Origin of the sequence: Desulfovibrio sp. JC022, assembly GCF_010470665.1 — a bacterium.
Classification (GTDB): Bacteria; Desulfobacterota; Desulfovibrionia; order Desulfovibrionales; family Desulfovibrionaceae; genus Maridesulfovibrio.
Map to the genome: position 1 here is coordinate 1 of NZ_VOPZ01000002.1, position 115,343 is coordinate 115,343.

The 115,343-nt window shown below is 47.5% G+C and carries 110 protein-coding genes, 1 tRNA gene and 1 riboswitch (1 of these 112 running past the window's edge); of the genes, 48 read left to right on the top strand and 63 right to left on the bottom strand.

Features of this window, described 5'->3' with window-relative positions; all coding sequences use genetic code 11:
• Window positions 1–475: 475 nt before the first annotated feature.
• The 17 genes from FMS18_RS02950 to FMS18_RS03030 form a co-directional block, all read right to left on the bottom strand.
• Window positions 476–1,486, bottom strand: coding sequence for a PEGA domain-containing protein (locus FMS18_RS02950; RefSeq protein WP_163292264.1), 1,011 nt, complete (start codon window positions 1,484–1,486; stop codon window positions 476–478).
• Window positions 1,487–1,569: 83 nt separating this feature from the next.
• A complete protein-coding gene (panD, locus tag FMS18_RS02955) occupies window positions 1,570–1,923 on the bottom strand; it encodes an aspartate 1-decarboxylase (RefSeq protein WP_163292265.1) in 354 nt (117 codons plus the stop codon).
• A 127-nt stretch (window positions 1,924–2,050) separates the two neighbouring features.
• The gene (locus tag FMS18_RS02960) at window positions 2,051–2,278 is read right to left on the bottom strand and encodes a MoaD/ThiS family protein (protein ID WP_163292266.1); all 228 of its coding nucleotides are present in this window, start codon (window positions 2,276–2,278) and stop codon (window positions 2,051–2,053) included.
• Window positions 2,279–2,448: 170 nt separating this feature from the next.
• Complete coding sequence (locus tag FMS18_RS02965) at window positions 2,449–3,369, bottom strand: manganese-dependent inorganic pyrophosphatase (RefSeq protein WP_163292267.1); 921 nt, start codon at window positions 3,367–3,369, stop codon at window positions 2,449–2,451.
• Window positions 3,370–3,445: 76 nt separating this feature from the next.
• The gene (locus FMS18_RS02970) at window positions 3,446–4,123 is read right to left on the bottom strand and encodes a PTS sugar transporter subunit IIC (protein ID WP_163292690.1); all 678 of its coding nucleotides are present in this window, start codon (window positions 4,121–4,123) and stop codon (window positions 3,446–3,448) included.
• Window positions 4,124–4,157: 34 nt separating this feature from the next.
• Window positions 4,158–4,619, bottom strand: coding sequence for a PTS sugar transporter subunit IIB (locus FMS18_RS02975; protein WP_163292268.1), 462 nt, complete (start codon window positions 4,617–4,619; stop codon window positions 4,158–4,160).
• Window positions 4,620–4,622: 3 nt separating this feature from the next.
• The gene (locus tag FMS18_RS02980; RefSeq protein ID WP_163292269.1) at window positions 4,623–5,051 is read right to left on the bottom strand and encodes a PTS sugar transporter subunit IIA; all 429 of its coding nucleotides are present in this window, start codon (window positions 5,049–5,051) and stop codon (window positions 4,623–4,625) included.
• Window positions 5,052–5,081: 30 nt separating this feature from the next.
• A complete protein-coding gene (gene rapZ, locus FMS18_RS02985) occupies window positions 5,082–5,963 on the bottom strand; it encodes an RNase adapter RapZ (protein ID WP_163292270.1) in 882 nt (293 codons plus the stop codon).
• 97 nt (window positions 5,964–6,060) lie between these two features.
• Window positions 6,061–6,510 carry a PTS sugar transporter subunit IIA gene (locus FMS18_RS02990; RefSeq protein ID WP_163292271.1) on the bottom strand — a complete coding sequence of 150 codons (450 nt, stop codon included), beginning with the start codon at window positions 6,508–6,510 and terminating at the stop codon, window positions 6,061–6,063.
• A gap of 3 nt (window positions 6,511–6,513) precedes the next feature.
• Complete coding sequence (gene raiA / locus FMS18_RS02995) at window positions 6,514–7,050, bottom strand: ribosome-associated translation inhibitor RaiA (RefSeq protein WP_163292272.1); 537 nt, start codon at window positions 7,048–7,050, stop codon at window positions 6,514–6,516.
• A 51-nt stretch (window positions 7,051–7,101) separates the two neighbouring features.
• A complete protein-coding gene (gene rpoN / locus FMS18_RS03000; RefSeq protein ID WP_163292273.1) occupies window positions 7,102–8,517 on the bottom strand; it encodes an RNA polymerase factor sigma-54 in 1,416 nt (471 codons plus the stop codon).
• A 319-nt stretch (window positions 8,518–8,836) separates the two neighbouring features.
• Window positions 8,837–9,559 (bottom strand): LPS export ABC transporter ATP-binding protein, encoded by a 723-nt coding sequence (lptB, locus tag FMS18_RS03005; protein ID WP_163292274.1) that lies wholly within the window; start codon window positions 9,557–9,559, stop codon window positions 8,837–8,839.
• A 159-nt stretch (window positions 9,560–9,718) separates the two neighbouring features.
• Complete coding sequence (locus FMS18_RS03010) at window positions 9,719–11,344, bottom strand: LptA/OstA family protein (RefSeq protein ID WP_163292275.1); 1,626 nt, start codon at window positions 11,342–11,344, stop codon at window positions 9,719–9,721.
• 14 nt (window positions 11,345–11,358) lie between these two features.
• Window positions 11,359–11,949 carry an LPS export ABC transporter periplasmic protein LptC gene (gene lptC / locus FMS18_RS03015; RefSeq protein WP_163292276.1) on the bottom strand — a complete coding sequence of 197 codons (591 nt, stop codon included), beginning with the start codon at window positions 11,947–11,949 and terminating at the stop codon, window positions 11,359–11,361.
• Entirely contained in the window at window positions 11,950–12,471 is a 522-nt protein-coding gene (locus tag FMS18_RS03020) for an HAD family hydrolase (RefSeq protein ID WP_163292277.1), read from the bottom strand. It lies immediately after the preceding gene.
• The gene (gene kdsA / locus FMS18_RS03025; RefSeq protein ID WP_163292278.1) at window positions 12,461–13,273 is read right to left on the bottom strand and encodes a 3-deoxy-8-phosphooctulonate synthase; all 813 of its coding nucleotides are present in this window, start codon (window positions 13,271–13,273) and stop codon (window positions 12,461–12,463) included. Before kdsA ends, FMS18_RS03020 begins: the two co-directional genes overlap by 11 nt.
• Before the next feature lie 75 nt (window positions 13,274–13,348).
• Window positions 13,349–14,980: a CTP synthase gene (locus tag FMS18_RS03030; RefSeq protein ID WP_163292279.1), complete on the bottom strand. Its 1,632-nt coding sequence runs from the start codon at window positions 14,978–14,980 to the stop codon at window positions 13,349–13,351.
• Between the two features lie 288 nt (window positions 14,981–15,268).
• On the opposite strand from FMS18_RS03030, the gene FMS18_RS03035 reads away from it, so the two are divergent.
• Window positions 15,269–16,078 (top strand): phosphoribosylformylglycinamidine synthase subunit PurQ, encoded by an 810-nt coding sequence (locus tag FMS18_RS03035; protein ID WP_163292280.1) that lies wholly within the window; start codon window positions 15,269–15,271, stop codon window positions 16,076–16,078.
• Window positions 16,079–16,244: 166 nt separating this feature from the next.
• Here FMS18_RS03035 and FMS18_RS03040 read toward each other — a convergent pair whose 3' ends face one another.
• The gene (locus FMS18_RS03040) at window positions 16,245–17,600 is read right to left on the bottom strand and encodes an acetyl-CoA hydrolase/transferase family protein (protein WP_239060931.1); all 1,356 of its coding nucleotides are present in this window, start codon (window positions 17,598–17,600) and stop codon (window positions 16,245–16,247) included.
• 129 nt (window positions 17,601–17,729) lie between these two features.
• Between FMS18_RS03040 and FMS18_RS03045 the strand changes: the two genes are divergently transcribed.
• A complete protein-coding gene (locus FMS18_RS03045) occupies window positions 17,730–18,242 on the top strand; it encodes a nucleoside deaminase (RefSeq protein ID WP_163292281.1) in 513 nt (170 codons plus the stop codon).
• A gap of 41 nt (window positions 18,243–18,283) precedes the next feature.
• Here the strand turns inward: FMS18_RS03045 and FMS18_RS03050 are convergent, their stop codons facing one another.
• On the bottom strand, window positions 18,284–19,519 hold the full coding sequence (locus FMS18_RS03050; protein WP_163292282.1) for a phosphatidylserine decarboxylase: 1,236 nt from the start codon (window positions 19,517–19,519) through the stop codon (window positions 18,284–18,286).
• Between the two features lie 264 nt (window positions 19,520–19,783).
• Between FMS18_RS03050 and FMS18_RS03055 the strand changes: the two genes are divergently transcribed.
• The 5 genes from FMS18_RS03055 to FMS18_RS03075 all read left to right on the top strand — a co-directional run bounded on the left by FMS18_RS03055 (window position 19,784) and on the right by FMS18_RS03075 (window position 22,888).
• Window positions 19,784–19,876: transfer RNA gene (locus FMS18_RS03055), tRNA-Ser, on the top strand.
• Window positions 19,877–19,997: 121 nt separating this feature from the next.
• Entirely contained in the window at window positions 19,998–20,303 is a 306-nt protein-coding gene (locus FMS18_RS03060) for a type II toxin-antitoxin system RelE/ParE family toxin (RefSeq protein WP_163292283.1), read from the top strand.
• Window positions 20,296–20,907 carry an addiction module antidote protein gene (locus tag FMS18_RS03065; RefSeq protein ID WP_163292284.1) on the top strand — a complete coding sequence of 204 codons (612 nt, stop codon included), beginning with the start codon at window positions 20,296–20,298 and terminating at the stop codon, window positions 20,905–20,907. The genes FMS18_RS03060 and FMS18_RS03065 overlap by 8 nt, the downstream gene beginning before the upstream one ends.
• Before the next feature lie 12 nt (window positions 20,908–20,919).
• On the top strand, window positions 20,920–21,297 hold the full coding sequence (locus FMS18_RS03070; RefSeq protein ID WP_163292285.1) for a protein-export chaperone SecB: 378 nt from the start codon (window positions 20,920–20,922) through the stop codon (window positions 21,295–21,297).
• Between the two features lie 241 nt (window positions 21,298–21,538).
• Window positions 21,539–22,888, top strand: coding sequence for a DEAD/DEAH box helicase (locus tag FMS18_RS03075; RefSeq protein ID WP_163292286.1), 1,350 nt, complete (start codon window positions 21,539–21,541; stop codon window positions 22,886–22,888).
• Between the two features lie 22 nt (window positions 22,889–22,910).
• Here the strand turns inward: FMS18_RS03075 and FMS18_RS03080 are convergent, their stop codons facing one another.
• A complete protein-coding gene (locus FMS18_RS03080) occupies window positions 22,911–23,804 on the bottom strand; it encodes an AraC family transcriptional regulator (protein WP_163292287.1) in 894 nt (297 codons plus the stop codon).
• Window positions 23,805–23,983: 179 nt separating this feature from the next.
• On the opposite strand from FMS18_RS03080, the gene FMS18_RS03085 reads away from it, so the two are divergent.
• Window positions 23,984–25,156, top strand: a complete 1,173-nt coding sequence (locus FMS18_RS03085) for an iron-containing alcohol dehydrogenase (protein ID WP_163292288.1) — start codon at window positions 23,984–23,986, stop codon at window positions 25,154–25,156.
• Between the two features lie 159 nt (window positions 25,157–25,315).
• On the opposite strand, the gene FMS18_RS03090 is transcribed toward FMS18_RS03085, so the two are convergent.
• Window positions 25,316–27,010 (bottom strand): FAD-dependent oxidoreductase, encoded by a 1,695-nt coding sequence (locus FMS18_RS03090; protein WP_163292289.1) that lies wholly within the window; start codon window positions 27,008–27,010, stop codon window positions 25,316–25,318.
• A 385-nt stretch (window positions 27,011–27,395) separates the two neighbouring features.
• Between FMS18_RS03090 and FMS18_RS03095 the strand changes: the two genes are divergently transcribed.
• The 4 genes from FMS18_RS03095 to FMS18_RS03110 all read left to right on the top strand — a co-directional run bounded on the left by FMS18_RS03095 (window position 27,396) and on the right by FMS18_RS03110 (window position 32,434).
• Window positions 27,396–28,397: an extracellular solute-binding protein gene (locus FMS18_RS03095; RefSeq protein ID WP_163292290.1), complete on the top strand. Its 1,002-nt coding sequence runs from the start codon at window positions 27,396–27,398 to the stop codon at window positions 28,395–28,397.
• Between the two features lie 5 nt (window positions 28,398–28,402).
• On the top strand, window positions 28,403–30,064 hold the full coding sequence (locus FMS18_RS03100; RefSeq protein WP_163292291.1) for an iron ABC transporter permease: 1,662 nt from the start codon (window positions 28,403–28,405) through the stop codon (window positions 30,062–30,064).
• 8 nt (window positions 30,065–30,072) lie between these two features.
• A complete protein-coding gene (locus FMS18_RS03105; protein ID WP_163292292.1) occupies window positions 30,073–31,149 on the top strand; it encodes an ABC transporter ATP-binding protein in 1,077 nt (358 codons plus the stop codon).
• Window positions 31,150–31,396: 247 nt separating this feature from the next.
• Window positions 31,397–32,434 (top strand): PAS domain-containing protein, encoded by a 1,038-nt coding sequence (locus FMS18_RS03110; protein WP_163292293.1) that lies wholly within the window; start codon window positions 31,397–31,399, stop codon window positions 32,432–32,434.
• Between the two features lie 85 nt (window positions 32,435–32,519).
• Here FMS18_RS03110 and FMS18_RS03115 read toward each other — a convergent pair whose 3' ends face one another.
• The 4 genes from FMS18_RS03115 to FMS18_RS03130 all read right to left on the bottom strand — a co-directional run bounded on the left by FMS18_RS03115 (window position 32,520) and on the right by FMS18_RS03130 (window position 35,519).
• Window positions 32,520–32,903 (bottom strand): ferredoxin-thioredoxin reductase catalytic domain-containing protein, encoded by a 384-nt coding sequence (locus FMS18_RS03115; RefSeq protein WP_163292294.1) that lies wholly within the window; start codon window positions 32,901–32,903, stop codon window positions 32,520–32,522.
• Between the two features lie 154 nt (window positions 32,904–33,057).
• Complete coding sequence (locus FMS18_RS03120; RefSeq protein ID WP_163292295.1) at window positions 33,058–33,762, bottom strand: HAD family hydrolase; 705 nt, start codon at window positions 33,760–33,762, stop codon at window positions 33,058–33,060.
• Window positions 33,763–33,876: 114 nt separating this feature from the next.
• Entirely contained in the window at window positions 33,877–34,557 is a 681-nt protein-coding gene (locus FMS18_RS03125) for a 4Fe-4S binding protein (RefSeq protein WP_163292296.1), read from the bottom strand.
• A gap of 71 nt (window positions 34,558–34,628) precedes the next feature.
• A complete protein-coding gene (locus tag FMS18_RS03130; protein ID WP_163292297.1) occupies window positions 34,629–35,519 on the bottom strand; it encodes an AraC family transcriptional regulator in 891 nt (296 codons plus the stop codon).
• A 181-nt stretch (window positions 35,520–35,700) separates the two neighbouring features.
• On the opposite strand from FMS18_RS03130, the gene FMS18_RS03135 reads away from it, so the two are divergent.
• From FMS18_RS03135 to FMS18_RS03145, 3 genes are all read left to right on the top strand, one after another.
• Window positions 35,701–36,564: a TIGR02285 family protein gene (locus FMS18_RS03135; RefSeq protein ID WP_163292298.1), complete on the top strand. Its 864-nt coding sequence runs from the start codon at window positions 35,701–35,703 to the stop codon at window positions 36,562–36,564.
• Between the two features lie 101 nt (window positions 36,565–36,665).
• Window positions 36,666–37,043, top strand: coding sequence for a PH domain-containing protein (locus tag FMS18_RS03140; RefSeq protein ID WP_163292299.1), 378 nt, complete (start codon window positions 36,666–36,668; stop codon window positions 37,041–37,043).
• Between the two features lie 136 nt (window positions 37,044–37,179).
• Window positions 37,180–39,018, top strand: coding sequence for a UbiD family decarboxylase (locus FMS18_RS03145; RefSeq protein ID WP_163292300.1), 1,839 nt, complete (start codon window positions 37,180–37,182; stop codon window positions 39,016–39,018).
• Window positions 39,019–39,096: 78 nt separating this feature from the next.
• On the opposite strand, the gene FMS18_RS03150 is transcribed toward FMS18_RS03145, so the two are convergent.
• A complete protein-coding gene (locus FMS18_RS03150; protein ID WP_163292301.1) occupies window positions 39,097–39,861 on the bottom strand; it encodes an ABC transporter substrate-binding protein in 765 nt (254 codons plus the stop codon).
• A 182-nt stretch (window positions 39,862–40,043) separates the two neighbouring features.
• Between FMS18_RS03150 and FMS18_RS03155 the strand changes: the two genes are divergently transcribed.
• Window positions 40,044–41,318 (top strand): hypothetical protein, encoded by a 1,275-nt coding sequence (locus tag FMS18_RS03155; protein WP_163292302.1) that lies wholly within the window; start codon window positions 40,044–40,046, stop codon window positions 41,316–41,318.
• Window positions 41,319–41,366: 48 nt separating this feature from the next.
• Here the strand turns inward: FMS18_RS03155 and FMS18_RS03160 are convergent, their stop codons facing one another.
• From FMS18_RS03160 to glnH, 5 genes are all read right to left on the bottom strand, one after another.
• Window positions 41,367–41,864, bottom strand: coding sequence for a hypothetical protein (locus FMS18_RS03160; protein WP_163292303.1), 498 nt, complete (start codon window positions 41,862–41,864; stop codon window positions 41,367–41,369).
• 169 nt (window positions 41,865–42,033) lie between these two features.
• On the bottom strand, window positions 42,034–42,609 hold the full coding sequence (locus tag FMS18_RS03165) for a calcium-binding protein (protein WP_163292304.1): 576 nt from the start codon (window positions 42,607–42,609) through the stop codon (window positions 42,034–42,036).
• Between the two features lie 152 nt (window positions 42,610–42,761).
• Complete coding sequence (locus FMS18_RS03170; protein WP_163292305.1) at window positions 42,762–43,493, bottom strand: amino acid ABC transporter ATP-binding protein; 732 nt, start codon at window positions 43,491–43,493, stop codon at window positions 42,762–42,764.
• A 4-nt stretch (window positions 43,494–43,497) separates the two neighbouring features.
• Window positions 43,498–44,166, bottom strand: coding sequence for an amino acid ABC transporter permease (locus FMS18_RS03175; RefSeq protein ID WP_163292306.1), 669 nt, complete (start codon window positions 44,164–44,166; stop codon window positions 43,498–43,500).
• Window positions 44,167–44,244: 78 nt separating this feature from the next.
• On the bottom strand, window positions 44,245–44,988 hold the full coding sequence (gene glnH, locus FMS18_RS03180; protein ID WP_163292307.1) for a glutamine ABC transporter substrate-binding protein GlnH: 744 nt from the start codon (window positions 44,986–44,988) through the stop codon (window positions 44,245–44,247).
• Between the two features lie 836 nt (window positions 44,989–45,824).
• Here glnH and FMS18_RS03185 point away from each other — a divergent pair.
• Window positions 45,825–48,011, top strand: coding sequence for a glutamine synthetase III (locus FMS18_RS03185; protein WP_163292308.1), 2,187 nt, complete (start codon window positions 45,825–45,827; stop codon window positions 48,009–48,011).
• Window positions 48,012–48,161: 150 nt separating this feature from the next.
• Entirely contained in the window at window positions 48,162–48,704 is a 543-nt protein-coding gene (locus FMS18_RS03190) for a hypothetical protein (protein WP_163292309.1), read from the top strand.
• 85 nt (window positions 48,705–48,789) lie between these two features.
• On the opposite strand, the gene FMS18_RS03195 is transcribed toward FMS18_RS03190, so the two are convergent.
• The 3 genes from FMS18_RS03195 to FMS18_RS03205 form a co-directional block, all read right to left on the bottom strand.
• Entirely contained in the window at window positions 48,790–49,017 is a 228-nt protein-coding gene (locus FMS18_RS03195) for a YgdI/YgdR family lipoprotein (RefSeq protein WP_163292310.1), read from the bottom strand.
• 69 nt (window positions 49,018–49,086) lie between these two features.
• On the bottom strand, window positions 49,087–50,739 hold the full coding sequence (locus FMS18_RS03200) for a glycosyltransferase (RefSeq protein ID WP_163292311.1): 1,653 nt from the start codon (window positions 50,737–50,739) through the stop codon (window positions 49,087–49,089).
• A gap of 10 nt (window positions 50,740–50,749) precedes the next feature.
• Window positions 50,750–52,441 carry a glycosyltransferase gene (locus FMS18_RS03205; protein ID WP_163292312.1) on the bottom strand — a complete coding sequence of 564 codons (1,692 nt, stop codon included), beginning with the start codon at window positions 52,439–52,441 and terminating at the stop codon, window positions 50,750–50,752.
• A gap of 133 nt (window positions 52,442–52,574) precedes the next feature.
• Between FMS18_RS03205 and FMS18_RS03210 the strand changes: the two genes are divergently transcribed.
• Window positions 52,575–53,267, top strand: coding sequence for a CatA-like O-acetyltransferase (locus FMS18_RS03210; protein WP_163292313.1), 693 nt, complete (start codon window positions 52,575–52,577; stop codon window positions 53,265–53,267).
• Between the two features lie 125 nt (window positions 53,268–53,392).
• Here the strand turns inward: FMS18_RS03210 and FMS18_RS03215 are convergent, their stop codons facing one another.
• Window positions 53,393–53,650: a GIY-YIG nuclease family protein gene (locus tag FMS18_RS03215; protein WP_163292314.1), complete on the bottom strand. Its 258-nt coding sequence runs from the start codon at window positions 53,648–53,650 to the stop codon at window positions 53,393–53,395.
• A 270-nt stretch (window positions 53,651–53,920) separates the two neighbouring features.
• Between FMS18_RS03215 and FMS18_RS03220 the strand changes: the two genes are divergently transcribed.
• The 5 genes from FMS18_RS03220 to FMS18_RS03240 all read left to right on the top strand — a co-directional run bounded on the left by FMS18_RS03220 (window position 53,921) and on the right by FMS18_RS03240 (window position 59,767).
• The gene (locus tag FMS18_RS03220; RefSeq protein ID WP_163292315.1) at window positions 53,921–55,915 is read left to right on the top strand and encodes an ABC-F family ATP-binding cassette domain-containing protein; all 1,995 of its coding nucleotides are present in this window, start codon (window positions 53,921–53,923) and stop codon (window positions 55,913–55,915) included.
• Window positions 55,916–56,033: 118 nt separating this feature from the next.
• Window positions 56,034–56,447 carry a (deoxy)nucleoside triphosphate pyrophosphohydrolase gene (locus tag FMS18_RS03225; RefSeq protein WP_163292316.1) on the top strand — a complete coding sequence of 138 codons (414 nt, stop codon included), beginning with the start codon at window positions 56,034–56,036 and terminating at the stop codon, window positions 56,445–56,447.
• A gap of 119 nt (window positions 56,448–56,566) precedes the next feature.
• Window positions 56,567–57,439, top strand: coding sequence for a methylenetetrahydrofolate reductase (locus FMS18_RS03230; RefSeq protein WP_163292317.1), 873 nt, complete (start codon window positions 56,567–56,569; stop codon window positions 57,437–57,439).
• A 156-nt stretch (window positions 57,440–57,595) separates the two neighbouring features.
• Entirely contained in the window at window positions 57,596–58,624 is a 1,029-nt protein-coding gene (locus tag FMS18_RS03235; protein WP_163292318.1) for an aspartate-semialdehyde dehydrogenase, read from the top strand.
• A gap of 192 nt (window positions 58,625–58,816) precedes the next feature.
• Window positions 58,817–59,767, top strand: coding sequence for an aminotransferase class IV (locus FMS18_RS03240; protein WP_163292319.1), 951 nt, complete (start codon window positions 58,817–58,819; stop codon window positions 59,765–59,767).
• A gap of 61 nt (window positions 59,768–59,828) precedes the next feature.
• Here FMS18_RS03240 and cobI read toward each other — a convergent pair whose 3' ends face one another.
• The 7 genes from cobI to trmFO form a co-directional block, all read right to left on the bottom strand.
• Window positions 59,829–60,536: a precorrin-2 C(20)-methyltransferase gene (gene cobI, locus FMS18_RS03245; protein WP_163292320.1), complete on the bottom strand. Its 708-nt coding sequence runs from the start codon at window positions 60,534–60,536 to the stop codon at window positions 59,829–59,831.
• On the bottom strand, window positions 60,537–61,487 hold the full coding sequence (locus FMS18_RS03250) for an ABC transporter substrate-binding protein (RefSeq protein ID WP_239060932.1): 951 nt from the start codon (window positions 61,485–61,487) through the stop codon (window positions 60,537–60,539).
• Entirely contained in the window at window positions 61,405–62,181 is a 777-nt protein-coding gene (locus tag FMS18_RS03255) for an ABC transporter ATP-binding protein (protein ID WP_163292321.1), read from the bottom strand. The genes FMS18_RS03250 and FMS18_RS03255 overlap by 83 nt, the downstream gene beginning before the upstream one ends.
• Entirely contained in the window at window positions 62,178–63,242 is a 1,065-nt protein-coding gene (locus FMS18_RS03260; RefSeq protein ID WP_163292693.1) for an iron ABC transporter permease, read from the bottom strand. Before FMS18_RS03260 ends, FMS18_RS03255 begins: the two co-directional genes overlap by 4 nt.
• Window positions 63,243–63,260: 18 nt before the next feature.
• Window positions 63,261–64,163: a sirohydrochlorin cobaltochelatase gene (locus tag FMS18_RS03265; RefSeq protein WP_163292322.1), complete on the bottom strand. Its 903-nt coding sequence runs from the start codon at window positions 64,161–64,163 to the stop codon at window positions 63,261–63,263.
• A 102-nt stretch (window positions 64,164–64,265) separates the two neighbouring features.
• Window positions 64,266–64,469, bottom strand: a riboswitch (cobalamin riboswitch).
• A gap of 73 nt (window positions 64,470–64,542) precedes the next feature.
• Window positions 64,543–65,874 carry an MATE family efflux transporter gene (locus tag FMS18_RS03270; protein WP_163292323.1) on the bottom strand — a complete coding sequence of 444 codons (1,332 nt, stop codon included), beginning with the start codon at window positions 65,872–65,874 and terminating at the stop codon, window positions 64,543–64,545.
• 2 nt (window positions 65,875–65,876) lie between these two features.
• Window positions 65,877–67,196 carry a methylenetetrahydrofolate--tRNA-(uracil(54)-C(5))-methyltransferase (FADH(2)-oxidizing) TrmFO gene (gene trmFO, locus FMS18_RS03275; RefSeq protein WP_163292324.1) on the bottom strand — a complete coding sequence of 440 codons (1,320 nt, stop codon included), beginning with the start codon at window positions 67,194–67,196 and terminating at the stop codon, window positions 65,877–65,879.
• A 99-nt stretch (window positions 67,197–67,295) separates the two neighbouring features.
• Here trmFO and FMS18_RS03280 point away from each other — a divergent pair, with 99 nt between their 5' ends.
• Both FMS18_RS03280 and FMS18_RS03285 read left to right on the top strand, forming a co-directional pair.
• Complete coding sequence (locus FMS18_RS03280) at window positions 67,296–68,258, top strand: ABC transporter ATP-binding protein (RefSeq protein WP_163292325.1); 963 nt, start codon at window positions 67,296–67,298, stop codon at window positions 68,256–68,258.
• Between the two features lie 68 nt (window positions 68,259–68,326).
• A complete protein-coding gene (locus FMS18_RS03285; RefSeq protein WP_163292326.1) occupies window positions 68,327–69,283 on the top strand; it encodes an ABC transporter ATP-binding protein in 957 nt (318 codons plus the stop codon).
• Window positions 69,284–69,352: 69 nt separating this feature from the next.
• Here the strand turns inward: FMS18_RS03285 and FMS18_RS03290 are convergent, their stop codons facing one another.
• From FMS18_RS03290 to FMS18_RS03310, 5 genes are all read right to left on the bottom strand, one after another.
• Window positions 69,353–70,564, bottom strand: coding sequence for an L-serine ammonia-lyase (locus tag FMS18_RS03290; RefSeq protein WP_163292327.1), 1,212 nt, complete (start codon window positions 70,562–70,564; stop codon window positions 69,353–69,355).
• Window positions 70,565–70,850: 286 nt separating this feature from the next.
• Window positions 70,851–71,294, bottom strand: coding sequence for an arsenate reductase ArsC (locus FMS18_RS03295; RefSeq protein WP_163292328.1), 444 nt, complete (start codon window positions 71,292–71,294; stop codon window positions 70,851–70,853).
• Window positions 71,295–71,400: 106 nt separating this feature from the next.
• A complete protein-coding gene (locus tag FMS18_RS03300; RefSeq protein WP_163292329.1) occupies window positions 71,401–72,384 on the bottom strand; it encodes an ABC transporter substrate-binding protein in 984 nt (327 codons plus the stop codon).
• 34 nt (window positions 72,385–72,418) lie between these two features.
• Window positions 72,419–72,907, bottom strand: a complete 489-nt coding sequence (locus FMS18_RS03305) for a universal stress protein (protein ID WP_163292330.1) — start codon at window positions 72,905–72,907, stop codon at window positions 72,419–72,421.
• A gap of 40 nt (window positions 72,908–72,947) precedes the next feature.
• Window positions 72,948–73,913, bottom strand: a complete 966-nt coding sequence (locus tag FMS18_RS03310) for a serine/threonine protein kinase (protein ID WP_163292331.1) — start codon at window positions 73,911–73,913, stop codon at window positions 72,948–72,950.
• Between the two features lie 226 nt (window positions 73,914–74,139).
• Here FMS18_RS03310 and rsgA point away from each other — a divergent pair, with 226 nt between their 5' ends.
• The gene (rsgA, locus tag FMS18_RS03315) at window positions 74,140–75,180 is read left to right on the top strand and encodes a ribosome small subunit-dependent GTPase A (protein WP_163292332.1); all 1,041 of its coding nucleotides are present in this window, start codon (window positions 74,140–74,142) and stop codon (window positions 75,178–75,180) included.
• A 51-nt stretch (window positions 75,181–75,231) separates the two neighbouring features.
• Here the strand turns inward: rsgA and FMS18_RS03320 are convergent, their stop codons facing one another.
• From FMS18_RS03320 to FMS18_RS03330, 3 genes are all read right to left on the bottom strand, one after another.
• A complete protein-coding gene (locus tag FMS18_RS03320; RefSeq protein ID WP_163292333.1) occupies window positions 75,232–76,137 on the bottom strand; it encodes a TIGR01777 family oxidoreductase in 906 nt (301 codons plus the stop codon).
• Window positions 76,138–76,155: 18 nt separating this feature from the next.
• Window positions 76,156–78,246: a transporter substrate-binding domain-containing protein gene (locus tag FMS18_RS03325; protein WP_239060933.1), complete on the bottom strand. Its 2,091-nt coding sequence runs from the start codon at window positions 78,244–78,246 to the stop codon at window positions 76,156–76,158.
• A 177-nt stretch (window positions 78,247–78,423) separates the two neighbouring features.
• Window positions 78,424–78,996 (bottom strand): TetR/AcrR family transcriptional regulator, encoded by a 573-nt coding sequence (locus FMS18_RS03330; RefSeq protein WP_163292334.1) that lies wholly within the window; start codon window positions 78,994–78,996, stop codon window positions 78,424–78,426.
• A gap of 832 nt (window positions 78,997–79,828) precedes the next feature.
• On the opposite strand from FMS18_RS03330, the gene FMS18_RS03335 reads away from it, so the two are divergent.
• The 8 genes from FMS18_RS03335 (at window position 79,829) to FMS18_RS03370 (ending at window position 89,101) form a co-directional block, all read left to right on the top strand.
• Entirely contained in the window at window positions 79,829–80,251 is a 423-nt protein-coding gene (locus FMS18_RS03335) for a universal stress protein (protein ID WP_163292335.1), read from the top strand.
• 130 nt (window positions 80,252–80,381) lie between these two features.
• A complete protein-coding gene (locus tag FMS18_RS03340) occupies window positions 80,382–81,299 on the top strand; it encodes an exopolyphosphatase (RefSeq protein WP_163292336.1) in 918 nt (305 codons plus the stop codon).
• 97 nt (window positions 81,300–81,396) lie between these two features.
• Entirely contained in the window at window positions 81,397–81,831 is a 435-nt protein-coding gene (locus tag FMS18_RS03345; protein WP_163292337.1) for a LexA family transcriptional regulator, read from the top strand.
• Complete coding sequence (locus tag FMS18_RS03350) at window positions 81,831–83,102, top strand: Y-family DNA polymerase (protein ID WP_163292338.1); 1,272 nt, start codon at window positions 81,831–81,833, stop codon at window positions 83,100–83,102. The genes FMS18_RS03345 and FMS18_RS03350 overlap by 1 nt, the downstream gene beginning before the upstream one ends.
• A gap of 182 nt (window positions 83,103–83,284) precedes the next feature.
• Window positions 83,285–83,893: a lipopolysaccharide assembly protein LapB gene (locus tag FMS18_RS03355; RefSeq protein ID WP_163292339.1), complete on the top strand. Its 609-nt coding sequence runs from the start codon at window positions 83,285–83,287 to the stop codon at window positions 83,891–83,893.
• Between the two features lie 401 nt (window positions 83,894–84,294).
• Window positions 84,295–85,713, top strand: coding sequence for a biotin carboxylase N-terminal domain-containing protein (locus FMS18_RS03360; RefSeq protein ID WP_163292340.1), 1,419 nt, complete (start codon window positions 84,295–84,297; stop codon window positions 85,711–85,713).
• A gap of 9 nt (window positions 85,714–85,722) precedes the next feature.
• Window positions 85,723–87,981: a carboxyl transferase domain-containing protein gene (locus FMS18_RS03365; protein ID WP_163292341.1), complete on the top strand. Its 2,259-nt coding sequence runs from the start codon at window positions 85,723–85,725 to the stop codon at window positions 87,979–87,981.
• 244 nt (window positions 87,982–88,225) lie between these two features.
• Window positions 88,226–89,101 carry a hypothetical protein gene (locus FMS18_RS03370; protein ID WP_163292342.1) on the top strand — a complete coding sequence of 292 codons (876 nt, stop codon included), beginning with the start codon at window positions 88,226–88,228 and terminating at the stop codon, window positions 89,099–89,101.
• Between the two features lie 88 nt (window positions 89,102–89,189).
• On the opposite strand, the gene FMS18_RS03375 is transcribed toward FMS18_RS03370, so the two are convergent.
• The 3 genes from FMS18_RS03375 to FMS18_RS03385 all read right to left on the bottom strand — a co-directional run bounded on the left by FMS18_RS03375 (window position 89,190) and on the right by FMS18_RS03385 (window position 91,724).
• Window positions 89,190–90,935, bottom strand: a complete 1,746-nt coding sequence (locus FMS18_RS03375; protein ID WP_163292343.1) for a tetratricopeptide repeat protein — start codon at window positions 90,933–90,935, stop codon at window positions 89,190–89,192.
• A 199-nt stretch (window positions 90,936–91,134) separates the two neighbouring features.
• Window positions 91,135–91,287, bottom strand: coding sequence for a hypothetical protein (locus FMS18_RS03380; RefSeq protein WP_163292344.1), 153 nt, complete (start codon window positions 91,285–91,287; stop codon window positions 91,135–91,137).
• A 29-nt stretch (window positions 91,288–91,316) separates the two neighbouring features.
• The gene (locus tag FMS18_RS03385; RefSeq protein WP_163292345.1) at window positions 91,317–91,724 is read right to left on the bottom strand and encodes a winged helix-turn-helix domain-containing protein; all 408 of its coding nucleotides are present in this window, start codon (window positions 91,722–91,724) and stop codon (window positions 91,317–91,319) included.
• Window positions 91,725–92,012: 288 nt separating this feature from the next.
• On the opposite strand from FMS18_RS03385, the gene FMS18_RS03390 reads away from it, so the two are divergent.
• The 5 genes from FMS18_RS03390 to thiL all read left to right on the top strand — a co-directional run bounded on the left by FMS18_RS03390 (window position 92,013) and on the right by thiL (window position 99,228).
• Entirely contained in the window at window positions 92,013–93,404 is a 1,392-nt protein-coding gene (locus FMS18_RS03390) for an MATE family efflux transporter (protein ID WP_163292346.1), read from the top strand.
• Entirely contained in the window at window positions 93,397–94,281 is an 885-nt protein-coding gene (locus FMS18_RS03395; protein WP_163292347.1) for a DUF2156 domain-containing protein, read from the top strand. Before FMS18_RS03390 ends, FMS18_RS03395 begins: the two co-directional genes overlap by 8 nt.
• Before the next feature lie 207 nt (window positions 94,282–94,488).
• Window positions 94,489–95,787 carry an alkaline phosphatase family protein gene (locus tag FMS18_RS03400; protein ID WP_163292348.1) on the top strand — a complete coding sequence of 433 codons (1,299 nt, stop codon included), beginning with the start codon at window positions 94,489–94,491 and terminating at the stop codon, window positions 95,785–95,787.
• A 122-nt stretch (window positions 95,788–95,909) separates the two neighbouring features.
• Window positions 95,910–98,027, top strand: a complete 2,118-nt coding sequence (locus FMS18_RS03405) for an ATP-dependent helicase (RefSeq protein ID WP_163292349.1) — start codon at window positions 95,910–95,912, stop codon at window positions 98,025–98,027.
• Between the two features lie 229 nt (window positions 98,028–98,256).
• Window positions 98,257–99,228 (top strand): thiamine-phosphate kinase, encoded by a 972-nt coding sequence (gene thiL / locus FMS18_RS03410; protein ID WP_163292350.1) that lies wholly within the window; start codon window positions 98,257–98,259, stop codon window positions 99,226–99,228.
• Between the two features lie 170 nt (window positions 99,229–99,398).
• On the opposite strand, the gene FMS18_RS03415 is transcribed toward thiL, so the two are convergent.
• Both FMS18_RS03415 and thiC read right to left on the bottom strand, forming a co-directional pair.
• Window positions 99,399–100,058, bottom strand: a complete 660-nt coding sequence (locus FMS18_RS03415; protein ID WP_163292351.1) for a hemolysin III family protein — start codon at window positions 100,056–100,058, stop codon at window positions 99,399–99,401.
• Window positions 100,059–100,273: 215 nt separating this feature from the next.
• Entirely contained in the window at window positions 100,274–101,542 is a 1,269-nt protein-coding gene (thiC, locus tag FMS18_RS03420; protein ID WP_163292352.1) for a phosphomethylpyrimidine synthase ThiC, read from the bottom strand.
• A gap of 328 nt (window positions 101,543–101,870) precedes the next feature.
• Between thiC and FMS18_RS03425 the strand changes: the two genes are divergently transcribed.
• The 6 genes from FMS18_RS03425 to FMS18_RS03450 all read left to right on the top strand — a co-directional run bounded on the left by FMS18_RS03425 (window position 101,871) and on the right by FMS18_RS03450 (window position 107,763).
• On the top strand, window positions 101,871–103,574 hold the full coding sequence (locus FMS18_RS03425; protein ID WP_163292353.1) for a Na+/H+ antiporter NhaC family protein: 1,704 nt from the start codon (window positions 101,871–101,873) through the stop codon (window positions 103,572–103,574).
• A gap of 262 nt (window positions 103,575–103,836) precedes the next feature.
• Window positions 103,837–104,439: a TetR/AcrR family transcriptional regulator gene (locus tag FMS18_RS03430; RefSeq protein ID WP_163292354.1), complete on the top strand. Its 603-nt coding sequence runs from the start codon at window positions 103,837–103,839 to the stop codon at window positions 104,437–104,439.
• A gap of 2 nt (window positions 104,440–104,441) precedes the next feature.
• A complete protein-coding gene (locus tag FMS18_RS03435) occupies window positions 104,442–105,476 on the top strand; it encodes an HlyD family secretion protein (RefSeq protein ID WP_163292355.1) in 1,035 nt (344 codons plus the stop codon).
• On the top strand, window positions 105,469–106,383 hold the full coding sequence (locus FMS18_RS03440; protein ID WP_163292356.1) for an ABC transporter ATP-binding protein: 915 nt from the start codon (window positions 105,469–105,471) through the stop codon (window positions 106,381–106,383). The genes FMS18_RS03435 and FMS18_RS03440 overlap by 8 nt, the downstream gene beginning before the upstream one ends.
• Window positions 106,380–107,519 carry an ABC transporter permease gene (locus tag FMS18_RS03445; RefSeq protein ID WP_163292357.1) on the top strand — a complete coding sequence of 380 codons (1,140 nt, stop codon included), beginning with the start codon at window positions 106,380–106,382 and terminating at the stop codon, window positions 107,517–107,519. The genes FMS18_RS03440 and FMS18_RS03445 overlap by 4 nt, the downstream gene beginning before the upstream one ends.
• A gap of 79 nt (window positions 107,520–107,598) precedes the next feature.
• Window positions 107,599–107,763, top strand: coding sequence for a hypothetical protein (locus FMS18_RS03450; RefSeq protein WP_163292358.1), 165 nt, complete (start codon window positions 107,599–107,601; stop codon window positions 107,761–107,763).
• Window positions 107,764–107,820: 57 nt separating this feature from the next.
• On the opposite strand, the gene FMS18_RS03455 is transcribed toward FMS18_RS03450, so the two are convergent.
• The gene (locus FMS18_RS03455; protein WP_163292359.1) at window positions 107,821–108,903 is read right to left on the bottom strand and encodes a hypothetical protein; all 1,083 of its coding nucleotides are present in this window, start codon (window positions 108,901–108,903) and stop codon (window positions 107,821–107,823) included.
• Between the two features lie 249 nt (window positions 108,904–109,152).
• On the opposite strand from FMS18_RS03455, the gene FMS18_RS03460 reads away from it, so the two are divergent.
• Window positions 109,153–109,932, top strand: a complete 780-nt coding sequence (locus FMS18_RS03460) for a DUF4198 domain-containing protein (RefSeq protein WP_163292360.1) — start codon at window positions 109,153–109,155, stop codon at window positions 109,930–109,932.
• A 96-nt stretch (window positions 109,933–110,028) separates the two neighbouring features.
• Window positions 110,029–110,415, top strand: a complete 387-nt coding sequence (locus FMS18_RS03465) for a DUF4198 domain-containing protein (protein ID WP_239060934.1) — start codon at window positions 110,029–110,031, stop codon at window positions 110,413–110,415.
• A 9-nt stretch (window positions 110,416–110,424) separates the two neighbouring features.
• Here the strand turns inward: FMS18_RS03465 and FMS18_RS03470 are convergent, their stop codons facing one another.
• The 7 genes from FMS18_RS03470 to terL form a co-directional block, all read right to left on the bottom strand.
• Window positions 110,425–111,111 (bottom strand): hypothetical protein, encoded by a 687-nt coding sequence (locus tag FMS18_RS03470; protein ID WP_163292362.1) that lies wholly within the window; start codon window positions 111,109–111,111, stop codon window positions 110,425–110,427.
• Between the two features lie 245 nt (window positions 111,112–111,356).
• On the bottom strand, window positions 111,357–113,024 hold the full coding sequence (locus FMS18_RS03475; protein ID WP_163292363.1) for a portal protein: 1,668 nt from the start codon (window positions 113,022–113,024) through the stop codon (window positions 111,357–111,359).
• A 178-nt stretch (window positions 113,025–113,202) separates the two neighbouring features.
• Entirely contained in the window at window positions 113,203–113,316 is a 114-nt protein-coding gene (locus FMS18_RS03480) for a Com family DNA-binding transcriptional regulator (RefSeq protein WP_163292364.1), read from the bottom strand.
• Window positions 113,313–113,792: an aminobutyrate aminotransferase gene (locus FMS18_RS03485; RefSeq protein WP_163292365.1), complete on the bottom strand. Its 480-nt coding sequence runs from the start codon at window positions 113,790–113,792 to the stop codon at window positions 113,313–113,315. Before FMS18_RS03485 ends, FMS18_RS03480 begins: the two co-directional genes overlap by 4 nt.
• Before the next feature lie 9 nt (window positions 113,793–113,801).
• A complete protein-coding gene (locus FMS18_RS03490) occupies window positions 113,802–114,062 on the bottom strand; it encodes a hypothetical protein (RefSeq protein WP_163292366.1) in 261 nt (86 codons plus the stop codon).
• Between the two features lie 2 nt (window positions 114,063–114,064).
• Entirely contained in the window at window positions 114,065–114,655 is a 591-nt protein-coding gene (locus tag FMS18_RS03495; protein ID WP_163292367.1) for a GNAT family N-acetyltransferase, read from the bottom strand.
• Window positions 114,655–115,343: the 3' end of a phage terminase large subunit gene (gene terL, locus FMS18_RS03500; protein ID WP_163292368.1), read on the bottom strand. Its footprint extends 853 nt past the window's final position; only the last 689 of its 1,542 coding nucleotides appear in the window; its start codon lies off the right edge, out of view; the stop codon is at window positions 114,655–114,657. The genes FMS18_RS03495 and terL overlap by 1 nt, the downstream gene beginning before the upstream one ends.

Here is a 115,343-nt window from a genome sequence, read left to right on the forward strand (position 1 = left end):
CCGTTCTGGATTTCATCGTAACGCCCGGTCATAAACTCAAACTTTCTTTAATGATCTCTGCACCTTACTTTCGATCAGTGCGGAGACGGAAGCTAATCAACTCAGCCGCCGCTGTCAATCATTAATTTTCATGTTCTCGCAAAATATTYTTTCAATGATCTCAGTGCCTTGCTTTCGCTAAGCGCGGATTGGGAATCTATGCAAACCCGATCCGAATGTCAACCGCTAATGTCCGGTCAGTCAGAAAAAAAAATCCCCGACTAGCTCGTGGCTTTCAGCCGTTGCTGCGTCGAGAAAGAGGTTCTATGGAAAACAACGGACGGGGTCAAGGGGTTTTTGAATTATTTGTAGTATATTTGAGTGTTAATTTATAAGGATGGCTTAATGGTGCGGGTTTTGCTGGATTCGCATATTTTGCATATAAAAAGGGCAAAGGATGAACCCTTTGCCCTTACACTTGATTCAAGTTGAAAATCTATTTCTTATCATTAGTAAGCATATCTAAAACTTCGATAGCTTGTGCCGGATTAACACTCACTCCAGCCTTAACTTTCGTTTCGGAAGACTTCTTCGTATATGTGTTACCGTCCCACCCTTCGCTGGATGATCCGCCTTTTGCTGTGACACCGCCATGAATTGTTGGAGCAGCCATAGCACCCGCCTTAACAGCGTCCTTTACAAATGTATCGCTATTCATTGTTGCGGGCTGAGAGGTTTCCACTCCACTACCATCATCAGTCAACATGGAAGTGGAAACACCGTTACCAAGTATATTCCATTTCCCCTGCCCTACCCTGCTGGCCTTGGCATCATAATTTGAAGTCTGCCCATGTGCAGTCATCTGTAATATAAATGAACGGGTAGGAGAATCATAGCCGGGAAGAGCTGACCCTGCTTTTACATCGTACTTGATGCCGGTCTGAGAATTAGTCCAGTTAAAATCTGTTCCGGACTTCATAGTTTCCAAAATATAACTGATCTGAGCACGATCCGTAGTGGTCAGACTTTGCATATCAGGAGCAGTAGATCCGGTCATCTCATATTGAGCCTGAGCAGTAAGAGGAACAAGACGTACCGATACCGCAGACGGAGCCAGTACGTAGGCATCACCGGTCTGCTCTTGAGAATCAATGGAGTTAACCCCCTGCATCATACCCCAGGCAGTCTTATCGCCACCGCTACCCACTGCCATGGACGACGACTGCATCCCCTGCGAAACAGCCTTCATCATCACTTTTTCCTGCTGGTAGACGCGTTTGATAATCACATCCTGCTGGCGGTACTGATCCTTCTTAACCGTAATGATATGCTCAGCGTTACGAGGAAGATCCACTGTACAAGGAGAGGTGCATGCCACCTTACCGTCTGCATAGACCGTAGCCCCCATCGGGTTCGTAGAGACTGGTATGGATTGGGTCTTAATAACCGGAGCACATCCTGCCGTAACAGCAAGACCACAAAATATCGCGAGTAACCTTTTTTTCATCATATCCTCCCGTTTGGTGCCTACTGTATACATAATATATAGAAATAAAAAAAGGCGCGGTTTTCCGCGCCTCCTTGGTAGAGCTATTCAGCTTTCTTTATCTTATTCCCATCACCCAGCAGAATTACCTGCGGCTTATGAAGAGCTAGTTCGTCTTCATCCAGCCAGGCGTAGGTACAAATAATAATCTTCTGCCCGGCCTCGCCCTTATGGGCGGCAGCGCCGTTCAGACAAAACTCACCAGGACCGCCTTCAATGGCGTAAGTGGTGAGCCTTTCCCCGTTATCGACATTAAGTACATCGACCCGTTCATAGGGAAGAATTCCTGCTTTCTCCAGCAGGTCCACATCAATTGAAATTGAACCTTCGTAATCGACATTGGCGTCGGTGATGGTTGCTCTGTGGATCTTAGACTTCAAAAGACAACGACTGCCCATAATTTCCTCCTTCAGGAGTATTTAATTTACCTGAACGGATAAGCGGATACCATGGGACCAGCAGATTATCAATATAATAAATGAGCCCTTTATTTACCTAAGAATATGGCAACTCAGGTATAAAAAATCAACCGCCACCAACTGCGGGGAATAAACCAACTCTGTCCCCATCAGTAAGAACGGAATCAAATTTGGATGAAACACCATTTATGAAAATAATCTTAACCTCGTCAGCGGGGATTCCAACTCTATCCAACACATCAGCAACGGTCTCCCCTTCAGAAATTGGAAAGGCCTCGGAATCTTCAGGACTTTTAACAGCAAAGGTTGCATAGCAAAGCAAGGTAATTTTCATAAGACCTCATTTGAATATATTGAGAAACCCCGACCAGCCTTACGCTGGCGGATACTGAATCTCGAATGTAAAAAAATTCATATCGTAAATCAACTGGCCTAACCTAAAAAAATAAAAAAGGTCCGGCAGAGCAACCCCTGCCGGACCTAAAGAAGCGATGTAAACTTAACTTATGCGGAGAAAGCTTTCTCGAAGTTAGGTACTACCTGCTTTTTGCGGGACATTACGCCTTCGAGGTACACTTTGGTACCTTCAGGAGCTACGCCGAATGCTTTTTCAACAACAGAAGCGTCGTCAGAAACGATGAGCATTTCGGAACCTTCTTTCATGATGTCGGTCAGCAGCAGGAAGCAGCTGTGACGGCCGTCAGCTTTAACTTTTTCAAGTTCAGCGTAGAGATCATCTTTGATGTTGTCGAAAACGGACAGATCAACAACTTCGAGCTGGCCGATGCCAACTTTGTTGCCGGACATGTCGAAATCTTTGTAATCACGGAAGATGAGTTCGTTCATGGAAGCACCGGCAACTGCGGACTTAACGTTGAACATTTCCATTCCGAGAGCCATAACGTCTTCAACACCAGCAATCTTAGCCAGTTCTGCAACAGCTTCTTTGTCAGCTTCGGTGCAGGTTACGGACTTGAACATAACGGTGTCAGACAGGATTGCACAGAGAAGTACGCCAGCAATGTTCTTGGGAATTTCTACATTGTAGAACTTGTACATTGCGTTGATAACGGTACCGGTGCAGCCTACAGGCCATACCCACATTTCGAGGGGGTTGGGGGTAGTTACGTCACCAAGTTTGTGGTGATCAACTACTGCTACAACTTCACCCTTATCAAGGTTGTCCATGGACTGAGCAATGTCAGAGTGGTCAACGAGGATAACTTTCTGATCGGTAGCATCAGTCATGATTTCGGGAGCAGCGCAACCGAATTTTTCAAGAACAAAAGCAGTTTCGGGAGCGAGTTCGCCCTGAGAAACAGCTTTGGTTTCTTCTTTTGCTTTGGACCAGAGGTCAGCAATTGCGATTGCGGATGCAATGGTATCGGTATCGGGGTTCTTGTGTCCTACTGCGATAATAGCCATAATAAATTTCCTCCTAAGAAATGTGGTAGCTAATTGAGCTTGTGTCTTCTATCACAATCTTCTTTTTCTGCCAAGTCTAGATGATCCCGGCAAGGATAATAAAGCCGAACAAAACCACTCCGAAGACAAAAGTGGCATAAGCTTTACGCAATCTCAGGGCCAAAAGGCCTCCAAGACTGGCTGCAATCCATAAAAAAGACCATTTCATATCCACTCCGGCGACCAGCGGCCCCCATTTGTGAAAAAATATACAAAGGATATAATGAAGTATTATGGTGCTTGTCCAGAAAAAAAGCCAAGAAGTAACAAAAGTTCTTAAAATAGACTGGAAAACCAGCTTTTGCGGGAGCTGATCGCCCGCCTTCCCCTTACGGGCCCAGCCGATAAGCTTATTATGGCCACGATTATGCCACTGCCTGAGAGAAGAATCCATCCAGGACCCGATTCGAGCAAGAGGAAGACAAGCCAGTAAGACGACCATGACCTGCCGTGCTTCGGTAAAGGCAAAAGAGGTAGTCAGAGCCAGCGCGGCAAACGTGGGAGCCAAAATATGCGGAGGGATATAAGTTCCGGCAGGGATGTTATCCAGCCAGAAAAGTTCAAAAAACACGGCCACCTTAAGACTTGTTGCCACGTCTCCGGTAACAGCACCCCATAAGGCACCGACCACAAGTGGACGCTCAAGAAAACCGGGATTTATTGTAAAGCGGAAGAGCGAAAAAATCGCAAAAAAAAACCGATCACCGCAACCCAGACGGGAAACGACAACGACAAGCCTTGGAACAGACTCATGAGAACCTCACCTGAACAGGATCATTAGGAACGCAGCGAAAATCAAGTTCTATACCCTGCCCCTTAAAGTAATGAAGACAGGACTCATCATCTGAACTCAAAGCCACACTGGGGGAAATCTGTTTTTTACCGGGACCGTAATGAATATTGCCGATATTGACAGTACTGAATTGGAATCCTGAATCAAGGGCCCGGCGTACATCAGCGCAAGAAGAAAAAAGAATGATAGTACTTACATTTACATCAGCGATGGCAGGAATTCTATGGCTCAAATCATCAACAGAACAGAAAGAACACTTAACTGATTGTGGTATAGCCAGCGACATAATCTGCTGTTGCAAATCATCCCCGGCAACGGCATCGTTCACCACGATAATATGCTTTGCGTGAGTATACGGAAGCCATGTTTCAATGATCTGCCCATGGACAAGACGGTTATCAATTCTCACCCACATCATGGCCTACCCTTTTGAAGTTCGTTTTCGCAGCATCTCGCCTGCAATGACAATGCCTTTAGCTGCAGCCTTGCTGACTTCTTCGGCCATTTTCTGCAAAGATTCATTGCGCATCTGAAATGCCTTGAGAAGCATAGGCAGACTGACGCCGGTAACAACCTCTATATCATCCCCCTGCAACAGGGAGAGACTGAGGTTGGTAGGGGTTCCACCGAACATATCGGTAAGAATGAGAACACCATTCCCGTTATTCACTTCGGCAATGTTGTTTTTAAGAGAATCAACAGCCGCGTCAATGCCCTGCGAAACATCAACACTGAGGGAGATAATTCCCTCTTGAGGCCCGACTATTAATTCACCCGCTTCTATAAGCGCTTGTCCGAAGTTACCATGAGTAACAAGAACAATTCCGTTTTTGCTAGATTCTGTGCCCATCAAAATTCCCGATATATTCAACTATAAAAACTATTTTAAATGAATGTGCTTATGCTCAAGTGAAACAGAATAACCATTATCCTTGAGAGTTGCAAATATCCTTTCAGCGGTGGCAACGGAACGATGACGTCCGCCGGTACAGCCAACAGCAATAGTCAGCCTGTATCTTCCTTCCTCCTCGTAAAGAGGAAGCACATACTGAATGAAATCGAGATATTTCTCAATAAAAATTGAACCGGGTTCCGTACCTAAAACATAATCAGAAATAACCTTATCCTGACCGGAAAACGGGCGAAGCTCTTCTTCAAAGTATGGATTAGGCAGAAAACGAAGATCCATAACCATATCCGCAGCAGTTGGCACATCATGCTTAAAACCAAAAGACATAACATGAACACGCAATCCACGGGTCTTCTCGCTGAGCTCGGCCCATTTTTCCTGAATCCTGCGCCGCAGATCATGAATGGAATAAGTAGTGGTATCAATGACCAGATCAGCCTGATTGCGGACTTCTCCAAGAGCTTCCTTCTCTTTTTCAAGAGCCTGCTCAAGACCGATATCTCTCGATTCAAGGGGGTGTAAACGGCGGGTGGTGGCGTATCTACGCACCAATTCCGGCAGACGTGCTTCAAGATAAAGAATACTTGGACGATACCCTTTGGAAGTTAGTTCTTCACGGGTGGCTTCCCAGTCGACACTGAATTCAAGCTGTCGCAGATCCATACCCAGCACCAGCCCACGGTAGGCATTGTCACGAGTATTGAAAAGTTCAACCAGACGCGGAAGCATCCCTGCGGGCAGTCCGTCAACACAGAAAAAACGCAGATCCTCGAAGACTTTCAGAACAGTAGATTTACCGGCACCGGAAAGCCCGGTAACAACAATCACAGGAAAGGAATCCACATCAACCACCCCAGTATCCTCCTTGTACAATAGCCCACAAACAAAATTAGCAATGACCTGAGTTCATTGCTAATCTGATTTTCATTGATTCCGTAAGATTCCGGATCTAGCCGAGACCGAGAAGTTTAAGCAAATCCTGCTTATCCCCGGTATCAATAAACGCCTGCCGGAAAGCTTCATCTTTAAGCTGCCGGGAAATCTGCGCCAGCACCTTCAAATGAGCACCGGCCCCCTGCTCGGGGGCCAGTACCATAAAGAATATCTTACATGGCTGCATGTCCAGAGATTCAAAGTCGACTCCCTCGCTGGAGCGGCCGACAACTACGACAATCTCTTCAAGACATTCCAGTTTACCGTGGGGGATGGCTATGCCATCCCCGATTCCGGTTGTTCCAAGTTTTTCACGATCATTAAGGACCTTAAGGGCATTTTCCACATCCACTTCCAGACCTGCGTCCTTGAGGGTGGAAACCATTTCTTTCAGAACTTCACTCTTATCAGAGGCCTGTAGTTCATGAACAACAAGGTCCTTCGCCAAATTATCAGTTATATTCATCAGTTAGTATCCCGGGTCAATTAAACCGAAATCGCCATTATTGCGGCGGTAGATTACATTTATAGCTTCGTTATCCGCATTGCGGAATACGAGGAATTCATGGTCGAGAGTCTGAAGCTGCTCTGCGGCTTCATCAATACTCATAGGCTTGGGAACAAAAGAGTCGGACTCGACAATTACAGGTTCCCTGTACTCTTCCTCTCCATAGCTGAGAATATCCATACGGGCAGGAGCTGCGTCCTTACGCCTGTGACTTCTCATCTTTTCATTTGCGCGGCGAAGCTGGGCTTCTAGCTTGTCCAGAACCATATCCACGGTGGAATACATGTCCTCGGACACTTCGTAAGCTGAGACATGTAAATGGTCGGAGGTAAAAACTACTTCCGCAACATGCCTGAACTTATCAACTGACAGATTCACCTGCATATCAGTATTGTCAGGGTTGCTGACGTACTTTACCAACTTGGAGAAACGGCTGTTTGCATATTCCTTAAGATGTTCGGATGCGTCGAAATTCTTAAAAGTAAATGCTACGTTCATAAAGAGCCTCCTTAGTAAGGGGTGAATATGCGTTGATTTCTCCGGACTACATTAGAATACCTTTTTCCTCTTGGATGAGGAGAGTATCCCCATTGCAGTCCTGTACTTGGCTACGGTCCTTCTGGCTATATTGACTTCCAGCTTCTCTTTGAGAATCTCAGCAATCTTCTCGTCGCTGAGGGGCTTCTTTCCGTCCTCTTCGCCGATCAACTTTTTGATCGTCGCCTTGACGGACTCGGAACCGACCTGAGATCCGTCATCCAGACCGAGAGCACTATTAAAAAAGAACTTAAGTTCATAGATTCCATGCGGAGTAGAAACATACTTATTAGTAGTGATTCGACTCACAGTGGATTCATGCATCTCGATGTCTTCCGCAACCTCCTTAAGGATAAGCGGTTTTAACTTGGTGACACCGTGGGCGAAAAATTCGCGCTGAAACCTCACTATGGATTCAAGAACTTTATATAAGGTGCGCTGCCGCTGGTACAGGCTCTTCATCAGCCATTGTGCGGAACGCATCTTGTCCTGAAAATATTCCTTATCATCTCCCTTGGTTGATGCCAACGTCTCCACATAAAAAGCATTCATCTGCAATTTAGGAAGACCGTCTTCGTTCAGAACTATGACAAAATCACCATCATATTCATAAACATAAGCATCCGGGCTGACATAGAAAGAGTCTCCACCTGAAAAACTTGCTCCGGGCAATGGATCAAGTGTCTGCATCAGATCAAGGTAACTCTTTAAATCCTCCATGCTGAGCTTGAACTTCCGAGCCAGCGGCTTGTAGCGTTTCTTCTCAAGATCATCCAGATGGTCCCGGACCAACGAGACCAGAATCGGATCATCATCAAGCTTCAATGCTTCCAGCTGGATAAGCAGACATTCCTGCGGAGTCCTTGCCGCCACGCCTACCGGATCGAAACGCTGGATGCGGTGAAGCACCTTTTCCACGTCTTCGATTTCAGCATAGCATGTTTCACATACTTCTTCCAAGTCTATCCGTAAAAAACCTCCCGAACTTAAATTACCCATAAGGCATTCGCCGATGGTCTTTTCTTCGTCGGTAAAATCAGAGAGGCTCATCTGCCAATGCAGATGCCCTTCAAGAGAAGCCGTCTTGGTCAGACGCGTTTCAAATGAAGTTCCTTCTTCATAAGATTCAGACTCGCGGGAAGCAGACTGCTTTGATGTGCTGGAGAATTCACCGAGATAGTTTTCCCACTCGGCTTCCTTGGAAATTTGTGCCTCTTCGGCCGTAGCGGTGCCTGCATCAGCATCAGCAGCGTCAGTTCTCTCCTGCGCTTCAGCTTCTTCAAGAATAGGATTCTCCATAAGCTCCTGATGGACACTATCCACCAGTTCCAGACGGGAGAGCTGCAACAACTTGATCGCCTGCTGCAACTGAGGAGTCATAACCAGCTGTTGAGTAAGCTTTAATTGTTGTCTAAGTTCCAATCCCATATATTCAGGCCACCTTATATTAGTCTCAAACTCAATTTATTTCAGTTAGTTGCACACCAAAGCAATAAAAAAAAATTTTATTAAACCTCAGCCTTGATTTGACTATGCCACATCCCATTACAAGATGCAACAAAGACCTCTGAATTATCTGATATTTAAGGATTTTTTACATACAGAATTTGTATATGAAAAAAGTGTACCAATGTTCGGGCAGACTGTAAATCAACAATGCCAAAATTAATCAAACTTTAGCCCAAAAAAGAGCCGGACTTCAAAAAATGAAGCCCGGCCTGAAAAACAAAATTAGCGTAAAAAACGACTACAAACTAAAACTATCACCCAGATAAAGCCTGCGTGCCTTGGTGTTCTTCACAATATTTTCCGGTGAACCGTTAAGGATAACCCTACCCTCGTAAACAAGATAGGCCCGGTCACAGATGGAGAGTGTTTCACGCACGTTGTGGTCAGAGATCAGAATTCCCAGCCCCATATCTTTCAGTGAAGAAATGATGTCCTGAATATCAATTACTGCGATGGGATCAATCCCCGCAAAGGGTTCGTCAAGCAGAATGAACTTCGGATTGTTAATCATGGCCCGTGCAATCTCAAGACGGCGGCGCTCACCACCGGAAAGATACATGGCCTTCTGGTCTGCCAAACGCAGAATACCCAGTTGGTCAAGCAGTTCATCCGCCCTTTTCGGCACATCTTTACCGGAAAGACCGGTATGTTCGATTATGATTTCAAGATTCTTACGCACGGAAAGTTTCTTGAAAATGGAGCTTTCCTGCGGAAGATAACTGATCCCCTGACGTGCCCGCTCATGCAGGGGCAATCTGGTTATCTGCTTTTTATTAAGATAGACATCCCCGGAAGTAGGTTTGACCACCCCCACAAGCATATAGAATGTTGTGGTTTTCCCCGCTCCGTTAGGACCAAGCAGCCCCACAACCTCGCCCTCGCGCACGGTCAGCCCAATTCCGCGGACGACCTCCTTAGGTCCGTAGCACTTGACCAGTTTCTTGGCGATAATCGAAGACATAACTTCCTTTTTGATGCGCTACGCGCTTTTGATGAAATGATTTTGCCTCCGGCAGCCCTGCCGGGGGCCTCAAACCCTTTGAAAAGGGTTTAAGAATCCCAAACTTTTTTAATAGGGCTTCGCCGCTATAAACGCTTAATCATCATTAAATCATACAGACTAAGGCGAAACATTTTTCGGAGTATAAAAAATAGCCTCAATGGGTTTGTTACCGCCGACAACTTCAGCACGATTATCTTTCAGATAAAACTTAATCTCTTCACCCTGAATATTGTTGGGACCGTCCTGCAACTCGGCATTCCCATTCATATAAATAATGGAATCGCCCACAACATAAGTCAGTTTGTCGCAATGACCTTTGCGGTTGTTCATAACCACTTTAACATTACCACCGGCAACGATCTTCTTGATCTTATCCTGCGTGTCAGTAAGAGAATCACCTTCCGGTCTCAAGTGAGCGGTAAGAGTTTCCGAGGTAAGGGTCACGTCCAAGCGCACGACCTTAACATTACCGGAAAAAGTAATCCGGTTACGGTTTTCGCTAAAAGTCATCTTGGTGGATGTAATCTTGATAGGCACTTCATCCGGCCCGCCGGGCACGCGCTTCTTCTGCGGCTTTTCTTTTTTCACAACCGGAGCTTCAGCTTTGAGGTAAGTACCGAAAACATAACCGACACGCTTCAACTCTTTATCTTTTCCGGGCTTGAAAACAGGATACCATTTACCTTCTTCCTGCCCGACACTGACGGATTCACCAAGTTCAAGTTTGTCCACGATAAGAGACTTGGCATTTGGTTCAGAACGAACATTGAGAACCGCAGTGGCATACATTATTTTAGTCTGAACCGGAGCCAGTAACATTTCGTCCATGGCTTCTTCCATGGCAGCCAACTCACCGCCCCTTTCAATTTCCTGCTTTGCCTTTTTGGCCTTCTCTGCCTTGATTTCAGCCTTACGGGCATCAATTCCGGCCATCTGGGCTTTTTCCAGATTTTTGGGATAAGGAGCAAGGAAAGGCCCCCATGCATACCCCCAGACGGGAGTATCCTTTTTGACCATGGTATCAATGCGATAGAGGGCATACATGCCGCCCTTATCAATCCCAACCTGCGCACGATGACCGGGACTGAGCAGCCCCACAGCCTTTGAAGTGGCCACAGGTTTTTCAATCACATTAATTCTGCGCACGGCATAACGGATGCGAGCATCATCATTAACAATATCAATGTCGCTCTGCTTTACAAACCCAAGAGCATCAGCTTCAGAAACAACTTTTGCGTCAGCCTTAAAAATTGCATACCAGCCGCCTTTGAGGAAGCCGACCTTAACTTTATCACCGGACTTGATCATCCCTCCGGTTGAAGACTTCACTGTCCGCTCCAGATGGTATTTAAGATCCTTGCCCACGTAACGGATATCACCCCAATCCACCAAAGGACTGTCAGGAGCAGCAGGAACAACAACCTTACGGGAAACATAGCCCACAGGTTTCATGTCCTTTTCATCAGAAGCGGGATAAACCGGATACCAATTACCCTGTGCTTTGCCGACCAGAAAACTTTCCGCCGGGGAAAGAACCCATACTACGGCCCCTTTCAAATCGGGTTTTGCGCGTACATTGGCAATAGTCCGGGCAATCTTCAACTCAGACTTTTCATAGGCATGGGCAGATGTTCCAGCCAAAATAAAAACAAGGAAGAACACCGCACAAACAATGGCGGGAGAAAGCAATGCGGATGCGGACCAGCCGCTAAACAATGAACTTTTTTCAGCTATATTAATCAAATGAATGCTCGCTTCTATTGAGGCATTACCACCATGTCCGGTGAAATCAGGGCTTCCATTCCGTCTTCAATCATTATTTCACGGGTGACAAGGTCTACCTTGACCCGATTGGAAGTGATGTAAACGGCAGGACTCTGCACTTTTACATTACCTTCAAGAAAAAGCAGGTTGTCTTTGGGTTTAAAGTCAAGGCGATCAGCCACAAGGCCCATATCACCGTAATGACCTTTAACATTATCCCAGAGCTTGAGGCCTTCACCTTTTTGACTGACCTCACCATGCAAAGCACTGACAAAGACTTCCTTGCGGTCCCGGCCAAGATAATATGTGACCCGGGGTTTGTCAGCAATGACCAGCCCTTTTTCCTGATCGTAGTCAGCACTTCCAGCCCGCAGAATCCACTCAATATCACCGCCGGTTCCCTGAATCAGCTCAATTTCCTCAGCGGAAATATCAGACTGATTTTTATTGGAAAGAAGCGGATTTTCCACAACATCACGTGCCATATGTGGAAAGGTTCCGTATTTCTTACCCAGCAGAGTTCCAGCGCAGACCCCGAAAGACAGGGATAAAATCAAAGATAAAACCAAGCCGATACGGCCCATCTAGCCTGCCCACTCTTTCCAGATTTCATTCAACTTGCCCTGAGCGTCAAGGATGAACGAAATAGCTTCACGCACAGCACCCTGACCGCCCTCGCGGCTGGAGATCCATTTGGATATTCCGAAAATTTCAGGCTGGGCATTCTTCACCGCCATAGGCAATCCCACGCGGACCATAACCGGAACATCAATCCAGTCATCGCCGACGTAGGCCACTTCTTCGTCTTTGAGTCCCTTTTCCTTAAGCAGCTTTTCATAAAAAGGCAGTTTCTCGCGCTGACCGGGATAATATTCAGTAATTCCCAGCTCGGTAACACGCTTTTCAACCGCACCGTGATTCAGTCCGGTGATTACCGCCAGCTCGATGCCCGCCTTCTGGGCAAACTTAATACCGAGGCCGTCCTGCACATTAAAACGCTTCACGACATTGCCTTCATGGTCATAGTAAAGACCACCGTCAGTAAGCACGCCGTCCACATCAAGGATGAGTAATTTAATTTTTTCAGCACGCTGCCTAGCAGACATAATCTACACTCCATGCGGCCAAAAGATCCTTAACCAAGTCTTCTGCTCGATCAAGGGGCCAGCTGTTGGGACCATCGCAAAGTGCACAATCCGGGTCGGGATGGGTTTCCATGAACACACCGGAAGCCCCCGCTGCAACAGCAGCACGGGAAAGCACAGGTACAAATTCACGCTGACCGCCGGACTTACCGTCCAAACCACCGGGAAGCTGCACTGAATGGGTGGCATCAAAAACAACCGGGCATCCCAGCTCTTTCATAATTGCCATGGAACGCATGTCCACCACAAGATTATTGTAACCGAATGAAGACCCGCGCTCGGTAAGCCAGATACGTTCATTTCCGGCTTCGCGCAGCTTATTCACCACGTGACGCATTTCATGAGGAGCAAGAAACTGGCCCTTCTTAACGTTGATGACCCGTCCGGTATTAGCGGCAGCAACAAGAAGGTCGGTCTGGCGGCAGAGAAATGCGGGAATCTGAATCACATCAGCCACTTCGCCAACAGGCGCGGCCTGATCCGGGGTATGAATGTCGGTGACAACGGGAAGACCGGTTTCGTCTTTCACCCGCTGCAACCATTTAAGCCCTTCCTCCATGCCCGGTCCCCTGAAAGAAGTAATGGAGGTCCGATTGGCCTTGTCGAAAGAGCTTTTGAAAATTACCGTCACATCAAGACGGGAAGCGATGTCTGCCAGCACTTCTGCGGCGCGCAGGGCGACATCTATGGTTTCCAGTGCGCAAGGTCCCGCCAGAATAAACGGTCCCTGCAAACTTTTCTGATATAATTCATCGGGGGTCAAAAAGACTACCCTCCAGATATAAGGTTGCCCGGAAACACGGCATAACAGCGTTCCCGGGCAATCAAAAGTTAATTTTTATTTATTGTCGCGGGCGGCCTTGATGAAATCCCTGAACAGCGGATGTGCGTTCATGGGAGTGGATTTGAATTCCGGGTGGAACTGACAACCCAGGAACCACGGATGATCGGGAACTTCCACAATCTCAACCAGAGCTTCGTCCGGGGAAAGACCACTCAGAACCAGACCGGCTTCAACGAGTTGATCCGCAAATTTTTCTTTGTTGAATTCGTAACGATGACGGTGGCGTTCCTGAATTTCAGCTTCGCCGTAAGCTGCCATTGCTTTAGTGCCTTCAACAACTTTGCAGGGGTAAGCACCAAGACGCATTGTTCCGCCTTTGTCGCTTTCTTCGCAACGGCTTTCAGTCTTCTTGGTGCGGTAATCGTACCATTCTTTCATCAAGTAAATTACATTGTCAGTACCGTTAGGATTGAACTCTTCAGAATTAGCACCCTTCAGCCCCATAACGTTACGAGCATATTCAATCACAGCGCACTGCATGCCGAGGCAGATTCCAAAGAAAGGAACCTTATTTTCGCGAGCATACTGGATAGTAGTAATTTTACCTTCAACTCCACGGTGACCGAATCCTCCGGGAACCAGAACGCCGTCAATTCCGGCCATCTTTTCCTTAACATTTTCAGGAGTGATCTCTTCGGAATTCACATAACGCAGGTTGACTTTAACCTCGTTAGCAACACCGCCGTGGATGAGGGCTTCGTGCAATGACTTGTAAGCTTCCTTGAGGTCCACATATTTACCGACAATGCCGATTGTGGTTTCACCTTTGGGGTGCTCAAGAATATGATTAAGTTTTTTCCATGGCTCAAGATTGCAGTTCTTAGCCGGAAGCTTAAGCAGGATAGCGATTTTCTGATCCAAACCTTCATTATAAAAACTGAGCGGAAGCTGGTAGATAGACTTAACATCAACAGCAGTGAAAACCGCGTCACGGTCAACGTCACAGAAAAGTGCAATCTTGCGTTTGATATCTTCATCCAGATCAACTTCACTACGACAGAGAATAATATCAGGATGAATACCGATACCACGAAGTTCTTTAACGGAGTGCTGGGTAGGCTTGGTTTTTACTTCACCGGCAGCAGCAAGATAAGGAACGAGGGTCAGGTGAATATAAAGCACATTCTCGCTGCCCAGTTCGGAGCGCAGCTGACGGATGGCTTCAAGAAAAGGAAGACCTTCAATATCACCAACAGTACCGCCGATCTCGATGAGGGCCACGTCCTCGCCGTTGGGAACATTTTTCACGGCGTTCTTGATCTCATCAGTAATGTGCGGAATAACCTGTACGGTACCGCCGAGGTAATCGCCGCGACGTTCTTTGGTGATTACGTTGTGATAAACACGACCGGAAGTCATGTTGTTTTTCTGGCCAAGCGGAACCCCAAGGTAACGTTCATAGTGACCGAGGTCGAGATCGGTTTCCGCGCCGTCGTCAGTTACGTAAACTTCCCCGTGCTGAAAGGGGTTCATGGTACCGGGGTCAACATTGATATAAGGATCAAGCTTCTGAATGGTTGCGGTCATCCCTCTGGCTTTAAGAAGTGCGCCGATGGATGCTGCTGCAAGCCCTTTACCAAGTGAGGACAACACGCCCCCGGTGATGAATATAAATTTGGTTTTCATAACGCTCCTGTCCCGTGGCGGACAATTTATTTTAAAATATCGCTGTTACATAAAACAAAATGGACAGCGAATAAAGTCAGTAAATAGGAAAAAACACAAAAAGGGACCCAACCCGTTAACAATCCCATATTCAGGCGTATCCCACTTAAAAAAAATGTGTTAGCGGTACGTCCTGAGGAATATAGACTGTTGACGGAAAGCTGACCCGCAATTATGTTCCTCTCTTCAAAACACGCATTAGATAGTCTTGGAATATTTCTATTGTCAACATCTGGAGGACAAAAATATATGGCCCGCGTTAAAGTTTTGGTCATCACCGGTTACGGAACCAACTGTGAACACGAGTCTGCTCATGCCGCTAAAAAAGCGGGCGCAGACGAAGTAGACGTCACTTATTTTTCCGATCTAGCAGCAGGTAAAAAAAACCTTGAAGGTTATAATTACCTGATTTTTCCCGGCGGATTTCTTGATGGCGATGACCTCGGAGCAGCACAGGCTGCCGCGCTCCGCTGGAAACACGCCCACACCGCAGACGGAAGCCCCCTTGTGGACCAGATCAAAAAATTCTTTGAAGACGGAGGCGTAATCCTTGGAATCTGTAACGGATTCCAGCTGCTGGTCAAACTCGGCCTGCTGCCCGCAGTGGGTGGTGAGTACTTCACCCGTCAGGTTTCGCTCAGCTACAACGATTCCGCAAAATACGAGGACCGCTGGGTACACCTCAAGGCCAACCCCGATTCCCCTTGTGTTTTCACCAAGGATATCGACACCCTGAACGTACCTGTACGTCACGGTGAAGGTAAAATCATCCCCGCTGATGATGCCATGCTGGAAAAAATCGTGGAGAACAACCTTCACGCAGTCCAGTACATAGATCCCGAATCCGGCGATGTGACACAGGAATACCCTGCCAACCCCAACGGTTCCCCGCTGGGTATTGCAGGTCTGACTGATCCCACCGGCCGCATCCTCGGGCTCATGCCTCACCCAGAAGCATTCAACCACCCCACCAACCACCCCAAGTGGACTCGTGGCGACATCCCCACCCTCGGGCTGGCGTTGCTCGAAGGTGGCGTAAAATATATTAAGTCACTTTAATTGATGCGCTATCGCGCATTTTATTAAAAGACTTTGCCTCCGGCGGCTAAAACCCTTTGAAAAGGGTTTTAGAATCCCAAACTTTTTCAGTAGGGCTTCGCCGCTTTGTTTGGTTGATTGTAAACAGATTTAAGGGGAGAGTTTGAAAAAACTCTCCCCTTTTATTTTAAAATAATCTCATCTTCTCAGCTTCACGCCGTAACTCATCCCTGAAATCAGGGTGGGCAATGCTGATAATCGCTTCAGCCCTCTCCCCTACTGACCTGTTCTTGATATTTACGATGCCGTACTCGGTACAAAGATAATGCACGTCCGTACGCGGCGTAGTTACCGCAGCATCCCTGCCCAGCCGGGGAACTATGCGTGAAATGGTATCATTCTTGGCCGTGGCATAAGTGGTCATGACCGAGATTCCGTTTTTGGCTGCATATGCACCGCGCACAAAATCAAGCTGTCCCCCGGTGCCGCTGAACTCTTGCCCTGCCATATGTTCAGCATTGCACTGTCCGGTCAGGTCTACTTCAATGACCGAGTTCACCGCCACCATATTATCATTTTTCGCAACCACACACGGATTCATGACATAATCTGCGGGATAACTTTCCATGGCAGGGTTGTCGTTCATAAACTCAAATGTGTCGTCTGTTCCATAAGAAACAGCAAAAACATGTTTGTACCGATGCAGACTCTTAGTCCGCCCGGTAATATTCCCATTAAGAATAAGATTCTTCATCCCCGGACCGAACAATTCTGAATGTATGCCTAAATCATTATGTTCAGTAAGAAACGGGCAAATGGCATTAGGCAAAGTGCCTATACCGAGCTGAAGTACGGAATTATCCTTAATGATCCCGGCCACAGCCTTTCCGATGGCGGCATCAAATTCCTTTGGCGCGGGAGCGGGAAGCTGCAGAAGCCGGGTATGGTTTTCAACCACACAATCAACTTCCGAAATATGAACAAGCGAATCACCGAAGACCCGGGGCATATTCTCGTTAACCTCAAGAATAAGAAATTTAGCCTGACGCGCGGCAGTTGAAGTTAAATCATTAGCTGTGCCGAACGAAAAATACCCGGCCTTATCCATGGGCGAAACAGTTGTCACGCATACATTTACTTCCATATCTTCCCTGATAAACTTGGGAACCTGATGCAAATAGGACGGAATAAACTGTACCAGTCCGACGGCAGCCAGTTTACGGGCGGAAGGCCCCAAAAACCAGGATTTGGCATGGATGTTATGCTGAATGTCGCTGGCAAGATAGGTATCGGCGGCATGCTTCTGCGGGTTGAACGAATACATTTCAATTTGAGTTAAATCATCTGCCTTAGCCCGGTCTGCAATAGCTTTAAGCAGAGCTGGCGGTTCAGCAACAGTTACACCGTGAACAATGGTATCACCATTGCTGATGCGACCCACCGCCTTTTGGGCAGTAGTTAATTTCCTCTGGTATTCAGCCTGATAAATATTCATGAAATCCGCCTTGGTAAAACTTGCAGGACCACGCAACGCCTTATACAACACACCTCCAATAATAATCCCCAAAAGCAGCGCACAAGTCAAGCAAATGCGCGGTTTCATTCCATTGACCATGCAATGGAGGTACGCTAACGAATACTTACAAATTGAAAAAATTGAGTTTAATATTTTATGAACAATACGATTATCACCAGAGGCACCCCACCTACCCAGCCGCCGCAAGGCCAGACATGGCGTTCCATGATGGACGTTGCCATGTGCGAAGCCTTCAAAGCCCGCCAGCACGATGAAGTGCCCATTGGCGCAGCTCTTTTTACAGCAGAAGGCAATCTCATCGGAACCGGAAATAACACCCCGCTTACACATAACGACCCCACCGGACACGCGGAGGTTAACTGCATTCGCAACGCCTGCGAGAAACTGAATAATTATCGATTGCCACGAGGAACCATTCTGGTGGTCACGTTAGAGCCATGCATCATGTGCCTCGGCGCAATCATCCATGCGCGGGTGGGAGGCGTTGTCTTCGGTGCCCCGGACCCCAAAGCCGGAGCTGTAGTATCCAATCTTGAAGGAACAGAGCTCCCCTTCGCCAATCACAAATTCTGGACCATCGGCGGGGTTTGTGAAGCTGAATGCAAGGAAATTTTACAGAGTTTTTTTCTGCATAAGAGAAAGAAATAAGGACCGGAAATGCAAGATTTCCGGCCCCTGATTGATATTGCTTACTTATTGGAACTGGTATCAAAAATACCGATCTGATTCCCCAGCCGGACCTTGATTGCCCCGGACTTATATTTCCCCGGTTCGAAAATCAGAATCACCAGTGAACCACCATAGAGGAAATGCCCTAATTCATCGCCGCGCTCGATAGCAACCGGACTATCGGCTTTAAGAAACTTCTCCTCAAAAATCACCGATCCCACGGTACTCAGTCCCACCGGGACCACCCCGACAAGGCCGTATTTTCCGGTATCAATAATAAAATAGCCGCGCTGGTAACTTTCAAATGCACCGAAGCTGGCCCCATAGTAACCGACATTTCCGCTAGTCGGGACGAACTTCGGAAAACCTTCCATCCCCAGCAAAGCACCATCAATCAGCCGGGTCTCGATAACCTTTCCGCCCACCGGGGCATGGTAATGATGGTAGGTATTGGGCATCAAAATGCAGGACATGGCAGTACCGCCCACAAATTTTTCCCAATGTTTCGATCCGGCCAGCAACTGCTTGATATTCAAAACCTGCATGCCCTTGGTCGGAATAGTCGCTGTTTCCGCAACAAGCTTCGCCGGGATGGTATTCACAATGGCATCCGTGGGCGCTCCGATTACATAATCTCGCTGCGGCATTGTCTGAGGACGGACTTTATTTATATTCTTAAATTTACGTGAAAAAAACTCATTATATGACTTAAACCCACCATCAGCAGCTTTGGGATCAGGCAGAACGTACTCCTCTTTTTCAATGCGCGGGTCGGCCAGCCACTGTGCGACATATTTTGTAGACGGTTTGCTGTTCAGGAACTCCCCGCGTTCCTTGACGAAATTGTCAAAAATCATAATCCCGGGAGGAGTCTGAAATGCGGCCCTTCCAAACGGGTTATTGTAAGCAAAAAGATCCATCTGTTCGATATATAGAAGTCCGTTGTCTCCACTTCCCTTTGCTTCAGGCAGAAATGAGCACCACTCAACAAAGAAAGGAACCAAATCCGCAAAACCTTTACCCTGCCAAGGATTGCCCCCGGTGCGGTAACCTACCGGGGTCGGCTGTATGTTCTGGAAAACCTCGTCAATGAGTAGTTTAAAAACCTGATCCCCTTCATAAGATTCCACCAACTCCGAAATAGACTCCTTACAAGGGCAATCATCCGGGATGTTGTAGTCTGCACCGAAGCTAACATATGGGAAACAAAGAAGAACCAGACAACTTAAAATCAAAAACAAACTTTTTTTGCTCATTCCCGCCCCCTCATGCAAATTATAAATTAACCGGGCCATACAGAGAACACATAGAGTACAAACTCAAGTATACTACAAATTGAGCCGCCCGGAAATCATAAAACATATTTGAGATTACTCTCCGCATCTATCCAATATTTAATATATATTTTAAATTTCTTTAAAATTTCACACCCATTTAAGCTTGCTAATCAGCACAAGAAAGTATATTAAATTTGCCTTCCAAGACAGAATCGCCGGAATCGGTCTTGCTTTAAAAAACGCGGAAAGGTAGCGAAGTCCGGCCGTAACGCGCCCGACTCGAAATCGGGTTATGGGTCAAACCATACGTGGGTTCGAATCCCACCCTTTCCGCCAGTGAAAATAAAGGGTTCAGGAAAATTTTCCTGAACCCTTTTTTTGATAAAAGCCAACATCGCTTAATAGTTATACTTATCGCTATCAATTGACTTAATGTCGCCTAATGGATACATAAAAAATGAACCTACTCAAACAAACGCATAAATTCAAAAAATGGCTCAAAAAATTGCGAGACAACAGGGCTAAAGCGAGAATTATGATGCGTATTAAAAGAGCCCAAAATGGCAATTTTGGAGACTCAGCCCCAGTAGGCGAAGGCGTTTCAGAAATGCGCATAGACTACGGACCGGGATACCGCGTATACTACATGCAACATAAAGAAAAGGTATACTTACTCCTTTCCGGTGGAGACAAATCAACACAGCAAGAAGATATTAATAAAGCAATACAGATGGCAAAAGAAATAAGAGGTAATCATGAGTAACATTATGATAGAAGAATTTGATGCGGCTGACTTCTTAGATAATGAAGAGGTTATTGCAGAATACCTTAATGAAGCAATAGAAAGTGGCGACCCCGACCTCTTTATTTCAGTACTTGCAGATATTGCTAAAGCAAGAAGCATTTCTGAAATTGCTAAAAAAACTAATCTAAGCAGAACAAGTCTGTATAAGGCTCTGGCTCCTGGCAAACAACCTAGATTTAGCACAATTTTTAAAATCGTTAATGCTCTAGGAATATCTCTGCATGCCTTAGCACCTGTATCTAAAGATCTACACACTGACTTAGAAGAACAAACTAATATAGAACACAATCAATCAGAAATTATGCATTGGTCACGCATAGAGACAAAAAAAGAACATTTTGATTTTCAATGTCTGGATCTTTTTATTTCAGCAAAGAATTCAATCACAACACAACAATCAGAAACTATAGAAAATGAACCAATATACATATACGCTAAAGAAAAAATAGACCCAAAAAAACACACTCAAGGTATAAACTTAAACGTATATGCGAAAAAAGTTGACACATTGTACAACTTCGATTCTGAATACAATAAACATTGTTTAAACACACAACACTAAGATGAGAACACTATGAAAATATTAGATATACGTTGCTTACATTTTTGTTTTAGTGTTAAACCGATAAATAAAGACATAAAAACAGCCTTAAAAACAGATATAAGCTTTTCAACTCAATATAATGAAGAGCAAAAAACATGCACTGTTATAATGGACGTCACAAGCGACAACACTGAAGAAAGTCCAATTCTTTTGCAAATCAGCTATGGTGGAACATTTGATCTTGAAGACATAACTCCGGAACATCCTGAATATAAAAGAATAACATCAGTTGATCTCCCTGCAACCATATTTCCTTATATAAGAGAGCATATTCAGGACACAGCCAGAAGATCAAAAATTGAACGCATTGACATGCCGTTTGTTAATTTTGCAGATGCAAACAAATAAAGTTAATAAACAGTTAAACTACACCACCTCTCCGCCGGATAAAAAAAAGGGTTCAGGAAAATTTTCCTGAACCCTTTACTCTTTCTAATAAGTAGCTGACAATATCACAGGCAACAATAAAGTCAACAAATCACTGTAAATAAAGATAAAAAAACCATTCGCAATCCTCGCCGCCCTGTAAAGGTTTATTTAGTCGACTTACTCTCCACCTTGGGATAAACCGTCCACAACAGGAGAGCCAATGCTGATCGAAATTTCAAAAGACCTGACCATTACCGATGCCCCCGAAGAACTCATAGATGAAATCAAGGAAGCCCTGACCTTGATGAACCCGGACTATCTCAACGCCATTAAATACCGGGGCCGGGTCGGGAAACGCATCCCAAAATTTATCAAGATGTGGTCCGGGGACCGTAAAAAGCGGTTGCATTGCCCGCGCGGATTCGGCATCGAACTGCACCAGATAGCCAAGGCTGCCGATGTGGAACCTGAGTACAAAGATAAACGGCGGGAACTTGATCCCGTGGATTTTTCTTTCAATGGTGAGTTGCGTCCCTATCAGCAGGAGGCCCTGAATTCCTTTGCCAACCAAACGCAGGGACTGCTCGAAGCGGGCACCGGAGCAGGTAAAACAGTCATGGCTCTGGCCCTGATCGCCCAGCGCAAACAACCCTGCCTGATCATCGTGCATACCAAAGAACTGCTCTTGCAATGGATCGACCGCATAAACCAGTTTCTGGGAATTGAAGCCGGACAGGTTGGCGGCGGAAAATTCAAGCTGAAAGATATCACCGTAGCGACCATCCAGACTGCCCGAAACCGTTTGGATGACCTGAAAAAAACATTTGGTCACATCATAGTGGATGAATGCCATCGCACCCCGGCCAGCACATTTCAGAAAGTAGTCAAAAATTTCGACGCAAAATACCTGACCGGACTCTCTGCCACGCCTTACCGTGCGGACGGACTGGACAAAATGATCAACATGACCCTTGGCCCGGTAGTTCACCGGGTAAACCCCGATCTGCTGCGCAATACCGGGGCCATCCTCAAACCGGAAATTTTCACCGTGGAAACTGCGTTCAGATTTGCCGGTAATGCCTCCGAAGAATACCCGCTCATGATGACCGCCATTGCTGAGAATTATCCGCGAAACAAGATTATTGCTTCCTGTGTAAAAAAAGAACTTAAGCAAAATCCCGGAACCATGCTTATGGTAGCCGACCGCACAGCCCATCTTGATGCGCTCTCTGATCTTTTGTTCGATCAAGGCGTAGAAGTGGCAGTATTGACCGGAAAGACTCCCACAGGCGAACGCGAGGAAATCATCGCAGACCTGAACGCTGGAAAAATTAAAGTGCTGGCTAGTACTGCATCGCTTATCGGTGAAGGATTCGACTGTTCAGGACTTTCTACTCTTTTCCTCTGCTCCCCCATCAAATCCAAAGGACGATTGGTCCAGATCATCGGCAGAATCCTGCGCCCCGCAGACGGCAAGCGTCCCCGGTTATATGACTTCGTAGACTTAGAAGTCGGAGTTTTGAAGCATAGTGCGGGACTTAGGCAGAAGATTTATGAAGAGATAGCTTAATCCTCCCTACCCCACACATCCCCTAACTATTCCGCACAGCCTCCCGCGGCGTGAACCCGAAATGGCGTTTGAATTCGCGGCTGAACTGCGAAGGACTTTCGTAGCCCACCAGATGGGCGGCAGAACTGGCCTGCTCTCCTTGGACAACCATGAATTGGCGGGCTTTTTCCAAGCGGATGCGCTTTAAATACTGCACCGGAGTCAACGCGGTTACGGCCTTGAAATGATTATAAAATGAACGCACGGACATATTTGCATCCGCCGCAAGCTTATCAATATCAATTCCACTGTCGTAACTATCGTGAATAAAGCGCAGGGACTTGGCGATCAAGGCGTAATCTGATTCCCCGAAAGCGGCGGAAGCCAGCAGGTGTCCATTCTTACCCATGAGAATATGGTAGTAAATTTCGCGAAGTATCTGTCTGCCGAAAATATTAGCTTCCTTGCGGGATTTCAAGGCGTTAAGCAAACGGATTGTCGGTTCGATGATATCATCAGTCATGGGCTCAAAGTAAATACCGGAGGATGCGGAAACTTTGCCGAGAGCTTGCTTATCATATTGATTTATAGATTCCACAAGTTCCTGAATCATCTCAAAATCGAGTGATACAGTCACACTGAGTAACGGATTATCGCCTTCAGGCACCACTTCAATATCAAGGGGAACAATGGCCGGGACCACCAGAAATTCATCCTCCCCGTAAGTGAAGGTGGAATCCGTCAGATGACAATGCTTATGGCCCTGCACGGCAATGCAAAAGCACTGCTCATAAATCAGCGGGACCTTAGGTTTATGCTCTGAAACCCGGAAAAGAGTCACCTCTTCCAGAAAAGTTTCATTCACCCCTTCGCTTACCGCCCCGTCATCAAGGGCTTCTTTTAATCTGTCCAGCGGATTCCTATCCTGAAAACTCATCTTTATTCTCCTTAAGCAGTGACATTCTGTGCTATCCTGCTTATCACTGTTGCAAAATGATTCTACTAAAACATGCTGCCTTTGCAAAATAAGGCAAACTGTTTGCAAAAATAGGTATTCATTAAATTTCGCCGCCAAGGCATATAATAGCTCAAACATCACAAAAAACAGGAGTTAACATGCTTAATTTTTCCTTTTACAATCCGACCAATATTGTTTTCGGCGAAGGCCAGCTTCAGGAATTAGACAATCTTGTCCCTAAAAATGCAAAAGTCCTGATCACCTTCGGCGGAGGCAGTGCCAAGAAAACCGGTCTGCTCGACCGAGTTCATGCAGAGCTTGCCAAAAGCAACCGCAGTGTAATCGAATTCGGCGGAATTCCTGCCAACCCGCGTTTTGAAGTTCTCATGGATGCAATCAAAATCGTCCGCGATGAGCAGATTGATTTCATCCTCGCAGTGGGCGGCGGCTCTGTTATTGACGGCACCAAGTTCATCGCGCTGGCAGCTCCGGCAAAAGAGTACGAAGGCCGCGAAGGTGAGCTGATGCGCTTCGGCTTCACTCCGGTACCTGTTGATTCTGCTGTTCCCTTCGGAACCGTGCTGACCCTTCCGGCTACCGGATCTGAAATGAACAACGGCGCGGTGATCAGTGACGGCGAAGACAAACTTCCGGTCTTCTCCACCCACACATTCCCCAAATTTTCCATTCTCGATCCGAAAATTACTTTCACACTGCCTAAAACTCAGGTGGCGAACGGTGTTGTTGATACTTTCATCCATACCATCGAACAATACCTTACCTTCCCGGCAGAAGGACGTTTTCAGGACCGCACCGCAGAAGGTATTTTGCAGACCCTGATCGAAATCGGCGAAACAACCGTCAATGAGCCGGAAAACTACGATGCCCGCGCCAACCTTGTCTGGTGTTCCACCATGGCCCTCAACGGCCTCATCGGTGCAGGTGTGCCGCAGGACTGGACCACCCACATGATCGGCCACGAGCTGACCGCCCTTACCGGGCTGGATCACGGCAAAACCCTCGCAGTAATGCAGCTTGCCAACTGGAAAGTACGCCGTGAGCAGAAACGTGAAAAACTCATCCAGTACGCCGAACGGGTCTGGGATATCCGTGAAGGCGATGATGACGCACGCATTGATCAGGCCATTGCCAAGACTGAAGAATTCTTCAACAGCCTCGAAATGGCAACCCGCCTTTCTGACTACGAAATCGGCGCAGACATAGTTGACCGCGTAGTGGCCGGACTGGAAAAGCACGGCATGACCCAGCTCTCCGAACGCGGGGATGTTACTCTTGAAGTGTCACGCAAAATGCTGGAAACAGCACTTTAAGAGTTGCCTCCGGCGGCCCTTCGGGGACCAGAGAAACTTTTGCAAAAGTTTCTCTGGACTCTTCAAAACCTTTTATTACGGCTTCGCCGAAACGTACTTAAAAAGGGCATCCCGCTTTCACAGCAGGATGCCCTTTTCAATTCAGATCAACTTGTAAAATTACATCTCAACCTTAAAAGGCCAAGCCATAATACCGCCTTCCATGACTTTGACGTTGGTCCAGCCGTTTGCTTCAAGTACCCGCTGAGCCTCATAACCGCGCATGGAAATCTTGCAGAAGGTGATGATTTCGGCATCCTTGTCCTGCGGCAGCTTATCAAGTTCACTGCGCAGCTTGCCGAGCGGGATGAGATTTTCACCCACGTTAAGACACATTTCCTCGAACTCATTAGGTGCACGCACATCCAGAATGAACGGTTTTTCACCGGCATCCAGCTTCTGCTTCACTTCGGCATTGCTAATCCCGGTCATCTGTCCGGCCATCTTGTTATCAAGGATGTGTGATGTGGTGATAAAATGGTCAATTGCCAGAGAAAACGGCGGCGCATACGGCAGATCAGCCATGCCGATTTCATAAATTGTGTTGCCGTTCATGACAGCCATGGCTGCTTCGGCCAGCTGGCGGTTAACCTCACCGGGACCTACGCACTGAAAACCAAGTACACGTCCGGTATTCGCATCGGCAATCATCTTGGAAACCAGAAGCTTGGCGCCCATGAAACCGGGTTTATCCGGGCTGGCATTGGTGGCGGTGATAACCTCGTACCCTTCAGCTTTGGCACGCTGTTCTGAAAGTCCGGTAGCTCCGGCACTGAGATCGAAGACCTTGCAAATGCCGCTGTTAACCGTGCCGGGAAATTTATGTTTATCCCCGCGGGCAATGTTATCCGCAACCACGCGGGCCTCAAGGTTGGCAAGGTCTCCGTAGGGAGCAAAAGTTTTCTTTCCGGTGATGCGGTGGTTGATTTCAACGCAGTCACCCGCAGCATAGATATCCGGGTCGGAACTGCGCATGAACTCATCAACCGCAATACCGCCGAAATCACCCAGTTCAATTCCGGCATCAGCCGCCAGTTTGGCATTAGGCACCACGCCGATGGCTACCACGGCCAGCTCGCAGGGTACCACGGAACCATCGTTGAGTTTAACCCCGGTAAGCTTTCCGTTTTCACCGACAAATTCAGCCACACCGTTATCAGTGTGTACAGTTACACCTTTAGAAGCCACATGCTTTTCCACCAGCTTGGCAATCTCCCAGTCAAGAAACATGAGCAGCTGGGAAAGCATTTCCACAACATTCACATTCATACCGGACTCGGAAAGAGCCTCGCAAACCTCGATTCCAATCAGCCCACCGCCGACAATAACCGCGTCTTTAACTTCGCCGGAATCAACCAGCTCACGCAGCTTATCCGCATCGCGCATCTCTGAAAGGGAACGCACACCTTCAAGTTCAATACCCGGAATAGGCGGACGACGCGGGGTGGCTCCGGTGCAGATGACCAGTTTGTCGTAATCAACGGTGGACTGCTCACCGCTCAGAACATCAGTGCAGGAAACGCATTTATTCTGACGATCAATGGCTGTGACCTCAGTGTTGACCTTGGCGTTCACACCTTTGGCAGCGGCAAAAAAGCCTTCATCGCGCACCACCCCGGTGGGCGTGGCAAGCAGAGCGTTACGCTCATTAAAATTACCGCCGATGTAGTACGGATAACCGCAGGAAGCCATGGAAAGTTCCGGTGCTTTCTGAAGCAGGGTAACCTGTGCCCCGGCATCAAGACGTTTGGAACGGGCCGCGGCTTTCGGTCCGGCAGCTGAACCGCCGATTACGACTATTTTTCTGGCACTCATATGTTTCTCCTTTTCGCATTAATTGAATCATGGATTGGCTTGAACAGAACCTACCCTTCCTCAAACATAACGCATTGATCCAGATCAACAGAAACCGTTTATTTTAAAACAAAGTGGCACATGACCTAACCCTTTTTTAAAAATATATTCCGCAAAATTTCAGCAACTTGCTCAACTCAGAACACAAAAAACATACTTTTTTAGTATAATTTTGTAAAATCTGGATTAAACCAGCCCGCAAAACCATCCGTAACGACCTGAAGATAAACATATTTTGCAAAAAGCAACCACTTACTCGCCTCACTTGACATAATTCCATACCGTCATTATCTGTTATTGAAATTCAATTTCAAAGTCACAACAAAACCATTTAGGGAGAGAAATAATGAAAAAACTGATTACCTTTGCTATCACAGCAATTATGGTCACGGCATGGTCCGCAGCAGCATTTGCTTCTGAAGTAGTAGTCTACTCAGCACGCAAAGAGCATCTCATCAAACCTCTTTTTGAGGCTTACACAGCTGAAACCGGAGTTAAGGTCAAATACATTACCGGAAAAGCCGGTGCCCTGCTCGAACGCATCAAGGCAGAAGGCGCAAACACCCCGGCGGACCTCTTTATCACTGTTGATGCAGGCAATCTCTGGCATGCAGCCAGCGAAGGCGTGCTGGCCCCGGTAAAATCCGCAATCCTTGAAAAGAACATACCCGCCCACCTGCGTGATCCTGAAAACCGCTGGGCCGGACTTTCCGTGCGTGCACGTACAATCGTTTACAACAAAAACAAGGTAACTCCAGAAGAACTCAGCACCTACGAAGCCCTCAGTGATGCCAAGTGGAAAGGCCGCCTCTTGCTCAGAACTTCCAAAAAGGTATACAATCAGTCCCTCGTGGCGTCCTTCATTGCTGAAAAAGGTGAAGCTGAAACCGAAGGAATCGTTAAGTCATGGGTAAACAACATGCCTGTTGCGCCTTTCTCCAGCGACACCAAAACCCTTGAAGCTGTTGTGGCCGGCGTGGGCGATGTGGCAGTGGTCAACACCTATTACTTCGGTCGGTTGCTCAAAAAGAACCCCGACCTGCCCCTCACAATCTTCTGGCCCAACCAGAAAACCAGCGGCGTGCATATGAACGTTTCCGGTGCAGGCGTTACCGCCCATGCCAAGCATAAAGAAGAAGCCCTTAAACTTCTTGAATGGCTTTCCTCTGAAAAAGCACAGGGCAAGTTCGCTTCCCTGAATATGGAATATCCCGTTAACCCCGAAGTTAAGCCCGATCCGGTTGTTGCCGCGTGGGGAGAATTCAAAGGTAATCCCATGAACGTCTCCAAATACGGTGAATATCAGGCTGAAGCAATCAAACTCATGGATCGCGCCGGATACAAATAAAAAAAATGGCTCAAGAAATTACTCACAATCCCGCCGGGGGAATACCTCCAGCCCCCCGGCGGACGAATATTCGCATCAAGTCTCCGGCATGGTTTGCCCTTGCCGGAGCACTTGCGCTTGTGGCCGCAGCTCCGTTGCTGGTCATTCTCAGCTTTCTGCTTTCACCCGATCAGGAAATCTGGTCCCATCTGGCTGAAAACGTGCTGGGAACTTTAGCTGTAAACACAGCCCTGTTGTTGACATGCATCATTCCCCTGACCGCCATCAGCGGGGTAGGGCTTGGCTGGCTGACCGGAGCCTGTGAATTTCCCGGACGTAAGTTTTTCTCATGGGCACTTGTGCTTCCCTTTGCCATCCCGCCGTATGTTTTTGCCTTTGTTTATCTTGGGATTTTCGACTTCATGGGACCGGTGCAATCATTCATCAGATCTGTTTTTCCATCCATGGGATTCATTGACATCCGCAACTTCGGCGGGGTTTCGCTGATCCTGTCCCTTGCATTCTACCCATACGTCTACCTCATGAGCCGCAGCGCGTTCATGACTCAGGGACGCACTGCCATTGAAGCGGCCCGGACTCTGGGCCATTCTCCGGCAAAAGCATTTTTCAAAATAGCCCTGCCCATGGCCCGCCCGTTTATTGCCGCCGGGTTGGTCTTGGTCTGTATGGAGAGCCTCGCGGATTTCGGGGCGGTTTCCATCTTCAATTACGACACTTTCACCAACGCCATCTACAAAGCATGGTTTGGGATGTTTTCCCTTGAAAGCGCGGCCCAGCTTTCCTCAATACTTGCGATCATCGTCCTCACTGCGCTGGTAGCTGAACAAAAAATGCGCTCAAGAATGCGCTACACAGAAGCCGGACGCAGCAATAAGACTGAACGACTAAGATTATCCGGTCCATGGAAATGGCTGGCTTTTGCAAGCTGTTCAACCATGTTCTTTCTGGCCTTTGCCCTGCCCTGCATCAAACTCATGCAATGGGGATTTGAAGCCATTGAAACTGATCTGACGAGATATATTGAGTATGGAATGAACACCTTGCTGCTGGGGATTACCGGAGCAGCAGTCACAACAATGGCTGCGCTGGCCCTTGCCTTTGCCAAAAGAAATGATCCCGGCCCGCTTATGAACTGGTCGAGCCGCATTGCCACCCTCGGCTATGCCTTGCCCGGAACAGTGCTTGCGGTGGGCATCTTTATCCCTGCGGCATGGCTGGACAGCACCATAGCCACATTTTTCAAACCCGCAGGCATCGACACCAGCAACATGATTCAAGGATCTCTGGGCCTGATGATTGCGGCATACGGGGTACGGTTTCTAGCTGCCGGATTCGGTGCAGTAGACAGTGCCATCCAACGCATAACGCCCTCAATCGGGGAAGCGGCCCGTACCCTCGGGGCAACCGGGATAAGCATGCTGCGCCGGATTTACATCCCCATGCTCAGGAAAGGACTGCTCACCGGAGCGATCCTCGTGCTGGTCGATGTGATGAAAGAGATGCCCATCACCCTGATGATGCGCCCCTTCGGCTGGGACACTCTGGCGGTAAAAATTTTCGAATACACTTCCGAAGGGGAATGGGAGCTTGCGGCTGTTCCGGCTGTGCTTCTCATCCTTGTAGGATTATTTCCGGTAATACTGCTCACCAGACAGATGGATAAATAGGAGTCACCATGACTGCTCTGCTTGATGTAAGAAATATTGACAAATTTTATGACCAATTCCACGCGGTTAAGAACGTAACTTTCTCCCTTAAAGAGGGAGAGATCGGCTGTTTGCTCGGTCCCAGCGGATGTGGAAAAACCACATTGCTGAGATGCATAGCAGGCTTTGAAGATATTGCCGCAGGCTCTATCACTATCGCAGGACAACTTGTTGCCGGGAATAAGACTGCCCCCCCGGAAAAACGAAATATCGGCATGGTCTTTCAGGACTACGCTCTATTTCCTCATCTTACGGTCAGTGAAAATATCGGGTTCGGTATAGAAGATCTGCCCTCAAACGAAAAAACCGGACGAATTTCAGAACTACTGAAAACAGTGGAGCTGGACGGAACAGGAGCCAAGTATCCTCACGAGCTTTCAGGAGGACAGCAACAGAGGGTAGCCCTTGCACGGGCACTTGCACCGGAACCGAAACTGCTGCTTATGGACGAACCTTTCTCTAATCTTGATGTAGCCCTGCGTGAGACCCTGTCCACCGAAATCAGGGAAATTTTAAAAGCGCGTTCCATCACAGCTCTAATGGTTACCCATAACCAGAACGAAGCTTTTGCCATGGCTGATAAGGTTGGAGTTCTATCCTGCGGAACCATGGAACAATGGGATTCTCCACATTCCATATATCATCATCCGATTAACCCCATAGTGGCTGGTTTTGTAGGAGAAGGGGTATTCATCAACGCAACCATCGTCGAAAAGAGAAGCATACATTGTGCTTTAGGAACTCTGAAACCGGACACAACTCTAAATTTTGAACACGGAACTCAAGCAAAACTGCTTATTCGCCCGGAAGACGTAATCCACGATGACGCCAGCCCCTACCAAGCGGAAATAATGTCCAAAACATTTAGAGGGCCGAACATTATTTACACCCTAAAACTAGCTAATGGAGAGCAGGTTCTATCGCTGGTACCCAGCCACCATCAGCATGCCGTAGGGCAACGCATCGGAATATACCAAGAGGTGGAGGACCTTGTCCTTTTTCCCGCTGACAGCAGTATTGCTGTGGGACAGCAATGCCCGACATAAGACGATAAATACATAAAAAACGCTGCCTTCCATAACCGGAAAGCAGCATTTGACTGATTAAACACAAAAACAAATGGCAATCCCAATACTGAAAAAATCCTTGGTGAGGTGCTTACAGCTTCTAAAGCAGCTCAAAAAAATTTCATAATAAGTTCAATCACAACCTTATTTATTTATATTTTTAATAGACGAATCCCCACCAGTACCGTATAGTTTACCTTAATATTTCGATACCTAAAGGTGCTAAGTGAATTCAAAAAAGCCCACATACGAAGAACTGGAACAGCGCGTAGCTGAACTGGAGAACCGGGAGCAGTTAAAAGCCTGTCAGGATTCCGAGCGTGCTCTTTTGGATGCAACCACAGAAGCCATATTCCTCCTTGATCCACAAGGTATTTTCGTCACCGCCAACAAAATTACAGCCCAACGGCTGAACACGACAGTTAAAAACCTGATAGGAAAGTCCTTTACAGAATTCATATCCCCGGAGCTGGCTGAATCAAGAATGAAAGTTCTTAAGGAGACCATTAAAAACAAAAAGCCGATCCAGCTACAGGACAAAAGAGACGACCGGATTATAGACGGCAGTCTAGTACCTATTCTTGATAATCAGGGAGAAGTCTATCGAGTCGCCGTTTTTGCACGTGATGTCACCCGCAACAAAGCCTACGAAAACGAACTTCTGCAAAATAAACATTACATGGACGTGCTTTTTAATTCCACGCTAAGCGGGGTAATTGTTGTAGATGCCACGGATCACATGATAGTCGATGTAAACGGCCCTGCTCTTGAAATGATGGGCCGCAATAAAGACGATGTAGTAGGTAAGGAGTGTCATAACTTTGTCTGCCCGGCAGAAAAAGGAAAGTGCCCCATTGCTGATCTGGGACAGATAGTGGATAGATCAGAAAGAATCCTGCTTACTGTGAATTCAGGCAAACGCACTATACTGAAGACAGTTAAGACCTTAAATATTGCGAGTAAAGAATATTATATTGAAAGCTTCATTGACATAACCGACCTCAAAGAAGCCGAACAGGCAAGAGAAAAACTCATTGAAGAGCTCTCCGAAGCACTCGAAAAAGTTAAGACCCTCAGCGGACTTATGCCCATCTGTGCAAAATGCAAGAAGATACGTGATGACAAAGGCTATTGGAACAACCTCGAATCATACATAGAAAAATACTCCGAAGCATCATTCAGCCACGGGCTCTGCCCTGAATGCTCAGATGAAATGTACGGGAACCAGCAGTGGTATATAAAGGGTCGTAAAAAAAGAAAATAAGAAGACAAAACTTAAAATTTCGCAAAAAAACGGACACAAGCCATTAGGCCTGTGTCCGTTTATCTTTCAGATAAGTAAAAGGTGCCTAGTTAGGCAATTTGCGATGCATATTTGCCGGAGCCGGGTCAGCGATATCGCCGTAGGTTTCACGACCTTCATGGCCCGCAGGCAGATGTTCGGTCACAGGCATGCCTTCCTCATTAACAAAAAGCATGCAATGACAGTATTTATAGTCCTTCATATCCGAACAGGGGCAAAGCCATTCCCGATCAGCAACCGCCTGCTGCTTGTCCGGGTAGAACCGGCAGGGACAAAGAGGACGTTTAAGATCGTCAAGATGCATGGCCAGACCGGTAGTCACAGCTTCCGAAACATCCTTCATGGGATGCAGGTTAAGTCCGGTACGCTCGCAATATTTCTCCACGTAATTGGAGACCAATTTTACACTTTTTTCAGTAGGCTGAGACAATGCTATCACCTTATTTCTTAATATTTATTAAACAAATTACGCATGTGGAATGCAGCAACATCCCGTAATACGCAAACAGTGATTTATTAGCATTCATCGCAATAGAATGAAAGTGATTAATTGCTGCACAAAAATCTACAATATCTACTTCTAATTACAGACTCAACAGCAAAGGCAACAATTCACTCGCCCTGCTGAGCTCCACATACTCCCGACCGCAAAGATCATCCAGACTGACAACCTCATGCGCCCAGGTAGTATGAAACGGAATATGCACAGCACTGCCACCGATCCCTACAACCGGAAGAACATCAGATTTTACGGAATTACCGACCATAAGAAATTCCTCATGCCGAATGCTGTGTTTATGGAGAATCCGCTCATAAGCGGCCTCGTCTTTCTCAGCCAGAATTTCAATATGCTCAAAATATACGGACATTCCCGACAGGCTGATCTTACGCTGCTGTTCAGCAACATCGCCTTTAGTAATCATGAGCAACTTGTACTCTCCGCCCAGTGCATGCAAAACACTCTCCACGCCCTCAATATGCTCTACCGGGCTGTTTAACATATCTCTGCCCAGCTCGATAATACGCGCAATATCGGAAGCTTTAATCCTACCGTCAGCGACCTTATTAGCCGCCTCGATCATGGAAATAACGAAACTCTTCACCCCATATCCGAAAACATTGATATTGCGGGACTGGGTATGCTCCAGAAATTCAGTAAATCTTTCCGCCGGGACATAACAGGACATCATATCCGCTATTTCCGCTTTGGCCCGGTCAAAAAAAGGCTCATTAACCCACAGAGTGTCATCAGCATCAAAGGCCACGGCCTTCACTTTTCCATGAAACATTGTTCTCTCCTTAAGGAAAAATTTAATTACTGCCCTGCAACAAGTCAAATCCGGCAAAAAAAAGACACGGATCAGATTGAACCGTGCCTTACTGCTATGTGATGAAAAATCAGGCTAGATGGTCAGTGAAAGACCTATCGCTTCAGCCGGACAGACCTGCATACAGCTTCCGCACTCATCGCAACGGGAACCATCCACATAGTAAACTTCACCAGAAACGATAGCCTTAAAAGTGCAGGCTTCAAGACATTCACCGCAGGCTATACATTTATCAGGATCGATACGCGCCCCGGCTTCATTGTAGCCCTCGCCCCCGAAGGCAAAACGGGTACGCAGAACTTTGTGGTCGCGATGCTCCATTTCAAAATCAAAATCAAAAATCTCACCCTTGCCCTTATGGACACAGAAGAGCCTGATAGCGGGATACCGCTCATGATCTTCCAGCACATATTGATGAATGGGGTTCCCGGCTTCGGCTTTTTCCCGCAGTTCATCCATGGAAACTTCGCGGGCTTCCCCGGTGATTCTCAATGTGTATCCCGGAGAAAAATAGGGCTGGCCGTCCTTATTCTTCCCTTCTTTACGGCTGATGGGATAAATACCGCACATGGCAACCTGCGGGTTACCTTTAAGCTGACGGTAAAAAGGTTTCACGTCCATGGTCAGAAAATAAAGTCCTTCATCATCACCACCGCAAAGACTGATTATACGACTGTACATAGTTTCGCCATCAAGGGTAGTGAAGGTAAGGCAACCTATTTTCTCGGCTGCTTCAGCTATATCCTTCAAAGTCATAAGATTCCTCCTGTTTGCAAAATTCAATTGCAAACAGACTAGCCCGTCCCTTTGAAGTTACGAAGGCAAATTTATATCAATTGCTGGTACTTTCCTCTTACATGCTCACGGAATACCGACGGAGTAAATCCAGTCTCGCGTTTGAAAAATCTCCCAAAATACGATGGGTCCTCAAATTTTAACTTATAACAAATCTCAGAAACATTCATATCGGAATTTGCAAGCATGCGCTTAGCGGTAACAACAAGCTCGTTACGGACAATCTGCCCCGGTGTCATGCTGGTAATCTCCTTAATTACCGCACTAAGCCTGCTGACGCTGACGTTCATCATTTCAGCATAATCCTGAACCCGCAGTTGCGGACTATGATCACTGGCTACAAGCTTCTTGAATTCACGCACAATACGATTTTCCGACCTTGCTCCGGGCCGTTGCAAACGATCAGCAAACATGCGCTGCAAGCTGACCATCAAAATATGAAAATATGAACGAAGAACGGTCTCAAACCCCGGCTTGCGGGCACTGAACTCCCGGCAAAGGTTAGACATAATCCCGGACAATTCCCTCTTCTGCTCAGTTGAAAGCATGAACATGGGTGAATTGAGTACGCTGTTGAAAAATTCCAATTCAAAAACATTATGTACCGGAGCTTCCGGAGATTTAAGAAATTCATCAGTGAAAACCATAACAAAACCGTCAACTCCGCCTTCGGGATTCCACAAATGAAGCTGGCCCGGAGAAACAAAATACAATGAACCGGGAATAATATCATAGGTATCAAAATCTATGACACAGCTACCGCATCCCGAAGCGACATAATGCACTACATAAAAATCATGCAGATGCGGTTCACGAACATCACTGATGGGACATCCGGTCCCGTCAGTAAAGGGATAGATCTTGAAATTTGACTCAATGCCGAGCAATTCGTCAGCCTTATGGATTGTATGGTTCTCTTTCATGACTGCTGGATATCACCCCCGCCAACTCTTCATCAAGCGCAAAAAATGCACAAAAGTCAGCGCTTCGCAAATTTATAATTCAAGGCTGTCTTATTTTTAAGAATTAATTACTGACTTGAAACCGGAAAAGAGCTAAAATTCAATAAAAAGAAATTTTTCAATCTAAAACCCAAAAAATAGAATGAAGCAGCTTCGCTTTTTCATCATATTATTCATTACCTTGATTTCATTACCTGCCCATGCGGAAAATGTAATCAACTGGTATCATGCTGACTTTCCGCCATCAAGCATCATGAGCGGCAATCTGAAAGGTACGGGACATGAAAATTTACTGGAAAAAAAATTGCAGAAGGCCCTCCCGGAATACAAACATTTTGACCATACAGCCAACTATGGCCGCATACTCAAACAATTAAAAATAACAAACGGCTGCTGCGTAACTATGATGAAGACCCCCGACCGGGAAAAATACATAGAATTCAGTGAGCCGATTATGCTTTATCTATCCAACGGAGTTATCACCCTTAAATCTCAACTTAGCTATTTTAAACCATATATTGATGCCCACGGGTTTATTTCCATAAACAGGCTATTTCATAATTCCACCATGCGCATGGGCATTTCCAAAGGGCGCCGCTATGGCGGAAAAGTAGACAGCATAATAGACAGCAACACATATTCAAAAAAACTGGTGATTCATTATAAAGAAGACTTACTTGAATCCCTGTTGAAAAATATTCAGGCAAAGCGAAGTATTGACTACGCCATCGGCTACCCTCATGAACTGCAATGGCTTATTTCCCAAAATGCCGTAGAAGGTAAATTCATATTTATACCTATCCGTGAAATGCCAGAATATAATTTAAGCTACATGGGCTGCTCCAAAAACAAATGGGGCAAACGCATTATCTCCAAGGTAAACAAAATAATAAAAGGCCGTTACGAAGGTAAATATAAAAAAAGTTACCAGAAATATCTGCCAGCAGATCTTGTAGGCCTACATGAAAAGTGTGTTTCAAAAGCATTTTCTACGCATAGTAATTAATCATTCCACACATCTCGACATAAACTGGCCTATAAGCTACTATCAATCATCACTTTTTACTAATATTACCAGCAGCAAACGCTGCCAAAAATGGAGAACATATGGGAATTCTTGACGGATTAATGGGCAATGCTTCCGAAGTCAGCGTTGAAGATGTACAAGAAGAGCTCTCCCCCATTTTGGGAGACAGCGAACATGTAGAGCGGGCTTTCAAAGTCATCCGCGACATGTATGTTTTCACCTCCGGCAGGCTGATCCTCATTGACAAGCAGGGACTGACCGGAAAAAAGGTCGAATACATGTCCATACCCTACAAATCCATTTCCACCTTTTCAGTGGAAACAGCCGGACATTTCGACATGGACTCCGAGCTTAAAATGTGGGTTTCCGGCCGCCGCGATCCAATCACTAAGGAACTTAAAAAAGGCAGTGACGTTGTGGGGATTCAAAAGCTGCTCGCAAACAAAGTTCTGAAGTAGTTGCGCTTCAAATTCAATCTTTCAAAGCCTGCCGAATTCGGCAGGCTTTTTTGTGCCCGATAAAACTTGATTCCCGCCTTCTGAATCCATACACTCTGCCGCACGAACACAATTCCAACATAAGGATAGAAATATAATGGGATACAAAAAGACTAAAGAATGCCTCGACGCCCTTGAAGCCAAAGGGGACCTGCTGCGAATAGATCAGGAAATCGACCCTAATATTGAAGCCGGGGTTATTCAACGGCGTGTTTTTCAGACAGGAGGCCCGGCCCTGCTTTTCACCAATGTGAAAGGGTGTAAATTCCCCATGGCCGCTAATATTTTTGGCACAAAGGAACGCCTGAATTTTATTTTCCGCGATACCATCGAAACCGTTGAACGGCTCATGAAACTGAAAATGTATCCTATGGAAGCCATTAAACGGCCTTGGAAATATTTAGGCGCACCACGCACCGCTTACCACACCATGCCGCGCAAACTTTCCGAAGGTCCGGTTACCGCCAACGAAACCACCATAGCTGAGTTGCCACAGCTTAAATCATGGCCCATGGACGGCGGAGCTTTCGTCACCCTGCCGCAGGTTTATTCCGAAAGCCCGGAGAATCCCGGATTTGCAGGCTCAAACATCGGCATGTACAGGGTGCAGCTGTCCGGCAACGAATACAACAATACCGAGGTGGGGCTGCATTACCAGATTCATCGCGGTATCGGACACCATCATGCGCAGGCCCTTAAAAAAGGCGAAAAACTCAAAGTGAACATAGTTGTAGGTGGCGCGCCATCCATGACCATTGCCGCTGTAATGCCCCTGCCCGAAGGCTTGGCGGAAATTTTCTTTGCCGGATCACTGGGCGGGCACCGCATCCCCATGGTTATGCGCCCTAACGGATTGCCGGTTCCTGCCGAAGCTGATTTCTGCATCTGCGGGACCATCAGCAATGAACAGAAACCTGAAGGCCCGTTCGGCGACCATATCGGCTACTACAGCCTGACCCACGATTTCCCGGTACTCAAGGTGGATAAAGTATACCACCGCAATGACGCCATCTGGCCGTTCACAACAGTGGGACGCCCACCGCAGGAAGACACCATGTTCGGTGATTTTATCCACGAACTGACATCCGAGCTGGTGCCGTCTGTTTTCACCGGAGTCCATGAAGTACACGCCGTGGACGTAGCCGGAGTTCATCCGCTGCTGCTGGCAGTAGGCAGCGAACGCTACGTACCCTACGCAGAAGAACGCCAACCGCAGGAACTGCTGACCAACGGCATGGCACTGCTGGGCAACACTCAGACCGCTCTGGCAAAATACCTTTTCATCGGCGCGAAAGAAGACATGCAGCACGGCGAGAACTGCCACAACATCCCGGTTTTCTTCAAACACATGTTGGAACGCGCCAACCTGAAACGCGATCTGCATTTCATCACCAGAACCACCATTGATACTCTTGATTATTCCGGTATGGGCTTCAACGAAGGCTCCAAACTAATCTTTGCTGCCGCCGGATCAAAGAAAAGGGAGCTTTCCAAAGAGTTGCCCGAACTTCCCACCCTGCCTGATGGTTTCAGCGAGGCAAAAGTATTCGGTCCCGGAATAATGCTTATCAAGGGACGCAAAAGCGAAACCGCACGCGGGAACGGCGATCCGCAAATGGAAAGGCTCGGAGAAGCTCTCAAGCACGCCAAAGGCATTGAAGGGTTCCCCATGATCGTAGTTGTGGATGATCCTGATTTCACCGCCAAAAACTGGGAAAATTTTATTTGGGTAACTTTCACCCGCTCCGACCCGGCAACAGATATCTACGGAGCCGGAGCCTTCACCAAGGCCAAGCACTGGGGAGCAGAAAAAGCCATTATCATCGATGCCAGGATGAAATCATATCAGGCACCGCCGCTTGAACCCGACCCGGAAGTAGAAAAGCGGGTTGACGCACTGGCTGCATCCGGTGGACCTCTTTATGGGGTGATATAAAGAAACTCGGCAACTCAAAAACTCCCCGGCTCAACCAAGCCGGGGAGTTTTGAAATTCATATCACGACAAACCGTCTCTTACTTCCCAATCCCCTGTAATCCATACTTGCTTTTCAATTTCTCAAGCCGACCATCGGCGTCCATTTCTTTCAGGGCTGAATCAATCCTTTGAATAAGCCGCTTGGTCTTATGGGTGTGGTTGCCGAAAATATAAAATCGCAATGACTTAACTCCGGGCATGGGAACACAACCGATCCCTGTCATATCAACCCCCTTCAATCTGGCGCGAGAGCCTACTATCTGCTCAAATCCGATTGCCAGCTCAAATCGATATTTTCCAAGCATTTTGAGCATAGTTTCAATATCCTTAGCACCCATCTGAACTTTGGAAGTATCGAATGGGTAGACCTTATAATTAAACCCGTAAACCCCGCCCAAAGAATATTTATTTACATCTAAAACTTTCTTTATCTCCGGTCCATGGGGGAACCTGTCTTTGAGATAATACAAAACATTATCAAGATGATAGATTTCATTTGAAAATAAATAACTCTGCAAACGAGGAGAATCCTTGCTGCCGTCAAGAACAAGATCAAGCTCGTTGTTTCCAAGCATAGCCAGACATCTTTTCCACGGCAGAGCCACTAACTTCAACTCGTCATCAGGGGTACTGAAAACCTCCTTGAGAAAATCAACCGTAAAACCTTTTAGTTTCAAAGAGTCATCAGGAGTGGTATAACAATATGGAGACCAGTACCCTGATCCGCCGACCCTGATTTTCTCAGCTCCTGCGATTGATGTGGGCAATATGAGAAAAATTATCGACCAGATAAGATATCGCATTCTAACTCCATGCCTTCGGCATATTTACAACACCATCCTGAGCATACCTAATCGCTAAGTTTTTAACCAGTATGTTTGCTATATTTCACTCAGCCCGCAGCTCGTTATGACCGGAATAATTTATGCATAAGTTATACTAAAAACCAAAAAAGAGTCAAAATATTGCCTCACAGGGGGCAGCCATGGTTAAACAACATCGAAACAATTTATTTAATGACTGTGATTTAAGTGTCATACTTGAAAACGTATGCAACAGCATCATTCCACAGGTGGAAACTATCCCCGAGAAGGAATTTCTTTCCTCTTCTGATTCCGAACTGGTGGAAAACATCATCGGTCAAAATTCAATCAAACAAATCACCCTGCACGAAGAAAAAATCCACATGCGCAAGCCTGCCCTGTGCAGAATAACACCTGCGGGCAAAGTATATCGCCCTGTAGACGGACAAGACCCGCCTAATTTGAAAGACGGCATGATCACGCAGGTAGAAATCCCCTATTCCGGCGACAAAAGACTTCTGGTAAGCAGGCCGAGCATGCATTACGCACACGGCGGTCCCAGCTTTACCATCAAAAAAGACCGCATAATAAAATATTATGTCAGGCCCCTTTATTCCGACCCGAAATCATTCAAAAACCATTTTTTGCGCAATTATGAAAGAATAAATCAATATCTTGCATGGCAGGCCCATGATATCGCTTTTTTTGATAAGAAATTGCGCAAGCTTGTGCTCACTGCTGTTTCAAAAAGACGTGACAGGAACAATACAATTGATCTGCGTCTCGCACCCAAGCCCGGTGCAACGGAATTCAATCCCGTGCATGTGCGGCGCAAACTTGCCTCCCTTCCTGACCATTCAGCAAACAACGGAACACCTGTCATTTCCGATGAGGATTTCATCAAGGCAATCCGTGTACTGCGCCATACAGGCAGCAGTTTTGAACGCACACCTGCTATTTACAGCGTCCACAATGATCAGGATTTGCGCAACATACTGGTCTCAAACCTGAATACCCATTTTGCAGGAGAGAATAACAAAGACATATTTAAACGTGTAGGAGTAAATGGATTTACTGTGTCCGTCACTGAACAGCAGGCCCTCATAGGAAAATGTACAACATGGCACTGCGAAGAAGGATTCATCCATCACCTTAATACTCTGTTTCAAGAGGAAATATGCCGATCATGCAAAGTAGCATTAGCCATATTCAACAGAACAGAGCACGACTTCGCATCACTCCTAAAGAATATCCGCGAAACACTTATGGAACACCCGTACATGGTAAAACTTGAAAAAGAATTTGCTGAAAATGAATGGCATACTATAATGAATACCCAAGACGACCTGACGAATCACCACTGGGTCCATCTGATGGTCTTTAACCTCTACTTCAAAAAAAAGGAGGACTCTCCCCACCTGACTGAAGAAGAACGGGAATTTCTTGCTAAACTTTGATAAAATAAGCCCTCTGTGTTGAACACAAAGGGCCTTGCTGAAAAATTTTTAATTCGTTTTACGGCTCCTGTCATATTCAGTTAGAGAATCCGGCAACTGATACAACCACCTGAAAAGCCCGTTTACCGACAATCCTACAGGCGATTGTCCGATCCCGCCCCTTTCTGCCAGCAAAACCCCGAACAAACGTACCACTTCCGCATGACTTTTCTGTCCGGTTCTGCCACCGTCAATATCAGCGATCAAGCGGTTAAGACTACTCAGAAGCTTCAGCCCCAAAGCATCCTCGGGCAGAAGCCGCACCGCCAGCCCGGTATGCAGCTGCCGCAACTTGGACACCGCTGCATACGCTGCTTTATCGTTAGCGCACCCGCCATACTGCCGCGGAGTATGGTTGGTAATCAACAAGGCCATCTTACGTATTTCCTTGCGCCACTGTTGAAATTCCTTATCTGCAAACCTGCTCTGCTCTCTAGCCTGCACCAAGGCATAAGCAAGACAAAATCCCCCGATTCCCGCTAAAAGCACCGCCCACGCATCGCTCATATTCTCCTCGCATCAGCTTACGTTTATTGATTTATTTAATCAGAATTATTTCACGTGCACGATTTTTTATCAATTGTAAAAAAACAAACATGTTTGTTGCAGATACGAATAAAAAAACAAAAGGCACGGACAAACATCCGTGCCTTTTTTAGTGCAGAAACTCAAAAATTTACTGCTTCTTTTTCCACTCTTCCCATTCTTTTTTGCTCAATTTACCATCCTTATTCAGGTCTGCTTCACGCATAATACGCCCGGCATTAAGAGGGTAAACCTTGATAATCTCGGAACGGATAACGGTCTTACTGCCATCTTTATCGATATCAACAAAAGCACGGGCAAAACGGATTCGCTCCATATCGTAGTAAAGAGCCTTGGCTTTACGGCCGCTTTCAAGATTATAGAGAGACATGTTCTCTTTACCGGTCAAAGTTCCCAGAGTGTATCCCGCATCATGTTCAGCAAAATAGAGACTGACATTGTCAGCACCGATAACACCGCTGAACCCTTCAGTAATAAGATTTTCCTTGTTTTCGGCAAACCATGCTTTCTCACCGGAGAAAAGGTTTCCTTCCTGCTTTTTAATTACAAAAACAGCCTTATGTTCTTTAATATTTCCGTCTTTGGTGATCATCTTGACCATACCGACCCATGTTCCGCGCAGCTCAGGACATCCGTCAGCAAAGGCAAAAGAGCCCATCAGCACCAGAGCGAGAAGAACAACGCTGCAACCTAGAAACTTTTTCATTTTATCTGCCTCCCAGATTTCAAAATTAAAGATACTACACTTATTTAGCAAAGAAACGAATACGTCAACCCATTCCCGCAAAAACACTCATTGCCAATAAAAAAAGGGCAGCCCGTATGGACTGCCCTTTGTTCTTTCGATTCTAGATCCCCTTAAAGGTGGGAAACAACCTTGCCAAGAAAATCCTTGAGTCTCGGATTCTTGGGATTGGCGAAAACCGCAGAGGGATCGCCTTCTTCCTGAATAATACCTTCATCAATGAAAATGAGACGATCAGCAACTTCCTTGGCAAATCCCATCTCGTGTGTAACCACGATCATGGTCATACCTTCCTTGGCAAGTTTCTGCATAACTTCAAGGACCTCACCGACCAGCTCCGGATCGAGTGCGGAAGTGGGTTCGTCGAAGAGAATAACCTTGGGCTGAAGAGCCAAAGAACGGGCAATTGCTACACGCTGCTTCTGTCCGCCGGAAAGCTGTTCAGGATAATTGCGGGCCTTATCTTTTAGACCGACCTTCTCCAGCAGCTTAAGGCCGAGTTCATCAGCATCGCTCTTGGACATCTTACGAACCTTGACGGGACCGAGAGTCACGTTTTCAAGGATGGTCATGTGCGGAAAAAGGTTGAACTGCTGAAAAACCATACCCGCTTCGGTGCGCACTTCGTTAATATTTGTGGACGGGGCCATGATATCGTGCCCGTCTACAATGATGGTACCGGATGTGGGTTCCTCAAGCTTGTTGATGCAACGCAAAACAGTGGATTTACCGGACCCGGAAGGCCCGATAATACAGACAACTTCGCCGGACTCAACCTTGAGGTCGATTCCCTTGATAACTTCAAGCTTCCCGAAACTTTTATGAAGGTTCTTAATTTCAATCATGTCACTACCTCCGGGAAGTATTGAGCTTTTTCTCTATACGGCGCATTACGAATGCAATGGAAAGGGTCATAGCCAGATAAACACAGGCAACGGAAAGATACACCTCAAAGGCCCGAAAGTTCACGGAAGTGATCTCCTGCCCAGTTCTCATAAGTTCACCGACACCGATAACCATGAGCAAAGAGGTATCTTTGAGACTGATAATGAACTGGTTGCCAAGTGGCGGAATCATACGTTTAAGTGCCTGCGGCCAGATAACATAGCGCATGGTCTGCGCGTTGGTCAGGCCGATGGAACGCCCTGCCTCAAACTGTCCTTTATGAATGGACTGAACCGCCCCGCGGACGATCTCAGCAATATAGGCACCTGAATTGACTGCGATAATAATAATACCGGCGGTGATAGGCGGAATGCGCACCCCGAGAGCCATGGGGACCCCATAATAAAGGAACATGGCCTGAACAAGCATGGGCGTACCCCTGATGGCTTCAACATAAACCCCGGCAATCTTTCTAGTGAAAAAATTGCGGGAAAGCTTCATCAAACCTGCTGCGCTTCCAAGTATAAATCCAAGAAATAGACCGCCGATGGTAATCTCAATAGTAAGCTTGAGACCACGCATGAGCATGGGAAATGTGTCCCAGAAAACTGTAGTGTCAAATGCGAATGCCATTAGGACCTCTGTTTAAAAAATAATTAGGGGCGGCTATATAGCCGCCCCACAAAACACATTGGAATAGTTGTAAATAAATTATTTAGGCTCAGTACCGAACCATTTTACGTACAGTTCGCGGTAGGTACCGTCTTTGCGCAGGTCTTTGAGGGCTGCGTTAACCTTGGCAACAAGATTGCTACCTTTGGGGAAAGCAATACCGTACTGCTGGCCGTTGTAGAGAGGACCGACAACTTTAACCTGACCTTTACCGGCCTTGCGCATGAAGTCTGCAATAACGGGGGAGTCGAAGATAACCGCATCAGCACCGCCGGTCATGAGTTCCATGAACATAGCGTCGTTGTTGGGGTAAAGCTTAACTTCCTTGGCGTTTGCAGTTTTAGCGAAATCAGCGGAAGAGGTGCTCAGCTTGGTGGAGATGATCTTACCTTTAAGATCTTCAATGCTGTTAATGGAGTTTTCGTCCTTTTTAACGAGAATGAGCAGACCGGAATTGTAGTAGCCGTCGGAAAAATCGACAACTTTAGCGCGCTCAGGCTTGATGGTAATACCGGCGATACCAACATCAATCTGGTTGGACTGGAGACCGGGAATGATGCCGTTGAAGTCCATGGGCTGCAAATCATAATCAACACCGATCTTCTCAGCGATAGCTTGCCAGAGCTCAACGTCAAAGCCGGTGTGCTTTCCGGTAGCAGGATCTTTAAATTCAAAAGGAGGGAAGCTGGTGTCACAGGCAACAGTAAGTTTACCTGCGAAAGCAGTTCCGACCATGGTCGCGGTAATCAGAGCGGCAACGATTATTGAAAGCAGTTTTTTCATGAATCCTCCAAGAATGAGACATCGTTTCTTAAAAACCTTCATCAGATAAAAAAATGAAGATAGACCGATCAACAAGTAAATAATCAATCGATTATTTGTCGAAGTAGGAAAATTTAGCACCATTTTATGCTAAATTCAAGACATTGCCCGCACAACCATCACATTAGAAATCAAATCAAAAACAAAACAAAGGATAACACATCAGGAATACAGGCATTTTAAATGCAAACGTTCACCTGATCGACCGATCAATTCGAACCCGACTAAAACCAAAATAACAATACCCACGCGCCTAACTATTTCAACTATACCTTGACACTTTTTGCTTCAAAAACTCCACAAAAACAGAACAGTTTTTTCGGCAAGACCTACACAAAATCGCACAGCTGCCCTACTTTTTAATCCCGAATTGCAGAAATATAAATTTACTGCTGACAATCATACTATATTAATGTAGTGATCTTCTGCCGACAGAAACACGAACTGAGACAGACTTCTCACGCTTTCTTTTTTAACAAGAAATAAGCAAAACCAGCCTCTTTGAACCGTTTCGCGAATCAAATTAGACAATTTTGTAATATTTTTTTCACCCATTTCACTCGCAAGCAATTTAATTCACAATTTTGTAACACAACAGAACCTCACACATACTCTATTCTACATTTTTGTAAGAAACATCTTCGTGACGAAAGGACAAACCATACATAACCAACCTAAATACTTACCTTTATGAACAACGGCATGACTAGTGCTAAGTTCCGAACAGACTTGATGATAGCCCAAAATTCTCCGCCAAGCGGAGGTCACCATTTAATAGATTCAAGGAGTTTTCTCTAATGAGTTCCAACCTCTCCCGCCAGAGTGCGATCACCGCAGTGACCAACTACTCTACCCCTGAAGCTTCCTTCAGCTTTGCCGATACAAAACCCACCGAACTCTTCGGCTGCAACGTCTTCAACGACAACGTAATGAAGGATAGACTTCCGAAAAAAGTCTACAAATCCCTGAAAAAAACTATTGAAGAAGGTGCAAAACTTGACCCTTCCGTTGCAGATGCAGTCGCAAACGCAATGAAAGAATGGGCCATGGAAAAGGGTGCTACTCATTACACACACGTTTTCTACCCCCTGACCGGCTCAACTGCTGAAAAACACGACGGATTCCTTTCTCCCGATGGACAGGGTAACGCTATTTCCGAATTCGAAGGCAAGCTGCTTATTCAGGGTGAACCTGATGCATCCAGCTTCCCCAACGGCGGCCTGCGCGCAACCTTTGAAGCACGTGGCTATACCGCATGGGACGTAACCAGCCCCGCATACATTCTTGAAAACCCCAACGGAACTTTCCTGTGCATCCCCACAGCATTCATCTCCTGGACAGGAGAAGCTCTGGATAAAAAGACTCCGCTGCTCAGAGCCAACCAGGCTATTAACACTTCCGCACAGCGAGTCCTGAAAATTTTCGGTGATGATTCCGGCAACCGCGTTGTTTCCAACGCCGGTCCAGAACAGGAATACTTCCTCATCGACAGAAACTTTTTCTTCGCGCGTCCCGACCTTCAGATGGCAGGCAGAACCCTGTTCGGTGCCAAGCCCGCTAAAGGTCAGGAACTTGATGATCACTATTTCGGCGCAATCCCCCGCCGCGTACTCTCTTTTATGATGGATGTTGAACACCAGCTCTACAAACTCGGTGTACCGGTTAAGACCCGTCACAACGAAGTTGCTCCCGGCCAGTTCGAAATCGCTCCTGTCTACGAACACGCCAACGTTGCAACCGATCATAACCAGATGATCATGACCACACTCAAGGGCGTGGCTAAAAAACACGGCATGGCCTGCCTGCTGCACGAAAAACCTTTCGCAGGAATAAACGGTTCCGGTAAACACCTCAACTACTCCCTAAGCTGCAACGGACACGGTTCCCTGTTTGATCCGGGCGAAAACCCCACAGAAAACGCACAGTTTCTCATCTTCTGCGCTGCTGTAATCCGCTCCGTACATAAATACAGCAAACTCCTTCGCGCAGTAGTTGCCACCGCTTCCAACGATCACCGTCTCGGCGCAAACGAAGCCCCTCCGGCAATCATATCTATCTTCCTCGGCGACCATCTTTCCGAAATCTTCAATAAGATTCAGGAAGGAGACTCCCCGACCCCTACTTCCACGGGCTTCCTCAAGGCTGGAGTAGACACTCTGCCTCCGCTGCCCAGAGATGCAGGTGACCGCAACCGTACCAGCCCCTTTGCTTTCACCGGTAACCGTTTTGAATTCCGGGCAGTTGGCTCAAACTCCTCCATTGCCGGACCTCAGGTTGCCATCAACAGCATCCTTGCCGAATCCCTCGACTTCATCGCAGATGAACTGGAAGCATTCATGGGTGGTGACAACTCCAAACTCACCGATGCTGTAAACAAAGTCATCAAAGACATCATGGACAACCATGGTCAGATCGTTTTCGACGGCGACGGCTACTCTGATGAATGGCACAAAGAAGCAGTTGAAGAGCGCGGCCTGCCCAACCTGCGTACCTCCGCAGACGCAATTCCCGAAATCTCTTCACCTGAAGTTGTTGAAATGTTCACCAAATACAGTGTCTTCACCAAAGAAGAACTGGACAGCCGTACTGAAATCTACCTCGAACAGTACAATCAGGCTATCGTGACCGAAGCGGCACTGGTAACCAAACTCGCCAAGACTCACATTCTCCCCGGCGCAGTTCGCTACCAGAAAGAGCTGGCTGAAACCTGCGCTGCAATGAAAACAATCGGCGTAGAATTCACCACCGGAACCCTCGAAGATCTGACCGCTAAACTTCGCGGCATGCAGTTTGCCAACATTGAGCTTGAAAAGATCATGGAAGCCAAACCTGAAGGTGATATCAACGAAGAAGCAAAATACCTCTGCTGCACCGCACTTCCTGCAATGCTTGAAGTTCGTAAGTACGCAGATCAGCTCGAAGAAGTTGTTGCAGACGACCTCTGGTGCCTGCCCAGCTACTCCGAAATGCTCTTCATTAAATAAGATAACTTACTCCCATATACGTAAGACAAGAAAGGTCCCCACTTCGAAAGAAGTGGGGACCTTTTGTTTTTCGCATCCCTCTTTACAAAATCTTAATATAATATATACCCGTAATCACTAGTCGGGGTAAATTATCTGCATGGAGGAACGATGCTTAAAAAAACACTGATATTGATGTTACTGACCTGCCTTTGCGCATTCACAGCCAACGCCATGTCTCCCCTTACAGGGGATCAAGTTGAAAGAGTTGTTAAAACACTGGAGCAGTTGGACCCGATCATGGAACAGATGGAAGAAGAACTGGAAGAGTCCGGTGAAAGCGATTCCGATCCTCTTGATCCTGAAATGCTGCATAAAGAGTTTGCCATGCTCTACGGCTACACCCCGCAAGCAAAAAGAATCATTGAAGCAAACGGCTTCACCTACAAAACATGGCCTGAAACGGCAGGACGTGTTGTCAAAGCATTTGCATCCATTGCCATGGAAGAAGATGGAAACGCAGGCATGGCTGAGCTTGAAGCTGCAATCGCCCAGATGGAAGCTGATCCGAACATGACCCCGGAACAAAAAGCAATGTTTAAAGAACACATGCTATCATCCATGAAAACTGCCAAAGCCATGATGAAAGCACCCGCTGAAGATGTGAAAATTGTGCGTCCCTACTTTGATAAGCTTTCCAGTACCATGGAATAAAAATTCCTAACCCAAGAAACTAAAAAGCCGGAATCTCAATCGACATGAGATTCCGGCTTTTTAAGTGCAAAAATGACTTTTAAAATTACTTCTTATTTTCTTCTATCTGCTGTACATCCTCACGCTTGATCGTTGTTTCCTGACCGTCAAGATTCTCATAAGTGTACGTATTAGAATCTTTGTTAAATTGCGGATTACCGACACTTACCGCTGTAGAGCCATCTGTTTTGGTAATTGTGTGGTGCTTTGAGCCGCAACCCGCAAAAACCAGCAATCCCGCACACAACAAACCCGCAATAAAAATATTTTTCATATCCCACTCCTTGTAAGGTTTGAATGAAGCCTAGCAGATTATTGTAGATACAACAACGGACTCGATTTATTATTCCATTTCCTTCAGCACATGCCCGATCTTAAGAGCCTTCTCAGTAAAATCATTTTCCAACCGTTCAGTATCTCGCGCTATAATCGCGGCCACATCCCGTGCTTCATACTTGGATTCCAGCTTGATCACATTTCCTGCCCCACTGCCACGGGCGGCACGGCTGATCGCTGCGGCAGAACCGGATTTACGTTTATGCTTCACCTGCAATGTTCCCTGATACACTGCTGATTTTCCGGCAACAGCAAGCATCAGGTCATGATCCAGATCATCATATTGAGTAGGCGAATAACGCAGGTCAAAATCACCGCTCTGTTCCAACACAGACTGCCTGAAAAGATGGAAACACCCGGTAACCGACACACAGGGACGGCAATAGTCAAACTGCCCGTAATCAAGATCCTGATTGTACGGGTCCAGATATGCAAATTCAAAACTGCGGAGTACATCTTCAAAATCCGCTGGGGTCTCCCGCAGATGCAGGTCGGCATGTTGAATAACTTCCTGCTGATCTTCATTGACAACTTTGCAGCCCCAGACCCCCGCATCAGGGTAAGACTCAACTGCCGCGCTGAAATGAGCCTGCCAGTCAGCGGGAATTAAAGCATCATCATCAAGATAGGCCACATAATCATAGAGCTTCAACTCATTCATATTTTTAAGCCAATTGCGAGCCGCAGGAGCACCAACATTTACCGGAAGATCAATGCGGCGAAATCTATCACCAAGCCTGTCCTGCCAGCGAGCCATAACATCGGAGGTATGGTCGGAACTACCGTTATCAAGGGCAAAAATATGCACGTTATCAAGCGGTGATTCCGCAAGCGAACTCATGGTTGCATCAAAATCATCAGCCTTGTTGAAGGTATAGAGACATACCGCAACCTGACCGCCCAGCATATCTGCACCGCCGCTGCCGAGTAAACGCTCGTAAACCTTAAACCACGTATTGACCTGCCACGGGCGGGCAGTCATGCGATCCCGCCAGAGAATCATGGCTTCATCACGCCTGCCCATGCGGTCGACACTTTCAGCCAAACGCAATAGATTTTCACCAAGGATAAGCGCGCCGCCGGAAGTGTCAGAATAAATAGTTTCAGCCTGTCCGTAATCACCGGAACAGAAGGCAATATCCCCGGCATATTTATTCAGCACCATATTCATGGATGTAGGCCAGTCGCGGGAAAGGGCCGCACTGGCGACCTCGTGCCGACCCAAAAAGAAAGCCAGATCAAGCAGATGGGAAAGCCAAAAAAGATTTTCCGGTTCCCGTTCAGTCTGTTTGGAAAGATAATCAAGAAGCTTATCTTTATCATCCCTAGAAACAAGACGTTGCAGGTAGCCCAGATTTTCAGGAATAGCACTATTCGTCGCGATCAGTGACATGGTTTCCACCAACGGTGCAGGCAGAAAGCTAAGCTGTTTATTGATTGCCAGCAGGTTGGAAGCCAGTTGCCCGTCCAAGGGGCTGGATTCCCATGCGGCAAGAAGCATATCCACTCCTAAATCAATAAGCGTACTTTTCTCGCGGCTGCTCTCAGCACTGTTGATGATCCGATTGGCAGTCTCCATAAGATGAGGTTTGCCATGCCCGGAAACCAGAAGCCTGTAGCGGGAAGCGCTGTCTAAAAATCCCCAGAATTTACCTGACATAATTTAATTCCTACCCGAATGTTTGACGCATTTTTTCCAGCAACGTGGAAAGCCTGTGTTCATAGGTATGTTCAGCCATAATTCTTTTACGTGCGGCTGCGGTGATCTTGGCCCGCCCCGCATCATCAGCCAGCCATTTTTCCAGCAGCGGACCGATATCGGAAATATCATTATACGAAATAATTTCATTACCCGGCTCAAAAAGAGCTTCCATCTGCTCCCGGTGATCGGTGAGCACAAAGCCGCCGCAGGCCGGGACATCAAATACCCGCTGGTTCACTGCGCCCTTCATCTGTCTGCTGGTGCAGTTAAATCCTATTTTGGACATGGGATAAAACGCGGGCAGATCATTATAGTAATCCAAAGAAGGCAGATAGCGCCAGTTTCCTTTTTCCAATAACTCATGCCAGCCCTCATCACCCACAATAAGCGGTTTAAACGGCAGCAATTCACGCACACAGGACAGGCGGTATCGGCGCGTGGCCTCCCATGTGATTAAACCTTCAAAGGAAAGTCTGTTCTCGTCAGTGGGTAAATTTTCAATCTTTTCAAGCAACTCAGGATGGGAATTACGCAAAAATTCTTCCACGGAAAGTTCGGCCCGCTCACCGAATTCAGTTGCCAGCTCCGGCACCTTCTGCTGTAAATCAGCATCAAGCTCGCTCAGCCGCAAATACTTATCCACCGCATGGACCATGGAATTACCTAGAAAAGAAACATCCGCCCGCCATTCCTCAAGCCCGGAGAGCCCCGGCTTAAAACGCCCGACATCCGTTGCCAGCGGCAGATAAAAAACATTCTCAAACCCCTTCTCACGCATGATCTCCAGATTTCCGGCATCATAAGTAAAGATAGCGGTCAAATCGGGAAGCACGTCAGCGTAGCGGTAGAGGATCAAATGCGGATTATCCACAAACCATGAAGCCAGCGGCAGTTTCAATTTAAGCAACAGATCAGTAAGTTTACCTTCCCGGTCAACTCCGAAATGATTCACGGTCAGAGCAAAATCGGGCTTGAATTCCACCACCGTGCGCAGCAGATCTTCCACAAAACCGTCCCGCACAGTATCGCCTGTGCCGATATCCACACTGCGAAATTCTATACCCAGCCGTTCCAGCGCAGCGGTAATTTCTCCCATCAAAAAATAGGTACGATGAAAGAAAAGCACTTTCGGCTTTTCATTACGAAATTTAGGATAGGAAACCTCGGACCAGAAATCCACTGGCTCGGAATCCTTCTCATCTTCAAGGGTGTTACCGATAGCAAGATACCATTCACGATCCAGTCGCTGATACAAAGGGATTTTAACCAGCTCCAGCGGACCGTTTCCATTCTCAGCACGCCACTTACGAACCTGTTCCAGAACCTGCACAGGATCACCGCTGAGCCACGTAACCTGTGGATGATCCCGGAATTTATCCGCCCCGGAAACCTCAGCAATCAAAGGATCATTATCCAGCACAACCACCGGGCCGGATTTCAGCAATTCCTCGATGCATACACCAAGCCCTGCGCCAAGCAGCACAGGCAGTTTACCGGGAGCAACAGACTCAGCAAGACCGTGTTCACGTTCTGCCCCTTTACGTCCCCAGAGGTGCCATTTCTTGCCGTCCACATGGATGCGCACGTCCGCAACGCTATCCTGATCCATCACAGGTTCAACAGTATAAGCTAGTTTCGACATATTGATTATGTATGTCATTACAGCATGCTATGACAATGCTTGATTGATATTTTTTTGGATAAGAAATGAAGAGTTTACGGACCGGCCTTTCATTCGTTATAGCTGGCGCAAACGTGATTTCAAAATTTAAAAATATATAAATAGAAAAATTATGATCAATAAAGCACTACAGACCGAAAGCACTATGAATTTTCTGGACATGGAAACATGGGAAAGAGCTGAACATTTTACCTTTTTTCAATCTCTATGTACCAGCCGCTACGGCTTCACAATTCAGCAGGATGTGACCGAACTTTTCAATTACCGCAAAGAAAAAAACAACGGGTCCGCAAAAATCCGATTCTCATCCATGCTCTATTATCTGGCCACCCGCGCAGCTAATGAAGTTCCGGAATTCCGCACCCGTATCGTGGATGGCAAGCCCGCAATTTTCGATGTGATTCATCCGGCATTCACCTACATCCCCAAAGGACGCAGCCTGCACGCAAACTGCCTTTGCCGACTTGGACAGGATTTCAGCGAAACAGCGGCAAACATCGAAGTTGCCCGCCAGAGTGCAGATGAAAAACCGACTCTCACCCCCGCAGGCGGCGAGAAGCCGAATCTGTTCTATTTCAGTGTGGTAAACGGAGTCGCTTTCACATCCGCCAGCAACCCTTGGGGGAATTGCAATACAGATTCAGTGCCGCGAATCCTGTTCGGGCAGGTCACTGAAAATGAATCCGGTAAAAAGATCATGCCCGTATCTGTGGAGGCATTACACGGTCTCATGGATGGCAAGCATTTTGGAGATTTTTTCAGTAAATTTGATATGATGTGCAAGGAACCGGAGGAGTATTTGTAGATGCCTCCGGCGGCTGGGGAAGAGAAAACTTTTGCAAAAGTTTTCCCTTCCCCAGACCCCATCCCTTTCAAAACCTTTTAATAAGCTTCGCATATAACGCGATCAAACGTCACAGAAAATAATACTTACCGTGAAGCGAGTTCTCTAAGAAAAATAGCCTTCTCCCCCGCCTTCTTCTGCTTCACAGCATATTCAGCGCGATACGCAGCACGTTTATCCGGGAAGGATTCATAGACTTCCATGGTCGCAGGAAGACGGCAGCGGGTATACTTCGCGCCCTTGCCGGAATTGTGTTCTTCCAATCTACGCGCGGGATCGGTGGTTACTCCGCAATATAAAGAATTGTCGCTGCAACGCAGCAGATATACGTACCATGTGCTCATAAATCGGGCATAGCTGTTAGTTCCGGCACGGTCAAAACTTTATTCACAAACTATATTTACGGATTAAGTCCCGATAGCACCCATTTAACCTTGCATTCAGGAGCTTCTACATATATTTTAACTCGCTTTCTTAATTCTTCCCCTCCAACAGCCCTCTCTTCCCTAATAGGGATTCCAAAGGGGCTTAGTCCCTTTGGCCGCCGGAGGCGAAATCAGATCATCAAAATCGCGTAGCGAATCAAAATAATTTGCCTTTACTTGAGAGAACAAATGCCCAGAATTACTATTTCATCCCTTGAAAAATCATATAATGGGGAAGACCTTTTCAGCGACCTTTCGTTTGAAGTGTCCGCCGGAATGCGCCTTGCCGTAGCCGGTCCCAACGGTTGCGGTAAATCCACCCTGCTCAAGCTCATTGCCGGAAAGATTGAACCGGACGCAGGAGTGCTTTCCATTTCCAAAGGTGCGCGCCTCGGCTATGTGGCGCAGGAACTGACCGGGGAAATTCTTGAAAACACCCTACTCAGTTGGGTGCTCTCCGCGCTGCCTTCCTGGAATACACTCTGGGAGCAATGGGAAGAAGCCGGACAGAAGAATGATCAGGCTCACATGGAAAGACTGTCTGAAAAGCAGGCAGAACTTGAACACCAGTTCGGATATAACCCCGAACACAAGGCCCGTACCATCCTGACCGGACTGGGCTTTTCCGAACATGACCTGCTCAGCAAGATTAAAGAACTTTCCGGCGGCTGGCGTGAACGCGCCAAGCTGGGCCGTGTCCTGCTCCAAGGTGCGGATTTGCTCCTCTTGGACGAACCCACAAACCATCTTGATCTCGAAGCTGTTGAATGGCTTGAAAGCTACCTGCTCTCCTTCCGGGGCGCGGTAATTTATGTGGCCCATGACCGTATCTTTCTGGACAAGGTCGGTACCCATGTACTTTTTCTCGGGGCCGGGCGTCCGCAAGTCAGGCGCGGAAATTTCACTGAATTTCTTAAATGGCAGGCAGAAAACGCAGAGCAGCGCAGCCGCGAAGCTGCCAAGCTTTCCGCACGTATTGAAACTGAGAACTCATACATCAACCGCTTTCGAGTAAAGGCCCGCAAGGCCGCACAGGCACAGTCCAAAATCAAGAAAGTTGAAAAGATGTCCAAGGAGCTCAATAAGATTAAAGGTGAAGCCGAACTCAACCGTTCCGGCAGAACTTTGAGCTTCCGCCTCCCACCCACTGCGCGCGGAGATAAAGCCGCCATCAGTGTGGTTGATCTTGAATTTTCATATGACGGCAAGCCGCCGTCCCTCTGGCCGCTGCTTAATTTCCAGCTTTTCCGGGGTAAAAAGGTTGCCCTTGCCGCTCCGAACGGGGCCGGTAAATCCACCCTGCTCAAAGTGATCATGGGGATGCTCGAAGCCAACGCAGGATTTGCTAAAGTAGGACAGAACACCTCATTGGCTTATTTCAGCCAGCACCAGAGCGACATCCTGCGCGATGACATGACTGCGCTTTCCGAAATCCGCCGCCTCTGCGATCCTGACACAACCGAAGAACAGCTTAAGAGTGTACTCGGCTTGTTCCTGCTGGGCGAGGGCTATTTCGAACGCAAGGTTTCCGCACTTTCCGGTGGAGAAAAAAACAGGCTGATTCTCGCATCACTTTTCCTGTCACGGGCCAACCTGCTTATTCTTGACGAACCCACCAACCATTTGGACCTCGAAAGTCGGGAAGGATTGATCCGGGCCTTGAAGGATTATGACGGAACTCTTTTCTTTGTAGCGCATGACCGCTACCTGCTCGGAGAAGTCGCCGACGAAATATGGGCTTTGAACGACTCTGGATTTGATACTTTTCATTCTTTTAAAGAATACGATGATCATCGTAAGGAAAAGCTAGCAGCACCCGCAGCCCGATCCGAATCCGCTGATTCAGGTGACAGCCACAAGCCAGCCAAGCGCAAGCTGAGCAAAGAAGACAAACGGAGACAGGCTGAAATCCGCAATGCCCTGTACAAGGAACTCAGGCCCAAGACCGCCGAGTATGAAAAGCTCGAAAAAGACCTTGAAAAGACCTTGGAAGATCAGGCAACCATGGAAGAGAAGCTCAACGATCCTGAGCTGTACAGCGACGGAGCCGCAGCAGTGGAGCTAAATTCCCGCTACACCGAAACCTGCGCATGGGCCGACGAGCTGATGGAAAAGATGGCTGTTCTCGAAGAAGAAATCGCCGAACTGGAAGAACGCAAAAAGCAGCTTTTGGAAGAAAATTAAGATGCCTCCGGCGGCTGGGGAAGGGAAACTTTTGCAAAAGTTTCCCTTCCCCAGACCCCATCCCTTCAAAACCTTTTATTAAGCTTCGCTCTAAAAATTCTTAAATCTGTTGTTAATCATGAGCAAGACAAAACCAATTGAAGTAGTTGCTGGTGTTATCTGGAAAGAGGGCTTGTTTCTTTCCGCTGAACGCCCGAAAGGCAAAGATTACGCAGGCTGGTGGGAATTTCCCGGCGGCAAAGTTGAAATAAACGAATCACTGGGTGATGCGCTGGTGCGTGAACTACAGGAAGAACTGGGCATAACTCCCACAAATTTTGACTTTTGGATGGAAAAAACTGTAGAGTACCCCGAATACACAGTACACTTAAATTTCTTCGACATCTGGGAATTCTCCGGTAAAGTGTCATCACTTGAAAATCAACGTTTTGATTGGTTTGATTTAACCGACATGCGCGATGTAAAATTCCTTCCAGTAAATTACGAAATCTTAGAAATGCTGAAAGAGCGTGAAAACGTTCTTCATAAATAAACCGCACAATCTGCCTCGCAACAGCGGCAAAGCCCTATCAAAAAGTTTTGGGATTCTTAAACCCTTTTTCCAAAAGGGTTTAAGGCCCCCGGCAGGGCCGCCGGAGGCATGGGAGCCCCATGAAAATTATCGATTTGATTAATAAAAATGGACAGTTCATATCACTTGAATTCTTCCCCCCTAAAGATCGCGAATCTTGGCCTAAATTCTTTGAAGTTGTAGAAAAACTCAAAGTACTGAATCCACTTTTTGCTTCCGTTACTTACGGCGCAGGCGGCGGAACTCAGGACAATTCACTTGAAATTGTTAAAAGAATGAAGCAGGATGCAGGGGTTGAACCTCTCGCACACCTGACCAGCGTCGGTGCCAGCCCGGAAAACATCAGTAAATTTGTATCCGCCCTTCAGGAAGCAAACGTTGAAAATATCCTTGCTCTGCGCGGCGATGCCCCTGTCGGGGATGAAAATTTCGATTTCAACACCCAGCCCTTCAAACACGGCTCCGATCTTGTCACCTACGTTAAGGACAAACATCCCGGCGTAGGTATCGCAGTGGCAGGTTACCCTGAAGCGCACCTTGAATCACCTTCTATTAAAGAAGATTTCAAATGGATGAAATACAAAATCGACGAGGGCGGAGAGTTCATCATCACTCAACTCTTTTTCGATAACCGGGTCTACTTTGATTTCTGCGACAGACTTAAAGGAATGGGTATTGATGTGCCTGTGCTGCCCGGAGTGCTGCCCATCATGAGCCTCAAATCCGCAAAATTCATTCTTTCCCTGTGCGGCGCAGCCATTCCCGGCAAATTCCTGAGTGCACTGGAAAAAGCCCACGCGGAAGGCGGCGATGAAGCAGTTTACAAACTGGGCATTGAATTCGCTACCAGGCAGGCACAGGAACTGCTGGACGGCGGTGCCCCCGGAGTGCATCTTTACACACTTAACAGAGCCAAAGCCTGCCTCGAAATCGGTCAGGCTCTTAAATTCTAAATTTACGTTCTACCATACTTAAATTAATAGGGATTCCAAAGGGGCTTGCTCCTTTGGCCGCCGGAGGCGAAATCACCTATCAAAACGCGAAGCGTATCATATCAACCAACAAACCGGACTGCCGATGGTCCGGGTCAAGAATACGGAGGTTTAGCTATGAGTACCAAAAATCCCAGAGTTGCTGTTGTAGGGGCCACAGGCGCGGTTGGCCGTGAAATGCTCAAAGTGCTTGAGCAGCGCGACTTTCCCGCATCCGAAATTGTTCCTTTTTCTTCTGCCCGCTCCGCCGGAACCAAGGTTCCATATAAAGGCGAAGAGCTGACCGTTATCGAGCTGAAAGAAGATTCCTTTGAAGGATTCGACATTGCTCTTTTTTCCGCAGGCGGCGGAACCTCCGAAAAATTCGCTCCCCTTGCTGCCAAAGCAGGCTGCGTAGTTGTGGACAACTCCAGTGCATGGAGAATGGACCCCAAAGTGCCCCTCGTTGTGCCCGAAGTTAACCCCGAAGATCTTGACTGGCACCCCGGCATCATCGCCAACCCCAACTGTTCCACTATCCAGATGGTAGTTGCGCTGAAGCCCATCCACGATGAAGCCAAAATCAAACGTATCATCGTCTCCACCTATCAGGCTGTTTCCGGTACCGGCCAGAAAGCCATCACCGAGCTTGAGACTCAGGTCAGCAGACTTTTCAACGGCAAAGACGTGATCCCCAGTGCCTACCCGCACCAGATCGCATTCAACTGCCTGCCGCACATCGATGTTTTCATGGATAACGGCTACACCAAAGAAGAAATGAAAATGGTCAACGAGACCAAGAAAATCATGGGCGACGATTCCATCAAGCTCACCGCCACCACCGTGCGCGTACCTGTTTTCTACAGCCACTCTGAGTCCGTTAACATCGAGACTGAGGAAAAGGTTACTGTTGAAGAATGCCGCGTCATGCTTTCCAATTTCCCCGGCGTGACTGTAGTGGATTACCCCGAAAAGAACCTCTACCCCATGGCAATCGATTGCGCCGGGGAAGATGATGTTTTCGTCGGTCGTATCCGCGAAGACGAAACCATTGAAAACGGCCTGAACATGTGGATTGTTTCCGACAACATCCGCAAAGGTGCCGCGCTGAACACCGTACAGATCGCCGAGACTCTGATTGCACGCGATCTGGTTCGTGTGAAATAGCAAAGTAATTACTTAGATCAAAAAAAGCGGTGGAGTTGGTTTCAACTTCACCGCTTTTTTTATTCTCTATTCCCACTTGCGAAAGTCTGCCCTTTGGAGCTAGTGTAATCCGGCTTTACGGAAGAGGAATTCCCGAAGCTTATGGCGGTTATGATCCCTGATGGGGTTAAAATAAATTTATGGAGTCCGGAATTGATTAAAAAAGTAGACAGTAACGAATATATTGATGCTATGCTTTCCGCCATGCGCGCGGGAACTGAAAAGATTTGCGCATTTTACGAACACCGAATCGGGTTGGTCTGCACCGATCCCAAACTCATGCTCATGCCTTGGGATGACCATCTGGTCCATCGCGGTGATGGTGTTTTTGAAAGCATGAAATTTGTGGACGGCAAACTTTATCAGCTTCAACCACACCTGCGCCGCATGAAGCGTTCTGCCCGCACAATCAGCCTGGAACCGCCCTGTTCATGGAATGAACTTGGCAACATTATACTGGAAGTAGCCGGAGCGTCCGGTGTAGATTCCGGCATGGTCCGCGTAATGCTCGGCCGTGGTGCCGGCGGCTTCGGCATCAGCCCCTATGAATGCCCGGTCCCTTCCCTGTATGTCGTAGTCTACAGACACGAGCCCAAACCGGAATCATGGTATGAAAAAGGCGTAACCGCTTTCAGGAGCAAAGTTCCGGCAAAACAGCCTTATCTGGCAACAATCAAATCAATTGACTACCTGCCTAACGTAATGATGAAGATCAATGCGAAAGAGGAAGGATTTGATGTACCCTTCTGCTTTGACAGCCTAAGTTTCCTTGCTGAAGGAGCAACGGAAAATGTCTGCATTGTAAGCCCTGATGGTAAGCTCTACACTCCAAAATTCACCAACTCGCTGGCCGGAACAACCATTGCCCGCGCCCTACAGTTAATCGAAGATGAGATTGAAGTGGATTTCCGGGCCATCTCCGAAGAAGACATCCTGCTGGCAAAAGAAGTTATCATCTGCGGCACATCCATTGATGCTGTAGGCGTTGTGCGCTTCAACAAAAAGCCCATTCACGATGTCCGCCCCGGTCCCATCTGCAAACGCATGCGCGAGCTGCTGCAAAAGGATCTTGAAGAAACGGGAACACCGATTATTAAAAGCTAAAATTAAGGGCCGTGAATCTCGCAGGATTCACGGCCCTTAAAATTTCTTACAAATTTAACAACTACTTCTTGGCAGTCAAAAGCATAAGTGAAAGATAGTTCGTTTTTTCCGGCACCTCGTTGATGTCCAGATAAATAGCCTCGCCATCCAGACCCAGACGGGTGTAGAATTTAACATCCATCTTATTCATTTCATTTACAGTATCACGCAATTCAGGAAAATTACGGTAGGCCTTCAAAATCACTGCGTTATCTACGTTTCCCAAAGACTCTGCAAATTTCTCAGGATCAGCAACGCCGGAAGTGAGCAACAAATTCTGCCCGGACTCCACCAGCACCTGCTGTGATCTTGCAGCTGCGGCCTGATAGGAGGTAATGCCGGGCACAACCTCAAATTCAACATCAGGACAAAGACGCTTCATGGTCTGCATCATGTAGCCGAAAGTGGAATAAATCAGCGGATCGCCAAGAGTCAGAAATGCTGCTGTTTTGCCACCTTCCAACTGCTGGCAAGCAATGCGACAGTTCTCTTCCCAAGCATCGTTTAAAATGTCTTTATCGCGGGTCATGGGATAGCCAAGCTTGACTACTTCGCAATCATCACGCACGAATTCGGATGCTATTTCAAGGGAATGGGAATACTCGTTCTTTGTGGAAGAAGCGGCAAAAACCACGTCCACTTTTTCAAGTACACGAACAGCCCTAACGGTCAGCAGATCAGAATCACCGGGACCGACCCCGATTCCATATATTTTTCCGGAATTACTCATTTACTTCTCTTTGTTATTAAGCAGGAAGTCCGCGAGAATCTCAACAGCTTCCACATTTCTCGGACCGGGTCGGGAAAAAACCGACTCATCCACCTTTAAAATTCTTTTGTCACGCACCGCTTCAATCAACTTGAAATGGTTTCGCTCATCGGGCTTGACCGGAGACGGATTCATACGTCCGCTTTGGTATACATAATTCTGGGGATTGAGCCGCATCAACTCTTCTTCGCCCATGCGCACAATCTTTTTATGGTTACCAACGCAATTAAATCCCCCGGCCCGACGGATAATATCATTCACAATGGAACCCTGCCCTGCTGCCAGCAGGTTGGGATAACGTATTTCAAAAAACACGGATGGCAGCACTGATGATGTCACATATTTCTGCAACACCGCACTAAGCCGCGTATCCATTGACTCGATCAATTTATCCGCTGCCCCCGGCTTCCCGGTAAGTACGCCCAGCCTGTTAATAACGGAAAACATCTCCTCAAACGAGGCTACCTGAAACATGGCACACGGAATTCCCCGCGTTTTGAGCGGTTCAAGAGCTGTTGCCGCTTGTGACCTTCCGGCCATCTGCAAAACAAGATCAGGCTTAAGAGCCACTATCAGTTCCGGATTGGGCCGCATATGAGTACCGATAGACGGAAGCTTGATTATCTGCTCAGGATAATGATCCGCAGCGGTGCGGGCCACCAGCCGATCTCCGAGATCCATGGCGTACAAAATTTCATTAAAAGATCCGTACAAGGCTACGATGCGCTTAGCCGGAGCCTGCAAAGTTATTTCATTGCCGAAGTCATCGGTAATGGAAACCGCGGCCTGCGCCCCAGATACGAAACCAGACGCAAAAACACCTGCGAAACTAATCAGCAGCAGGAGAAAAAAGAACCTGCGGAACATGGAGGCTCGGATGCTCCACAATCGCAACAGATGTTTCATAAACATTTGAAATATTTTCCTCTGTAATTACATCAGCAGGTGAACCATCCAGCATGACTCTTCCCTGAGAAAGAAAGACCAGCCGATCAAAATAAAGGGCCGCCAAATTGAGATCATGGATCACGCAGACAATGGTCGCCCCATGGCGGTTCATGTTTTTCAGGAGATCAAAAAGCTCTATCTTCCCGGCAACATCAACACCGGAAGAAGCTTCATCAAGCACCATCAACCGGGCTTGCTGGGCCACAGTGCGAGCCATAAGCACTCTCTGAAACTCACCACCGGAAAGCTCGGCAACCGAACGCTCTGTCAGGTGGCTTATACCGACTCTTTCGATGGCCTCGGTACAAATCCGTTCATCCTCTCCGTCATAACCGAAAAAGCCGGACCCATGCGCGTAACGGCCCATCATGACCATGGATTTCACAGTCAGCCCGAAAGCGGGGTCCACCCGTTGCGGAAGCACAGCCATAATCCCGGCAAGTTCGCGAGGACGGTATGAATCAACCGTGCTACCGTCAATCTCAATACACCCTCCCAAAGGGGGGAGGACACCGGAAATTGATGAGACAAGAGTTGTCTTACCGCTACCGTTGGGACCGAGTATGGCGGTCATGGACCCTGCGGGGAACTCGAGATTCAGCCCATGCAGGACTTCACGCCCTGCGTATCCGGCTTTCAAGTCCGTAATTTTAATCATGAGCCGGCCCCGCTACTTCCATTAAAACCGGAGCGTAACACAATGCAGAAAAACGGACCGCCAAGTAACGCAGTGACCACGCCCACCGGAAGCTCCTCACCACCGGAAAGCAATGACCGGGCAATGACATCAGACCAGACCAACAGCAATCCTCCCAGCAGGGAAGATGAAAGCAAAAGCGGCCTGTGTTCTGCACCCTGAAACATGCGCACCAGATGTGGAACAATCAATCCCACAAATCCTATAATCCCGGAAACAGCCACCGCCGCCCCGGTCAACAGCCCGGAACCGATAAGCAGTGCCATACGAACACGAGAAACATCCATGCCCAAATGACGGGCCTGTGTTTCACCGAGAGAAAGAATATCCAGTTCGCGTGAGTAGTATATCAGCGGAATCATTCCGGCGATAAAGTACGGCATAAAAAGCTGCAAATGTGACCAGCCCCGCCCCTGAAAGCTGCCCATAATCCAAAAAACTATGGAAGTTACGGACTCCTCATCAAGGGACTTGAGCAGGGAAATGAGCGCGGAAAGAAATGTAGCCACCACAATCCCGGCAAGGACCATGGTTTCCCGACGTAATCTTCCGCCGATCCTGCCCAGCATGAGCACTGCGCCAAGCGCAGCCATTGCCCCGGCAAGGGCAGCCAGCGGCAGAAACAGGTTCCCGAATCTGGACCAAAGCTCCGCGCCGAGCATAGTCGAGCCGGAAAAAATCGCCAGACTGGCCCCGAAAGCCGCCCCGCTGCTAACTCCAAGAGTAAACGGATCAGCCAAAGGGTTGCGCAGGATGCCCTGATAAACAGTCCCGGCAACAGCAAGCGACATTCCCACCAAAAATGATAGACAAACCCGGCTGAGTCGCAGATCGATAATGATAAAAGAAAGTGCTGAATCAACTTTATCTGCACCCAAACCCAAAGCAGTCTTAAAGGCCGCCAAGACCTGAGCAGATTCAGTAGGATAAGCCCCGAAAAGACAGGCGGCGAAAATGGAAATCGGCACGAGCAATGACAGTACAATGACTGCCTGCGCCCTTCTGTTACCTGAAAATTCCATCATCACCGCCCGGTTTAATTAATGGTCGCCAAGGTGCTTGAAAGCAACCTTGAGGTGATCAACCCAGATGTCCAAAACCTGCGGAAATTCAGCGGTTCCCTTAAGCACGGGAACACACTTGTAACCCAGCTTGGACAGCTCGGATTTCCATGAATCAGCCTCATCTCCTGCCATATCGTTACGGGCATGGTCACCTGCAACAGACATGTAAGGCATGAGGTAGACTTTCTTGGCTTTGCTCTTTTTGAGCAGAACTTTAACGTCATCAAGGGAAGGTGCGCCTTCAACTGTACCAACGAAAATATTGGAATCAACCTTGGAAAAGTAATCCTGAGAAGCGGGATAGTAGATATTAGCGGCGTGGTGGGTTCCGTGACCCATAAGTACAACAGCATCCTTGGCCTTACGGTCCTTGGGTATGTTGGCGATAATGGCCTTCACAGTGCGCTGCATATCTTTGTCGGAATAAAGAAGCGGCTTGCCTACGGTAACTTTGCTCATGCCTTTGGGCATACCTTCAAACCTTTTTACGGTGTCACTGATGCCCTCAAATTCCTCACCGGGGATGGTGTGCAGGGACTGCACTGCAACATGGGTGAAACCTTCATCCATCATCTTGGTCATAGCCATAACCGGGGAATCCACAGCACGGCCTTCTTTTGCCAGAATATTTCTGATGATAGCGGAAGAATAGGACCAACGAACAGGTACACCGGGAAAAGCCTTTTTCACGGCCTTGTCGATTGCATCAAACGCAGGTTTGGTTTCAACCATGCTGGAACCGAAAGCGGACAGCATAATACCTTTTTTTACAGACTTTCCTTCACCATGTCCGGCCATGGCAAATGAAGGGATCAGCAGAAAACAAACCAGAATAAATGCGGGGATGAACTTGAATTTGTCCCCAAAACGGCACTGCATAACAGTCTCCTCAAATTGGGGGGCTTAAAAAAAGGTAAACCACACACGCGAGTGCATGCGCAGCAATTTCTGACAGGTAAAAGCCCCGTTAACCGTCAGAATGATCGTGATTTGCACCCGGGCAGGTCTTCCGACTCGTCCTATTCCACCCGGCCTTCCCGAAAATTAATTCAGTGGCACACGGAACCGGAATTATTCCGGTCACACGGGATGAAACCTTGCAGGACTCACGGCGGCGGGTCCGTCCCCGACTTTAACGGGGTTCCCTATTAAGCTCGTGAGAGCACCTCAGGCAAAAGCTAGATATGATTGTTCACTCGCATTGTCAATGCAGACGGCTGATATACACTATCTTAGCTGTCTGATAATTTTAGCCCTGTTAACGCGCGGCCAACGGCCCGTCCCCGATTCCGGGCCAAATACGGATCATACCCAACAATGCACGCAGGCTGGTCCAAATCCCGGCAACAACCCAGATCCAGAACAACATATGCTGCGGATGAAACCAATCTACCACATAAAGGAGTCCGACACTTGTAAGAACCGCAATGAGCATGGCATTCCGCAGATAGCGGTAATCACCGGTTCCAAGATGGATTCCGTCGGTAGCGAAGGAGAGCGCGTTGATGGGCTGCAAGAAAGTGACTGCCAGCCATGCAGGTCCGAAAACCATGGCGGATTCTTCCGGTACCAGCAACCAGACCACAGGCTGCTGTCCCAGATACATACCGATGGTCAGCACAACCCCGGTGGCGAAGCTCCATTTACAGACCAGTGCCGCGACTTTACGCGCGGTCACACGATCGGCACGGCCCACAAAATAGCCCACCAGCGACTGTCCGCTGATAGCAAAAGCATCTAGAAAAAGAGCCAGAAAAACAAAAAACTGGCGGATAGCCTGATGCGCCGCACCGGATTCCGCCCCGGCTTTAGTAGCAAAACGGGTACAGAGCAGCAAAAACATACAGACGCACCCGGTACGCACAAACATATCACCGCCGATAACAAAAAGCCTGCGTGCGTCAGCAAAGCTGAATCCGGTATTAAATCCATAATGTTTACGAACAACCAGCACCGCCCAAACCGCACCAATCCATTGACTAATGGAACTTGCCAGAGCAGCACCGCCCACCCCCATAACGGGAAACGGTCCCTTACCGAAAACAAGGCACCAGTCCAGCACGACGTTGATCACATTCATGCCCACCGCAATCCACAGCGGGGAGCGCATATCCTGATAACCGCGCAAAGACCCAAAGCAGGCAAGAACAATCAATACAGCCGGTCCACCCAGCAAACGGTAGCTCATGTAATCTACTGCCAGATTGCGAACAGCACCTTCTCCGCCCATCATCACCGCAATACTGCTTAGAAATGGATAGACAAAAACAATCAAAGCCAATCCCAGCACAGCGGAAATGCCCGCAGCCATCCAGCCAAGGGACGAAGCCCGTTCAAGATCGTCCTTACCCAAGGCATGCGAAACTTCAGTCTGGGTGCCGATGCCCAGAAATCCAAAAATCCAAAAGACAGACGAGAATACAATGGTCCCGATACCAAGCGAGGCCAGCGCTTCCGGGCCGAGTTTGGCAACAAATGCAGTATCCACCAGCCCGGTCAAAGGCTCGGCGACCATAGAAAAAAGAACCGGAATTGCCAAAGTAAGCAATGTCCGGTTCGGTTTAATTTCAAAGGGATGTTTTTGAGTCATTACTATTTAATATTCTCTTCAAACCAAGCTTCAAATAATTCCATAGCACGTTTGCCGTAGAGTTCTTTACGAACCCGTTTAGGTGCGCGCTTATTCAATGCAGGCATGAGTCCGAACTGGACGTTGGAGGGTTGGAAATTCTTTTTCTTTTCGCGCAAATGCCCGAGCAATGCGCCCATGGAGGTTTCCGGCGGCGGTGCGGGAAGTTCATTGCCTTTGGCCTGCTCTGCAAGCATGCGTCCTACCCAGAGACCGCAGGCTGCGGATTCAAGATAGCCTTCCACACCGGTAATCTGTCCGGCAAGATGAATACGCGAATCAGCCTTGAGGGCCAGTTTTTCGTCCAACACTTCAGGAGCGTTTACATAGGTGTTGCGATGGATAGACCCCATGCGCAGAAATTCCACATCTTCAAGGCCGGGAATCATGCGAAAAATACGTTTTTGCTCAGGGTACTTAAGCTTGGTCTGGAAACCTACGAGGTTAAAGGCGGTTTTGTCTTTGTTTTCAGCACGCAACTGAACCACGGCGTGTGCCTGTTCTTCTGTGCGCGGATCAATGAGACCTACAGGCTTGAGCGGTCCGAATGACAGAGTTTTCTCGCCACGGTCTGCCATTTCCTCAATGGGCAGACAGCCTTCGAAATGAATTTCTTTTTCGAACTCGCGGGGCACAACGCGTTCCCCTTCCTTAAGCTCCTTGATAAATTCGGCGTACTGTTCCTCGTTCATAGGACAGTTCAGGTAGTCGTCATCTTCAGGCTTGTAGCGGGAGCCGTAAAAAGCCACATCCATATTCACAGAATCGCGGCTGACAATGGGCGCGATGGCATCATAAAAATATAAACGCTGTTCGCCGATCTTGGCGATAAGACTTTCGGTCAGCCCTTCGGAAGCCAGCGGTCCGGCGCAAACAACGACCTTTGAAAAATCTGCAAGTTCGGGATCATCAAGGGAACTGATTTCCTTACGGACTACAGTAATGAATTCATTCTGTTCAATTTCCTCGGTAACCAGTCTGGAGAAAACTTCACGGTCAACGGCCAGCGCGGAACCAGCGGGCACACGGGCCTGCATGGCGGCTTTCATGAGCACGGAATCAAGGGCTTCCATCTCCTTTTTAAGCACCCCGATGGCGGTATTCAACTCACCGGAACGCAAGGAGTTGGAACAGACCAGCTCAGCCAGACCGGGCAAATGATGGGCCTCGGAATATTTATCGGGCTTCATTTCATAAAGAACTACCGAAACTTCAGCCTTGGCCAGCTGCATTGCACATTCACACCCAGCCAGCCCGCCACCGATTACTGCGATTTTATCCACGTATATTACTCCAAAGTCGATTGAATTTTTTAAGTATCTAAACTAATAAATAATAGATGTGTTTCGCGATCCTGCAAAATTATACATAACTCACCATTTATGACCGCACCTATCTTAAAAATCAAGAATCTGACCACATCTTTCGCCACTCCAGGCGGAATCATCAAGGCTGTGGATAATGCCAGTCTGGACTTAGGGCAAGGAGAAACTTTAGCCATTGTCGGGGAATCCGGCTGCGGCAAGACCGTGCTCTCCCTCTCAATTATGGGACTTATCCCCGATCCGCCGGGGCGAATCACTGACGGACAGGTTCTTTATCGCGATCAGGACCTTGTGCAACTATCCGAACAGGAAATGCAAAAAATTCGCGGTAACCACCTCTCCATGGTCTTTCAAGAACCTATGACCTCACTTAATCCGGTTTTCAAAATCGGAGACCAGATCGGCGAAACCTTACGTTTGCACAAGGGCATGGATAAACAGCAGGCCGCCGAAGCCGCAGTAGACGCCCTCAAACAAGTAGGCATTCCCAATCCGCACAAGCGACTCGACAATTTTCCCCACGAACTGAGCGGCGGCATGCGTCAACGGGTCATGATCGCCATGGCTCTGGTCTGTTCCCCGGAAGTTCTCATTGCTGACGAACCGACCACCGCACTGGACGTAACCATCCAAGCACAGATCCTGCGTCTGCTGGATGATCTGAAACACACAATGAACGGTTCGCTCATGCTCATTACTCATGATCTGGGAGTGGTGGCAAGGGTCGCCACAAGAGTTGCTGTCATGTATGCAGGACAGATTGTGGAATCCGCATCCATCTCTGAAATTTTCAAGGAACCGCTGCATCCGTACACTCAGGGATTACTCAATTCAGTACCGAGGCTGGGTTGCCGCACCGAACTCACCCCCATTCCCGGAAATGTCCCGGCCCTGCTTGATCTGCCCAAAGGCTGCCGCTTCCATCCGCGCTGTGAAAGGGCCTTTGCCCTTTGCCGCGAGCAGGAACCTCAACTATTAGATAAGAACGGCAGGCAGGTACGCTGCTGGCTGCATACTTAATGTGATAGAAAATTAAATTTAATATTATTGAATTTAACGAACGCAACACTGCCATAAATGAGTTGAGAATGAATGAAAATATACTGGAAATAAAAAACGTCAAACGACACTACCCCGTCAGCAACGGACTGCTGTCGCTATCCAAGGCAACAGTTAAAGCGGTAAACGGCGTTACCCTTGAAGTGAAAAAAGGCGAAACTCTCGGTCTTGTGGGCGAATCCGGCTGCGGTAAATCCACTCTTGCCCGATTACTTACCGGACTGGAAAAACCGGATCAGGGCAGCATAAATTTTAACGGACGCAAGCTTGACGAATGGACCGCAACAGAGCGCAGCACCATGCTCCAGATGGTCTTTCAGGACCCGTATTCATCGCTTAACCCACGGCAGCGAATCGGTAGAATTATTTCTGAATCCATGCGTATTCACAAGTCAGGCAGCAAAGATGAAATTCAGCAGCGAGTGGAAAGGCTGCTTGTTCAGGTAGGATTGAGACCGGAACACCACAAACGCTACCCCCACGAATTTTCCGGAGGTCAGCGTCAGCGTGTTGCAATAGCTAGAGCTATCGCCATGAACCCGGATTTGATCATCTGCGATGAACCCGTTTCCGCACTGGATGTTTCCGTTCAAGCACAGGTCCTCAACCTGCTTAAATCCATCCAGCAGGAATTCGGTCTGAGCTATGTTTTTATTTCCCATGATCTTTCAGTAGTCAGCCATATCAGTGACCGGGTGGCGGTCATGTATCTAGGCCAAATCATGGAAATTACTACTGCGGAAGAACTTTACCACAATCCGCAGCACCCCTATACCCAAATCCTGCTCGACGCTGTTCCAGTACCGGACCCGGAACTTCAAAAAGAAGATGTAATAATTTCCGATGACATGCCCAGCCCCATCTCGCCACCAACAGGCTGCCCTTTCCATCCCCGCTGCCCCAAAGCCATGGATGTCTGCTCACAGGACCAGCCGGAGCTTAAAGAGACGACAAACGGGCATAAGGTTTCATGTCATTTGTATTAAATTTTATTCCATAAAAAAGGCCGGAGCATCAGCCCCGGCCTTTCAAATATTCAAAATAATATTTGCTACTTATTTCCCGCGCTCATTATAAGCTTTTGCCAGCCCGCCTTCGGCTGTTTCACGGTAAAGACTGGGCAGGTCATGCCCGGTTTTCTTCATAACTTCCACAACCTCATCAAAGGGGATGCGGTGCGAGCCGTCGGAAAGGATGGACATCTGAGCTCGGGCGAGTGCACGGGTAGAAGCGCAGGCATTGCGCTCAATGCAGGGAATCTGCACCAGTCCGTCCACGGGATCACAGGTCAGACCCAAGTGATGCTCAAGCCCCATTTCCGCTGCGTATTCAATCTGGCGCAAAGTGCCGCCCATAAGCTGGGTGGCGGCAGCCGATGCCATAGCGCAAGCCGAACCGACTTCACCCTGACACCCGACCTCAGCACCTGAAATAGAAGCATTTGTCTTAATTACATCTCCGAAAAGCCCAGCTGTAGCAAGTGCGCGGAGAATATCATTTTCCTTGATGTGTTCCTGAGTATCTTTGAGATAACGTAAAGTAGCCGGAACTATGCCGCATGATCCGCAGGTAGGAGCTGTTACGATTTCCCCGCCACCGGCATTTTCTTCAGAAACTGCAAGGGCGTAAGCAGTGGTCATTCCGGTAAGCTGCATATCAGGACCGGCATGCTTGGTACGACGATAATATGACTTAGCCTGCCTGCGCAGACCGATGGAACCGGGAAGAACCCCTTCCGCCTCCAGACCACGTTCAAGAGAAGCTTCCATTACTTCCCAGATACCTCGCAGAAAATCCCAGATTTCAGGACCTTCACACTGTTCAACGTATTCCCAGTAAGTAATTCCCTTGTCTTCACAATGGGCCATGATATCAGCAATGGAACTTAATCCGTAAACAGGGTCAGCATTTGATGCAGCAGCACCCTCTTCACGAATGGCACCACCGCCGACACTGTAAACTTTCCAGACATCCACAACAGCACCGGAATCATCCAAAGATTCAAACTGCATTCCATTGGGATGCTCAGGCATTTTCTCTTCGGCTTTCCAGATCAACTCTGTTTTATCATCACCCAGAACACTGAGTATAGCCCAATCGGTAAGGTGCCCCTTGCCTGTGGCGGCAAGACTCTCAAAAAGTGTTACCCTGAACCGGGGTGCATCAGAATGCTTTTCCAAAAACCTTTCCGCAGCCATACGCGGTCCCATTGTATGACTGGAAGAAGGCCCCACTCCAATACGGTACAACTCTCTTAAAGACTCCATATCTCCTGCCGCCTTGTAAAAAATTTATTAATCATCCCCAGAAACACGCATTGTGTTTTGTCTTAATCAGAAACGCTTATATTACGAATTAATCAAAATATACAACCAAAAAATACTGATTACGTGATCAGTGTGAACCAAAATAAAACTAAATGAATATAATTCATATATTTTCCGTAATCATTTTCAATCAAAAAACATTAAGTAACATGGACAGAGACAAAAGAAAAAGCCTCCGGCTGTGAAGCAGAAGGCTTTTAAAGATGCATTTGGAAGTAGTATTTTATTAGACCAACCCTTCAGGCAGGTTTTCCACAAACCTCCTGATCTCATCACGAACCCTGCGAAAACAGTCCATCTGCTCTTCATTAGAGCCGCCCTGCTCTGCAATTTCCTTGGCCATTTTCGGCGGGTCATCAAAGCCCACGTGGACAACTTTGCTGCCACCCGGAAAAAACGGGCAGGTCTCATGGGCATGATCACAAACTGTAACAACTATATCGATGGGAACATCCCTGAGCTCATCAATATGTGTAGATTTATGACCTGAAATATCAACCCCGTCTTCAGCCATGACCTTTACTGCGGACGGATTAAGTCCATGTGTTTCAATACCTGCGGAATAAACATTAATAAGATCACTTTTCAAATGTCTGGTCCACCCCTCTGCCATCTGACTACGACATGAATTGCCTGTACACAAAAACAAAATATTCAGCTTATTTGTCATTTTTCACCTGTTTGGATACTTTGCCAAAGAGGAAAACTAAATAAAAGACCATTTTGTTTGAGTCAAGCATTCAAACAAACCGTAACACAATTGGAACAAAAAAAAGCTACTCGACCATACGAGCCTGTTTTTTAATATATTGAGGAAGCCTGATCTTCCACCTATCAAGCTCCGACTGACTGAAAACAAATTCCCCTTGAGCGGGCATAATAGGCTTAATAGAGTTGACAGGAATCCCATCAAGAATGCTCATTACCATTTTCGCAGCAGCAAATCCCTGCTCTTCCCCGCTTAAAACCATTCCACCAACAGCCTTCCCCTTCCCCACACTCATTTCCCAAAAAGCGAAAACAGGAACAGGGGACTTCTTCGAAGTCCACCCAAGAACTTCTTCACTATCAACATGGAGGCCTTTATCAAAAACACGGTGATACAGACCAATAACTATTGCTTTGTAACCATCTTCTGAAGCCCTCTTTACCACACTCTTCCATGTATCAAACACCGACAACAACTTAATGTCTGTTTCAACACCACTTATGACGATACTCTCTCTATCACGAAACACAGAAGCCTTAAAAGCCTGAGTAGTAGTACTCTTATCAAGCAGTATTAATACCTTCCCATTTTGCAAAGAAAGCAATTCCTTCAAATATTTTACTGTCCTTTTATAAAGAGGACGCTCAAGAACGCCAGTAAGATTCTTGCCCAATGGGGCATAATTACGGGGGTTATTATTGATTCCAACATAAACAACTGGGGTTTCAGTCTTTAAAAACCGCCCGGACAACAACATCAGCGCATTATCATCCGACACAACTACAACATCCGGCTTCACCTTCAAATAATACTGCCAGGCCTTGTCGGCCTGCTCAGTATAGTACTCAGCCTTTAAGCGTTTAGTGTCCATTTGAAAATTAAACAACTCAACCTTATCCTGAAAAACAGACTTAAGCCCTTTTGTTATTTCCTTATCCCAGGCATACCCAGCATGATAACTCTCAATAAAGAGCACTTTGGGTTTTGCCTGAGCTGTAGCAACGCAAGAAAGCAATATGAAAATTACAAGCACACAAATCTTCTTCAGCATAAATATCCCTACAAAACCCAACCCATAGTTAAAATCAGTTAACCACCCAGACGGTACATCCCACAGCAGATTGAACAATCTTGGTGGAAACAGAACCGAACAGAAATTCTTCAGCCTTACTAACCCCGCGTCTGCCGATAATGATAGTACCGTAACCGCCCTCTTCCCGAATACGCAGAATATCCATACCGATGCTGCGTCCTGTGGAGCAGATATCCGTTTCATGAAACGGAGACTTACAGCTGGCAAAATACTCAGTTTGAATCTCTTCAGGATTTACTCCCACTGCTATCAGATTTTTCTCAGCTTCAACAAGCTTTGCTCTTATTGCCTGCTCATTTTCGCCGCACTGCTTTTCCCATGCCTCATCGTCAGGGAAGATATCTTTATCAGGCAATCGTTCCACATAAAGAAGAACAATCTCGGCACCGGAACAATTTCGGGCAATATTACCCACGTATTCCACAGCCTTGAATGAATTTTCAGAACCGTCAAAGGCAACCAGCATTTTCATGGATTTCATCTCGATCTCCCTCCTGCTGTTTTAAGCAGCACGAAATTGATTACAAGCCACGTATTTCCTTCAAGCTGTTATTCATATCCAGCATCAATTCATCCACACTCTCATAAAAGACAGAGCTGGAGGATGAAAAGTGCATGAGTATATTATTCAAAGAAGACGGGATATAATCATAAATCTTACGCAGATTTACAACCCGGTTACCAATTACTACCGAATAATCTCCCGGATTTATTCCCGAAAGCATGGATGGATCAATTCCATAATCATTCATGGTCTGAGGAGTAAAATTGGCTTTCCCGGCAAGATAAATCAGGATACTCCCTAATCCGAAAACATCAAGACCAAAGGGATTTTCATAAAGTTCAAAAGCATAATCAAAGTCAATCCACCTGTAATTTCCGGTTTCATACTCAACCCAGAGATGATCCCTGCGGATATCACCATGCTTTTCATCATTATCGTGCAGAAACTTGATCGCCTCACAAGCTCCGATATACTTCTCAAGAATATCGGGAAAATGTTCATGAAAATAAGTGCGATGATCAACATCGATATTATGGACCCAGACATCAAGGCGCTTGCCGCGAATAATATCAAGCACCCGCACATTGTTCCCGGCGGAATCGTTGACAGAATAGCCCTGCATGAAACGCATATCGCCCCGAACCAGATCAAGTATACGGGCCTCTTTACGCGGACTCCTGAAACATTCGATCTTGAACGGACCGATATTCATAGGAAATTTTTCATAAAAAACGAGCTTCAGAATATGATGCCGGCTGTTCTCCAGCCGCTTGCACCTTTTAACCCAATACTTCGGATCATCAAGGCCGAATCTGCGCTCCATTTCATTCTTGGAAACGAAAAAATGTTCATCCCCAAGCTTAATAACATCACTGAAATCAATATTCATGAATTCAGTGGTGTCGGTATACAAATCCCCGAAACGGGAACCGCTATAATCAGGCAGATGCGTCTTTATCAGGTCCCGGACTTCCTTGCTCATATCCACTCCCGCGATTCAAGCTGTTCAGCAAATCCACTTCTGTCCTTACTTAATGTATAGCACACCACCATCAAGAGTAAAAGAAAAACAGAAAAACGCATGGTTGCGATTATCAAAACCTGTCGGGAATATATTACCTGCAACCCCTTGCCTGTTCGCCGATTGTATCTTAAATTCAAGGATTGAAACTAACACTTTAACCAACGCATTCTCAACAGAGGATTTCTTGAACCAAAAACATTATTCATTGGATGAACTTGGCTGGAAGGACTGTTTTAAAGACCAGCTCGACAAGGACAACGAAGAAATGGTCCCCGCACGGGTTACCATGACTCACAAGGGCCATCTGGTTGTTTCCACCGGTCAGTCCGAACTTCTGCTGAAAATTGCCGGGAAAGGCATAGGCAGCTTAAATGAACAACCCACCGTAGGTGACTGGCTGCTCATGGATAGTGAGACCATGGTGCCGATGAAGGTTCTTGAACGAACCAGTCTGCTCCAACGCATGGCTCCCGGTCAGGAAGTTAAGCTGCAACCCATAGCCGCCAATATAGATACACTTTTCATTGTTTCCTCCTGCAACAGCGAATTCAACCTGAACCGCATTGAGCGTTACATCAGCCTTGCTCTAGAGGCCGGGGTGAATTTCGTGCTGGTGCTGACCAAGGAAGACCTCACTGAGGAAGCCCAGAAATATCGCAAAGAGGCTGAGCATCTTTTTGACGACATGCCTATAGTGACCATCAACGGTAAAGACCCGCAGAGCGTCGAATCCCTGCAAAAATGGTTCAAGCCCGGCGAAACAGTAGCCCTGCTCGGTTCGTCCGGGGTCGGTAAGACTACCCTGCTAAACACCATCAACGGCACTGAAAAAGAAAAGACCGGAGCCATTCGCTCAGTTGACGATAAAGGCCGCCACACCACAACCACGCGCTCCCTGCATGTAATGCCTACCGGGGCATTGCTCATTGATGTTCCGGGCATTCGCGAATTGCAGCTTCATGACTGCCATGCCGGAATCAACCGGGCTTTCAGCGAAATAGTGGAAGCAGAAGAGATGTGCCGTTTTTCAGATTGCAGCCACGACCGGGAACCGGGCTGCGGAGTCCGTGAAGCCCTTGAAAATAAGGATATTACCCGACGCAGACTTGAAAATTACCTGAAACTGAAAGAAGAAGCTGAAAAGAACACCGAAGAAATAGCTGAACGGGCTAAACGAATGGCCGGAAAAAAGAAAAAAAGATACTCGCGCAAATGGAAGCAATAATAAAAAAGAGGCAGTCTGACAGATTGCCTCTTTTATTCGAAAAACAAACAATTACTTCTCAACAATAGCGCACAAAGCATCCCCGGCATCAGTAAAATTAAATTTGAAGCCGGCAGAAATAAGTCTCTCCGGCAACACAAACTGCCCGCTGAGCAATATTTCTTCCGCCATTTGGCCCATGACCAATTTAAGCACAAAGGCAGGGACACGCAGCCGGACTTTTTTACCTAGCACGCTGCCGAGGGAATCCGCAAAATGATTAAAAGTCAGAGGATGAATGGAGCTTAAATTATAAACGCCATGGCACTTCTCCTTCTCAATCAAAAAAATTATGGCCCGGACCTCATCCGCAATATGGACCCATGAAACGCCCTGATGACCATGTCCAAGATAGCTGCCCAGTCCTGACTTGAAAGGGCCGATCATTTTTGCCAGCGCACCGCCATTACCCAGAACCATTGCAGTACGAGCTATTACCCGGCGCACACCGTGCTCTTCAACCGAGACGGTACTGGCTTCCCATTTTTCAACAACATCGGAAAGAAACAGATCACCCTTGGGTGAATTTTCATTGACCGGCTCAGGACCGCAGGAACCGTAATAGCCGATAGCTGAACCTTGAATAACCACCTGCGGTTTGACTTTCGCCTTGGTCACAGCCTCACTGACCGCCCTGCCTGCATCCACCCTGCTGGCAAGGATGGACTGCTTTTTTGCCGCAGTCCAACGCCCGGAGGCAATATTATCCCCGGCAAGATTGACGATGGCGTCCGCTCCGTCCGCATACTCCAGCCAACCGGAAGAACTTTTACCATCCCAGACAACATTACGGACCCCGGAAATTTCAGAAGGACGGCTGGACCGGGTCAGACATATGACCTGATATCCTTTTGAAACCAATCCACGACTCAAGCTCTTCCCGATAAATCCGGTTCCGCCGGTAATCACGACTCGCATGGTTCCTCCTTGCCAAGATCAACATTTTATTTCTTCTATGGGTAATTGAATTATGAAACGGGTCCATTCTCCGGGCATGGAATCTACTTTCATAGTTCCGCCATGATGCTCAGCGACAATAAAATACGAAACAGAAAGTCCCAGCCCGGTCCCTTTGCCTACTTCCTTTGTAGTGTAAAAGGGTTCAAAAATTCTATTACTTACACTATCATCCATACCGGGACCGTTGTCTTCAATTTCCACCCTGACCAAATCTCCGGATCGTCTGACCCTTAAAATCATACGCGGCCCCTCACCTTCATACTCCTTGCCTTGTATGGCTTCAGCCCCGTTTCTGATCAGATTCAAAAAGACCTGTTGAATTTCATTACTCTCACACCACACATCGGGAATATCATTCTCAAATTCACGGACTATTTCTATCTGTTTGAAATCATATTTTTCTTTCAGGCTGTAACTGCTTGAAACCAAGTCAACCGTTATATCCAGAAGTGCCGGTAAGCTATGACATCCCTTGACCTTATCGCTCTTACGGCTGAAGCTCAGCATATTGGATACTATTTTGGCTGAACGGACTCCGGCTTCAAATATACTTTCAACTTTATGCGAAACACCCCGCTTTTCCATATAATTATGGATCGTTTCTATGGTCGTTCCGCACTCCTGCGCAACTAGGTCGTTCTTTTTCAGCCCCTTGGAAGTCTGCCGGGTAATATTTTGGACATTACCTAAAATGATCGCCAGCGGATTATTAATTTCATGAGCCATTCCGGCTGCAAGTCCGCCAACAGAGAGCATTTTCTCATTTTGCATCACCATCTGCTCAAAATTCATGCGGTCGGTAATATCATCAATCCTTATAACCGCTCCCTCTACGCCGGGTTCATTCAAAGGATAAATAGTCACATTCTCATAACGAACACGTTTGCCCACATACCTGCGGACCTGTAGATCGACCACCTTCACACCTGTCTTTAAAGCAATACGGACCCGCTCCAATTCACCTGACAAGCTGGGTACAATCTCAACCAACGCCTTTTCAAGAACATCATCCCTTTGAAGACCGTAAACTTTTTCCGCCTCAAGATTCCACTGGTTGATCCGACACTCCTTATCCACCCCGACAATAACAGAAGGCATTGAATTAATTATACTTGACAGGTAAAGTTGAACTTCCTGTAAATTCTTCTCAATCCGAAGTCTTTCCTGAAGTTCCGTGCGCAACAATTCAGTCTTCTTCCTGACCTTATGGCGCAACAGACCGACCCAAAGCATAGACAGCACAAGAAAGATCAAGAGAGGAGTCAGGACCAAAAAACCATAATGGATAATCTTATCATAAAGACTTTCGCGCTCGTAAACTCCGAACCATTTTTCATAAATTTCATCATATTTCCCGGACCTTTTAATAAGGTTCAGCCCTTCATTCAATCGGCCCAGCAATTCAGCATCGCCCTTGCGCACAGCAAAACAATATTTGCCGAACGCAAAATCAGCCCCTGCAGTATCCAGATTATCAATATTTTGCTCATCAGCACGAAAAAGATTCTGCATCTTCCCCAGCAATGCCGCATCGTGCTTGCCGGACGACAAGAGCTTCAAAGCAAGCCCCTGATCCGCAACAGGAACAATTGTCGCGTTCGGGTAATGCTCCAAAGCATACTCGTGCATTATGTCGCTGCGCTGGACCAGAATTTCCTTATCATGCAAATCTTCAAGTCTTTTAATATAAGAGCCTGAGCGCACAAAGATGGTATGAGAAATAATGTTATGAGGAATTGAAAAATCGAAGAATTCAGTTCTGGCCGGGGTAAAATACATTCCGATAACAACGTCGCTGGCCCCTTTTTCAAGGTTCTCAACAACCTCACTCCAAGGACGGAGGTTTATACCGATATCCAGTCCGAGAACTTCCCCGACCGCCCGGATTATATCTACATTAAACCCCGTGGGCACACCATCTTCCAAGTATTCATACGGAGGATAGTTGTTGTCTCCTTCCGCAAGAATACTTTCAGCATTGGCAACCTGTCCAAACAAAAGGAACACTGCCAGATACAACAGCGACAAGAAAAAAGTTCTCACCCCAGCACCCTTTCCTGCAATCAAAGTAACTCTCCCAGACTAGATGCGCTCTTTTCTATGAAATCATTATCTATCATTCTTTTCTTTTATAATAGACCATTCATGCCTGCAATTGTCCAGACTTACCGTTACTAAACTCAATAAAACAAAACCCCGGACAGCCAAAGCCGTCCGGGGTAAAAAAATAAATAGAAGTAAAATTTATGCAGGCTTAAGGGCCCTGCTTATAAAATTCAAAATTTCTTTATAAAGACTGGGAGGACTGTAAGGAGTAAGAAGATTAGTCCTTACCGCACCGACAAGGTTACAGAGCACAACTGAAGCAGTCTCTGAGACAGGCAACTGGGGAATAGAACCGTCGCGGACACCGCGGGCGACACAGTTTTCAAGCAAGACAGGTATCTGAACAAACTTATGGACCATTGCGTCCCTGTCTTCCCCGGTTTTCAGATCACTGTAAGGAGAACACCTGATCAGCACCAGAAAATCCTCTTCAGGGTCAACGGAGAACTCAAGATAACGGCGGGCAAACCTATATACGGCATCATAACCGTTCTCAGCCTGGACAACCTCATCCTGCAAAGCCTGAGTCAGACGTTCAGCAACGTCAAAACCGGCCGCGCGAAAGAGCTTTTCCTTATTCCCATAGTGATGGGAAAGCAATCCCACTGCAACACCGGCACGGTCGGCAATTTTTTTAAATGTAGTGCCGCTATATCCTAACTCACCGAAGAGCTCTTTAGCCGCTTTTAGTACAGTATCCTTTTTGGTCATTATAAAGTCTCGTTATTTCAATTTGTTGAAATTTATCGACACAGAAAAATCTTTACACGTAAAATCAAGCAAAGGTCAACTCTGAAAGTGATCACACCTCTAACAGCATATACTGCAAACATTGAATCCCTATTCTCCAAAAAAAGACTCACTTACCTTTGCCGTAAAGAACAAAAGCCCCTCCGGTGGGGGAGGGGCCTATGCTTTAAGGAATGGAAACGGAAGGTGTTTTACTAAGCTGATCTATAAAAACCTGATATCCGGAACATGTCCGCACATCATTTGCTTTCATCTTGATCAATGCCGATGTCCATCAGACTCGGGGAGAGATGCGGGCTTCTCCCCGTGTTGTGTCAAAGTAACTCTTGCAAATTGCTGCTGCGGTTGAATCGTCATCCAACGTTATCAGGCAAAGTTTTCAAACTTTCTTCCGAAAACCCCTACAGTCGCCGGAAGCAGGAAACATACTAAACCTGAAGGCTACATAAGCCCCTTGCAGACATCTACCCTGAACTCTTTTTCAGAGCGACATCAACTGGAAACAGTATCTACGTTCAGTCTTAACTCCTGTCAACACTTTTCTCACACTTTTTGATCAGCGAATCACTTTTTATCCCAACATCTTGTTTTTATAGTACAAAAAGACAAACATAAATCATAAATCAATTCCACACGCTCTCCTGAGCAGACACATATCCGCCTCTAAATCCAACTGATCAAGCATTCAATAATACTAAAATCGACAGTTTAGGCAACAGACCGGATATACGCTGTTGCAGCAAACCGCCTCTTAAAGTAATATCTCTCAAACATACCCATAAGGAGAGCAGACATGATATTTAACAAAATCCTGATTCCGGTTGACGACTCCAAACACTCCGAAAGTGCGGTCAGCTATGGGGCATCCCTTGCGGAAATGTCCGGCGGCAAACTCATCATTCTCCACTGCCACCGCCCTGTACCCACAGGTCTGGGAGAACCCAACTTCCAGAAAGCAATAGATGATGCAACCCGCGAATCATACGCGATTCTTGAAAGCAAGACCGCCATGCTGAAAGACAAAAGCGTTGATTACGAAGAAAAAATAATCGGCGGTTCCACGGCAAAGTCAGTGAAGACTGTTGCCGAAACTGAAGGCTGCGACCTGATCATAATGGGCTCCAAAGGCAAGTCCGATCTTGAAGGCCTTGTTGTCGGCAGCGTAACCCATAAAGTACTGCATATTGCCGAATGCCCGGTGCTGGTCATCAAATAGCCGCCATGAAGATTTAGCGAGATTACAATCTATAATTAAAATGAGATTGTAATTAAACTTGTTTTCAATTAAGTATTTCAAAAATTATTAGTGGAATTTTAATTAATATTCCCAGCAGACGGAGAGTTTAATGCGGCTTTTGACACGATCAGACTTTGACGGCCTTGCCTGTGCGGTACTGCTCAAAGAAATCGGAATCATGGACAACTGGATGTTTGTCCATCCCAAGGATGTTCAGGACGGACGCTATCCCGGCGACCCAAACGATATTGTTGCCAACGTTCCTTATATAGAAGGTTGCGGCTACTGGTTTGACCACCACTCCAGCGAAGATGAACGCCTCGACATGAAGCTGGACTATAAAGGCATGTCCAAACCGGCAAAAAGTGCGGCCCGTGTTATCTGGGAATATTTCGGCGGTCATGAAAAATTCGGCGATAAATTCGATGAAATGCTTCACTATGTAGACAAAGTGGACAGCGGCGACATTACTGCCGAGGAAGTTGCAAACCCCAAGGGTTGGATTTTACTTGGTTTCATCATGGACCCCCGAACCGGACTCGGCAGATACAGACATTTTAATGTCAGTAACTACCAACTCATGGAACATCTCATTGATTACTGCCGTGAGTTGCCCATCAGTGAAATCCTCAAGCTACCCGACGTAAAAGAACGTGTGGATCTCTATTTCGAAAGAGATAAGCAATTCCGTGAAATGCTGGAAAAACGGACTGAGATGTTCAGCAATGTAGCCATCCTTGATCTTCGCGAACAGGATGAGATTTATCCCGGAAACAGGTTCACCCTCTACTCCATGTACCCGGAATGCAACATCAGCATCCAGATAATCTGGGGTAAGATGAAACAGAACACAGTTTTCTCTGTGGGACACAGCATTCTCAACCGCACCAGTAAAGTGGATGTCGGTAGCGTAATGCTCAAATTCGGAGGCGGCGGACACAAGCAGGTCGGAACCTGTCAGGTCCCTCACGATGAGGCGGACGCTGCCCTCGGTCAAATGGTCGCAATGTTTATGGATAAAAAATAATTACCCGAACCTGAATGTTTTTGCATTCAGGTTCTTTTTTATGCATATTGTTTATCTAAGATTGACAGCAGTCGTCGAAAGTCAATATAGAATAAACATGAAATATCTTTGCGCAGAAACATTTTCCCCAAAAACAACGACTAAACTCGAACTTCCCATACTTTTATCTGAAGTTATAGCAGGCTTCCCCTCCCCGGCTGACGATTACATTGATAAGAAGATGGACCTCAATGAGCAGCTGATCAGCAATCCGGCAGCAACTTTTCTTGTCCGGGCCTACGGAGACTCCATGCTTGATGCCAACATCAATCAGGGGGACATACTTGTTGTGGACCGCTCGCAAGACGCTCATCACAACTCCATCATTATCGCCATATTCAACGGGGAACTTACCGTGAAAAGACTGATACAAAGGGAAGGAAAACTTTTCCTCGCCCCGGAAAACCCGGACTATCCCATACTGGAAATAACCGAAGACATATCCTTTGAAGTCTGGGGAGTGGTGACCTATATAATTCACAAGGCAATATAGTGCGAATTTTTACGCTGGTGGACTGCAACAACTTTTACGTTTCCTGTGAAAGACTTTTCCGACCGGAACTCAGATGCCGCCCGGTAGTGGTACTTTCCAACAATGACGGCTGCGTTATCGCAAGATCACAGGAAGCCAAGGCCATTGGTGTTCCCATGGCTGCCCCGGCCTTCAAATACAAGAACTTTTTCCAGCAAAACAATGTGGAGGTTTTCTCATCCAATTACGCCCTTTACGGCGACCTTTCCCAGCGGGTCACCTCAGCCCTTGCCTCTATTACCCCGGACCTTGAAGTTTACTCCATTGATGAATCCTTCCTTGAATTCCCGCCCTGCATGCTCCGCGAGCTACCCAGCATCGGACAGGAGATCAGAGACAGAATTCTCAAGTGGACAGGAATTCCGGTCTCGGTTGGGTTCGGTCCCACCAAAACCCTAGCAAAAATAGCCAGCAGATTTGCTAAAAAACATCCACAGACTAAAGGGATATTCAGCCTCTGCGCCAGAAAAGACATGGATAGGCTGCTGGGTAAAGTCCCGGTCACCGGTGTCTGGGGAATCGGCAGAAGACACGGCAAAAGGCTGATCTCCCGTGGCGTGAACACTGCCCGTGACTTCAAGGATCTGCCTAATTTGTGGATCAAAAAAAGCATGTCCATAACCGGGTTGCACACGGCACTTGAATTGCGCGGCACGCCCTGCTTTGAACTGGACAATTCCCCGCAACCCAAAAAAACTGTATCCTCATCCCGCTCTTTCGGACGCCCGGTTTCATCTCTGCCGGAACTGGAGGAGTCCGTCGCCGCCTATGTGGCACGGGCCGGAGAAAAACTGCGCGACCAAAATTCTCTTGCCGGAGGAGTCATGGTCTACCTGACCACCAACCGACACAACAATCTGCCGCAATACTCCAATTCCGCCACCCGCATGCTCTCCGTTGCCACGGACTACACACCGGAACTGATCCGCACCGGGCTGCAATGTATCCGTTCCATATACAAGGAAGGATTCAAATACAAAAAAACCGGAATTGTCCTGCTGGATATCTGTGGAAAATATAACCGCCAAACCAACTTGTTGGAATTGGAGCGAAAGAACGAATCAGCCAAAAAAGAAAAACTCATGGACCTGCTGGATTCAGCCAATACCCGCTTTGGCAGACGCACCCTGAGCTATGCTTCAGAAGGACTTGAACAGCCGTGGAAAATGAACAGAAATTATAAATCTCCAGCCTACACCACCTGCTGGGATGAACTGCCTGAGATTGGATAACTGCCTGAAAAGATAAGCCCTGTCGGCATTTTCAATAAATCGCGCTTGCCGTAAAATGTCGTTAAAACTAAAATGGGCCCCCGATCCTGCTTGCCCATTCGAAAAGTTTAGGGCATTAGACGAGGTGAAAGTAAAACTCAAAAGCCCTTGTCGGGGAAAACAGGATTACTGTCTATAAAACTATGAATAAAACATTTACAAGCATCAGGACAAAGGCAACGTTGATCGGCCTGCCCCTGATAATTGCAGCCCTTTTAACCGGCTGCGGCACCAAGAATGAAGCCTCCGGTCTTCATCAGACGGGAACTGTCGCCTTCATGCTCAATCAGGACAAGGCAGCCTCTGTCTATTTTGAAAAGGCAATCGACTGCAACCCGGAGTACGGTCCCAGCTACATCATGCTTGGCGACTGCTACCTTCGGGAAGGCAAGTACGAAGAAGCTGTTGAAATCATCAACAAAGGCCTTAACCTTGAACTGGAGCAGGGCCACATCAGGCTGGCTCACAGAAAACTGGCCCGGGCCTACAAAGAACTCGATAATTCTGAAAAAGCTCTTGAACACATAACCATCTACACGCGTATGTCCGTCTGGCAGGACAAGTTCACCCCGCAAAAAATTTCCGAAACAGAAATGTTTGTGGCTAAGCTGGATCTTCCGGATGATAAGAAAAACCTTGCGGTAGACAAAATCGTGGAAGAATCCGCAAAAGCCAAAGCCGGACCTAAATCCACTGAATCTCAAGAAGATGAAACCGACATCCTTAACATGATCAGCTTCGGCCTCATTTAATCTTTTTTTGCGCAAGCACACTTAATCCCGCATTTTAATCAATAAAATGCGGGATTTTCTTTTTTCCACCCCTGAAAGAACCCCTTATTCAAAATTTGACGAAATACGCGTGTTTGTTTTATCAGGGCAAACTGTAATGAATTCTGGCGGAGTTCATACCCAAAAAAAACGGAACGTCCTCAAAGGTCAACTTTTAACAAAACCACAAGCCTAACCTCTTCAACTGGTTATAATTTTGCCCCTAAAACGTCATCAGGGCCAATTATACCTACGTAAGTGTTAGTTATATTTAACTTGACAGAAGCCTTATTTGGCTTAAAACGGTTGCGTATTTTTTTGAAAAAAACAGGTCCACCAAACATAATATATTGAATTAACCAGAAAGACTCAGGAGAGTCATTTTGAATCCCAAAACAGATAAAGTACTTATTGCTAACCGAGGCGAGATCGCCGTGCGCATCATGCAGGCATGTAAAGATCTCGGACTCAGTTTCGTCAGTGTATACACGGCTGAGGACAAAGATTCCGGACACGTAACCATTGCCAGAGAACTTGGCGGTGAAGCTGCGGTCTACAAAATCAGATCCTACAACGATGCCGGAGACATCCTCTCCGTTGCGGATGAGACCATGTGTACCGCTGTGCATCCGGGTTACGGATTCTTCTCCGAAAACTTTCGTTTCGCCCGCAGGGTAACCGAAAGGGATCGTCCTATGACTTTCATCGGGCCTTCCTGGTGGGTAATCCGCGATCTCGGCGACAAGATCAACACCAAACGTCTGGCAAGAAAACTCGGCGTACCGACCATTCCCGGTTCCGACAGAGCCATTTACGATGAACTGGAAGCGGAAGAAATCGCATCCAACCTGTTCGAATTCCAAAAAGAACAGGGAGTGCGTAACCCCGTTGTCCTCGTAAAAGCATCTGCCGGCGGTGGTGGTATGGGTATTGACGAAGTTTACTCCATCGAGGAATTCCGTCAGGTTTACCGTCAGATCAGAAACTACTCCCTGCGTACCTTCAACGACGAAGGCGTACTCATTGAGCAGCGTATCTTCAACTTCAACCACCTTGAAGTTCAGATCGTTTCCGAACGCTCCGGCAAACAACATGTCCATTTCGGCACCAGAAACTGCTCTGTGCAGAGTCCCGGCCGCCAGAAAAGGATTGAAGTTGCCCCCGGCTTCTGCCCAGAAAGCATCGCCTATTCCTTTGATGCCAAAAAAGTACTCGATGACATCGTCGAGCACTCCCTGAGCATGGCCCGCGAAATCAATTACGACAACGTGGGAACATGGGAATGGATCGTAACACCTAAAGGCGCGCCCTTCCTCATGGAAGTCAACACCCGCATTCAGGTTGAAAACGGTGTTTCCGCCGCCATTTCACGCATCAAGGGCAACCCGGACGTAAACCTGATCAAAGAACAGATCAGGCTCGCTCTCGGCGATGACATGGGCTACACTCAGGATGACATCACCTTTGAAGGTGTGGGAATCGAATACAGAATCATTGCAGAAGACACTGACGACAAATTCGCACCGTGGGCAGGCAAAATTGAAAATCTCCATTGGGATGAGCATGGATGGCTCAAGATGCACACCCACATCCCCAAAGACCTGCCCTACCAGATTCCCACAGAATTTGACCCCAACCTGGCTCTGGCCATTATCTGGGGCAAGGACCTTGAGGAATCCAAGAAACGCGGACTCGAATTCCTTGATGAATTCGTTCTGGAAGGCAAGGACAGAAAGGAAGTTTCCCTGAAGTCCAACCTCAAGTTTCTGGCCAAAAAATCAACAAACATACTGGAATTCTAATAATACATTATGGATATAGAAAAAAAACTGGATGGGTTGGTCAAGCGGGTCCAGTATGCGCGTGATATTCTCGGTGATGCCGAGGACAGACGCCTTACTGCCTTCGCAGGCAAGCTTGATGCCTTCCTTGAAACCAGCATAAATAAGACTCAGGAAGAACTGTGGGATAAGCTCAATACTTACGACGAGAGCCTCGCAGTACTGGAAAAAGACCTCGATAAAACCCTGTCCGCCATGGACAAGGTTCGTATCGTCCGTCATTCCGAAAGAATCTGCCTCGAAGACATCCTTGAAAACGTCTACGACAACTACACTGTTGTAGGTGGTAAGGATGACATGAGCATTGACCCCGGCATGGTTATCGCCAGGGCCTACATCACCCGCCGCGTGGGCAAAAAAGTCCACAACCAGCCGGTAATGGTCGTAGGTCAGGAAAAAGGCCATGGTCAGGAATTCCGTAACGGCGGCTGCATTAAGCCGTGGGGTAATGCCAACGCCCTGCGCTACATGAAAGTTGCCGCACGCGAAAATATCCCCATCCACACCTACGTTTTCACCCCCGGTTCCTATCCGGTGGAAGATTACCCCGGTGCGGCCCAGCAGATCGCGGAAAACATCTACGAAATGTGCGGCCTTGATGTTCCTGTCATTTCCGTTATTTCCGAAGGTGGGTCCGGCGGCGCAGAAGCCATCGCCATGGCTGATAAACGCCTCATGCTTTCCCACGGTTACTATTCCGTTATCTCTCCCGAAGGTGCAGCCGCAATTGAAGGCCGTATCCGCGGTGGAGAACGCGCTCCAGCAGAACTGATCGAAACCTGCGCCAAATCCCAGTGCATCACTGCGGATGACAACCTGCGTTTCGGTTACATTGACGGTGTCATCCGTGAGCCTGCTCTCGGTGCACGTCCAGAACATTTTGATTTCTACAAGATGGTTCGCGCTGAAGTAATCCGGGCTACCGATGAAGTTGTACTGAGCGTAAAAGGCTTACGCCTGTTCAGTAAAGCGGCCATCAAAAACCGCAATAAAAAAGATCTTACTGACGAATCCGTATTCGTCCGCTGGCAGATCAGCCCCAATGCCAAGGACAGGCTGCTCTGGAAGCGTTATAAAAAATACCGCCGCATGGCACAGGATGCTTTCGACGACAAGCGTTCTTTCCTTGAAAAGCTCAACTCCGCAAAAGTTGACGCCATGGCCGCTGCGTATTCCACCGTACGCTACGACATGATCAGGAAGTACCAGTCCAAGATTCAGGCCCTTGCTGATGAAGCAAAGGACGAAATGCATGTTGTTACCAACAAATTCGACAAGCTTAAACACATGCTCCTCGGCAAGATGGGCGCAAGTACCAAAAGCGTTTCCGAGGTTGAAGCGGCTTTGACCAAGCTTTCCGAAGATTCAGAACCGGATCTTCCGCCATCTGATTATCGCCATTATGTCAGCCCGCGCGCCAGCGAAGATAAGGAAATCACCTGTCCCAACGCTGAGAAGAACGGCTGTCTCGAAATCTGGTCCCGTGACCTTTTCGATGAATTCGCCGGAGTATGCCCCACTTGCGGACACCATTTTCCCATGGAATACCGCTGGTACATGGCCAACCTCTTCGACTGGGGAACAGTTCGCGAATTCAACAAATCCATATGCTCTGCCAACCCCACCGGTTTTCCCAACTTTCAGGAAAGACTGGATGGTGCCAAGGCCAAGACCGGGCTGCAATCCGGTTGCATCACCTATGAAGGTGCCATTAAGCACACCAAGGTGACCTGTGCGACTCTCGTAGCCCCATTCCGTGGCGGTTCCGTAGGTGCGGCAGAAGGTGAGAAATTCATCCGCGCCCTTGAGCTGGCCGGCAAGAAACGTTACCCCTTCCTCGCATACGTGCACGGTACTGCCGGAATCCGTATTCAGGAAGGCACCAACGGCCTGATCCAGATGCCGCGTGTAACCATGGCTGTACGCCGTTACATCGAGTCCGGCGGACTCTACATCGTCCTGTACGATACCAACTCCTACGCCGGACCGGTAGCAAGTTTCCTCGGCTGCTCACCCTATCAGTACGCAGTACGTTCCTCCCGTATCGGATTTGCCGGTCCGGGTGTTATCAAAGAAACCACCGGCATGGAAATTCCGCCGGACTACCATTCCGCATACAACGCACTCTCCAGAGGTCATATTCAAGACATCTGGGATCGCCGCGACATCCGCCGCAACCTGCATCAGGCTTTCCTGACCGTAGGTGGCCGCAACCTCTATTACAGATAAAACACCACACACCCCTCATATACAGAACGCCCTCTGCTCCTTTTTGGAACAGGGGGCGTTCTAGTTTTGAAAAGCAGATTTGATGCGCTTCGCGCTTTTTGATGAAAAGACTTCGCCTCCGGCGGCCATAGAAACTTTTAATAGGGCTTCGCCGGTATAATTTATTAACCCGTGTAGCTGTCATTGTTCCTGATAGTAGTGTATAAATAAGGCAGGAGTGAACCCTTTAAGCAGGAGGCAGCAAATGAAACAGGTAATAAAATTATTCTTTCTGGTATTCGTGGCAGCCCTGCTACTACCTCCGGTTTCCTCCGCCCAAAATATGGCCGACGGTCTTCAGTGCCCTTCTGACTGGCATAGATCCAAAAGAATGCCGCAGCGATGGGATGTCAACGACCTTCTCAAACAATGCACTCCGCAGACGAATGACGCTCTAATTCAATTATACGCAGAAAGGGCCTCAAGTTCACTGGTTGCAACACTTGATAAATGGACACAAAGATTAAGACGTCAGGGCTTACCGTACCAACGCCTGCTGAACGAACAACCGGGACACGTTTCCGGTTACCCTGCAATACTTAGATTTTTTTCAGGCTATGACCGTGATGGGAAATGGTATGACTCTTACCTCGTAGCTTCAAGCTACAGAGGAACAACCTATATTTTCATTGGCTACGCAATGAAAGGACATGACCGGGTCAGAATCCAAATGAGAAATGCCATGAACGCATGGCATTATCCCGGTGTGTCAGGACCTACGAATTCAGGTTATTCAAGCAACAATAACCAGCAGAGCCTGCCGAACCAAGGCCCGGTCATCAGTCAGAATACGAACCCTAATGCCAACGTGAACATCAACCCGACAATCAACGTAAACAGACCGGGCTGCACACGTCAGACCAGTTCCAGCTCCACCAACACGAACACAATCAACGACTCGGGAAACTCGTTTTCAAACAGTCAGGACACGGAATATTCCAACTCAGGAAACACATATCAAAACAGACAGGACACCAAACCTGACAGCAACAATAATCCCGACAACTCGAATAATAACGATAACAACCAGAAGCCCGACCGTCCCACGGACAACAAATATCTTGATTATATGCTGAAATAAACGTCACCTCCCTTTAACAAACACAAAGAAGCCCCCTGTTCCTTATGGGACAGGGGGTGTTTTAGTTGATATGTATGGACTGGCTGAACTATTTCCGGTTTTTCTCAATCTTTTTCAAGGCGTAATCTATAACCCTAACCGAACCTTTATCCCCTTCCTGCACGCAGACAGCACGGGCCTTCAACAAACACTTTTCAGACCGGTCATATTTATTCTGCTTGAAATATATCATTCCAAGGGCTGAATTATTTGATGCAACCATATGATGATCCTCAAGCTCTTCCATTAAAGCCCGAGACTCTAAATACAGCGGTTCTGCTTTCTGTATTTTATCTTGACCAAGGTACAAGCCTGCCAAATGAAAAGAAGCCATTCCCTGAACCCAGTTCAGTTTATGCTTACGGCTCAAATTACGAGCCTTCATAAAGGAATCTTCTGCCTTAGCAATATTTCCGAGTAATTTTTCATGGCGCCCAATGACAATAAACCCTGTAGCTTCTTCGAATTCTCCTGTTTCACGCTTTCTTTCCTTTATGCCTTGCTGCATAAGATCCAACCCACCGGAGACATCACCGACGACAAAAGAAGCTACGCCCAGCAAAGAATAAAGAGCCTCCACTTCACTATCTGCACCAACATCTTTATAAATCTTTAAAGCGGCAAGCCAGTCATCCATAGCTTTGATTACATTGCCTTGGTCAAACTTAATGAAACCTATTTCCTTATATACTTTTGCTACATGCTCACGCATTTTCAGGGACGCGTAAATCTTTTGCGCTTTGCCGTAGCTGGCGATGGCCTGATCATTTTTGACCTGCCCTTTATAAAAATCGGCATAAAGCAGATAGCTCATAGCAAGCCCAAGTTTGTATCCCGAATCTTGATAACCGGATACCGCCTTACGGATATATCCTTCGGAAAGCAGCCATTTTTGCTGATCCACATAGATCCTGCCCAACTTCAAATTCATGGCCGCAACATCTTTCTTCCAACCGAATTTTTCATATTCCGCCAACGCCCTGCCATAATAAATTTCAGCGCAATAACTATCTTTAAGCTGTTCGCAAATCATGCCCAACTGGAATAGACCTATCGCCACACGATGATCATTACCTGCGGCTTTACTCTTTTCCACGGACTTCAGGAAATATTTTTTTGCCAGCTTTGCCTTACCACGCATACGGTAACTATAAGCCATCTCACTGGAAACTATAGCCTGAACGGAATCATCCCCTGCTTTTTGGGCCTGATACATGGCTTTGCGCAAGATAACATCTGCATTGGAATACTTGCACATGCGATTCAGATAAATTCCCAGATTCATCATGGCCTGGTAATTTCCGGGTTCATGACCGCTGGCCCGGTAGAGTATATTCACCCCTGAAACTGGATCATAAAACATTTTTAACTGCCCGCAATGACGCAATAGAATTGCCGCCCCCTGCGGGTCACTTATCACATCACGCACATATTTTTCCTTAAACCAATTTGCGGCAGGTCGGACATCGCCCTTGTCCATGGCAGCAAGAGCTGCGACGGCTTTCTCATCACCTTTATTTTGATCCAGAAAAAGATAAGACTGTATAAGACCATCTTTAAGTGGAGGATAAGATTCCCGATCCTTGAAAAGCGTGCGATGCTTTCTAACTCTCTTTAAAGCACTCACAAAAGCCTTCTCAGCCTGCTTATTCAAACGGACACCTTCTTTTACAACATCCCCGCTATCGGCAACCGGCTTGTCCGCTGCCTTACAGGAAATACAAATGAAACAAAGCAATATCCCACAAAACAGCAGAGGGCATTTTTCTTTCAACACATCAAAACTATTAGACATTCCCAACTCCTGAAAATATAATCAAATAAGAAGAACAATAATCAAAATAAACACACTCCGACTACCCCGACACCGACCTAAAGATCAAGCGCAAAAAAAATGCCCTGAAACAAATATAATTTATCTGCTTTACACAAAGAAGCCCCCTGTTCCTTATGGGAACAGGAGGCTTCACGTTAATACAATCAAAACCTAAAATTTACTTAGAACTTCCACCACTGATTGATGTAACCGTTGCAGAGACTTCGCCGGAAGTATCAACGGTTTTACAGGATACGCAAAAGAAACAAAGCAGCAAACCAAGAGCTAAAACAGGTAGTTTAATTTTCGAAATACTCAAATCAGAAAACATTTTATTCTCCTGAAAACAGTAAGAAAAATCTACTTCTTACCCTTCTTCTCCTGTGCAATACGCTCCATATCTTCCTCATAAGATGCGATATTCCACGGAAAGGATTTGCGGGCGGTCATGACTGCGAAATTTTCCACTTCCTGCACCCATTGACGGTAGTCTTCCAATACCCGCTCTCCCAGCGGAGTCAGGCTACAACCCTTGCGGCCACGGGTTTTAAGCACCAGAGAATCTCCCAAAACTTCTTCAGTATTTTTAAGCCTGCCCCATGCTGCGCGGTAGGACATGCCGAGTGCTTTGGCTGCCTTGTTCAGCGAACCCTGTTTTTCAATCTGCTCCAGCAGTTGCGCCCTTCCAAGACCGAACAGCATTCCTTCTTCTGTTTCCAGCCATAGATTCAACCGCACTCTCGGACAGAAATTTTCATCACTCGCCATTATCCAGCCTCCTGATATTTACAATCACTTTTGGTTCAATGTTTTAGATAACATAAACAAAGCAGTCCACAAAGTACATGCTTATGAAGCATGAGAATAAATCTATATCCCGCAAATTCAAGAACAGGGCAAAAATGAGATTATGCCCGCAGAACTCTTGCTTTTCCTGAAACTGTAACTAAACTCCTAGCTCCGCAGCCGATTCCTACTTTCATCTGATTCAAGTATAGCGGATATGAAATATACGGCTGTATACGAATTTGATTTAATACGGAGTTTTTCCCGCCTATGAATATGACCACCGCAGACATGACCAACGCTCCATACAGAACCATATGGAACCTGTCATGGCCGCAAATCCTGATGATGCTCTTTCACCTGATGATCGGCCTTGTGGACGTCTGGGTAGCATCCAAGCTGGGCCGCGAAATTCAGGCCTCCATGGGCATGATCAGTCAATCCTTGTTTTTCTTTCTGGTCATCGCCATGGCTACCGCAAACGGATCTGTAGCCGCAATCAGCCAGTCCATCGGTGCGGGCATGATACTGAGGGCAAAACGGTACGTAGGCCTGTGCTGCATCATCGGCGCAATCTTGGGCTTAACTATATTCACCTTCGGATTTCCATACCGCAACGGGATACTGACCCTTTTGCAGGTTCCTAGTGAAATGCGTTATGTCATGGAATATTTCATCGAGGTATTTCTCTATCTCGTGCCCATCTATTACATGCTCATCATTACCAATGCTGTCTTCCGGGCGCAAAAAAAAGTATTTTTGCCCCTGTACAGCATGATCATCGTAACAGTTACCAACACCATCGGCGACCTAGGCTTAGGCCTAGGCATGTGGGGTCTGCCCGATCTCGGATACAAGGGCCTTGCATGGGCAACATTCGGCTCCGTAACGATGGGGGCCATCTTCAACCTCGCAGTCCTCTATCGTTCCGGTGACCTGCGCCGCAAATGCATTGCCCCGCTGAAATGGATGAAAAGTGCCTTCCCTTATCTTTTCAAAGTAGCATGGCCCAGTGGATTAATGCAATTAGTTTGGCATTCCGGCTACATGGTACTCTACTCCATCACTGCCAGCCTGCCCGAAGGCAACGTTATCGCGCTGGCAGGTATGACCGCAGGAATCCGTATTGAATCGATCCTTTTCCTACCCGCATTTGCCTTCAACATGACTGCGTCCATCATCATCGGGCATTACCTTGGTGACGGCAAAGCTGACGAGGCCAAGAAATTCGGGTATAGAATACTGTTTCTGGCTATCGGGTTCCTGAGCATCACCGCCCTGCTGCTTTGGCAGGTAATCTATCCGGTAACCGCCATCATCGCCCCGGAACAGGTGGTTCTTGATGAAGCTGTAAACTATCTTTATTACAACATGCTCGCGATCCCGTTCACCCTGACCTCCATGATCATGGCCGGAGCTTTGAACGGAGCAGGCGCGACCATCTACAACCTGTTCATCTTTGCCATCACCGTTTGGGGATGCAGGCTGCCGCTGGCCTATTTTCTCGGCCACGAAGTACTTCATTCAGCCACCGGAATCTGGATGGCCATGCTCATCTCACAGGGATTGCAGGCCGCCATCATTTTTTACACATTCTCATGCAAAAACTGGCAGAAGTTCAGCATGATCAAGAAAAACAATAAAAGGACCAGTAATGACTAACGAATTCAAGCCCATAACTCTTGAATGTCAGGATAAATTTGATGATGCCCTTGCGGCCTGCCCACAACGGACTTCCGACTACACTTTCGCAAATATCTGGGGCTGGACCGAACACTACGGACTTGAATTGCGTTGCGGTCAGTCCGGGCTGATCCATGTGCGTCAGACTAAGCCCGAAGTCATTAACTGGGCACCCATCGGAGACTGGTTCAGTGCGGATTGGGAAAAATGTGAACTAATGAACACTCCGGGCACCAAGTTCACCCGCGTACCGGAAAAGTTGGCCCTGTATCTCAAGGAACTCTTCAGCGATAAAATCGAAATCACTGAAAACCGGGATCATTTCGATTACGTATATTCCGTACAGGAGCTAATCGAACTGCGCGGCAATCGTTTTCACAAAAAGAAAAATCTCTATCGCCAGTTCATGAAAAAGTACGATTACGAGTACCGTGAAATCACCCCGGACTGCGTTGAGGAAGTGCTGGAAATGCAGCTAGAATGGTATCGCTGGCAGGAAGAAAACAATCACTCTGATGCTCTTGTGGCTGAAAACGAAGCGATCGCCAAAGTGCTTAAGGAAATGGACACCATCAAAAATCTTTCCGGGGGAACTCTGCGTATCGGTAACCGCATCATCGCCTACACCATTGCCGAACCGCTCGGGGACGACACTATCGTTATCCATTTCGAGAAAGGGAACACCTATTTCAAAGGCGTTTACCAAGCCATCAACCAGATGTTTCTGGAGAACAATGCCAGCGACAGAAAGTTCGTCAACCGCGAGCAGGATCTCGGCGAGCCCGGATTGCGTAAAGCAAAAGAATCATACAATCCCGTAAATTTTATGAAGAAATATGAATTGACCGTACTTTAGTTCGCCCCCGGCGGCCCTTCGGGGACCAAATAACCCTTTTGAAAAAGGGTTCTCTGGACTCTCCTAAAACTTTTAATAGGGCTTCGCCGCTGGTTACGAAGAACTTTCTGGGAATCTAGTGAATAAAAAAACTAAAAGGTTTTGGGATTCTTAAACCCTTTTGCAAAAGGGTTTAAGGCCCCCGGCAGGGCCGCCGAAGGCTGTCTTATGTTTTTTAAGCAAAAAGAAAGAAAGAGATTAGTAGTATTGGGGCTGGATGGACTTCCGGCCTCTCTTGCTTTGCAATGGGCGACTAAACTGCCCAATCTGGGCCGTATTGCAGGTAAATGCGAGCCTATTTCAGCCGAATTGCCGGAACTTTCCCCGGTAAACTGGACTTCATTCTTCACTGCGCAGAAGCCGGAGAAGCACGGACTTTACGGGTTCACGTCCATTGATCCGCAAAATTATACGCTTTCCATCAATAACTTTGAGCAAGTACTCTGTCCGACCATTTTCGATGCGCTGGGTGAAAAAGGACTGGTCAGCAAAATTATCAATCTACCCAACACTTACCCCGCTAAGTCGGTACGGGGTATGCTCATTTCCGGCTTTGTGGCTGACTCCCTTGAAAAAGCCGTGCAACCGCCATTTCTGCTTGGCCCGTTGCGTGATGCGGGATACCAGCTTGAAGCGGATACCAGCCGGGGCATTATGGACCCGGATTATCTTTTTGATCAGGTTGCACTAACCCTTGAACGCCGCTTGAAAGCACTGGAAATGTTCTGGAACGACCTTGCGTGGGATTTGTTCACCATCGTCTTTACGGAGACGGACCGCCTTTTTCACTTTTTCTATCCCGCTTTCGAGGACGAAAATCATCCGCTTTATCCCAAGGCTGCTGAATTCATGCACAATTGGGACCGGGCAATCGGCATTGTGCTCGATAAATTTGAAGCTCTGCCGGGTGATAAAAAACTGATTGCATTCGCCGACCACGGCTTTGCGGCACTTGAAACCGAAGTAGACCTGAACACCTTCCTCGTGCAGCATGGCTATCTTGAATACACTCAGCCCGCAAAAGACCAATGGGATTCGACAATTATTTCCCCGAGCAGTAAAGCATTTGCCCTTGATCCCGGAAGAATATATATCCATACGTCTGATCGTTTCGGACGAGGACAGGTCAGCCCAGAACAAGCAATGAACATCGCTTCTGAAATAGCTGCGAAGCTTATGCTGCTCGAATTCAACGGCCAAAAGATCATGGATTCAGTGCAGACAACGCGCGAAGCTTACGGAGTTAACCCCATAGGCGACCCGCCGGACCTGATCTGCACCGCCAGACCGGGATTCGATCTCAAAGCCAAATTTGACCGAGTCGAGATATTCGGATTCCACGGCAGAACCGGAACACACACTGTAAAAGACGCATTCTTCTACAGTTCCGACGGGCAGCAGATAAGCACCATGCACCAGACCGGACAAATCATACTTGACTGGTTTAATATTACTTTGACAGATTAAGAAATTCACAACAAATTTTACATACGAAACGGCAAAGCCCTATTAAAAGTTTTTGGGATTCTTAAACCCTTTTTACAAAAAGGGTTTAAGGCCCCCGGCAGGGTCGCCGAAGGCTATATATCATGATAGATTTTCAGAAAGAATTAAACCCGGCGCAGTATGAAGCTGCTACACATCCGCAAGGTCCGGTGCTGGTTATTGCCGGTGCTGGCAGCGGCAAAACACGCACCATTGTTTACCGTCTGGCATGGCTGGTGGAACAGGGCATCCCGCCCGAATCCATCCTGCTGATGACCTTCACCCGCAAAGCCGCGCAGGAAATGCTGCAACGTACCGAACTGATTCTGGGCAGAGACCTGCACGGCACTCAAGGCGGAACTTTCCATGCATTCGCTTATTCAATATTGCGCCAGAACGCTGCGGAAATAGGCTTCCCCAACGGCATCACCCTCATGGACCGCAGTGACTCTGAAGCAGCCGTTAAAGAAGTCAAAGACAGCCTGAAATTCGGCAAAGGTGATCGCTCATATCCCAAAAAATCCACCTTGCTGGATATGATCAGCAAATCGCGGAACAAGGAAACCTCCATCGATACGCTGGTCAATTCCGAGGCCTTTCATCTGGCAACTTACGCATCCGAGATGGAAGAAATCGCCAAAGGTTACGCTGTCTATAAAAAACAGCACGGACTGATGGATTACGATGACCTGCTCTTCTACCTTGAAAAGCTGCTCCAAGAAGATAAATTCCTGCGTAACTCCCTGCGCTCGCGCTACCAGTACATCATGGTGGACGAATATCAGGATACCAACCTTGTGCAGGCCCGCATCGTAGGATTGCTGGCCGGAAAAAACGGAAACGTCATGGCTGTGGGCGATGATGCCCAGTCCATTTATTCTTTCCGTGGCGCAGACGTTACCAACATTTTGAAATTTCCCGATATTTTTGAAGATGTAAAAGTCGTGCGGCTGGAGCAGAACTACCGCTCCACCCAGCCCATCCTCGACCTGACTAACGCCATTCTAGACGGGGCCGAGATCAAATTCGATAAAAAACTTTTCACTGAACAGACTTGGGGAAACAAACCTCAACTCATGGTTCCCCTCAGTGATTTCAGCCAGTCCAACCGCGTACTGGACCGGATCATCGAACTCCAAAAAAAGCATGGCCCGGAAGAAGTGGCTGTTCTTTTCCGCGCCGGATACCAGAGTTACGGGCTGGAAGTTGCCCTTAAACGTCTGGGCGTTGGCTTCAAAAAATACGGCGGTCTGAAATTCAACGAAGCCGCGCATATCAAAGACGTGCTGGCCTTCATGCGTTTGGTCAGCAACCCGGCGGATATCATTGCTTGGCAGCGTACCCTTGGACACATCAAGGGAGTAGGTCCCAAGACCGCGACTAAAATCGCTCAAGCTGTAATTTCCGCAGACCAGAAAGCACTGGGAAAATTTACGAAGAAGTACCAGTTGCTACAGGATATTTTGCGCGATCTTGACGGACTGCGGAAAAAGAACTCCTCCCCGGCAACCTGCCTTGAAATCATCGTACCGCTTTACAAGCCATTGTTGGTAGCTCAATACCCGGACGATTACCCGCGCCGCGAAGCCGGAATTGAGCAGCTCAGCCAGATTGCATCCAACTACGATGATCTGGAATATTTCCTGACTGACCTTTGCCTTGATCCCGATCAGCACAACGAGGAAGAGAAAGCGGAAGATGTAGTCACCCTTTCCACTATCCATTCCGCCAAGGGTCTGGAATGGAACGCGGTCATCATCATCGACCTCGTGGAAGATCGTTTTCCTTCCCGCAAATCCATGCAGAAGCCCAATGAATATGAAGAAGAACGCCGTCTTCTTTACGTAGCCTGCACCCGTGCACGGCAGGAACTTATCATGTGTGCCCCGGCTTCCATCAACCGTAAAAATACGGACTTCTCCGAACCGGCGGTGCCCAGCCCGTTTCTACGCGAGCTGGATCCCGAGCTTTTCGATGAATTGCAGGAATCCTATTCCGGCGGCATGGCGAAAAAGAAAAACAGGGTGGCACAGCCCGATCCCTATTCTGCTCCTTCGGTTTCAACCACCCAAAAGCCCGCGCCCATGAAGCTGGGTCATTGCAAGCACAAGATATTCGGGCGCGGCAAGATCATTGAGCGCATCGAGCCTAACAAGCTGCGGATTAATTTCCCCGGCTTCGGCCCCAAAGTGATAGTCGAAGATTTCGTGGAGATGTTGTAAGATTATTTGATGCGCTACGCGCTTTTAATGAAATAATTTTGCCTCCGGCGGCTTAACCCCTTTCCAAAAGGGTTTAAGAATCCCAAAACGTTTTAATAGTTTTTATTCACTATTCAATCGTAAAATTGTCCGTTAACGACGGCGAAGCCCTAATAAAAGTTTTTGAAGTGTCCAGAGAAACTTTTTCCAAAAAGTTTCTTTGGCCCTCGGAGAGCCGCCGGAGGCAATTATGACCAAGCTAAATTCAGAACAAGACTTCCTGACCCTGATCGATAAATTTTTCCCGTCCGAAAATGGACATGTCACTCTTGGACGCGGGGACGACTGCTCTGTCCTGCGTGCGGGGAAAGACTTGTGCATCAGTAAAGACTTATTTCTGGAAGATGTGCATTTCAGAAGATCATATTTTTCCCCGGCGGACATCGGCTATAAATCCCTTGCGGTAAATATCAGTGATATTGCAGCCATGGGCGGTCAGCCTTGCGGATTCGCACTGGGCCTGATTATTCCTCCCAATCTGGAAAATGAATTCTGGGAACCGTTTTTTAAATCCATGTCTGCGCTCGCGCAGCAGCATGACCTAATCCTAGCTGGCGGAGATCTTTCCGGAGGGCAATATCTCGGTGTTTCTGTAACTGTCTGGGGCGAAGCCGCTGGAGGACGTTTTTTATCGAGAGGTAACGCAAAGCCGGGAGATATTTTATTTCTGCACGGCCCTGCGGGTATGGCCCGCACCGGACTGCTGACCCTTGAAGATCTAGGACCAAAAGCAGCTGAAATTTACCCCGAATGCGTGCAAGCCCACCTGCGCCCGTCCATGCGCGTTGCCGCCGGAATAGAACTGGCCGAGTCGCCTCATGTAAAAGGACTAATGGATCTCTCAGATGGATTGGCCCGCGATTTGCCCCGTTTTCTGGGCTGCTGTGCAGGAAATGTAGGAGCTGAAATTTCACTGGATAAATCGAAATTGCACGAAGAAATCGTTCGCTATGCTGAATCAAAATCGATTTCCTCAGCAGAACACGCCTTTCTCGGTGGTGAGGATTACGCCCTGTTCGGAGCTGCTTCCGCGGAAGGATTTGAAGAATTAAAAGCAGCAATCCCCGGCCTGTACCAGATAGGCACAATCACCGGGGACAATAAAGTATTCCTAAACGGCAGGAAATATACAGCTGGGGGCTTCGACCACTTTTCCAAATAAATTCAGCGAAGCTTACTAAAAGTTTTGGGGATTCTTGCATTAGCTCTTAGGCGAGCGGTCTTTCCGCGAGTCTTAGAGATAACGACAGTGGAACAAACCCTTTTTACAAAAAGGGTTTAAGCCGCCGGAGGCGAAATCTTTTAATCAAAAAGCGCGATAGCGCATCAAAATCAACTCCAGCCCAAGGCCGTAATATACTTATACATAACCCAGAAGTGACAAAAGCTTCCGGCCATGACGAATACATGAAATATTTCATGAAAACCGAAGAACTCGGGCCATGGATCAGGACGCTTCAGGGCGTAGATAACCGCACCAACAGAATACATAATTCCACCAGCCAACAGCCAAAGCAAAGCGCCGGTCTGTAAAGCCTGAATCAAGGGATAAGCTCCCACAATTACCAGCCAGCCCATAGCAAGATAGAAGCCGGTAGACAGCCAGCGCGGTGCATTCAGCCAAACCATCTTGGTAATGATCCCGGCCACAGCCATAGACCAGATAGCTGCAAACAATGACCAGCCCCAAGCCCCCTTCAGCCCCACAAGACAGATGGGTGTGTAAGTTGCGGCTATATAAATGTAGATCATGGAATGATCGAGCTTGCGCAGCCACAGGATGCCCTGCTTGGAAAGGGGTAACCAGTGGTAAAGGGTACTGGCAAGGTAGAGTAAAATCATTCCCCCGCCGAAGACCGAAAAAGTAACCACATGCATCACGCTGGTCGGATTGACTGAAGAAACCAGCAACATAACCAGCCCAGCAATAGCAAGACAAAAACCTATAAAATGAGTTAACCCGCTCATGGGGTCGCGTACATATTGCAGCATAACATCCCGTCCTTGAATAGCGAATTAGTCCTTAAAATTTTCCCGGAAAAACAGCTTGCAGGAAATTCTGCAAAAAGCGGGCAAAAGCTCGCATTCAAACGATCGTTTAAATATAAGATAATTACATTACACAAAAAAAGCCCGTAACACCAGCGGTGTTACGGGCCATTATCATCTATAGACGTACAGAGCGGCTTTTATAGTATCAGTCAGGACTATTCGGAAAGCATACGAACTGCGCAGAATTTTCCGCACATAGCGCATTCTTTTTCATCTTTGTGGTCTTTTCTACGGGCGCAGGCCAGAGCAGGGTCGATTGCCAGTTCGGCAATGCGGTCCCAGTCAAGTTCCTTACGTGCGATAGAAATGTCTTTGTCACGCTGAACAGCATCCTTACGGCCAAGTCCTACTTCACCGCACTGGGCGGCAACGAGAGAAGCCTTAACACCATTCCAAACGTCATCAATTTCAGGCAGGGTCAGGTGCTCTGCGGGAGTGAGGTAGCAGAGAAAATCCACACCGTTCATAACAGCAATTGCACCACCGATGGCACCGGCAATGTGGTCATAGCCGGGAGCGGAATCAGTTACCAGAGGTCCGAGAACGTAGAGAGGTGCGTTATAGGTTGCAGCCTTGATACCGCGAATCTGTGCTTCCACAAGATTCATGGGCACGTGACCGGGGCCTTCGATCATGGCCTGAACGCCATATTCATGAGCGCGCTTGGCAAGCTTGCCGAGTACGAGAACTTCTTCCCACTGCGCAGCATCACCGGCGTCTTCACCAGCACCGGGACGAAGTCCGTCACCAAGGCTGAGGGTTACGTTGTGCTTGAGGCAGACTTCGAGAATTCTATCGTAGTTGGTGAGCAGCGGGTTTTCCGCATCGTTATCACGCATCCAACGGGCAAGGATAGAGCCGCCGCGGGAAACGATTCCCAGCAGGCGTTCGCCTTCTTCGGTTGCCCACTCAGCACCACGACGGGTCAGGCCACAATGCAGAGTCATGAAATCTACACCCTGCTCTGCTTCTTTCTCAATCTCTTTAAGGAGTTCATCAAAAGAAAAACCTGCGGGGTCTTCATCGCGTGCAACATACTGCTGAGCCATTGCATAGATGGGCACGGTACCCAGAGGCAGCGGGCACTGAGCCAGCATATCAGTCCTGATTCCATCAAGATCACCATCAGTGGAAAGGTCCATCACAGCGTGTGCACCGGCTTTCCATGCGGTATCAAGTTTCTTCATTTCCTTTTCACGGTCACTCTTAAAAGGAGAAGTACCGATGTTGGCGTTTACTTTAACCTTTGCGGGCTGCCCGATGAGGGTGGGAGTTACATTCTTGTGATTGGGGTTCCCAAGCAGAACCATGGTCCCGTCTTCAATGCCCTGAATAATGGTCTCTTTTGAAAGACCTTCGCTCTTGCAAAGTTCATCAATGCTGGAATCAAATATGCTTTTGAGAGCTTTATTTTTTGAAAACATCTGATTTCCTTATAACGTTATTTAGGATTGTGCATTTTTCGTATTATCAATGGTGTCTGTACAGGCAATGTCCTTACCTTAATTCGTCAGCGGGTACAATGGAACTTTTTACCCCGAAATCAAATAAGAGCAGGACTTCCCGCAGACTTACGAAAAACACCTCTACTGACTTTTCGTTAATTCTATACACTTAAAGTGTGTCATTTCAGAATTTTATCATGGAAAATTAAACAGATACAAAATCAAATTTGCGTTTATGCCAATTTTCTAGTAGATCAGCAATTCATATTTTCTTGCGACACATAATATTTCAAGGGGGAAATTTAAAATGCGCAATTGGAGAGGATTGTTTTTATTCACAGTGCTATTTACACTGCTATGCCAGCCCGCATTTGCAGCCGACTCAAGCCTCGGACCTGCTAATGCTCTGAAATTCGGCATGTGGACTCTTATTCCACCGCTGGTTGCTATCGTTCTTGCTTTCATTACTAAGAACGTTGTTCTTTCACTGCTCATCGGTGTATTTTCCGGTGCATTCATGCTTGAAGTCGGCGACTTCAATATCTACGATGGATTCGTCAATGGCTTCCTGAGACTTTCCAATGAAATTCTTAGCTCTCTTGCTGATCCGTGGAACGCCGGTATTGTACTTCAGTGCCTCGCTATCGGTGGTCTTATTGCACTGGTATCTAAAATGGGTGGAGCCAAAGCAATTGCTGATGCTCTTGCTAAAAAAGCCAAAAGCCCCAGAAGTTCACAGTTCGTAACCTGGGTACTCGGCCTCTTCATCTTTTTCGATGACTACGCAAACTCACTGACCGTCGGTCCCATCATGCGTCCTGTCACCGACAAAATGAAAGTTTCCCGCGAAAAACTTGCCTTTATTATTGATGCTACAGCTGCTCCCATCGCGGGTATTGCGCTGATCTCCACATGGGTAGCCTATGAAGTAGGTCTCATCCGTGACGGTTTGCAGGGCATCGGCTACACCATGAATGCATACGGCATCTTTGTAGAAACTATTCCTTATCGTTTTTACAACATTCTCATTCTGGTTTTCATTCTTGCCACTATCTGGTTCATGCGCGAATTCGGACCCATGTACAAAGCTGAACATAGAGCACGCACCACAGGCAAATTGCTTGATGACAATGCAAAGCCTATGGTGGCGGATGAAGCAACAGAATTGCAGCCGGTCGAAGGCGTAAAGCCCAGTATCTGGAACGCAATCATTCCTATCGGATCTCTGATAGTTGCTGCTTTCCTCGGCTTTTACTTCAATGGATACAACGGCATTATGGGCGGCGACGATGCAGCAGCTAAAGCTGTATTTGAATCTCCCATGAGCTTTCTGGCTATTCAGGAAGCTTTCGGTGCTTCCGATGCTTCTGTTGTTCTCTTTCAGGCTGCTCTCGTAGCCGGGATTATTGCCCTTGCCATGGCAATCGGCAAAAAAATCATGAAAATTGATGAAGCCATTTCCACTTGGGTGCAGGGCGTTAAATCCCTGAACATCACCGCAGTAATCCTGCTGCTCGCATGGTCCCTTTCCGGCATCATTAAAGAGCTCGGAACCGCAGCATATCTGGTAAATGTCCTTTCCGACACCATCCCGACCTTCCTGCTGCCCTCCATTATCTTCATCATGGGGTCCATCATCTCCTTTGCAACAGGAACTTCTTACGGAACCATGGGAATCCTCATGCCGCTCTGCATCCCGCTGGCCTTCGCGCTGGTACCCGAGCAGGGCTACGTAATCCTGAACATCGGTGCGGTACTCACCGGAGCTATCTTCGGCGACCACTGCTCCCCCATCTCGGACACCACAATCCTGTCCTCCATGGGTTCCGCATGTGACCACATCGATCACACCAGAACACAGCTGTTCTACGCCATCCCGGTAGCAACCATCTCCATCCTGTTCGGTTACATCCCCGCAGGACTCGGAATGCCCGTACTGATCATCCTGCCTGTAGGCGTTTTGGCAGTACTTGCAACAGTAAGATTCCTTGGTAAGCCTGTTTCGAATTAGTTCGCAGCAGAAGATACCAATAAATCTGGCAGACTGATGAGAAAGTGCCAGATGCAAGAAACAAAAAAAATGCTGGAACGACGCGTATACGACATACGTGAGTTTCAGCATTTTTTACAGTGACGCCGCAGATGGTGCTTTAGCAACTATCTGATCCCTCCCTCCGATCTGATTCGGGGGGAGGGATTTTTTGTTTTTCCGTTGACATAGACTTTTTTAGAAAGTTAAAGTGAATTCACATTCACAAACTTGGAGAATCAAATTGAGCAAAAGAATGGACCGCCTATCCAGGCGCGAACAGATAGCAGAAGAAGCCCTGAAGCTTGCAGCTAAGGGAGTTTCCGCCATTACGGTGAGCAATGTTGCCAAGGCCTGCGGCATTGTACCTGCCGCCCTTTACCGTCATTACAAAAACAAGGACGAAATTTTCGATGGCGTACGCGAGCTTATCCGCAAAAAACTCATCGACAATGCCAAAACTGCCATGGACGAAGGCGAGACTCCCCTTGATGTGCTCAGACAACTGGGGCTGCGCCATGCAGAATTACTGTACAGCCATCCCGGCATCCCGCGCCTGCTCTTTTCTGAAGCTGCGTTGGGAAAAAACTCAATCCGCCGCAAAGCACTCTATTCCCTGCTCACAGAATACCGCGCCGCAGCCGCAGACATTGCAGCCAAGGGTCAGGAACTGGGACAAATCCGCAAAGACCTTGACCCGGCGGATATTGTATTCATGCTACTGGGAACCGTAGTTCCGCCCTCCTTCCTCTTTCATATTTCCAGCGGTGAATTCGATCCACGCGAACAAGTCAAACGCAACCTGCAATTATTTGAAGAAACCATTGCTGTGAAAAAGGAGAACTGATTATGAAGTCCGGCCTGAACTTATCACAGATTACCCTGATTTTACTGCTCTCCACCCTGCTCTGTTCCTGCAATGAGACTGAATCTAAACTCTGGCAGGGCTATGTGGAAGGTGAGTTCGTTTACGTTTCATCCCCCTTAAGCGGACAGCTGGATGAAGTCAGCGTGCGTAAAGGACAGACTGTTGTAGCCGGACAACCGTTATTCACCCTTGAACGGGAATTCGAAAAGGCCGGAGTAGATGAAGCTGAAGAAAATCTGGATAAAATCATCAGTGACCTTGCGGACAAACGCAAAGGAAGAAGACCTTCCGAAATAGCCTCCATTAAAGCGCGACTGAGGAAAGCCGTAGCAGCGGAAAAGCTGGCCGCAACAGAATACAAACGCAGAGCAGATCTTTACAGCTCCAGAACTATCTCCGAAGAAGAACGAGACCAAGCCCGCACTGATTACGAACAGGCCATTCAACTGGTGAAGGAAATTAAATCTGAACTCAAGACCGCAACACTCGGTTCACGCAGTGACGAAATCAGTGCGGCAGAATCATCGGTAAGAGCAGCTCAGGCCAAACTTGAACAGGCCCGCTGGAATTACGATCAAAAAGCACAATCTGCGCCACGCTCCGGGCTGGTTTTCGATACTATTCGCTACCGAGGCGAGTGGATTGCCGCCGGGAAACCGATCATCTCCATCCTGCCCCCGGAAAACCGCAAGGTACGCTTTTACGTACCGGAACAAATTGTGGGCGGATTTAAAATTAACGAAAAACTGCTCGTAAATTACGACGGACTGACAGAACCGATCCCGGTAATTCTGACCTACATTTCACCGCAGGCTGAATACACGCCCCCGGTCATCTACTCCAGCCAAAGCCGCGCCAAACTGGTCTTCATGCTGGAAGCCATTCCGGCAGCGGACAAAGCACTACTCTTCAAGCCCGGACAGCCCGTGGATGTGAGCAGGACAGAGCAGGGTTTTGTACTTGAAAACGGCTTCCTCACACGCATCAAAAGTTACTTTCGGAGCAGCGATGACTGATCAAACTGTCATAGACGTATCCGGTGTGACCAAATCCTTCGGCCCCAAAACCGTGGTTAAGGGGCTGGATATGCAGGTCCGTAAGGGTGAAATTTTCGGATTTCTCGGACCCAACGGATCCGGGAAAACCACCTTCATCCGTATGCTCTGCGGGCTGCTGCGCCCGGATTCAGGATCCGGTACCTGCCTTGGTTATGACATCATCAACGAGGCTGAATTTATCAAGCCCAAAGTGGGCTACATGGCCCAGAAATTCAGTCTTTACGGTGACCTGACCGTAAAAGAAAACCTAGATTTCCTTGCCCGTGCTTATCAACTTCCCAACCGCAAAGAACTGATAAATGACGCCATCGAGCGCATGAACATGGGCAGATTCACCAACCAATTAGCCGGATCACTCTCCGGGGGCTGGAAGCAACGCTTGGCCCTGACCGGATGCACCCTGCACAATCCTCAGCTTCTGCTTCTGGACGAACCCACTGCCGGGGTTGATCCGTCTGCACGCCGCGATTTCTGGGACGAGGTGCATAACCTTGCCGCGCAAGGCATCACCGCGCTCATATCTACCCATTATATGGATGAAGCTGAACGCTGCCATCGACTTGCTTACATCGCTTATGGCGATCTGCTGGCAAAAGGCACACTTGATGAACTGGTTCAAAATTCCGGCCTGCACACATGGACCCTCAGCGGACCGAATTTAAATGAATTAACTCCGAAGCTGCGAGCCAGCGACGGCATTGATCAGGTTGTGGCCTTCGGGAACACCCTGCATATCAGCGGACGCGACAACGTATTGATCGAAAAAGGAATCCGCACCCATGCCGGATCTGACAACAAATTTGAACAGTGTGAAACAAGCCTTGAAGAAGTATTCATCGATCTGATGCAGGGGAAAAACCCATGAGTTTACGACTATTCTCATTCAAAAGATTCATGGCTATGGCTGGCAAAGAATTCATCCAGATGCGCCGCGACAGGTTAACCTTCGCCATGATGATCGGAATCCCGCTGATTCAGATCATCCTCTTTGGATTCGCCATCAACTCCGACCCGCGCCACCTGCCCCTTGCCGTTCTTTCCGGGGATAATTCCCGCTATTCACGGTCAATCGTTGCCGGGATGCAGGCCAGTACATATTTTAATGTAGACCGTTTCATTAATTCTCGGGCCGAGGCCAAACGGCTGCTGGAGCTTGGCGAAGTGCAGTTCGTGCTGACCATTCCTCAACAGTTCGGGCTGGATATTGAGCGCGGGGAACGCCCGGTGCTGCTTCTGGAGGCAGATGCTACAGACCCCATGGCAACGGGCAATGCGGTTAATTCCATGCGTGAAATCATAAACCGGGCCATGGCGCGTGATCTCAAAGGCTCGCTCAGCTATATGCTACCCGAAGAAAGCACAGTGGACCTGCGCATCCACGCCGATTACAACCCCGAAGCCATCAGCCAGTACAACATCGTCCCCGGCCTGATGGGCGTAATCCTGACCCTTACATTGGTTATGATCACCTCACTGGCAATCACCCGCGAGACCGAACGCGGAACCATGGAAAACCTGCTGACCACCCCAGTCCGTCCGCTGGAAGTAATGATGGGCAAGATCATCCCTTACGTCATGGTCGGTTATATCCAGATGATGTTGATCATGGCAGCATCCATCTTTGTATTCCACGTCCCCATCAACGGTAATCCGCTGATTGTATTCACCTATTCAGCAATATTTATCGCCGCGAACCTCACCGTAGGGGTAACCATCTCCACTGTGGCCCGCAACCAGCTGCAAGCCGTACAAATGTCCATATTCTTCTTTCTGCCATCCCTGCTGCTCTCCGGCTTCATGTTCCCCTTCCGGGGCATGCCGGACTGGGCGCAAAACCTCGGTTCAATCCTACCGCTGACCCACTACCTGCGCCTTGTGCGCGGGGTTCTGCTCAAAGGAACAGGCTGGGAAGAATCCCTATACCACCTATGGCCCATCGTGGTTTTCTGGCTGATCGTAATTATCGTAGGGTTGAAGAGGTATCGGCAGACTTTGGATTAGGGGGGATTTTAAGGCAGAACTATTGGCTTGCCCGGTTGATAAAGGCAGTGTATTTTTAAAAAATCAAAGGGAGATCAAAATGCCCAGCACACCTCAAAACACACAACCCACTGCACCCGCAGAAATCGACAATCGCTCAACTTATGAAACATGGTTCGCCAAGCAAATTCAAGAAGGCATTAATGCCGTTGAAAATGGGGAAGTTGTTTCGCATGAAGAAGCAAAAAGTGTATTCGTGGATTAGGTGTTAAAATCAAATAAAGAATCCCTCCGAACTATAGCTAGGAGGGATTAATTTTGCCTATTTCGATTTAATCGTTTTAGCCAGCTTCGTAAGCTGATCGAGTCCATCAAACGTAGATGGAATATTCCCTTCATCAGCTACAATTCCTGAAAAAATAATATTTTCAAATTTTGCCAAGGCTTCTTTGTCTTTTGCCTTAATCTCTTTTGAATAATCCGAATAGTTCTGAATAAACTGACACAAGGTTTTTCTTAACTCAATTTGTAAGATTTGGGATTTCACAGACTTGTAGTTGATCAAGGCTATGCGGAAAAAATATAAAAGAACAATTACACCGGAAAACATTGGAATTAACCGAAAATAATTATTTGTTGCAACAGTCCCAAGAGATGTAACTTCAATCCGGGTAGACGCATAGTAAAATTCAAATCCAATAAGTGCTAAAATGGCTACACCCAGTAGCAAAACCCATCTAAAACTCCATTTTTTCTCTTTATCTTTTTCTGTAGACAGCTGGTTAAACCCTTTATGAAGGCCTACAAAATTATAACCTGTTTTTTGTTTTTCAAGAGCGGTCTGCAATAAATTAACTTTATCTTGCTTATCTTTAATCTCCTTATCCCAAGTTTCTTTTAAATTCTCAGCATGCTTAGTAACTTCTTCAAATTGAAAAATATGCTGAAGCTCATGACCACTAATAATCCGCTTGGTCACCATTATTGGCGTGAATGAAATTGCATATTCTATTGAATCCTGTTCACTCTCATCAAATGAACCTAACTCTTTCTTTGCAAATGCAATAAATTCATACACAGGATGATTCAATCCAGCAGCAGACAAATAGAATTCACAGGCAAACCGCAAAAAGTAGCTGTATAGTAAATCCAATTCAGATTTATTTATTGGCCGTTTAACATTACGCTCAAAATGGCGACCAATATACTCAATGTTAACTTGGCATAATTCATCCCACGCTTCGCTTGACTCGTATATTTCATTTAATAGATTTATAAGATACGAATTTCTCGATTTGGCAAAAACATTCAAGTCAGGAGACTCAATATCCAAAGAGTCTCTTACTCTTTTAATGAGCTCTTTATTCTCAGGAACAGAAAACAACTTCAACTGCGTCTCACTCATCTCCAACCTCCAAATATTTTATGCAGCAGAACAAATACAACCTTATAATAAACAAGACAAGCTTTAGCTGAAACCGCATTACAATCCCCAAGCTAAATCAATCACACATCCAGCCCTCACTCCCCGTGAGGGCTTTTTTTACGCCCGCAATCCAACACCCTCCCAAATTTAATTTTAATATTGACATACATTTTTAAAATCCGTAGCACATAAACACAATCAATCTACAATCTTTAAACGGAGTTTGTTATGAAATTCATTAAACCAACCACATTCGTACTGTCCTGTCTGCTCGCGGTTCTGTGCTGCTCAACCGCATTTGCCCATGAATTCATCGTTAAACCCGTACAGCTGACTGCTGAGAAAGGACATGTTGTGCCTTTCAGCGTTGTCTCTGCGCATGTATTTATGATCAGTGAAGAGATGGAGCCGATTAATCAGGTTGAAATGAATTTCATCCAGAACGGCAAATCCACTCCGGTCAAACTTACTGAAAATGAAATGCTCATGACTTTGGACGGTCAGGTAAAACCTGAAGCTGAAGGTACCGCCATCATTGCCGGACACCGTAACGGTATGATCTGGACCCAGACCACCCAAGGTTGGAAACAGCAGTCCAAGAAAGGATTAAAGGGAGTTATCAGAAGCGGGAAATACGAAAAATTCTGTAAGACTCTGATTACTGTGGGCAAAGCAGACGGCAGCTACAAAAAAGCAGTAGGCCACAAGCTTGAGATCATGCCCATGAGCGACCCCACTCTGGCTAAAGTCGGTGATGAAATTGAATTCCAGACCCTGCTGGACGGCAAACCCGTTTCTATTGAAAGCATGACCGCCACTTACGACGGATTCAGCATGAATCCCAACACCTACGCCTATTTTACCGAGCCTTACGGTAACGGCCTTGCAAAAGTTAAAATTACTGCTCCCGGAACATGGATGGTCCGCGCGCAGTATAAAAACGATCAAGCTACTGCGGATTACGATAGCCACGTAATGCGTGCTGTGCTGGTCTTTGAAGTAAAATAAATGCTGTATAAAAAAATCATCCCGGCCGTGATTTTCATCGCGGCCGGGTTCTTATGCTTCGGCAGTGTAGTTTGGGCACATGGGGTTGCTTATGAAATGGTCGAAACCTCACCGGCTGTGACATTTAAATCCGGATTCTCATCCGGGGACCCCATTGCCTACGGAGAGGTGCTCATCTACGCGCCTGAGAATACTGAAGTGGAATTCCAGAACGGACGCACTGACAAGAACGGAGTTTTCTCCTTCCTGCCTGACCGCGCCGGAATATGGAAAGTGGAAGTTGACGGCGGACTGGGCCACAAACTTATGTTTGATGTGGAAGTCGCCGAATCAGATAAAAATGAACTTGCAACCCATGAAAAAGAAGCCCCATTGCAGGGATCCATTGAGATCAGGGCTTTGCTGGGAATCAGCCTGATTTTCAACCTCTGTCTTGCAGTTACCTACCTCCGGGCAAGACGGAAGGCTACGGCGATAAAATAAAATTGACGGCTAACCAGAATAATAACCGGGGAAAATGTACACCCCGTTAGCCTGCATCCAGAAGCCCTGTTTGCCATTTTTGCTTTTGTACAACCTGCTCAGTCCGGCACGGATGTACACTTCCTCCCCTCCGGCGAGCAGGGCTTCCAACTCATCAAGCCGATCCTGCTGCACATATTCCATTGCCATTCGATGAAAACACAAATCAGCAATGGGCGTGTGACGGAATTTTTCCCCGCCTTTATCTGTAAAACCGAGACGCAGCTTTATATCATCGCCTGAATCAACAACAGCAATACTGACCGACTTAGGATTGACCCGTATGGTCCTTATGGAATGGGCACAAGGGGATTCAGCAGGCACACATCTGTTCTTGGAGGTAATTATGCCATCGAAAGCTTCACTGATGGAATCAACCGCACTGCGCTCAAGCAGATCCTTAAAAGTTTCCTCGTCAACGCAATCAAGCCAGACATCATTTTCAAAAGTACAATCCTCCACATGAGGAGAATCTGCATCTTCATGAGGTATAATGTCGGCGGAAACTATGATCCCCGGACGGATATCCCTGAATTCTACGAAATCCAGATTTTCATAGGGTAACGGACGGTAACAAGTGCAGTCGTCCTCATCCAGCAAGGCCATGCAAACATTATCGCTATCATTAAATCTCGTTAAATCGGTTAAAACCAGCATGCAAAATTTTCCTTTCGATCAAAAAATAAGAACAGACACCCTCGCTCTACTTTAAAAACATAAATAACCCAAAAAAGTCAAGCAGATCAATAGCTCCGACACATTTAATCTAATCAATTATAATTCCCGGATTCACAATTTACTTTTCAACTCAAAGCACAATTCTCAAAAAAAAGTCCAATATTTCTTTAGGTAACGTAAGCAACCCAAAAAAGGCGGAGCCTTAACGACTCCGCCTTTAAAATTTACGATTGCATCATCTGCCCCGCCTGATTGACCACGCCCTGCATCTGAACGGGGTTCAAACCTGACTGTGAAAGATCCTTAATTATTCCCGACCCCATGGAAGCAGCCTGTAAATTCTGCTGCAATTGCTGTTGTTTCATAGCCATATCCCTGCGCATACCCCTGAACTTCTCCACTTCATCACCGGAACGCACAATACCGCTCGGCACGCCGATAAGATCCGCGTAATCATCCACGGCCCGGTCCATGTCCACCTTATCCAGCACTTCAGGATTGGCTCGAGCCAGATTACCCACAAACTGAGCCAGCGACTGGATCGATTGGGTGCCGACCATTTTCTGGGCCTGTGCCAGCACTGAAATATAGTCGATCTTAATATCTGCCCCTTCAAGAATCGAGGGAGCTTCCGGCAGCTGCCCGGAACGCATCAGAAGACCGAATACCCTGTCGATAAGCGGATCAAGCAGTTCTGTATGCTGCCTCTCGATTACCGGTCCGAGCTGGATCAGCTTTTCCTCATGCCGCTCGGCAACCTCTGCGGCAGTGATGGTCTTACGATTAGACCCGGCCATCATCATAAAAATATCGTTGTAAAAGCCCTCCCTTACAGCAGTACGTACATCCTGAATTTTATTGCTGACCCCGGCCAGATCAGGGCGGACCTGATAAAGCGGAGATACCGAATCCTGCTGGTTCTGTTCCACCGGGTTCTGTCCTCCGGGCAGCAGGTTCAGCCGCCTTGAATACATGGAAGGCACCTTCATGGGCGGGCGCAAGGTCAAGTGCACGGCCTGAATCTGACTTTTGCTCATTTCCATAAGCATCTTCACATCAGCCAGTACATCCATGGCCGGGGAACGCCCATACACATCCATAGCAGCAGTATCCCAGCGCGGAGCCATGTACGGATTCTCCATAAAACCACTTTCAGAAAGCACGTGTCCGCCTCTGCCATTGAGCAGGAATACGGATTCAAAAGGCATGTTCATGGCATCCATGCGCTCCACATCAAACTCATCACGCGGCTGGACAACATGCAACACGTCAAACCAATGGTCCCGGTTCACATTCAGGCTGGTGTGCACTGTAGCCGGTAGATTCTGCTTGCCGAAACGTTTTTCAAGCTGGCGGGCTGTCATTTTGAACTCACGGTAGACCGTATCAACCCGCCCTTGCGCGTCCGTGGCAAGGCAGTATTCCCCGGCAGTCAGGGTACGGAAACGGATTCCACGCTCATCATCCGGCTCACAATACAAAATCCCGGTGCCGAACCCTGCAAGCTCCGTATAAAGCGAATGAATACAGGAATAAAAGTTACTGCGGGCCAATGCGCGATACATGATGTTTTCAACCTTGGAGACCCATTCGCGCACCGACTTATGCCGTGCAAGATCGCGATCGGAAATGCCCAGCCTGAACCACGGCCTTGCCGGGGAAGTCAGCCCGCCCTGTAAGCCGGCAGCTAAGACACGTAAGGACCTTGTAGCTGTGGAATCAATAATCTTGCCGGACCTCACACGCCCGTCATTAGGGCGATGTCCGTCATAAATTCCCTTACGGGGCAGGATATAATCACTGATCTCCTGCCAATGCGATTCCCAGCTGTTGCGTTCCTGACGCAAAGACTGCAATCGCTGCAAATATTTATTATTTTCAATATGTCTCATATTTTAAATCTCTCCGAGGGCCAGAGGGGGRAACTTTTGAAAAAAGTTTCCCCCTCTGGACTCCCCCTTCCAAACTTTTTAGTAAGCTTCGCTCAATTAACTAAGACCCTATTTTCATATAAAATCAGTACAACTTTTCAAGCTGCCCCAGATAAAAACTATTAAATTTTTGGGCTTCTTACTCCCCTACAATACGTACTATCTTTTTACACTTGGGGCACTTAACCTGCACTTCAACAACTTTACCTTTCATCAAAAGTCTGCGGCAGACCGGACAACGGTGCTCACTCATTGCATTACTCCTTTGGAACGGGTTAAAATTTCTTTATTAATCTTAGCCTTACCTGCCACCCCGTCCGGGCTGGTGAGAATGGTTTTCCTCCTGCCTAGCGCATGCACCTTGCGCATACGCCCTTCGGTTTCCTTACGCCGGGCAACTTTGATATCAAACTCGGCATTCTGACGGTCCACTTCCTGCTGACGGACGTCATTGGGATGCAACCATTCACCGTCAATTTTGTTGTATCCGGCATTCTGCATTTCACCAGGCGTATACCAATGCCCGGTCTTATCAGAAAAAGTCCAATCTTCTGGGACGCTCCAATCCGACGGGGCATTAAGTCCCTGCTTAGTAGATGAAGGATTGGTGCCGTAGGTGTAGCTGTGCCACTTGAAATAACCGTTAAAACCGGGCGAACCGTTATTGAACCAGACATGTGACTGTCCCTTCTCAGCCGCAGGCAAATCAGGCCTGTAATAATTAGACATAATTCTCCCCTACTGGCCTAATTTGGTCTTTTGGGCCTGTAAACTCTGAGTAGCCGTTGTCAGCTGCCCGATATCACCCTGACCACCGGTCAATACAGTTGCGCTGCGCCCTTTTTTCATACGCTCCATCTCGCGCATTCTCTTAGCCTTCAGCTCCTCTTCGCTCTTATTGATGGCGTCCATCTTAGGTGGTTCAGGTGCCGGGGCCACCGGGGGTGCCGGTGGCGGTGAAACTGGTGATGAAGGTGCTTTTCCTCCTCCGCCTCCCATAATCATTCTCCTTGTTTAGAAATTTGTGTGACGGGCACGTTGCCCTCATTATTCCTGACCGCACAAAAAATTGCGGCATCAACGCTTTTGTCTTCAGCTGCCAGATAGGCAGCCTGCGGAAGAATTCCCGCTCTCCTGAAACCGGACCTTTCCGCCATGCGGCAGGCCAGCTGATTAATCATGGGTATCAACCCCTTTATACAGTCGAATATATATTCGCCCACTACGTCAGTTGCTGACAATAGATGACGCAGTACCCCGCGCCCCATCTGCAAAGTTCCTTTACCGTGAAATCCGGGCATAATAGCAATATGCACAAAGCACGATTTCGGACTAAAACCATTCAGCCAGAACAATCCTGCGGGTTGCTGATCCTTAAATCCGAAAAAGAAATGCTGATCTTCGCGACGCACCAGCTTTCGAAAATCACAAAATGATTCAATTGTTCCGTCATAAAAAATTACCGGAAGTTGTCCGGCCTTACCCATGATTTCCCAGAACCAGCGTAAATGCCCGTCGGTAAGTGACTCACTGCCGTCAAAGTTTCTGAATTTATAAAAGGTAAAACCTCCGTCCACTTCAAATCCGTACATCAGCCCGCTCCTGTAAAAATGTCGTAATCCATAAGACCCTGCATCTCTTCCTGCTGCTCCAGCACGTGCTGCTGCTTAGGAAAGACAGTACCCAGTGCGGGGTCCAGAATACGGGCCATGCAATCGAGCATGTCATCATGAGCAGAAACGGGAAAAGCAAGATATTCATCATCGATAAATTCACGCACAAGATCGCGCTCACGGCCTTGATGATCCATGAACCGGGCCTGCCATGGCAGGTAGAACCGCCCCTGTTCAAATAGAGGAACCAGTTTGCGGATGCGGTCCGTCTTGGGTACGTTTCCCCCCAGCGGATCAATAGAAAAACGGTAATTCTGCTCATTCATGACATATTGCATGTGCTCCACATCGGCCTGCTGCCCGTACTTTTCATAACCCACAGCCAGCGGGCTATAAGCACGATGCAACCGGAACAATGCCCGTGCCCGCTCAGTAAGATTCAAACGGTCACGAATACCGTCAATGAGATAATAGTTGCAGTCCGGCCCCAGCCCGATAACCAGCATGACCGTATAATCGCTGCCGGATTTTTTCTCACTGGCCGGGTCCACCAGCAAATAACGGTTGAACTGCTGCCAGCGCGTTTTGCCGCTGCGGTCACGCGGGTCCCAACGGCAAAGCCATTCCTCACGGAAACCCTGCACGTCATCCGCGCGCGGGTCCTGCA

Excerpts from the sequence above, each read along its gene's own strand:
- FMS18_RS03160 (WP_163292303.1), bottom strand. The coding sequence starts at position 41,864 with ATGAGCGATGCGTGGGCGGTGCTTTTAGCGGGAATCGGGGGATTTTGT.
- FMS18_RS03095 (WP_163292290.1), top strand. The coding sequence starts at position 27,396 with ATGAAAAAACTGATTACCTTTGCTATCACAGCAATTATGGTCACGGCA.
- FMS18_RS03365 (WP_163292341.1), top strand. The coding sequence starts at position 85,723 with ATGGATATAGAAAAAAAACTGGATGGGTTGGTCAAGCGGGTCCAGTAT.
- FMS18_RS03490 (WP_163292366.1), bottom strand. The coding sequence starts at position 114,062 with ATGGGAGGCGGAGGAGGAAAAGCACCTTCATCACCAGTTTCACCGCCA.
- FMS18_RS03080 (WP_163292287.1), bottom strand. The coding sequence starts at position 23,804 with ATGAGTTTTCAGGATAGGAATCCGCTGGACAGATTAAAAGAAGCCCTT.
- FMS18_RS03225 (WP_163292316.1), top strand. The coding sequence starts at position 56,034 with ATGAGCAAGACAAAACCAATTGAAGTAGTTGCTGGTGTTATCTGGAAA.
- FMS18_RS03270 (WP_163292323.1), bottom strand. The coding sequence starts at position 65,874 with ATGACTCAAAAACATCCCTTTGAAATTAAACCGAACCGGACATTGCTT.
- FMS18_RS03450 (WP_163292358.1), top strand. The coding sequence starts at position 107,599 with ATGCCCAGCACACCTCAAAACACACAACCCACTGCACCCGCAGAAATC.
- lptB (WP_163292274.1), bottom strand. The coding sequence starts at position 9,559 with ATGTCTTCGATTATCGCCAAGAAACTGGTCAAGTGCTACGGACCTAAG.
- glnH (WP_163292307.1), bottom strand. The coding sequence starts at position 44,988 with ATGAAAAAACTGCTTTCAATAATCGTTGCCGCTCTGATTACCGCGACC.
- FMS18_RS03195 (WP_163292310.1), bottom strand. The coding sequence starts at position 49,017 with ATGAAAAATATTTTTATTGCGGGTTTGTTGTGTGCGGGATTGCTGGTT.
- FMS18_RS03120 (WP_163292295.1), bottom strand. The coding sequence starts at position 33,762 with ATGTTTCATGGAAAAGTGAAGGCCGTGGCCTTTGATGCTGATGACACT.
- FMS18_RS03060 (WP_163292283.1), top strand. The coding sequence starts at position 19,998 with ATGAACCTACTCAAACAAACGCATAAATTCAAAAAATGGCTCAAAAAA.
- FMS18_RS02960 (WP_163292266.1), bottom strand. The coding sequence starts at position 2,278 with ATGAAAATTACCTTGCTTTGCTATGCAACCTTTGCTGTTAAAAGTCCT.
- FMS18_RS03185 (WP_163292308.1), top strand. The coding sequence starts at position 45,825 with ATGAGTTCCAACCTCTCCCGCCAGAGTGCGATCACCGCAGTGACCAAC.
- FMS18_RS03380 (WP_163292344.1), bottom strand. The coding sequence starts at position 91,287 with ATGTTTTCTGATTTGAGTATTTCGAAAATTAAACTACCTGTTTTAGCT.
- lptC (WP_163292276.1), bottom strand. The coding sequence starts at position 11,949 with ATGGGCCGTATCGGCTTGGTTTTATCTTTGATTTTATCCCTGTCTTTC.
- FMS18_RS03235 (WP_163292318.1), top strand. The coding sequence starts at position 57,596 with ATGAGTACCAAAAATCCCAGAGTTGCTGTTGTAGGGGCCACAGGCGCG.
- FMS18_RS02980 (WP_163292269.1), bottom strand. The coding sequence starts at position 5,051 with ATGGGCACAGAATCTAGCAAAAACGGAATTGTTCTTGTTACTCATGGT.
- FMS18_RS03050 (WP_163292282.1), bottom strand. The coding sequence starts at position 19,519 with ATGAGCAAAAAAAGTTTGTTTTTGATTTTAAGTTGTCTGGTTCTTCTT.
- FMS18_RS03045 (WP_163292281.1), top strand. The coding sequence starts at position 17,730 with ATGAACAATACGATTATCACCAGAGGCACCCCACCTACCCAGCCGCCG.
- FMS18_RS03090 (WP_163292289.1), bottom strand. The coding sequence starts at position 27,010 with ATGAGTGCCAGAAAAATAGTCGTAATCGGCGGTTCAGCTGCCGGACCG.
- FMS18_RS03460 (WP_163292360.1), top strand. The coding sequence starts at position 109,153 with ATGAAATTCATTAAACCAACCACATTCGTACTGTCCTGTCTGCTCGCG.
- FMS18_RS03200 (WP_163292311.1), bottom strand. The coding sequence starts at position 50,739 with ATGTCAGGTAAATTCTGGGGATTTTTAGACAGCGCTTCCCGCTACAGG.
- FMS18_RS03150 (WP_163292301.1), bottom strand. The coding sequence starts at position 39,861 with ATGCGATATCTTATCTGGTCGATAATTTTTCTCATATTGCCCACATCA.
- FMS18_RS03020 (WP_163292277.1), bottom strand. The coding sequence starts at position 12,471 with ATGTCTGCTAGGCAGCGTGCTGAAAAAATTAAATTACTCATCCTTGAT.
- FMS18_RS03305 (WP_163292330.1), bottom strand. The coding sequence starts at position 72,907 with ATGAAATCCATGAAAATGCTGGTTGCCTTTGACGGTTCTGAAAATTCA.
- FMS18_RS03035 (WP_163292280.1), top strand. The coding sequence starts at position 15,269 with ATGGCCCGCGTTAAAGTTTTGGTCATCACCGGTTACGGAACCAACTGT.
- FMS18_RS03265 (WP_163292322.1), bottom strand. The coding sequence starts at position 64,163 with ATGCAGTGCCGTTTTGGGGACAAATTCAAGTTCATCCCCGCATTTATT.
- FMS18_RS02965 (WP_163292267.1), bottom strand. The coding sequence starts at position 3,369 with ATGGCTATTATCGCAGTAGGACACAAGAACCCCGATACCGATACCATT.
- FMS18_RS02950 (WP_163292264.1), bottom strand. The coding sequence starts at position 1,486 with ATGAAAAAAAGGTTACTCGCGATATTTTGTGGTCTTGCTGTTACGGCA.
- rpoN (WP_163292273.1), bottom strand. The coding sequence starts at position 8,517 with ATGGGATTGGAACTTAGACAACAATTAAAGCTTACTCAACAGCTGGTT.
- FMS18_RS03155 (WP_163292302.1), top strand. The coding sequence starts at position 40,044 with ATGGTTAAACAACATCGAAACAATTTATTTAATGACTGTGATTTAAGT.
- FMS18_RS03425 (WP_163292353.1), top strand. The coding sequence starts at position 101,871 with ATGCGCAATTGGAGAGGATTGTTTTTATTCACAGTGCTATTTACACTG.
- FMS18_RS03470 (WP_163292362.1), bottom strand. The coding sequence starts at position 111,111 with ATGCTGGTTTTAACCGATTTAACGAGATTTAATGATAGCGATAATGTT.
- thiL (WP_163292350.1), top strand. The coding sequence starts at position 98,257 with ATGACCAAGCTAAATTCAGAACAAGACTTCCTGACCCTGATCGATAAA.
- FMS18_RS03100 (WP_163292291.1), top strand. The coding sequence starts at position 28,403 with ATGGCTCAAGAAATTACTCACAATCCCGCCGGGGGAATACCTCCAGCC.
- FMS18_RS03030 (WP_163292279.1), bottom strand. The coding sequence starts at position 14,980 with ATGAAAACCAAATTTATATTCATCACCGGGGGCGTGTTGTCCTCACTT.
- FMS18_RS03330 (WP_163292334.1), bottom strand. The coding sequence starts at position 78,996 with ATGACCAAAAAGGATACTGTACTAAAAGCGGCTAAAGAGCTCTTCGGT.
- FMS18_RS03300 (WP_163292329.1), bottom strand. The coding sequence starts at position 72,384 with ATGCTGAAGAAGATTTGTGTGCTTGTAATTTTCATATTGCTTTCTTGC.
- FMS18_RS03285 (WP_163292326.1), top strand. The coding sequence starts at position 68,327 with ATGAATGAAAATATACTGGAAATAAAAAACGTCAAACGACACTACCCC.
- FMS18_RS03165 (WP_163292304.1), bottom strand. The coding sequence starts at position 42,609 with ATGAAAAAGTTTCTAGGTTGCAGCGTTGTTCTTCTCGCTCTGGTGCTG.
- FMS18_RS03135 (WP_163292298.1), top strand. The coding sequence starts at position 35,701 with ATGAAGCAGCTTCGCTTTTTCATCATATTATTCATTACCTTGATTTCA.
- FMS18_RS03340 (WP_163292336.1), top strand. The coding sequence starts at position 80,382 with ATGCGGCTTTTGACACGATCAGACTTTGACGGCCTTGCCTGTGCGGTA.
- FMS18_RS03065 (WP_163292284.1), top strand. The coding sequence starts at position 20,296 with ATGAGTAACATTATGATAGAAGAATTTGATGCGGCTGACTTCTTAGAT.
- FMS18_RS03495 (WP_163292367.1), bottom strand. The coding sequence starts at position 114,655 with ATGTACGGATTTGAAGTGGACGGAGGTTTTACCTTTTATAAATTCAGA.
- FMS18_RS03070 (WP_163292285.1), top strand. The coding sequence starts at position 20,920 with ATGAAAATATTAGATATACGTTGCTTACATTTTTGTTTTAGTGTTAAA.
- FMS18_RS02975 (WP_163292268.1), bottom strand. The coding sequence starts at position 4,619 with ATGATGTGGGTGAGAATTGATAACCGTCTTGTCCATGGGCAGATCATT.
- FMS18_RS03210 (WP_163292313.1), top strand. The coding sequence starts at position 52,575 with ATGATCAATAAAGCACTACAGACCGAAAGCACTATGAATTTTCTGGAC.
- FMS18_RS03385 (WP_163292345.1), bottom strand. The coding sequence starts at position 91,724 with ATGGCGAGTGATGAAAATTTCTGTCCGAGAGTGCGGTTGAATCTATGG.
- FMS18_RS03250 (WP_239060932.1), bottom strand. The coding sequence starts at position 61,487 with ATGTTTATGAAACATCTGTTGCGATTGTGGAGCATCCGAGCCTCCATG.
- FMS18_RS03355 (WP_163292339.1), top strand. The coding sequence starts at position 83,285 with ATGAATAAAACATTTACAAGCATCAGGACAAAGGCAACGTTGATCGGC.
- FMS18_RS03415 (WP_163292351.1), bottom strand. The coding sequence starts at position 100,058 with ATGCTGCAATATGTACGCGACCCCATGAGCGGGTTAACTCATTTTATA.
- FMS18_RS03345 (WP_163292337.1), top strand. The coding sequence starts at position 81,397 with ATGAAATATCTTTGCGCAGAAACATTTTCCCCAAAAACAACGACTAAA.
- FMS18_RS03085 (WP_163292288.1), top strand. The coding sequence starts at position 23,984 with ATGCTTAATTTTTCCTTTTACAATCCGACCAATATTGTTTTCGGCGAA.
- FMS18_RS03455 (WP_163292359.1), bottom strand. The coding sequence starts at position 108,903 with ATGAGTGAGACGCAGTTGAAGTTGTTTTCTGTTCCTGAGAATAAAGAG.
- FMS18_RS03335 (WP_163292335.1), top strand. The coding sequence starts at position 79,829 with ATGATATTTAACAAAATCCTGATTCCGGTTGACGACTCCAAACACTCC.
- FMS18_RS03310 (WP_163292331.1), bottom strand. The coding sequence starts at position 73,913 with ATGAGCAAGGAAGTCCGGGACCTGATAAAGACGCATCTGCCTGATTAT.
- FMS18_RS03255 (WP_163292321.1), bottom strand. The coding sequence starts at position 62,181 with ATGATTAAAATTACGGACTTGAAAGCCGGATACGCAGGGCGTGAAGTC.
- FMS18_RS03280 (WP_163292325.1), top strand. The coding sequence starts at position 67,296 with ATGACCGCACCTATCTTAAAAATCAAGAATCTGACCACATCTTTCGCC.
- FMS18_RS03440 (WP_163292356.1), top strand. The coding sequence starts at position 105,469 with ATGACTGATCAAACTGTCATAGACGTATCCGGTGTGACCAAATCCTTC.
- FMS18_RS03215 (WP_163292314.1), bottom strand. The coding sequence starts at position 53,650 with ATGAGCACATGGTACGTATATCTGCTGCGTTGCAGCGACAATTCTTTA.
- FMS18_RS03445 (WP_163292357.1), top strand. The coding sequence starts at position 106,380 with ATGAGTTTACGACTATTCTCATTCAAAAGATTCATGGCTATGGCTGGC.
- FMS18_RS03175 (WP_163292306.1), bottom strand. The coding sequence starts at position 44,166 with ATGGCATTCGCATTTGACACTACAGTTTTCTGGGACACATTTCCCATG.
- FMS18_RS03230 (WP_163292317.1), top strand. The coding sequence starts at position 56,567 with ATGAAAATTATCGATTTGATTAATAAAAATGGACAGTTCATATCACTT.
- FMS18_RS03220 (WP_163292315.1), top strand. The coding sequence starts at position 53,921 with ATGCCCAGAATTACTATTTCATCCCTTGAAAAATCATATAATGGGGAA.
- FMS18_RS03125 (WP_163292296.1), bottom strand. The coding sequence starts at position 34,557 with ATGACTTTGAAGGATATAGCTGAAGCAGCCGAGAAAATAGGTTGCCTT.
- FMS18_RS02990 (WP_163292271.1), bottom strand. The coding sequence starts at position 6,510 with ATGAATATAACTGATAATTTGGCGAAGGACCTTGTTGTTCATGAACTA.
- FMS18_RS03480 (WP_163292364.1), bottom strand. The coding sequence starts at position 113,316 with ATGAGTGAGCACCGTTGTCCGGTCTGCCGCAGACTTTTGATGAAAGGT.
- raiA (WP_163292272.1), bottom strand. The coding sequence starts at position 7,050 with ATGAACGTAGCATTTACTTTTAAGAATTTCGACGCATCCGAACATCTT.
- FMS18_RS03140 (WP_163292299.1), top strand. The coding sequence starts at position 36,666 with ATGGGAATTCTTGACGGATTAATGGGCAATGCTTCCGAAGTCAGCGTT.
- thiC (WP_163292352.1), bottom strand. The coding sequence starts at position 101,542 with ATGTTTTCAAAAAATAAAGCTCTCAAAAGCATATTTGATTCCAGCATT.
- cobI (WP_163292320.1), bottom strand. The coding sequence starts at position 60,536 with ATGAGTAATTCCGGAAAAATATATGGAATCGGGGTCGGTCCCGGTGAT.
- FMS18_RS03295 (WP_163292328.1), bottom strand. The coding sequence starts at position 71,294 with ATGACAAATAAGCTGAATATTTTGTTTTTGTGTACAGGCAATTCATGT.
- FMS18_RS03400 (WP_163292348.1), top strand. The coding sequence starts at position 94,489 with ATGTTTTTTAAGCAAAAAGAAAGAAAGAGATTAGTAGTATTGGGGCTG.
- FMS18_RS03145 (WP_163292300.1), top strand. The coding sequence starts at position 37,180 with ATGGGATACAAAAAGACTAAAGAATGCCTCGACGCCCTTGAAGCCAAA.
- FMS18_RS03205 (WP_163292312.1), bottom strand. The coding sequence starts at position 52,441 with ATGACATACATAATCAATATGTCGAAACTAGCTTATACTGTTGAACCT.
- FMS18_RS03395 (WP_163292347.1), top strand. The coding sequence starts at position 93,397 with ATGACTAACGAATTCAAGCCCATAACTCTTGAATGTCAGGATAAATTT.
- FMS18_RS03320 (WP_163292333.1), bottom strand. The coding sequence starts at position 76,137 with ATGCGAGTCGTGATTACCGGCGGAACCGGATTTATCGGGAAGAGCTTG.
- FMS18_RS03465 (WP_239060934.1), top strand. The coding sequence starts at position 110,029 with ATGGTCGAAACCTCACCGGCTGTGACATTTAAATCCGGATTCTCATCC.
- FMS18_RS03260 (WP_163292693.1), bottom strand. The coding sequence starts at position 63,242 with ATGGAATTTTCAGGTAACAGAAGGGCGCAGGCAGTCATTGTACTGTCA.
- FMS18_RS03105 (WP_163292292.1), top strand. The coding sequence starts at position 30,073 with ATGACTGCTCTGCTTGATGTAAGAAATATTGACAAATTTTATGACCAA.
- FMS18_RS03290 (WP_163292327.1), bottom strand. The coding sequence starts at position 70,564 with ATGGAGTCTTTAAGAGAGTTGTACCGTATTGGAGTGGGGCCTTCTTCC.
- FMS18_RS03475 (WP_163292363.1), bottom strand. The coding sequence starts at position 113,024 with ATGAGACATATTGAAAATAATAAATATTTGCAGCGATTGCAGTCTTTG.
- FMS18_RS03170 (WP_163292305.1), bottom strand. The coding sequence starts at position 43,493 with ATGATTGAAATTAAGAACCTTCATAAAAGTTTCGGGAAGCTTGAAGTT.
- panD (WP_163292265.1), bottom strand. The coding sequence starts at position 1,923 with ATGGGCAGTCGTTGTCTTTTGAAGTCTAAGATCCACAGAGCAACCATC.
- FMS18_RS03375 (WP_163292343.1), bottom strand. The coding sequence starts at position 90,935 with ATGTCTAATAGTTTTGATGTGTTGAAAGAAAAATGCCCTCTGCTGTTT.
- FMS18_RS03405 (WP_163292349.1), top strand. The coding sequence starts at position 95,910 with ATGATAGATTTTCAGAAAGAATTAAACCCGGCGCAGTATGAAGCTGCT.
- FMS18_RS03075 (WP_163292286.1), top strand. The coding sequence starts at position 21,539 with ATGCTGATCGAAATTTCAAAAGACCTGACCATTACCGATGCCCCCGAA.
- FMS18_RS03390 (WP_163292346.1), top strand. The coding sequence starts at position 92,013 with ATGAATATGACCACCGCAGACATGACCAACGCTCCATACAGAACCATA.
- FMS18_RS03485 (WP_163292365.1), bottom strand. The coding sequence starts at position 113,792 with ATGTCTAATTATTACAGGCCTGATTTGCCTGCGGCTGAGAAGGGACAG.
- FMS18_RS03370 (WP_163292342.1), top strand. The coding sequence starts at position 88,226 with ATGAAACAGGTAATAAAATTATTCTTTCTGGTATTCGTGGCAGCCCTG.
- FMS18_RS03435 (WP_163292355.1), top strand. The coding sequence starts at position 104,442 with ATGAAGTCCGGCCTGAACTTATCACAGATTACCCTGATTTTACTGCTC.
- FMS18_RS03130 (WP_163292297.1), bottom strand. The coding sequence starts at position 35,519 with ATGAAAGAGAACCATACAATCCATAAGGCTGACGAATTGCTCGGCATT.
- FMS18_RS03190 (WP_163292309.1), top strand. The coding sequence starts at position 48,162 with ATGCTTAAAAAAACACTGATATTGATGTTACTGACCTGCCTTTGCGCA.